This is a genomic window from Alistipes megaguti, assembly GCF_944320325.1.
GTDB classification, from domain to species: Bacteria; Bacteroidota; Bacteroidia; order Bacteroidales; family Rikenellaceae; genus Alistipes; species Alistipes megaguti.
In genome coordinates, this window is the sequence record NZ_CALUHA010000001.1 from 57,672 (window position 1) to 153,414 (window position 95,743).

The following is a 95,743-nucleotide window of genomic DNA, read 5'->3' on the forward strand; positions in this document are numbered from 1 at the left end:
CTCTACGCCGGGCAGCGTGCCGAACTCGATGTACTCGAGCAGGGCGCCGCCGCCGGTCGAGATGTAGGATACCTGGTCGGCCAGACCGAACTTGTTGATGCAGGCTACCGAATCACCGCCGCCGATGAGCGAGTAGGCGCCCTTCTTCGTAGCCTCGGCGATGGCCAGAGCCACCTCCTTCGAACCCGTGGCGAACTTGTCGATCTCGAAGACGCCTACCGGGCCGTTCCACAGGATGGTCTTGCAGCCCAGGATGTGCTCGCGGAAGATCTTCTTGCCTTCGTCGGCAATGTCGACACCCTCCCAGCCGTCGGGGATGTTGTCGGCCGGAGCCGTCGAGGTGTTGGCGTCGGCCGAGAAAGCGTCGGCGATCAGCGCATCGGGCGACATGACGAGCTGTACGCCCTTCTTCTTGGCCAGCTCGAGGATCTCCAGCGCTACGGGGAACATGTCGGGCTCGCAGATCGAGTTGCCGACCTTGCCGCCCTGGGCTGCGGCGAACGTGTAGGTCATGCCGCCGCCGATGACGATCGAGTCAACCTTCTCGATCAGCGACTTGATGACGCCGATCTTGGTCGAAACCTTCGAACCGCCGATGATGGCGCAGAACGGGTGCTGCGGAGCCTCCATGAGCGACGAGATGGCCTTGACCTCCTTCTCCATCAGGTAGCCGAACATCTTGTCGTTGGGGAAGTACTTGGCGATCAGGTAGGTCGACGCGTGCTTGCGGTGTGCCGTACCGAAGGCGTCGTTGATGTAGCAGTCGGCATACGAGGCCAGTTTCTTGACGAACTCCTTCTGCGGACCCTCCTTCAGGGCCTTCTTGGCGGCATCCTTTTCCTCCTTGGTGGCGTCCTCGGCCAGACCGCGGGGTTTGCCCTCCTCCTCGGCGTAGAAGCGCAGGTTTTCCAGCAGCATCACTTCGCCCGGCTTGAGGTTCTTGGCCATCTCGGCGGCCTTCTCACCCATGCAGTCGCCGGCGAACTGAACCTTTACGCCCAGGTTCTTCTCGATGGCGGGGATGATCTGCTCGAGCGAATATTTCGGATCGGGGTTCTTCTTCGGGCGACCCATGTGCGACATGAGGATCACCGAACCGCCTTCGGCCAGGACCTTCTTGATCGTCGGCATGGCGGCACGGATACGCGTGTCGTCGGTTACCTCGCCCTTCTCGTTGAGGGGCACATTGAAATCCACGCGGATGATCGCGCGTTTGCCTTTGAAATCGTAAGTGTCAATCGAGTTCATAGCTCCTTGATTTTAAGTATTTTGTAGAAATCTTACTCTTTTTCGTGATCCGGCCGGCGGCAACCGCCTTCCGAATCCGCGACAAAATTAGAAAAAATTTTCAGGAAAACTGTTATTCGGATAACAGAAAAAAGGGTTTTCCTGAAGAAAGCCTTCGTTTTCGGGCGGCGCGGCGGGGTTTTCGTCGCCGGAGGGCCTTTTCCGGCGGGTCAGTATTTGTACCGCACCCACTTGGCGAGCTCCTTCAGGGTCGGTTTCTTGCCGTACATAAAGATGCCCACGCGGTAGATCTTGGCCGCCAGCCAGACCATTCCCACGAACGAGGCGTAGAGCACCGCCAGCGAGAGGCCGATCTCCCACCAGGGGATGTCGTAGGGGATGCGCGCCATCATCACGACGGGCGACGTGAAGGGAATGATCGAGAACCAGAACGAGAGCTGCGAATTGGGGTCCTCGATGACGGCCAGCATGGCCAGCAGGGCGAGGATGATCGGCAGCGTGATGGGCATCTGCAGCTGCGAGGCGTCCTGGATGTTGTCGACGGCCGACCCCACGGCGGCGAACATCGCCGAGTAGAGCAGGTAGCCCCCCACGACGAACAGCAGCAGACAGCCGAAGATCTTGAGCATGTAGCCCAGATCGGTCATCGTGGCCAGAGCCTGCATCATCTCGGGATCCAGACCGCTCATCGAGACGGCGTCGGGCATCCCCTGCTGCATGGCCTGCACCCCGGCCAGCGCATCGGCGGGCAGCAGTCGGGGCATCACGACCCCTCCGACCACCGTCACGAGAAGCCCCCACAGCAGGATCTGCACCACGGCGACGGCCGCCACGCCGAGAATCTTGCCCATCATCAGGTCGAAGGGCCTTACCGACGAGACCATCACCTCCAGCACGCGGCTGTTCTTCTCCTCGATGACCGACTGCATGACCATCGAGCCGTAGGTCAGCAGGAAGATGTAGAGGATGAATCCCAACACGTAGCCGATGGCCGTGGCGGCGACCGACGACTGCGCCTGTGTATCCTCCTCCTGCGACTTGTCGTTGCGGAAGGTTTTCATCGTGACCGTGGTCTTCACCTCCGCGAGGATCCGGTCGAGATCCTTGATGTCGTAGGCCTTGAGCTTTTCGGTCTCGAGGATCTTGGCGATCTGGTCGGTGATGTCGGTTTCGAGCGAAAGCGATGTCGAGGCGTTGGCGTAGAGCTGCACGTCGTTCGGGTTGGTGAGGATGTCCCGACCGATGCACAGCACGCCGAAGAGGTCGGTCAGCTCCCGGCGGGCCGCTTCGGGGGGCAGGTCGGTCGGCTCGAAGCGGATCCCGTCGCTGCTTTCGAGGTGCGGGGCCACCACGCCGCTGTCGTCGATGACGGCGATGTGCTTCTGTTCCCCGCGCGAGTACTTCATGATGAGGGCCGGGGCGGCCATCAGCGCAATCATCAGGATCGGGGTGATGAGCGTCGAGAGGATGAAGGTCTTTTTGCGGACGCGTTCGTTGAATTCGCGCTGGATGATCAGCAGTATGTTGGATCGGGCCATGGTGTGTTTCGTATTTTTGGGTGGATCGTTCGGATCAGAGGGTGCCGTTGACGGCGCGGATGAAGATGTCGTTCATCGAGGGGATCAGTTCGCGGAACGAGCGCAGGTCGACCGCCTCGTTCACGGCCGCAATGACGCCGCGCACCTCGTCGTCGCCGGCCACATGGAGCTTCAGCGTCCGGTAGAGGGACTCCTCCCCTTCGGCTCCGTCGAGGATCTCGCAACGCCCCTCGACGGCGCGGCGCAGCGCCGCCTCGTCACCGCGGAAGGCCACTTCGAAGAGGTTCGAACCGTGGCGGCGGCGGATCTCGTCGACGCGTCCCGAGAGGATATTCTTCGAACGGTTGATCAGCGTGATGTGGTCGCAGATCTCCTCCACGGACGACATGTTGTGGGTTGAGAAGATCACCGTGGCCCCCTCGTCGCGCAGGCGGAGGATCTGCTCCTTGAGCAGGTTGGCGTTGATCGGGTCGAAGCCCGAGAAGGGTTCGTCGAAGATCAGCAGCCGCGGCCGGTGGAGCACCGTGACGATGAACTGCACCTTCTGGGCCATTCCCTTCGAGAGCTCCTCGACGCGCTTGTCCCACCACGCCTCGATGCCGAACCGCTCGAACCACTCCCGCAGGCGCGCCGTCGCCTCGCGGCGCGACAACCCCTTCAGCCGGGCGAAGAAGAGGGCCTGTTCGCCCACCTTCATCTTCTTGTAGAGACCGCGCTCCTCGGGCAGGTAGCCGATGCGGCGGACATCCTCGGGGGCGATTTCGCGGCCGTCGAAGAGGACGCGGCCGCTGTCGGGAGCCGTAATGCGGTTGATGATGCGGATGAGGGTCGTTTTGCCGGCGCCATTGGGGCCGAGCAGTCCGTAGACCGATCCTTCGGGGATCGAGAGCGAGACGTCGTCGAGGGCCGTATGTTCGGCGTAGCGTTTCGAGACGTGCTCGACCGTGAGTAAATCCTTCATGTTGATTTGCGTGGCTGTTTTCGGATCATTATCCCTGCAAATATACGGACAAATCGGAAAGGTCAAAAGATTTTTTATCGTTTTTCGATATGCCGCGGGGACTTTCCCCATGCGGTGACCGGTGGAAAACGGGCCTTGCCCCGGCCGGGAAGTTGTCCGTTGGCGGAACTTTCCGTATCTTTGGTGCCGTGAAGGAGTCGAAATTCGTCAAAACCAAGATCGTGGCGGGCTACGTGCTGCTGGTGGCCGTCAGTATCCTCGCCGTCGCCTATGTCTACCGGGCGGTGGTGCGTTTCTCGGCGCCCGATCGGGATTATGCTCTCCTCCATACCAAGCGTACGGCCGTCAACCGCACGCTCTATCACCTCTATCAGGCCGAGAGTTACGGCCAGCTGATGATTGCCGGCTACCTCTCCTACGAGAACCGCTACCGCAGCGAACTGCGCACCGTGCAGGGCTGCATCGACTCGCTGCGTGCGCTGACCGGGCGTGAGGATACCCTGCAGCGGCTGCGGCTGGACAGCATCACGCGGCTGCTCGGGGACAAGGAACGCCGTACGATGCGTCTGCGGCAGACGATCCGTGCCGGATCCACGGCCGGACTGCTCGACAAGAACATCCGCGAACTGATCGGCCCGCAGACGAGTATCGTGGCCGATACGACCCCCTTGCGACGGCTGCAGCAGGTCTCCGGGCTGTTCGGTGCGCCGGCGGATTCGGGAGAGATGGTCCCGCGCCGCGGGGCCGGCAGGCTGATGCTGCCCATGGGGGTGGTCAGGGATACCATCGAACTGGTGCTCCAGGCCCTGCAGGACAGCGTCACGAGCAACCGTCTGCTGATCTACGACCGCGCCTGGCAGGAGGGGCTGCGCCTCAGCTACAGCAACGATCTGGTGAACATGAAGATCTACAGCCTGATCCTCGACTTCGAGGCCGAGGATACGGCGTTGCTGATGCGGCGCATCCGTCGTTCGGAGGGGATCCGGCGCCGCGCGTCGCACATCCTGGGCGGGGTGACCGGCGGTTCGATCCTGCTGATGCTCTTCTTCGTGGGGATCCTCTGGCGCGACGTCAACCGCGGGAACCGCTACCGCCGCGAACTCGAACGCGCCAACCGCGAGAAGGAGTCGCTGCTGGCCGCCCGCGAACAGCTGATGCTGGCCATCACGCACGACATCAAGGCTCCGCTGGGGTCGGTGATGGGTTATATCGACCTCCTGTCGCGACTGACCGACGACAAGCGCCAGGAGCTCTATCTGCACAACATGAAGGACTCGTCGGAGCACCTCCTGGCGCTGGTCAACAGCCTGCTGGATTTCTACCGGCTGGATATCAACAAGATCGAGGTCAACCGCGTGGCGTTCTGTCCGGCACAGCTCTTCGAGGCCATCCGGGCGGGATTCGCCGCTTCGGCCGCGGCCCGGGGGCTCGACCTGCGCTTCGAAACCGGTGAAGGGGCCGCCCGCACGGTGGAGGGGGATGCCTTCCACATCCGGCAGATTGCCGACAACCTGTTGTCCAATGCCTTGAAATTCACCGACCGGGGATGGGTGAAACTGCGGGTCGACGTCGTCCGCGGCGAGCTGATCTTCTCGGTGCGCGACACGGGCCGCGGCATCGGCCGCGAGGAGCGCGAACGGATCTTCGGTGAATTCGTCCGGCTGAGTTCGGCCCGCGGGGTCGACGGCTTCGGACTGGGTCTTTCGATCGTCGACCGGCTCGTGAAGCTGCTCGGCGGGCGGATCTCGCTCGAAAGTCGGCCCGGCGAAGGAAGCCGCTTCATCGTGACGCTCCCGGTCCGGGAGACCGGGGAGGTGGGGACCTTTTCCGGGAGCGCATCCGGTCCCGAATCCGCCGCGGAGGCTCCGGCAGTTCCGGCGGAGCCTGCGGCCGGGCAGCGCGAATGGCGGGTCCTGCTGGTCGATGACGATCCGCTGCAGCTGGAGATGACCGCCGCGATGTGCCGCCGGGCCGACATCACCGCCGAGAGCTGCCCCTATCCGGAGTATGTGGGAAAACTCGTCGGTGAGGGGCGTTTCGATCTGGTGCTGACCGATATACAGATGCCGACGGCCGACGGGTTCACCGTCCTGAAGACCGTGCACGAGGTCGATCCGACGCTGCCCGTGGTGGCGGTTTCGGCCCGCGGGGAGCTCGATGCGGCGGATTTCCGGGGAAAAGGGTTTGCTGGATGTCTGCGCAAGCCCTTCACGTCGGGTGAACTGTTAGAGGCGATCCGTGCGGCCTGCGGTGAAGGGCCGGATTCCGGAGAGCCCGGGGAACCCGGTCGTTCCGGAGGTTCCGGGGCGGCCGATGCTCCGCAGCCGGACCGGGTCGATTTTTCGGCCCTGACGGCCTATGCGGGCGACGATGCCGAGGCGGCCCGGAGTATCCTGCACTCCTTTGCCGAACAGACCGCGGCCAATTGCAATGACCTCGAAAAGGCCCTCGATGCGGGCGACGAAGCCGCGGTGAAGGCCCTGGCCCACAAGATGATCCCGATCTTCACGATGCTCGGGGCCCGGGAGGTGGCCGAAGTCCTGCGGCGGGCCGAAAACCGCGACGAAGCGGCCGCCGGAGTGCAGACCGCTGCCTTGCGGACGGTGATCGGGAAAATCCGTGCGATCGTTGCGGAAGCGGAAAAAAAGCTAACTTTGTAGTGTTATGGAACGGATTCTGATTGTAGACGATGATATTACGTTTGCGCTGATGCTGCGCACGTGGCTCTCGAAACGCGGCTTCGACGTGGAGACCGCGTCGACGGTCGCAGCCGCACGCACGACCCTTGGCGACGGCGGTTTTTCGTTGGTGTTGAGTGATATGCGCTTGCCCGACCAGGACGGGATCGCCCTGCTGCAGTGGATGTCGGGTGCGGGGATCGAAACCCCGGTGATCGTCATGACGAGCTATGCCGAGATTCAGAACGCGGTGCGCTGCATGAAACTCGGGGCCCGCGACTACGTGGCCAAGCCGGTGAATCCCGACGAACTGCTCAAAAAGATCCGCGAAGCGCTGGAGAAGCCCGTTGAGGTCCCTATTGAGGCCCCCGTGGAGGCGAAAAACGCCCGGCGGGGCGCGGCGAAGGCGGTTCCGGCCCCCACGCCGCCCGACTATATCGAAGGGCGGAGCGATGCTTCGCGCCGACTCTACGAATACATCCGGCTGGTGGCCCCGACCAACATGTCGGTCCTGGTAAACGGGGCCAGCGGAACGGGCAAGGAGCATGTGGCGCAGCTCATCCACCGGAACAGCAAACGGGCCGGAAAACCCTTTGTGGCGGTCGATTGCGGGGCCATTCCGCGCGAGCTGGCGGCTTCGGAGTTCTTCGGCCACGTCAAGGGTTCGTTCACCGGGGCGGTGAGCGACAAGAAGGGGGCCTTCGAGGCGGCCGACGGCGGAACGCTCTTTCTGGACGAGGTGGGCAACCTCACCTATGAGACCCAGGTCCAGTTGCTGCGGGCCCTGCAGGAGCGGCGGATCCGTCCCGTGGGCGGGAACCGCGAAATCCCGGTCGATATTCGCCTGGTGGCCGCCACGAACGAGGACCTCGAAGCCGCCATTGCCCGGGGAACCTTCCGGGCCGACCTCTACCATCGGATCAACTCCTTCTCGCTGCGGGTCCCCAGCCTGCGGGAGCGGCGCGAGGATATTCCGCTCTTCGCCGACTTCTTCCTCGACCAGGCCAACCGGGAACTCGACAAACGGATCGTCGGGTTCGAGGCAAAGGCTGTCAAGGCGCTCGCGGGATACGAGTGGCCGGGGAATCTGCGGCAATTGAAGAATACGGTGATGTCGGCGACCCTGCTCGCCGCGGGGGAGTACATTACGCTCGGGGACCTTCCGCGCGAAATCACCGAACCCTCGGCGTCCGGAACGTCGTTCTCGCTGCACGACCCCGTGTCGGAGGAGGAGCAGATCCGCCGGGCCCTGGCCGCTGCCGGGGGCAACAAGTCGCAGGCCGCCAAACTCCTCGGCATCGACCGCAAGACGCTCTACAACAAAATGCACCTCTACGGCATCGAGTAATCCGAACCCAAAGAGTGGGGGCATTCGGGCCCGGAGTGTGGAATTATTCTACATTCCGGGTCTTTTTTCCACACGTTGTCTCCCGAATCCTGTTTTTGCGTTTTTTATTTATCACGCTGATATTCAGTGTATGGATGTTTTGTTCCCCGGTTTGGCACCGTACTTGAACTGTTGGGAGGCAGAACGCGGATGATACCTCGTTCCCGGAAGTTTGATGTTGAACAAGGAAGCTATGAAAAAGGCAACGGTGATGTTGGCAGCGATGATGCTGGTGTGTGGAGGTTGGGCCGTAGCCCAGGAGCCCGAAAAGCAGGGGCCTCCGAAGAAAGAGAGCCCGGTTCCCGACGAACAGCCCGCCCCGGAGGAGAACCCGGCCCCGGAGGAGCAGCCCGAACCGGCAGATCCGGATCAGACTTCCGAGAATTCAGAATTGCAACTGATTGCAAGATAACCGAAACGGGTGGAAGCAGCAGGGGTTTTTCGGTGTGGAGTGTGGAGAGTGAAATTATAAATCCTTGCTGACTTTCATCCACAAAAGTTCATTATTAATCTTTAATCCTTTAATTTTTTATTTTATTAATCTTTTTAGTTAAACGGTTGTTTGCCTGGTTCCCTGCCTTCGGGCAGGGATTTTTTTTGGTATGGGGTCTGGGATGGACAAGGCCGGTGACCGGGAGGTGGGTTGCCCGGAGCCGATGGCCGGACGGGGAAGGTGCGGTCGTGGCGGAGTGTAGATCCCGGAAGCGGGCGACAGAATCGGTGGAGAATCAAAAAAAACAGGCTCCGGACACTCCGAAGCCTGCAGATGGAATGAAACGGTTGTCGGGACGTTCAGACGTCCCGTTTTTTGGTGATGCGCCCGAGATGCTGGCGCAACTGTTCGCTGAACTCCTCGCGGCGGTGCTTGAGGTTGGCCCGCCAACCCTGCCAGCGCGTGTAGCGCAGCCGCTTTTCGGGGTAGATGTCCCGGATCGTCACCAGGATGCCCGTCTCCTCCACGCCGCCGAAGTCGGGATTCGACACCGTGTCGAAGACCCGCATCGTCGGGGAGAGATTCATGTAGGCGTTGATTAGCGGCGGAATGTTCTCGTTGAACTCCCGCACCTTCTGGATCAGAATGCGGTAATTCTCCATATAGGTCTCGCCCGAAAAGAGCTCCTCGTAGTAGGGGTCGTCCAGATCGAGCCGGAGCGGGTGAATCCCCTCGACCAGCCCCTCGCGGTCGGGGAAGTAGCGGCGCAGAAACCAGATCAGCGCATTGCGCGCCACAGCCTTGTAGGTGGTGTACATGGTGACCTTGCCGAAGAGGTATTTCGCCTTGGGATTCAGCACGATCAGCGCCCCCAGTCCGTCCCAGAGGTTGTCCAGCGCATAGATGCTCTTCGAGTTGCCGCGCGCCTGGTAGGAGGGCTGGATGAACGAACGCCCCAGTTCGATGGTGCGGGGCAGGTATTTGCGGCGGAAACGCTCGCTGAAGCGGAAGTAGTGCTCCGTGGAGAGGTGGCGCGGATTGGGCGTCGTGCAGATGATAAAGCGGTAGCCGCCGATGATCTCGCGGGCGGCCGGGTCCCAGACGATGAGCTGGTAGTAGCCGTCGGGGGCGAGATCCTCCTCGTCGATGTCGACCTCGTGGCCCGTGCCGCCGCCGGCGCTCCGGAAGGCCACTTCGCGCAGTCGTCCGATTTCGCGCATCAGCGCCGGACACTCCGCAGCCGGGAAGATATAGATTTCGTTGCCGGCCCGATGGGTGTCGCGGACTTTGCGGGCCGGGGTCAGTTCAGCCAGCAGCAGCTCCCGGTCGACGGGTTCGATGATGGGTTCCATGCTTTTCTGTTGCTTTGACGCGGCAAAAATACCACAATTAGCGGGATTTTGCCGGTTCTTTGAGCTTTTTTTCCAGAAAATACGCCTTTTTGCGTACCTCTTCGGCCTGTTCGCGCAGCGAGCCCAAGTGCTGGAGTTCGCTCACCGGAATCGGGTCGCCCACGACGATGCGGAAGTGGCGCCCCTTCTGCGAGAACATCTCGTCGGGAAGCCACAGCATCTCGATGTTGAACTTCACGCCCAGCGCCTTGCGCAGGTGGTAGAGGCGGTAGAAGAAGTTCGACAGACGCCCCTCGACGAAGACCGGGACGATCTGCCGCTGCGAGGCGTAGGCCTTTTTCAGAAAGCTCACCTTCCATTCGGGGTCGGTGACCCGGCCGTTGACCGTCCGCGAGCAGAGCCCCGCCGGGAAGGTCAGGATCGGAAGGTCGCCGAAGAACTCCTCGTCGAACTTGCGGGCATAGGCCGCATTCTGCGCGCCGTGCTTGTTGACCGGGATCCAGAGCGGCCGCAGCGGTTCGAGGTGCATCAACAGGTCGTTGACCACCACGCGGGCATCGCCGAAACGTTCGATCAGCTTGTCGGCCAGCATCATGCCGTCCATACCCCCGAACGGGTGGTTCGAGACGAAGAGGTAGCGCCCGCGCGGGTCGAGACGTTCGAGCCCCTGCGCGGAGTAGGTGACCTGCCACTCGCGGAAGGCCGCACGGATGAACTCCTGCGGCGGCAGCGTCCAGTAGCTGGCGAGAATGTGGTTGATCTCCCGTTCGTGGATCGTACGGCGGAGCCATCCGACTATCGGGCGGGGGATCCAGCGGGCCGCACGCGGGGCCTTTTCCCGCAGCACGGCGCCGATGTCTATCTGAGGCATGGAGTCTTCGAAAATTTAATCGAACAAATATAGGCATTCTTTTTCAGAAAAGCACTAACTTTACACCCCAAATAGACCTTTGTCAACCGCAATCATGTCTGCCTACCATACACCCGTACTGCTGGAAGAGTCTGTGGCCCTGCTGGGTATCCGTCCCGACGGCATCTACGCCGACCTGACGTTCGGCGGCGGAGGCCATTCGCGCCGCATCCTGGCCGACCTCGGACCCCAGGGGCGGCTCTATGGTTTCGACCAGGACCGCGATACCCGCGAAAACTGCCCCGACGACGCGCGGTTCCACTACGTGGAGAGCAACTTCCGCTTTCTGCGCGGGGCGCTGCGGCTGCGCGGCGTGACCGCGGTTGACGGTATTCTGGCCGATCTGGGGGTCTCGTCCCACCACTTCGACGATCTTGAACGCGGCTTCTCGTTCCGCGGCGACGCCCCGCTCGACATGCGCATGAACCAGCGCGGACGGTTAACGGCCGCCGATGTGGTCAATACTTATCCGAGCGGGGATTTGACCCGCATCCTGGGCGACTGGGGCGAGCTGGAGACTCCGTGGAAGGTGGCCAACTGTCTGGTGAAGGCCCGGGCGGAGGCTCCCCTGACGACCACGGCCGGACTGGTTGCGGCGGTGAAGCCCTGTACGCCGGCCCGGGATCCCTCGAAATTCCTCACGAAACTCTTCCAGGCGCTGCGCATCGAGGTCAACGGCGAGATGGAGGCGCTGAAGATGGCCCTCGAACAGAGTCTGAAGGTCCTCAAACCCGGCGGACGGCTGGTGGTCATCTCCTACCATTCGCTCGAAGACCGGCTGGTGAAGAACTTCCTGCGCAGCGGAAACTTTACGGGCGAGGTCGAAAAGGACTTTTACGGGCGTCCGCTCGCCCCGTTCGAGGCGCTGACCCGCAAGGCCGTCACCCCCTCGGACGAGGAGCTGGCGCGCAATCCCCGATCCCGTTCGGCGAAACTCCGGGCGGCCGTAAAACGCTGACACCATGTATCAGGACCACGAATTCGATCCCATCACTCCCGAGGAGCAGGCCCGGCGCGACGAGGAGGCGGAGTTCGCCCGCCGCGTGCGCCGCGAGGTGCGCCGCATGGAGCGCGGCGAGGTCGACGAGGAGATCCGCGCCGAGGAGGAAGCCGAAGCGGCCGAGGAGGAGGCCCGGCAGGCCGAAGCACGCCAGCGCGAGGCCCGCGAACGCCGCCGACGGTCGAGCACCCTGTGGCAGCTCTTCTCGGGGACGATTCTCGTGCGCCGCGGGGTGTCGCGCTACTACCCCTATTTGCTGACCATCGCCGGGATGTTCTTCCTGAGCATCGTGGTGATGTTCTGGTCGTTGCACCTCGACATGCGCTACACGCGTCTCGAACGCGAGGTGCAGAAGCTGCGCGAACGCTCGATCCGCCTGCAGGAGCAGCGCTTCCAGCGCACGACCCACTCGGCCATCATCGAAGAGCTCCATGCCCGGGGCATCGACCTCTACGACCCGCTCGCACCGGGTGAAATCATCGAAAACTGATCGGCCATGAAGGAGGAACGTTCGAAAGTCAAAAGCGATATCCTGCTGCGGGTGAGGTTGTTGTACGTGCTCTTCATCCTCGCCGGGGCCGTTGTGCTCACCCGGATCGTCTGGGTGCAGCTCTTCAGCCGCGAGGTGGCCTACAACGCCGACCGCCTCTCGAGCCGCATCTTCACCCGCGAGGAGATCAAGGCGCAGCGCGGCAGCATCCTCTCGCGCGACGGCGAACCCCTCGCCACGTCGATCTTCCGCTATCAGGCCGCCTTCGACTTCGCCTCGCCCGGTCTGGATTCGCTCGACACCTTCCGCGAACAGGCCGATTCGCTCTCCAAACTGCTCGCCGCCTTCTTCCGGGACAAACCCGCCTCGGCCTATGCCCGCATGTTCCGCGAGGAGCATGCCCGGCGCTATCGGCTGGTGCGGCCCCGCGATACAACCTATCTGCGCTCCGAGGGGCGCATCGCCCGCTTCTTCGACCGCCTGCGCGGCGAGGAGTACATCACGCGGCGCATCTACGACACGCTGCGCGACCATACGCCGGTAAACATCTTCCCCCGCGAGGTGGACTATGCCGAGTGGGAGGTGCTGCGCCGCTATCCGCTGCTGAACTGGAACATGGGCATGGTCTACACGCTCGTCGAACGCGACGAACGCATCTACCCTCAGGGCGAACTGGCCCGACGGACGATCGGTCTGACGGGCGACCGCGGCAACTACGGCATCGAGGAGGCCTACCGTACGGAGCTGGCCGGCCGCGACGGACAGGCCATCCGGCAGCGCATCGCCCGCGGATTCTACGGCCGCGTGGCCGGGGCCGATCATGTCGATCCGGTCGACGGCTGTGATGTGGTGACGACGCTGGATCTCGATCTGCAGGATGTGGCCGACAAGGCGCTGCGCCGGCAGCTCGAACAGCAGAATGCCGTCTGGGGCACGACGATCGTCATGGAGGTCCATACGGGCGAGATCCTGGCGCTGGCCAACCTCGGGCGCGATCCCGGCGGCGGCTACTCCGAACGCGAGAACTACGCCCTGAGCCGCTCGATGGAGCCCGGATCGACCTTCAAGCTGGCCACGATGCTCACGCTGCTCGACGATGCGCGGATGTCGCCCTCGACCGTCTACGATACCCACAACGGCGATCCGGTGACTGTCGGTCCGGCCCGCAACATCCGCGATTCGCACCGCGGCGACCACGAAATCGACTTCCGGCGGGCCGTGGCCTCGTCGTCGAACGTCTACTTCGCCGAGGCGGTCTGGGACCGCTACGGCATCACGGGCAAGAAGTTCGACTACAGCCGCTACCTCCACGAAACGCTGCACCTGGGTCAGACCGTCGGCCTCGAACGCCTTGGCGAGCGTCAGCCGTCGATCACCACCGACTGGAAGGTCCCCGATCCCGGCGTGATGTTGGTGAAGATGGCCTACGGCTATCGCGTGCGGCTGGCGCCGATTCAGATGATCACCTTCTACAACGCCATCGCCAACGGCGGGAAGATGATCTCGCCGGTGCTGATCCGCGAGCTGCGGCGCGGCGATCGGGTCGAGGAGCGTTTCGAAAGCCGCACGATCGCCTCGTCGATCGCCTCGCGGGCGGCCCTGCACGAGGTGCAGCAGTGTCTGCAGGCGGTCTGCACCGAGGGTACGGCCAGCGCCTTCTTCCGCGACACGACGCGCGTGAGGGTCGCCGCCAAGACCGGTACGGCCCAGATTACCGCCCCGTCGGAGGGTGGCCGCCCCTATCTGGGTTCGATGATCGCCTACTTCCCGGCCGATGCGCCGCGCTATACGGTGCTGACGACCATCGAGACCCGCGCCCAGCCGGGCAAGGCCTACTACGGAGGTCCGTTGGCGGGTCCCGTCGTCAAACGCATGGTCGACTACATCTACAACCGCGGCAACGACTGGTACGGAAGGGTCGAGGCGGACGGTCCGCGCCGCTATCCCGACCGCATCAAGGGGGGCGACATCGCCCAGATCCGTCGTGTGGCCGGCAAGTTCTCGCCCCGCACCGAGTGTGAGGAGCGTCGGGGATGGGGCCGTACGCGCGTCGACAGCCTCTCGCGGGTGGTGGTCACGGCGATCGACGAGACGCCCGGCGTGATGCCCGATGTGAGGGGCATGGGGCTGAAGGATGCCCTCTTCCTGCTCGAAAGCCGCGGCCTGCGGGTCCGCTTCTCGGGCCAGGGGGCCGTCATACAGCAAACGATTCCCGCCGGATCCCGCATCACTCCGGGGACGGCGGTAACCATAACGTTGAAATAGAGAGATGAAGAAAATTTCGGAACTGATACGTCATATGCCCGTCGTGGCGGTGACGGGTGATCCCGAAACCGCGGTCGGGGGGCTGACCTACGACTCGCGGCACGTGAACCCCGGCGACTGCTTCTTCGCCATCCGGGGCACGCAGAGCGACGGCCACGACTATATCCCGATGGCCGTCGAACGGGGAGCTGCGGCGGTGGTCTGCGAGCGGTGCCCCGAGGAGCCGGCTGCCGGCGTCGTCTATGTCGTGGTGGGGGATTCGTCGGGGGCGATGGCCGATCTGGCCGCGGCCTTCTACGACTTCCCGAGCCGCGAACTGCGGCTGGTGGGCATCACGGGAACCAACGGCAAGACCACGACCGTCACGCTGCTCTACGACCTGGTGCGCGGTCTGGGCTACCGTGCCGGACTGATCTCGACGGTCGTCTACCGCATCGACGGACGCGAGATCGAGGCCACGCACACGACGCCCGATCCCATTCGCCTGAACGCCATGATGCGTGAGATGGTCGACGCCGGCTGCGAGTACTGCTTCATGGAGTGCTCGTCGCACGCCATCGTCCAGGAGCGCATCCGCGGTCTCGACTTCGCCGGCGGGATCTTCTCGAACATCACCCACGACCATCTGGACTACCACAAGACCTTCGCCGAGTATATCCGGGCCAAGAAGCTCTTCTTCGACCACCTGCCAGCCGGGGCCTTCGCCCTGACGAACGTCGACGACCGCAACGGCCGCGTCATGGTACAGAACACGGCGGCCGCCGTGAGCACCTATTCGCTGCGCGAGATGGCCGATTTCCGCTGCAAGATCCTCGAGATGCACGTCGACGGCATGCTGCTGCGCATCGACGGACAGGAGCTCTGGACGGGGCTCCTCGGGCGGTTCAACGCCTACAACCTGCTGGCCGTCTACGGCGCCGCCGTGCTGCTGGGACTTGACCGTGCGGAGGTGCTGCGCGTCCTGTCGACGCTCCACCCCGTGAGCGGGCGCTTCGAGATCGTCCGCGCCGCCAACGGCACGGTGGCCGTGGTCGACTACGCCCACACGCCCGATGCACTCGAAAACGTGCTGCGGACGATCGAGGAGCTGCGCCAGCCCTCGCAGCAGCTGCTGGTCGTATGCGGCTGTGGCGGCGACCGCGACCGCACGAAACGTCCCGAGATGGCGCAGATCGCCGTCCGCTACGCCACGACGGCCATCTTTACGTCGGACAACCCGCGTCATGAGTCGCCCGAGGCGATTCTCGACGAGATGGTGGCCGGCCTGCAGCCCGGCACGCGCTACGTGCGCATCACGGACCGCGCCGAGGCCATCCGCACGGCGGTGCTGATGAGCCGTCCGGGCGATCTGATCCTCATCGCCGGCAAGGGCCACGAAACCTACCAGATCATCGGCGACGTGAAGCACCACTTTGACGACCGTGAGGAGGTGCGCCGCGCCTTCGGACTCTTGTCTCCGGCCGACGGACCCGCCGCCGCGAAATGCTGAAACACTTTGATTTACAGAACATACTGACTCGATAGACATCATGCTTTACCATCTTTTCAAATACCTGGACGAAGCCTACGACCTGCCCGGTTCGGGCATGTTCCAGTACATTTCGTTCCGTGCGGCGGCGGCCATCATCCTCTCGCTGCTGATCGTCATCATCTTCGGCCGGCGGATCATCGACTTCCTCCGCCGGCGCCAGATCGGCGAGGATATCCGCGACCTCGGACTCCAGGGCCAGCTCCAGAAGAAGGGAACCCCGACCATGGGCGGCGTGATCATCCTTGTGGCCATTCTGGTGCCGATGCTGCTCTTCGGCAAACTCGACAACGTCTACGTGCAGCTGCTGCTCGTCTCGACCGTCTGGCTGGGGCTCATCGGCGGTCTGGACGATTACATCAAGGTCTTCCGCCACCGCAAGGAGGGGCTCAAGGGGCGTTTCAAAATCGTCGGACAGGTCGGGCTGGGAATCATCGTCGGAACGACCATGTGGCTCTCGCCCCAGATCGTCGTCCGCGACAAGGTGACGCAGCCCGTGCAGACGGTCTACATGAATCCCGACGGTTCGGTCATCGAGAGCGTCCAGCGCAACGTCGTGCTGAGCTCCGAGAGCCTCAAAACCACCCAGACGACCATCCCCTTTGTCAAGAACAACGAGTTCGACTACGGCTGGCTCACCGGAGGCAACGAAACGGCCACCTGGCTGCTCTACGTGGTGGTGGCGATCCTTGTCGTCACGGCCGTCTCGAACGGCGCCAACCTTACGGACGGTCTCGACGGACTGGTGACGGGCGTCTCGGTCCCGATCGTGGCGGTGCTCGGGGCGCTGGCCTATCTCTCGGGCCACATCGTCTATGCCGACTACCTCAATATCATGTACATCCCGGACAGCGGCGAGCTGGTGGTCTATGCCGCGGCACTCGTCGGAGCGCTGGTCGGCTTCCTCTGGTACAACTCCTTCCCGGCGCAGATCTTCATGGGCGATACGGGCTCGCTGACGATCGGCGGCGTGATAGCCGTCTTCGCCCTCTGCATCCGCAAGGAGCTGCTGCTGCCGATTCTGTGCGGTGTCTTCCTGGTCGAGAGCCTCTCGGTGATGCTGCAGGTCAGCTGGTTCAAGTACACCAAGCACAAGTACGGCGAGGGACATCGCCTGCTGCTCATGTCCCCGATCCACCACCACTACCAGAAAAAAGGCATCTTCGAGACGAAGATCGTCACCCGCTTCTGGATCATCTCGCTGCTGCTGGCAGCCATTACGCTGGTTACGTTGAAGATTCGATAATCCCGATATCATGAAAAACATTGTCGTACTGGGCGGAGGCATCAGCGGCTACGGCTCCGCGATCCTCGCCCGCAAGAAGGGCTTCGGAGTCTTCCTCTCCGATGCCGGAAAGATTGCCGACCGTTTCCGGGCCAAACTCGACGAGTGGCAGGTCCCCTACGAGGAGGGCGGACATACCGAGGAGCGCATCCTCGCCGCCACGGAGGTCGTCAAGTCGCCGGGGATTCCCGATTCGGCTCCCATCGTGCGCAAGATCCGCGAGGCGGGCATCCCGCTAATCTCCGAGATGGAGTTCGCCGGCCGCTACATGGGCCGCGCCAAGTGCATCTGCATCACCGGCTCGAACGGCAAGACCACCACCACGTCGATTATCTACAAGATCCTGCGCGACGCGGGCTACAACGTCGCCCTGGGAGGCAACATCGGCGAGAGTTTCGCCTATTCGGTCGCCACGGGCAACTACGACTGGTATGTGCTGGAGCTGAGTTCGTTCCAGCTGGACGGCATGTACAAGTTCCGTGCCCACATCGGCGTGCTGATGAACATCACGCCCGACCATCTGGACCGCTACGACCACTGCTTCCAGAAATACATCGACGCCAAGATGCGCATTACGCAGAACATGACCTCGCGCGACTGGTTCATCTATTCGGGCGACGACGAGGTGATCCGCGAGCAACTGCCGAAGTACGACCTGCGGATGCGCCAGCTCCCCTTCATGGCCCACAGCGCCGTGGCCAGCGGGGCGGGCGACGCTTTCCTGTGCGACGGCAAGTTCACGACCGCAGTCGGTCGGCACGCCGTGGAGATCGACACCGCAAAGCTGCAGATCAAGGGTCTGCATAACGCCTACAACGCCATGGCCGCTTCGCTGGCGGCACTGGCCGCCGGGGTTGCGCCGACGAAGATCCGCCGCTCGCTCTACGACTTCGCACCGGTCGAGCACCGGCTCGAACCCGTGCTCGAAAAGGATGGCGTGCTGTGGATCAACGACTCGAAGGCGACGAACGTCGACTCGGTCTTCTACGCCCTGGAGAGCATGACGCGTCCCGTGGTGTGGATCGCCGGTGGGACGGACAAGGGCAACGACTACGAACCTCTCAAGAAGTTCGCCCGCGAGAAGGTCCATACGCTGGTCTGCATGGGATTGGACAACGCCAAACTGGTGCGTGAGTTCACCGGCGTCATCCCCGAGATCATCTCGACCGATTCGCTCGATGCGGCCCTCACGGCCTGCAAGCAGGCGGCCCGTCCGGGTGACGTGGTGCTGCTCTCGCCGGCCTGCGCCAGCTTCGATCTGTTCCACAACTACGAACAACGCGGCGAACTCTTCAAGAAGTGGGTCCGCGAGCACGCCTAAACGATGGAGCGCGACGCATACGATGAGCGTACGGCGGCCGAATGGGCCCGTGATGCCGCGCCGCGCGGTGAAGACCGTGCGACGGGACGCACGGCTCCGGCCGGAGGCGCCTTTGCGCGCGATCCGGGGCGTTTGCCCCGCGAGCTGGAGCGCGACGATGCCTCTGTTTCGCGCGGGGAGGATCCGCTGCGGAATGACGGTCGGACAACCCTTCGCGGAGGCCGCCGGGAGGCTGCCGGAAGGGCTTCGGCCTTGAACGGTATGGAAGCCGGGGCCGCAGACACTGCCGGTGGAGGTATGCGGAGACGGAGCGGTTCCACCCGGTCGACGGCCGCAGGGTCCACCGGGGTTGCGGGCTCAGTCGCCGGGGCCGGGGAGGCCGGGAAGAGTCGCTTCCGCCTCTTTACGGGTGACCGCGTGCTGTGGATCATCATTGCGGCGCTGGCGGTCATCTCCGTGCTGGTTGTCTATTCCTCGACGGCCAAGATGGCCTACGACGCCCATACGGCCCGAACGACGGCCCATTTCCTGCGTCAGCAGCTGATGATCCTCATCGTCAGTCTGGGTATCATGATCGCCGTGCAGAAGATCAACTGCCGCGTCTACAACCTCTTTTCGCGCCCGATCTACTATGTCTCGGTGGCGCTGACCGTCGCCGTCTACTTCATCGGCGCCACGACCAACGGCGCCGCCCGCTGGATCCCCCTCGGACCCTTCCAGTTCCAGCCCTCCGAAGCGTTGAAGGTCGCTACGGTGCTCTTCCTGGCGCGTCAGCTGGCCGGCCGGCAGTCGAAGATCGACCGCCTGCGCATCGTCCCGAGCTGGAAGTTCTGGACCTGGCGTTCGTCGGCCCTGCAGCGCAAGATCTGGAAGGAGGGAACATGGCCCATTCTGATGCCCGTGCTGGTGTCGTGTCTGGTGATCTTCCCGGCCCACACCTCTTCGGCCGTGCTGGTCTTTCTGGCCTCGTGGGTGATGATGCTCATCGGGCGCGTGCGCTTCAGCGAACTGATGAAGCTCGTCGGCTGGGCGCTGGCCGGCGTGGTCCTCATCATGGTCCTCAATCTGGGCCGCAGCGAGACCGCCGAAGGACGTGTCTCGACCTGGATCCACCTCTGGACCCAGTCCCAGACCGAAAAGCCCATCGAACACCTCTCCGATACCGAACGCTCGATGATCGCCATCCACAACGGCGGCCTGCTGGGCGAAGGGGCCGGGCAGAGCGCCATGCGCGTGGAGATGATCCACCCCGAAAGCGACTATGCCTATGCCTTCTTCGTCGAGGAGTACGGCGTCATTCTGGCCGTGGTGCTGCTGATGCTCTACCTGTGGATCTTCTTCCGGGCGATCGAGATCTTCCGCCGCTGCGGTACGGCCTTCCCGGGGCTGCTGGTGCTGGGGCTGGCCCTGCTGATCACCTGTCAGGCGCTGCTGCACATCATGGTGACGGTCAACCTCATCCCCGAGACGGGGCAGACCCTGCCGCTCATCTCGCGCGGCGGTTCGTCGGTGCTCTTCACCACCATCGCCCTGGGGATGATCCTCAGCGTCAGCCGCCAGAACGACGAGCAGTCGCACGACCGGCCGAAGAACGAGGAACTGCGGATCGGCGACTGATGCCGCCGAGAGGCACTGAGGCCCCGGGCGGAGTGGGTGTAGGGCGGTTGCCGGCGCTCTCCGGAGGCGGGCACCGTTCGCCGGAAGAGACCCGTTGCGGCCGTTCGCCGGAGGGGGGGGGAAGATCCGTTGAGGCCGGGAGGCGCGAAGCCGACCCCTCCCCGGAGCGCGGGAGGAAAAACAATTGCAACCGTAAAAACAGAAGATTCAATGGACGATATCCGTCTCGACAAATACCTTTGGGCCGTGCGCGTCTTCAAGACCCGCAGTGATGCCGCCGATGCCATCCGCACCAACAAGGTGACGGTCAACGGCTCCTATGCCAAACCCTCGCGCGAGGTGAAGATCGGCGACGTGATCGCCGTGCGCAAGATGCAGGTAACCTACTCCTACAAGGTGCTCGATCTGGTTTCGAGCCGCCAGCCGGCCAAGAATGTCCCCGCCTACTGCCTCAACATCACCCCGCAGGAGGAACTCGACAAGCTGAACGTTCCGCGTGAGACGATCTTCGTCTTCCGCGACCGCGGTACGGGGCGTCCTACCAAGAAGGAGCGCCGTGAGCTCGACACCCTGATGGACGAGGTCTATTACGGCGACGACGAGGAGGAATAGAGGAATAGTCCCCTGGCCCGGTCTGCAGGACGGGTCGTCGGTCTGTGGGACAATTGTTATCCCGTGGGGCGGAAACGGCCCGAAACAGGCCTGTAATCGGGCTTCGGTGTCGGTCTTATCGGCTGAATGCGGGGAGTGGCGTCGTGCGGACGGTGAGCCTTGTTGCCGGGGGGGGCTGTCAGGGCGCCGCGTTGTTGTGTTGCCGTGCCGTCCTTTTTGTCGGGTAGCTGCGCAGCCGGGATCTTCCCTCCGGGCAAAAAAAAGAGAGCCGCGGCAGGGTGACGCAACTCTTTTCTCGCTTGAAATTACTCGCAATGAAGAAAATCCTGTCGGGCTCTTTTGGGGGTCGGCTCGGAATCCGCAGGGCGGTCGCAGCAGCCGTCCTCTCTTATTTCTTGTTGAAGAAGTTCATCGTCATGGCGCATCCCTGCGTGGCAAACGAGCGGATGGCGTCGACGAAGACCTTCAGCCGTTCGGGCATGGCCGTCCGTTCCTCTTCGGTCCACTCGCCCAGGACGTAGTCCACCTGGTGCCCCTTCGGGAAGTCGCCCCCGATGCCGAAGCGCATCCGGGCATACTCCTCGGTGCCGAGCAGTTCGGCAATGTTTTTCAGCCCGTTGTGGCCGCCGGCACTCCCTTTCGGACGGAGCCGTAGCGTGCCGAACGGCAGGGCAATATCGTCCGAGATGACCAGCAGATTTTCGCGGTCGATCTTCTCGGCATCCAGCCAGTAGCGCACGGCCTTTCCCGAGAGATTCATGTAGGTCGAGGGCTTCAGCAACAGCAGCGTGCGCCCCTTGTAGCGGACCTCGGCCACATCGCCGTAGCGGGCTGTGGTAAAAACAGCGTTGGACGCCTCTGCAAGGGCGTCCAACACTTTGAAACCGATGTTGTGACGGGTATTGGCGTACTCGGCGCCGATATTCCCGAGCCCAACAATGAGGTATTTCATGACGGGTCAGCGACTATTTGGCTGCGGCTGCATCGGCGCCACGCGAAGCACGCGTTACGCGGACTGCGCAGACGGCCGTCGTAGCGGGCGTCACGAACTTCAGGTTCTCGAACTTCAGGTCGCCGACGAAGATCGTCTTGCCTACACCGAGGTTAGTCACGTCTACGACGATCTCGTCGGGCAGATTCTCAACCAGGGCGCTTACGGTCAGCTTGCGGGCCGACAGGACGAGCTTACCGCCGATCTTCACACCTTCGGCGTTGCCGGTCAGGCGCACCGGAATGGCGATCGATACGGGTTTGCCCTCGGCGATGCGGTAGAAATCCATGTGGAGGATCTCCTCGCGGACGGGGTGGAACTGGGCCTCACGCAGTACGGCGAGCTCCTTCTTGCCCTCGAAATCGAACTCGACGATGTAGGAGTTCGGGGTGTAGATCAGGGGCTTGATCTCGCGGGGATCCACGGAGAACATCTCCGTCTCACCGTTGCCGCACAATACGCAGGGTACCAGACCCTCGCGGCGTACGCTCTTGGCGGCCTTCTTGCCGAAGTCGGCACGTTTTACGGCCTTTACCGAAATGGTTTTCATTTTGTTTGTGTTTTTAAGTGTTACCTGCGGCGGTTCTCAACACGGTCTCTGCGGGCCGCATCCCAGTTCCGCCTGTTTTGGGGTGCAAATTTAGGCAAATCCTTTCAAAAAAGAAAATTTTGTGGCAAAAACCTGCTGCGGAGGATGTTGGACGGCGAGTTTCCGGATAAAAAAAGGGGCGGTGATCCGGTTGATCTCCGTCCCTCTCGTTGCGGAATCCTTGCATGGGCGCACCGGCAGTCTCCCTGTTTGCGGAGTGGGCGACGTCGGCTCCGTCTTCTCCGTTTGCGGCGCCGCCGGCTCCAGCTTTTCCGTCCGGAGTGCCGCCGGCTCCGGCTCCCGGCCCCTATGCTCCACCCGGCGCTATTTCATGCCGCGCAGGTGCTTCTCCCAGGCCCAGGCCGAGGCGAGCGTCTGGTCGAGCGTACGTTCGGCCTTCCAGCCCAGTTCGGTGTTGGCCAGCGTCGGGTCGGCCCAGATGGCGATGATGTCGCCCTCGCGGCGCGGCGCGATCTTGTAGTTGAGTTTCAGATGGTTGACCTCCTCGAACTTGTGGACCAGCTCCAGCACCGAGACGCCGCGTCCCGTGCCGATGTTGAAGATCTCGTAGGTCTCCTTGTTCTTGTCCTCGATCATGCGGCGAATGGCGGCCACGTGAGCCTTGGCCAGGTCAACGACGTCGATGTAGTCGCGGATGCACGAACCGTCGGGCGTCGGATAGTCGTCGCCGAAGACCGAGAGGCATTCGCGGATGCCGGCGGCCGTCTGCGTGATGTAGGGCACGAGGTTCTGCGGCACGCCGCGCGGCAGCTCGCCGATCAGGGCCGACGGATGGGCGCCGATCGGGTTGAAGTAGCGCAGCGCGATGCCCTTCAGTCCGGCATAGGCCGTCACCGAATCGCGCAGGATGTCCTCGCACATCTGCTTCGTATTGCCGTAGGGCGAGGTGGCCGGCTTGCGGGGCGTCTGCTCCGTGACGGGCTGCTTCTCGGGCTCGCCGTAGACGGTGCACGACGACGAGAAGACGATGTTCTGCCGCCCGAACTCACGCATCAGTGTGATGACGTTCATGAACGACGTGAGGTTGTTGCGGTAGTACTCCAGCGGTTTCTGGACCGATTCGCCGACGGCTTTCGAGGCCGCGAAGTGGATCACCGAGTCGAACTCGTACTGCTCGAAGACCTTGCGGAAACCCTCCAGATCGCAGCAGTCGACCTTCACGAAGGGAATATCGACACCCGTGATCTGCCGTACGCCCTCGACGGCCTTCATGTCGCTGTTCGAGAGGTTGTCGACGATCACCACGTCGTATCCGGCGTTGATAAGTTCCACGGTGGTGTGCGAACCGATGTAACCGGCTCCGCCGCTCACCAAGACACACGATTTTTTCATAAGTCGAATGGTTGATTTTGAGTAACAAAGATACGTATTTTTTCGGAACCCGGCGAGCCGCGGGCAAGAAATTTTGGTCCGACGTCGTGCCGGGCTGTCGGAGCAGGGCTCCTGGGCTGTGCCGGGAACCCCGTTTCGGAGGCCGTGCGGAGGCTCTCCGGGCCGGTTTGCGGCTTCGGGCTGACAATTCGTAATCGGAGGTGCGAAAAAATGGGTGCGAACGTGTCTGTTTCCGAAAAAGTTTCCTATATTTGTAACAGTTTGATACCATATTCGCGGATTTTCATCAAAACATTAACGCCATATGTACGGAAAAATGAAGGAGTACCTGCAACATGAACTCGCCGAAATCGAGGCTGCAGGGCTCTACAAGCACGAACGAGTCATCTGCTCGCCCCAACGCGCCGAGATCGAAGTTGCAGGTCGGAAGGTCCTGAACTTCTGCGCCAACAACTACCTCGGACTTTCGGACAACCCCCGTCTGATCGAGGCCGCCAAGCGCGCCATGGATGCCCGCGGCTACGGCATGTCCTCGGTCCGCTTCATCTGCGGCTGCCAGGACATTCACAAGGAGCTCGAGAAGGCCATTTCGGACTACTTCGGCACCGAGGATACGATCCTCTATGCCGCCTGTTTCGACGCCAACGGCGGCGTTTTCGAACCCCTCTTCACGCAGGAGGACGCCATCATCTCCGATGCCCTGAACCACGCCTCGATCATCGACGGCGTACGCCTCTGCAAGGCCGTGCGCTACCGTTACGCCAACGCCGACATGGCCGAACTCGAAGAGTGCCTCAAGAAGGCTCAGGCCCAGCGCTTCCGTATCATCTGCACCGACGGCGTCTTCTCGATGGACGGAAACGCCGCTCCGCTCGACAAGATCTGCGCCCTGGCCGAGAAGTACGACGCCCTGGTGATGGTCGACGAGTGCCACTCGGCCGGCGTCCTGGGCAAGACCGGCCGCGGCATCACCGAACTCTTCAACCTGCGCGGACAGGTCGATATCCTCACCGGTACACTGGGCAAGGCCTTCGGCGGCGCCGTGGGCGGTTTCACGACCGGCCGCAAGGAGATCATCGACATGCTGCGCCAGCGTTCGCGTCCCTACCTCTTCTCCAACTCGCTGCCCCCTGCCGTCGTCGGCGCCGGAATCGAGATGTTCCGCATGCTCGCCGAGAGCAACGAACTCCACGACCGGCTGGTGGCCAACGTCGAGCACTTCCGCAAGGGGATGATGGCCGCCGGTTTCGACATCAAACCCACGCAGTCGGCCATCTGCGCCGTGATGCTCTACGACGCCAAGCTCTCGCAGGACTTCGCCGCCCGGCTGCAGGATGAGGGGATCTTCGTCACGGGATTCTACTATCCGGTCGTCCCGAAGGGGCAGGCCCGCATCCGCGTACAGGTGTCGGCCGGCCACACCTTCGAACAGCTGGATCGTTGCATCGCCGCCTTTACGAAGATCGGCAAGGAACTCAATGTCCTCAAATAAAACCGATTTGTAAACCGTTAAATCTGTTCAAGCCATGGCTAAAACCGCGTTGGACGCGATTGACCGCAAGATTCTGAAGTACCTCATCAAGAATGCGCGCATGCCGTTCCTGGAGATCGCCCGTGAGTGCGGTATCTCGGGTGCGGCCATTCACCAGCGGATCCGCAAGCTCGACGAAGCGGGTGTAATCCGCGGCAGCCGGCTGATCGTCGACCCCAAGGTGATGGGATTCGACGTCTGCGCCTATATCAGCATCCTGCTCAAGGATCCGCAGCTGCAGGCCCATACGGTCGAGGAACTGAAGAAGGTCGACGAGATCGTCGAGTGTCACTACATCACCGGCAAGGGCAACATCCTGGTGAAGCTCTATTGCGTGGACAACGAACACCTCATGCATACGATCTTCGACGGAATTCTGCGCATTCAGGGCATCGCCACCACCGAGACCAACATCTCGCTGCAGGAGGTCTTCCAGCGTGAGGTGAATATCGACTTCATCGACGAGTGACCCCTTCCCGCAAGGGTTTCGGAAACGATAGCGGGCGGCGTTTTTCGAGAAACGCCGCCCGCTTTTTTGCGTGTACGGGTGTGCGGCCGGCGCACGGAGGGATCTACCGGCGCATCGACAGCAGGATGAGCAGGATCGGAAGATAGTCTTTCAGTGCGAGGCGGAGCGTCTGCAGCGTGGCCTGGATTTCGCGGGCCACCTTCCAGACCGAAATGCCGTATTTCTGGGCAATCTCCTCATAGGTCTTGTGCTCGAAACGGTTGTCGCGGAAGATACACCGCGTCAGTTCGGGCAGCGATTGCAGCTGCTCCTCGAGAATGGTCTGGATCTCGCTCGAGAAGATCAGGTTGGGATCGTAGCTCTCGAGCGACGCCAGATCGTACTGCATCAGCCGGCTGGAGGTGTCCTGGAGGTCGCCCCGGATCTTCGAGCGCGTCTGCATGTCGCGCAGGTAGTTCAGACACTTGTTCTTGACGATCGTATAGAAGTAGGCCTCGCAGACGGTCTCTTCGGCCAGCGTCTCGCGTCGCTCCCAGAAGGTGACGAAGCTGTCGTTGACCAGATCCTCGGCTGCGGCGCGGTCCCGCACGAAGCGCATGGCAAAATTCGCATACTTGGCCCGTTCCTGATGGAAGGTGTCGCAGAATCGGCGTATGTTTGTGTCCAAGGTCATCGTGAGGTGTGTCCGGATCGGATCTCAAAAATACGATTTTTTCCGCAAATAATACGCTCTTCGAGTTTTCTTGGTGGTCCGGATGGAAAATCAGGTGGATGAAATCTGTTCTTTGAAAAATATTTTGACGCCCGTTTTGGTTGACCAACATTGCAATATGCAGATATACAGTGTGTTATAAAATTAAAATTTCTGCAAAATTTATTAAAATAATTTATTTGCATTTTGGGTGCCAAACATTGCGGGCCGGCGTGTTATATAGTCGAATCGACCATCGAAGATACGACATGAAGGAAGAACTGCTATATCGCTATTTGTCCGGCGAGACGACCGAAGCGGAAAACGCGGAGATCCTCGCCTGGCTCGACAGCGACCCCGAAGCTCATCTGCACGAACTGAACCGGATCCGCTACATCTGCCAGGCGGCCGACGAGGCGCTTCTTGCGGTTGCACGGCCCAAACGCCGTCGGGCACCGCTGCTGCGGCTGGTCCGCTATGCGTCGGGCGTGGCGGCCTCGTTGCTGCTGCTGGGCGGCGTGTGGTACTTCGCTTCGCGCACGACGGCCGACTCCATCTCCGACCGCATGGCCGTGGTCGAGGTCCCCGACGGACAGTATATCCGCCTGACGCTGGAGGACGGAACCGCGGTATGGCTCAACGCCGGAACCCGACTGGAGTATCCGGTGGTCTTCAACCGCAGCAAACGGCAGGTGAAGATTTCGGGTGAAGCCATTTTCGATGTGACCCATGAGGCCGACCGTCCGTTTGTCGTCAAGACGTTCGTCTCCGAGATCGAGGTGCTGGGCACGCGCTTCAGCGTACATACCGACGAGGAGCGCAACCTCTTCTCGACCACGCTGATGCAGGGCCGCGTGAAGGTGGTCAACCTGAACGACCCCTCGCAGACGATGCTCATGGAGCCGAACGACATGGTGAGCCTGGTCGACGGCCGCTTCTGCAAGAGCCGTGTGCAGAACTTTGCCGAAACGAGCTGGACCGAGGGGCTGATCCATCTGGAGAGCATGCCCTTCGACGAACTCATGGAACGCTTCGAACGGGCCTTTGCCGTGCATATTGTGCTGGAGTGCGATCCGCTGCCGGTCGTGGACATCATCAGCGGCGAGATCCGCGTGTCGGACGGCATCGACAACGCCCTGAGCGTTCTGCAGCAGATAGTCGACTTCACCTACGAACACGACTATACGCACAATACCATATACATCCGATAAAATACCGCCAGCCTATGAGATAACCCAAACGACCGAATTTTCCCGGGCTGTTATCCGAAAAAATCGGCCCCGAAGATGTGCGAGATCTCCGGAGCCGGGATAATAGTCAAGTCATCCTGAACTCAGTAACCTATTATCTTTCTACAAAAGTATGGAAAAAATAATATTCCGCCAAATCAGGAATATATTTCTTGCATTCTCCATCTGTTTGATCCTCTTGCCGATGGCATTGAAGGCCCAAACGGCGAACATCACCCTCGACATGCAGAACGTTCCGCTCGAGGAGGTGATCAGCGAGATCGAAAAACAGACCCGCTACCTGTTCATCAACCAGAACGTCGAGGACATTACGCGCCGGGTCAGCATCCGGGTGGAGAACACCCCCGTCGACAAAGCGCTGGACAAACTCTTTGCCGGAACCGACATCGGCTACAAGATCCAGCAGACGAACATCATCATCTTCAAGAAAAACAAGGCCGCAACGGCAAAGGGTCCCGTCACCGTATCGGGCGTGGTGCGCGATGCGGCAGGGCTGCCGGTGATCGGTGCGGCGGTGATCGTCAAGGGGACGACCATCGGAACCAGCACGGGCATCGACGGCGACTATACGCTGCAGATCCCGGCCTCGGAGGCCGGTGATCCCGTGCTGACGGTCAACTACCTGGGCTATCAGCCTCAGGAGCTCTCCCTGGCCGGACGCACGCAGCTCGACTTCACGCTTCGCGAGGAGTCGCAGGTCGTGGATGCCGTCGTGGTGACGGCCCTCGGCATCAAGCGTTCGGAGAAGGCCCTTTCGTACAACGTCCAGCAGGTCTCCTCCGAGTCGGTGACCGCCAACAAGGACGTCAACTTCATCAACTCGCTCAACGGCAAGGTGGCCGGTGTGAACATCAACGCCTCGTCGTCGGGTGTCGGCGGCGCCTCGAAGGTGATCATGCGCGGTCAGAAGTCCATCTCGCAGTCTTCGAACGCCCTGTACGTGATCGACGGTGTGCCGATGTTCACCACGGCGCGCGACGGCGGCACGGAGTTCGGATCGCAGGGCTCGACCGACCCTATTGCCGACATCAACCCCGAGGACATCGAATCGATCTCGGTGCTGACGGGTGCCGCGGCTGCGGCCCTCTACGGTTCGGATGCCGCCAACGGCGCCATCGTCGTGACGACGAAGAGCGGCAAGGCCGGCGTGCTCTCGGTCAACGTGGCCAGCAGCGTGGAGGTGATGTCGCCCTTCGTGCTGCCCGCGTTCCAGAACCGCTACGGCACGGGTGACCTCAATTCGGCCATCGGTTCGGAGGTCCGCAGCTGGGGCCGCCGCCTCAACGCCTCGAACAGCCACGGCTACGACCCCGCTGACGACTACTTCCAGACGGGTGTCACCAATACCGAGAGCGTTTCGCTGTCGGCCGGCACGGAGAAGAACCAGACCTACTTCTCGGCTGCGGCGATCAATTCGCGCGGAATCGTCCCCAACAACCGTTACGACCGTTACAACTTCACGTTTCGCAACACGACGTCGTTTCTCAAGGATCGCATGAAGCTCGACGTCGGGGCCAGTTACGTGCTGCAGGAGGACCGCAACATGGTCAATCAGGGCGTCTATTCGAACCCGATCGTCGGCGCCTACCTCTTTCCGCGCAGCGGCGACTGGGAGGACATCAAGATGTATGAGCGTTACGACGCCTCGCGCCGCCTCTATGCCCAGTACTGGCCGGTGGGCGATGCGGGCATGACGATGCAGAACCCCTATTGGATCAACTACCGCAACCTGCGCGAAAACCGCAAGGACCGTTACATGCTCAACGCCCAGCTGTCGTACGACGTACTGGACTGGCTGAACGTTTCGGGCCGCATCCGCGTCGACAACTCCCAGACGCAGTACACCGAGAAGAACTACGCAACGACCAATACGCAGCTCACCGAGAAGTCCGAGCGCGGTCTGTACGGCATCACGAAGATGACCGACCGTCAGGTCTACGGCGACCTGCTGATGAACATCAACCGCACGTTCGGCGACGACTGGTCGCTGCAGGTCAACCTCGGCGGATCGTTCTCCGACATGAAGAACGATGCGCTGAAGAACCGCGGACCGATCGCCGACGGCAAGATCTCGGACGAGGATCCGGGTCTGACGAACGTCTTCAACGTGCAGAACCTGAGCAATTCGCGCAGCACGCAGCGGCTGCAGAGCGGCTGGCGCGAACAGACGCAGTCGCTCTTCGGATCGGCCGAGGTGGGCTTCAAGGGAACCTACTATCTGACGCTTACGGCCCGCAACGACTGGCCCTCGCAGCTGGCCGGTCCCCACTCGAAGGCTTCGTCGTTCTTCTATCCGTCTGTGGGTCTGTCGGTCGTGCTGTCGCAGCTCATCCCGAACATGCCCGAGAACCTCTCGTATGTCAAACTGCGCGGATCGTTCGCCTCGGTGGGCGTCGCCTTCGAGCGCTACATCGCCAACCCGCTCTACCAGTGGGACGAGAGCGGCCTGAAGTGGCAGCTCCAGACCCAGTACCCGATGTACGACCTGAAGCCCGAACGCACCAAGTCGTTCGAGGTGGGTCTGACGATGCGCTTCCTGCGCCACTTCAACCTCGACGTCACGTACTACAACTCCCATACGCAGAACCAGACCTTCAGTCCGCAGATCTCGATCGGTTCGGGCTACTCGGACTGGAAGGTGCAGTCGGGTAACGTCCGCAACCAGGGTATCGAGCTGGCGCTGGGCTACGGCAACGAGTGGGGCGACTTCTCATGGGACTCGAACTACACCCTTTCGCTCAACCGCAACAAGATCCTCTCGCTGGCCGGCCGGATCTACAACCCCGAGGCCGACGAATACATCTCGGTCGACCAGCTCGACATGAACGGTCTGGGTCAGGCCCACTTCATCCTCAAGGAGGGCGGCACGCTGGGCGACCTCTACTCGCTCATCGACCTGAAGTACGACGACAACGGCCGCTACTACATCAACGAGGAGGGTACGATCCCCACCGAGACGATCAAGGATGCCTCGAGCTATGTCAAGCTGGGTTCGGTGCTTCCCGATGCCAACATGTCGTGGCGCAACGATTTCCGATGGAAGAACCTTTCGTTCGGATTCATGGTTTCGGCGCGTCTGGGCGGCGTGGTCTTCTCGCGTACGCAGGCCGTGCTGGACTACTACGGCGTTTCGGAGGCCTCGGCTGCGGCGCGTGATGCCGGCGGCGTGTGGATCAACGGCGGCGACGTGATGGATGCCAACAGCTGGTATACGGCCATCGGCGGCGGTACGTCGGTTCCGCAGTACTACACCTACTCGGCTACGAACGTGCGTCTGCAGGAGGCCTCGATCGGCTACACGATCCCGAAGAAGAAGCTCGGCGACGTGTGCGAAATCACCCTCTCGCTCGTGGGCCGCAACTTGTGGATGATCTACAACAAGGCGCCGTTCGACCCCGAATCGATCGCCACCACGGGCAACTACTACCAGGGTATCGACTACTTCATGATGCCGTCGCTGCGCAACATCGGTTTCAACCTGCGGCTCAAATTCTAAAGATCCCCAACTATGAAATACAACCTTTTGAAAACGGGGGCGCTCCTGGTGTCCGTACTGGGCGCGGCATGCACCTCGAACTACATGGATATCAACACGAACCCCTACGAGGTCTCGAAGGATCAGATGCAGACCGACGGCTATGCCGTCTCGGCCGCACTGAAGGCGCTCTGCGGCACGGTGGTCTCCACCGACGTCAACACGGCCCAGTTTACGGACTGTCTGCTGGGCGGCACGCAGGGCGGTTACTACGCCGATTCGAACAGCGGCTGGGCCACGACCATCTCCAACTACAACCCCACGGACGACTGGTCGCGTGTCTTCATGGCCAGCGACAAGATCATCCCGACGCTCTATCCCAACTTCAAGCTCCTCGAAAACCTCACGGACGACCCCGTGACGCTGGCCATCGCCCGCGTCATCAAGGTCTGCGCCATGAGCCGCGTGACCGACACCTACGGCCCGATCCCCTATTCGGCCATCGGTGAGGACGGCAAGATCCAGGTGCCCTACGATTCGCAGCAGGAGGTCTACCGCCGCATGTTCGAGGAGCTGAACGCCGCCATCGCCGTGCTGAAGGAGAACCGCACGGGCGGCATTTCGGCCGAGGTCGATCCCGTCTACGGCGGCAGCGCCGAGAAGTGGGGACGGCTGGCCAACTCGATGAAGCTGCGTCTGGCCATGCGCATCGTCTATGCCGACCCGACGACGGCCCGCGAGATGGCCGAAAGCGCCGTCAGCCTGGCCGACAACGGCCTCGGGGTCCTCGCCTCGAACGACGACAACGCCATGCTCCCCGCCACGGCCTTCGGCAAGGACGGCAATCCGCTGATGGCCGCCTGCAAGTACAACCAGCCCGATGGTACGTTCACCGGCGGCGATACGCACGCTGCGGCCGACATCATCTGCTACATGAACGGCTACCGCGACCCGCGCCGCGAGAAGTATTTCGTCAAGTCGGAGTGGCCCGGGGTCGATTATGTGGGTCTTCGCCGCGGCATCGAGATCCCGTCGCTCAACTCCGTGGGCCGCAAGTACTCGGGCGTGAACTTCGTCAACGGTAGCTCGACGCCCGTGCAGTGGATGAATGCCGCCGAGGTGGCCTTCCTGAAGGCCGAGGCCCGGGCCGTCTTCGGATTCGACATGGGCGGCGAGGCCGGCGACCTCTACAACGAGGGCATCCGCCTCTCGCTCGAACAGTGGGGCGTGGGCGCCGAGTTTGCGGCCTACACGGCCGATGACGGACGCCTCCCGCAGTCCTACACCGATCCCGCCGGCACGAACTCCTACAGCACGCCGCTCTCGACGCTGGGCGTGGCCTGGGACAACGCCGCGACGAAGGAGCAGATGCAGGAGCGCATCCTGATCCAGAAGTGGATCGCCAACTTCCATCTGGGCAACGAGGCCTGGGCCGACTACCGCCGTACGGGCTTCCCGCACCTGATCCCCGCCACCGAAAAGGGCAACAAGAGCAACGGCAAGGTGAAATCCGAACTCGGCGCCCGCCGCATGCCCTATCCCATGGCCGAATATACGAACAACGGCGAGAATGTCCGTCAGGCGCTGACGCTGCTCGGCGGCCCCGACGAGATGGGTACGCGCGTATGGTGGGACTGCAACCCCGCCACGATGAACGAGTAATCCGCCGGAACGAAACACGAAAAACATGAACTGCGATATGAAAAAAGCATTTATGCCGGTCGTGCTGGGCGTGCTGCTGATGAGCGGTGCGTGCGGCGACTGGACCGAGCCGGAGAATCTGGATTTCCGCCGTCCGACCCCCGAGGAGCAGAATCCCGAGGCCTACGGGCACTATCTGGCTGCGCTGCGCGACTACAAGCAGCAGCCGCACAAGGTGTCGATGATGACCGTCCGGGGTACGAGCGAGCGCCCGACGCTGCAGACCCAGCATCTGACGGCCCTGCCCGACAGCATCGACTTCATCTGCGTGGAGCAGGCCGAGGGGCTGCATCCCGTACTGGCGGCCGAAATCGGCGAGGTGCTCGCCGCGAAGGGCACGCGCACGCTCTGCATGGTCGACTACGCGACGATCGATGCGTCGTGGGCCCTGCTCGAGGAGGCGCGCGAGGAGGCCGGCCAGCCCGCCGGAACCGACGAGGAGTATGCGGCCTACTATGCCGAACAGACCCGTCGCCAGCTGGCCTGCTGCGACGCTTCGGGCTTTGCCGGAATCGTCGTCTCGTACCAGGGCCGCCGGGCCACGGATCGCGACATCAGCGGCCAGAACGCCTTCATGGGAGCCGTTGCCGAGTGGCGTGCGGCCCATGCCGGACAGCTGATGTTCCTGCGCGGCAACACGCAGAACCTGCTCGACGACTACAAGCCGCTGCTGCTGAAGAGCGACTACATCATCGTCCTGGCGGAGTCGTTCAAGACCCCGGCCGAACTGACGCGTGCCGTGCAGCGCAAGCTCGACAGCGACGACAACTTCCCCTCGGACCGCTTCCTGCTGGAGGTCAGCATCCCCTCGCTGGAGGATCCCACCCAGGTGGGTGCCACGGCCCAGGTGGGTGCCGAGTGGGTGGTTGAGGCCGAGGAGGGCTTCACGAAGTGCGGTCTGGGATTCTCCAACGCCCAGGACGACTATTACAACGCCACGCGGATCTACAACAACATCCGTCAGGCCATCCGTATCATGAACTCCAATACCGCAAACGACCATGAAGAGAACCTCTAAATTCGTTTGGATGGCGTGCGCCGCGCTGGTGATGCTGGCCGGCTGCAAGCAGAACGACGAACTCAAGCATCATTACGACAATCAGGTCTTCATTTCGGCCTCGTCCTTCGCCAGCGACGTGCGCATCGAACGGACGTCGGACCAGGTGGACAAGGAGCTGACGCGCAGTGTGACGGTGGCCATGGCCCGTCCCGAGGCATTCGATGTCGAGGTGACCTTCCGCGCCGCCCCCGAACTGCTCGACACCTACCGCGAGGGCTATTACGATGAGGCGGTCGAGCTGCTTCCCGCCGTGCATTACGACCTCGCGTCGGCCTCGACGCGCATCGAGAGCGGCAAGGTGACGAGCAATCCGCTCGATATCCGCTTCGTAAAGCTCGACGAACTCGATCTGACCAAGCGTTACGTGCTGCCGGTGACGATCGCCTCGTCGAATCTGGCCGTGCTGCCGAGCGCCGGAACCCTCTATTTCGTCTTCCAGAAGGCCTCGCTGGTCAACGTCGTGGCCGACCTGAACGGAAACAAGGCCTGGCCCGAATGGAGCGAGGCGACCGGACCCGTCAAGGATATGGAGAGCTTTACGATGGAGGGGCTGGTCTTCTTCTACGAATTCAACAACGACGCCACGAGCCCCATCTCGACGATCATGGGCATCGAGGATACCTTCCTGATCCGTGTGGGCGACTCGACCATCTCGAAGAACCAGTTGCAGGTGGCCTTCGGCAAGCAGAAGGAGGGGGCCGAACCCGGCGCCACGCCCGATCGCGGCACGGTCTCGAGCACGGCGATGCAGCTCAAGGTCAACCGCTGGTATCACGTGGCCGTGACCTTCGACCGCGGTGAGATCCACGTCTACCTCGACGGTAAGGAGCGCGCCTCGGGCTCGTCGACGGGCATCGGGCTGACGAAGGTCAACTTCGCCGTGCCGCACTCCGACGAGATGGACTACAAGCCGCGCTGCTTCTGGTTCGGCTATTCGTACGACGACAAGCGTTCGCTCAACGGCCGCATCGCCGAGGTGCGGATCTGGAACCGGGCCCTGTCGGCCGAAGAAATCAACGCCGAGAACCACTTCTACCGCGTCTCCCCCGAGACGGCCGACGGTCTGGTGGCCTACTGGAAATTCAACGACGGCCAGGGCAAGAGCGTCAAGGACTACGGCCCCAACGGCTACAACCTGACGGCCGATCACGACCTGGCATGGGTCGATGTCGCCCTGCCCGAGGGAAAATAACCCCAATGCAAAATCACTAACCTTATTTATAATCAAAAACTGCAATGAAAAAGAGATCATTATGGCTGTTGCTTCTGACGGTGATCGGTCTGACCGGAATCTTCACCTCGTGCAAGAGCGATGAAAATGTCGACAAGATCAACACGCTGGAGGTGACCCCGTCGTCGACCATCCAGTTCAAGGCCTCGGGCAACACCCCCGTGACGCTGAGCGTGAAGACCGATGCTTCGTCGTGGAGCTTCACCGCCCCGGAGTGGATCGAAGCCAAACAGGAGGGGACCACGCTGACGCTCTCGGCCAAGGACAATCCGACGGACGGCTCGCGTTCGGGCCGTATCGAGATCACGGCCGGCACGGCCCAGGCTGTGACGATCAGCGTGACGCAGGACAAGCGCGCTCCGGAGGATCCCGATGCGCTGAGCGTCGATCCGACCGACGACATCACCTTCAAGGCCTCGGGCAACGAACCTGTGGTGCTGACCGTCACGACCAACGCCGAGTCGTGGGCCTATGAGGTTCCGGAGTGGATCCAGGCCACGAAGGAGGGTGACAAACTGACGCTCTCGGCCGAGGCAAACCCCACGACCAGCACCCGCTCGGGCCGCATCGAGATCTCGGCCGGCTCGGCTCAGACCGTCTACATCAACGTGCTGCAGGAAGCCGGTGACGGTACGGTCGAGGAGGGTGTCAAGGGCTTGCTGAAGAACACCTCCGGCGATGAACTCTCGACGACCATCACCACGATGGACGCTCTGAAGAAGACGGTCCGTTTCGAACTGGCCGAAGCCGCCGAGAAGGAGGTTCAGGTGGAGATCGTGGCCGACGAGGCTTACGTGGCCGAGTACAACTTCATCCACCGCACCAACTACGTGGCCTATCCCGCGTCGGAGGTCTCGGTCGAGGGCGGCAGCGTGACGATCCAAGCCGGCAAGACGGCTTCGAACGACATCACCGTGACGGTCAAGACCGACAACCGCGAGGCGCTGCGCAACAACGTCGAGTACATGCTTCCGCTCACCGTGCGGGCCAAGACGGGCAATGTCTCGCTGTCGGGCGACGATGTGCGGGTCAACTACTTTTTCTCGCGCCAGTGCAAGAAGGAGGTGAAGAACATCCTCTTCTTCGAGGTCAACAGCACCAACCCGCTCAATGCGCTGGAGTATCGTCTCAAGGATGGTTCGATGTTCTTCGACGCCGTGGTGCTCTTCTCGGCCAACATCCGCTGGAACGCCATGTCGGATGAGGTCTACCTGCACAACAACCCCAACGTACAGGCGCTGCTCGACGGTTCGGAGGTCTATCTGCAGCCGCTGCGCAAGGCCGGCATCAAGGTGCTGCTGGGCCTGCTGGGCGACCATACGCCGGCCGGTGTGGCCAACCTGACGGATTACGGCGCCAAGATGTATGCCAGCGACGTGGCCAACGCCATCAAGCAGTATCAGCTCGACGGTGTGGCTCTCGATGACGAGTACACCGAAGGTTCGGGTTCGTCGGCCTGCTTCGCCGGAAACTCCACGACGGCCGCGTCGCGTCTGGCCTACGAGCTGAAGATGGCTATGAAGGAGAAGTGCAACTGGGATACCTACGTCTGCACCTACCAGTACGGGACCTTCTCCCAGTCGCTGCCCGCCTACAAGGGCCAGAATCCCGGTTCGTTCATCGACATCACCGTGGCCGACTATCCGGTCGGTGCCGCCTTCGCCTACTCCGGCATGGACAAGAGCAGCTGCGCCGCCCAGTCGATCGAGCTGAACCTCAACCGCGGCAACGTCAGCGCAGCCTACGGTGCCAAGGAGAAGGGCTACGGATGGTTCATGTGGTTCGCCTTCGATCCGAGCCCCACGTCGAACATCGAGAACAAGGAGGGTTCGGTTCGCGCCTTCAAGGAGGCGGCCGACGGCCTCTACGGCATGGATCTCGTCGAGCCGACGGGCTACTACAAGAAGGTGACCCCGGGCGGTGACGTCGGCGGTTACGACCCCACGCGCTACGAATTCTGATCCGACACATTCCCTTTAAAACCAACCTTTGACGGCCTCCGCACGCGAGGTGCGGAGGGCCGTCTTCCCCAAAAACCGATAAAATGAAGAAATTTTTGCTTTTTGCTGCGGCTCTGATGGTGTTCAGCGGTTGCAAGAAGGAGGATAACAGCGTCAATACGCCTCCTGTAGTCGACAAGGTCTCGATCGCTCCCGAGAGCGAATCGTTCACGAGCGAGGGCGGTACGACCGAGGTGATCGTCACCTCGTCGGGCGAATGGACCCTCACGGGCGACTACGACTGGGTCAATGCCACGCCCCGCAAGGGTAAGGACGGCGACGTGGTGAAGTTCACCGTACAGCCCAATACCACCCAGGAGGAGCTCAAGGGTGAATTTACCTTCACGGTGGGCAAGGCGACGGCTGCCTTTAAGGTGACGTGTGCCAAGGCCGAGGAGAAGCCCGTCGAGGATAAGATTTCGGTCTTCCCGAAGAGCATCGATGCCGAGTCGGAAGGCGGCCGCTTCGAGGTGACGGTCACCTCGTCGGGCGACTGGGAGCTCACGGGCCAGGCCGACTGGGTCGAGGCTTCGCCCCTGAAGGGCAAGGATGGTGACAAGGTGGTCTTCCAGGTCAAGGCCAACGAGTCGCTCGAGGCCCTCTCGACCAAGTTCACCTTTACGGTCGGCAAGCAGACCTTCGAGCTGCCCGTGACGTGCAAGGCCACGGACTATTTCCTGACGCTGACCTCCGAGAAGGAGGTGTCGGTGCCGCAGGCCGGCAAGCAGATCGAGGTGGTGCTCGATTCGAGCGATTCGTACCGCGATCTGACCTACACGATTTCGTCCGAGGCGCAGTCGTGGCTGACGTACGACATCACGCTGGCCGGCGAGGGTGACAAGGGTGCCAAGATGTACTTCACGGCGGCCGAGAACACGACCTTCGAGGGCCGCACGGCAACGATCACCATCAAGGGTACGCACGATACTCCGGTTGTCGAGATCCAGGTTTCGCAGGCTCAGAAGGACAACATCTCGACCCCGCAGACGGAGCTGAACATCGGTCTGGAGGGCGGTCAGCTGGAGATTCCCGTGACGGCCAACGTCACCTACGAGGTGCAGCCCTCCGACAGCTGGATCACCTACAGCGGACGTCAGGGTGACATGGAGCGCTTCATGATCGAAGCGTCGGGCGAGCGCCGCGAGGGTACGATCACCTTCAAGGGCGGCGATGCCGAACTGGTTGTCAAGGTGACGCAGAAGACCCAGGCGCTGATCGAATGGGTGGTCAACATGGAGGACAACTGGGCCGGTCCCACGGAGTGGAAGAACCCCTCGGTGCTGAACAACCTCTCGCAGTTCACCATGGAGGCCATGGTGAATATCGCCGACTTCAAGTCAATCAAGGAGATTACCACCATCATGGGTGTCGAGAACTACTTCCTGCTGCGTCTGGGCGACGGCCAGAACGTCAGAAACAACATGCTTGAGGTGGCTCACCGCGACGGCGCCGTGATCGCCCAGTTTGAGCTGATTCCGTTCATGATGCAGGGCCAGTGGATTCACCTCGCCGCTACCTTCGATCAGGGTCAGGTGACGCTTTATGTCAACGGTGCATCGTATGGTTCGGGCCGCATCTCGTCGATGTCGTCGGCCAGCTTCGGCTCGCCGCGCGCCTATCCCGATTCGGACTACAACCGCCTCTTCTGGGTGGGTTACTCCTACAGTGCGGAGCGTGGCCTGAAGGGCAAGATGTGCGAGGTGCGCATCTGGAACAAGGTCCTCTCGCCGGCCGACTTCAAGGCTGCGAACCACTTCTACTACGTCGATCCCGCATCGGAGGGTCTGGTGGCCTACTGGCGCTTCAACGAGGGGCAGGGTACCACCATCAAGGACCACACCGCGAACGGCAACGACCTGGAGATGAACAAGGCTCCCCAGTGGGTATCGGTTTCACTGCCCTAACGGCCGCGCATGCTGAAATGAAAAGATCCCGAACTTCGCGTTCGGGATCTTTTTTTGTGACTGATTACAGCCGTATATTCCGGGGTCGGTCGTATTTCGGGCCGGGGCTTTTAGGCGGTCGACGGATCGGTCGGCACGGGATCGGTCAGCACGAGGCGGCCAGCGACGAGGGGGTCACGCCGTGCGAATCGCGCGCCCAGTCGCCGTGGGTCCGGAGCACCTGTTCGATGATGTCGCGCACGGCACCTTCGCCCCCTTTGAACTCCGAGACATAGCGCGAAGCCTCGATCACCTCGGCGGCGGCATCCGACGGGCAGACCGGAATCCCTACTTCGCGCATACACTCCAGGTCGGGGATGTCGTCGCCCATGTAGATCACGTCGGAGGGCGCCACTCCCTCGTTCCGGAGGTATTCGTGCAGCGCCGCGATCTTGTCCATGCAGTCGACGTAGTAGTGGCGGATCCCGAGCATCCGGAGCCGGTGCTCGAGCGTCTTGCCGCGTCCTCCGGTGATGATGCAGACACGGTAGCCCAGTTTGATGGCGTAGGCCAGGGCATAGCCGTCCTTGGCGTTGTAGCGGCGGATGAAGTCACCGTCGACGGTCGGGATGATCCCGCCGTCGGTCATCACGCCGTCGACATCGAAGATGAAGGTCCGGCAGCGTGCTATCTCTTCCTTGAAGTTTGCCATATGTTTTCGCTGATTTGGGTATAGATCTCCTGTAAGGTGGGATCGCCGTCGAGCAGGGCGAGGTGCCGCTCCTGTGTGACGGTGTCGTTGCGCACGGCGGGGCCCGTCTGCACGTCGCGCGGCGAGCGGGCGTCGCAGGCTTTGGCCGCGGTCTCGGCGATCAGGGGTTTGAGCACCCCGAAGTCGAGTCCGGCGCGGCGCACCGTCTCCTCGCCGAGGGCGTACATGTGGTTGGCGAAGTTGCAGGCGAAGACCGCCGCGAGGTGTACCCGGGCGCGTTGCGCCGAGTCGGCCCAGAGCACCGTGCGGGAGAGTTCGCGGGCGAGGGATTCGAGTTCGGCCCGGAATCCGGGATCCGCGGTTTCGAGAAAAACCGGAATCTCGGAGAAATCCACCGGGCGTCCCTTCGTGAAGGTCTGCATCGGGTAGAAGACCGCGCGGTGCGCGAAACGCTCGGGGATGGTTTCCAGCGGTACGCTTCCGGCGGTGTGGGCCACGGCGGCCGATGCGGGGATCGGGAGCGCGGAGGCCACCTCGGCCACGGCGCGGTCGCTCACGGCGATCAGATAGAGGTCGGCCGTGCGGTCGAGTCCGGCGGGGTCGTCGCTCCATCCGCATCCGGCGATGCGGGCTACGGCGGGGCCGCGCTCCGGGTTCCGGGCCCAGATCTGTACGGCTTCGAGACTGCTGGCGGCGACGGCGCGGGCCAGGGCCTCCGCCAGATTGCCGCTTCCGATGATGACGATGCGTTTCATGGGGTGTGTTTCGGGATTCATAGCAGGTCGCTCAACCGGGCATTGTTCGATGAATGGCGGACCTCCTCTTTGAGGCTCTCCACCTCCTGGTTCATCCGGGCCAGTTCGGGGGTCTGCCCGAGGTCGAGTGTGGCCTGCCCCGTCCGTTCGACGGCTTCCAGAATGCCATAGACGGTCGTCGACGCAAGGTCATGCGCCGGGGTGAAGGCCACGTCGCGTTCGCCGTCGCCGCTGCGCACGGCGATCAGCTGCCCGGCCTGCACGAGCTGGAAGAGCACGTCATTGACGATGCGGGTCGGGAGTCCGAGGCGTTCGCGGATCGTATCGGTCGAGAGCGTTCCTCCGTGGTCGCGAAAATTCCGCGCCACGAGGATCATCACCGCGAGGAGCACCTTGCGGCGCTGGTCGTAGCTGATCCGGAGGGATTCGCGCTCCTCGGCGAAGCGGCTGATGTTCTGGTAGGCGAACGAGAGTTCGCCGCCGAAGAGGAGGATCTCCCACGAGGTCTGCATCCAGATGAGGAAGAGCGGCAGGGCGGCGAAACTTCCGTAGATGGCGTTGTAGGAGGTCATCCAGCGCTGGACGTAGACGTAGCCCCACTGGAAGAGCAGGAAGATGGTCCCGGCGACGATTCCGGCCATCAGGGCGCTCTGGAACCGCACCCGGGCGTTGGGGATGATCAGGTAGAGCAGGGTGAACATCGTCCAGATGACGACCATCGAGGCCAGGCGGGAGAGGGTCGTGAAGTACCACTTGTCGTAGAGGCCCAGGACTTGCTCGATGTAGTTGCCGACAGCATTGGCGAGGATCCAGAGCACGGGGACGATCATCACCACGGCGATGTAGTCGGTCCACTGACGGGCGATGCTTCGTTCGACCTTGACCTCCCAGATGTTGTTGAAGGCGTTTTCGATCGACCCAAAGACGCGGATCACGGCCCAGAAGAGCATCACCAGGCCCACGGCGGCCACGACGCCGCCCTGGGTTCGGGCCAGGGCGTTTTCGGCGAATCCGACGATGTAGTCGACGGTTTCGGGGTGTTGAGGGAAGAGCTCGTAGAGGTTTTCGACGAGTCCGTCGGCGAGGCCGAATCCCTTGACCACGGCGAAGACCAGGGCCAGGAGCGGCACGAGCGACATGAGCGTGTAGAAGGTGAGCGCTGCGGAGCGGACCAGCGTTCCGTGCTCGACCAGCCCGCGGGCCGTGTAGAAGAGTAGCCGGTATTGCTGTACGAGCCACCGCACGACGGGATTGCGCCATTCGTTGATGTCCTCCCGGAAGATCGTATCGGTAAAGTAGGTGAAGAGTTTTCGGAGTATCATGGGCTCGGTCCGCCATCGCGGTGCTATTCGACAAAGATAGCTATTTTAGGCGGATCGCCCAAAAATCGTTCCCGATTTTCGTGAAGGCCATCCGCAGGTCGGCGCCGGGACGGGTGCCGAGGCGCCGCATGAGCTCCTCGGCCGGGAGCGGGAAGTCGCGTTTGAGGAGTTCGAGGCCGCGGCCTTTCAGTTCTCGCTTCAGCTGCTTCGGGTCGTAGGGCTCGATCCGCTCGACGGGCAGTACGCGCCCGATGATGCCGTGCGGCTCCTCTTCGGCGAATCCGAATCCGAGGTCGCTCCAGCAGTCGGCCTTCCCGGCCAGATGGAGGCGCGTGAGGCGGGCTTTCTGGAGGGCGACGTCCGGGACCACCAACCAGTGGTAACGCGCCGGATCGAATGCCGGGGCTTCGGGCGCGGCGGCTCCGGGCCGGGCCGAGAAGCTCCCTGTACCGAGCGCCGTGGCCGTAACGAGCGGTCCCGAGCCGTCGGCATAGACCACGACCTCCTTGCACTCGTCGCCCGACGAGACGACCTCCACGCGGCTTCCGGGAAAGAGCCGCAGGGCCTCGTCCACATCGAACAGCGGGGAGTTTTTCAGGCAGAGCCGCGGCGCGATCCGGTCGATCTCCGGTTTCAGGGCCACGATGTCGGGCGAGCAGGCTTCGAGCCGCACCTGCTTGCGTCCTTCGGCCGAACGGCGGTCGGGATCGGCATAAACCCAGTCGAAATGCAACCCTTCGCGGCCGAGAAACTCCTCGGCCGAACTGTTTACGACCTCGATATTCGCAACTCCCATTCTCGAAAGGTTGTCGGCGGTGATGCGGGCCAGCAGCGGGTCGCGTTCGAGGGCCACGACGCGGCGGAAATGCCGGGCGAGATGGAGCGCATCGACCCCCAGTCCGCAGGTGAGGTCCAGCACCGTGTCGCCCGCGATGCGTTTGTGGGCGGCCGCGGCTTCGCTCGAGGCCTGTTCGAAGGCCCGCGGAGGCAGGATGCACTGCGCGGCGGCATACGTCGGGAGTTTGCGTTCGGCGCGTGCGAGGTACTTGACCTGCGTGGCGACAAGCCGGGCATGGGGAACCGTCCGGTCGAGCGCCACCTCCAGCGGGTCGCGGCCCCGGGCGGCGGCAATCGCTTGCCGGAGCTCGTCGCTACGGAGCAGGTCGTATTCCTCGGCGGTGATCATGGGTCGAAAGCGTTTGTTTTACGGACGCAAAGGTAGGCTTTTTTTCGGTTCCCGGCACCCTGCGGCGAGCGTTGCAAGAAGGAAAACCGCATAGAGGAGTATGGTGGGAGCCTTTTCGAGCGTATAGTCGGTTGTGCCTCCGGGCAGTGCGGCGGTCGCCCGGGCCAGGAAGTTGACCGCTTCGGCGGCCTTGCCCGTCACCAGCCCGAAGAGCGGCGCAAGCCATCCGACGGGCAGGAGCATCCAGAGCGCACCGCCGAATACCACGACCCCGGCCAGCAGGATGGCCACCGGATTGACGACCAGCCCGGCCAAGGGAACTATGCCGAAGGTGTGCGAGACGAGCGGAGCCGTAGCCAGTGTGGCCGTCAACCCGATCACGTAGGCGTCGCTCACGGCATTCAGCCATCGGTGGCGGGTCCGGCACCTGCGGCAGAGGGGCACACCCCAGAGGAGAATCCCTGCGACGGCGAGGAACGAGAGCAGGAAACTCAGGTCGCCGATCCAGTTGGGATTCCAGAGCAGCATCCCGAAGGCCGCCAGGGCCAGGGCATTCATTCCGACATACTCCGACGCGGAGGCGAGTGCGGCCTGGAGGAAGGTGCACATCACGGCGGCCCGTATGGCGCTGGGCGGGAATCCGGCCGCGGCGACAAAGAGCCAGATGGCCGCCGCTGCGAGAAGGTTCTTCCAGAGGTGCCCGCGCCGCAGCAGGGGCAGCCACCAGAGCAGGGCGTTCACCACGACGAAGACAATCCCCGTATGGAGCCCCGATACGGCCAGCAGGTGCGAAAAACCGCTTCGGGAGTAGACAGTGCGGAGTTCGGCGGGGATTCCGCGCCGTTCGCCCGCAGCCATCGCCTCGACGACGGCCCGGGCTTCGGGAGCCATCGGCAGACGGTCGAGACGTTCGACAGCCCGGCGGTGCAGGGAGGCACCCCGGGGCTCCTCCCGGTCGAAGATCGCCCGTTCTCCGATCCACAGCGTTCCGGCATAGCCCCTCCGTTCCATCAGCTGCCGGTAGCTCTCGGCTCCGCCCTGGAACGGCCTCACACGACCCCGGCAGCGGATCCGCTCTCCGTCCCGAAGCCGGATCAACGAATCGGCATAGAGCCGGATCCGGCTCTCCGAAGCGTGCCAATGGCCATTCGCCGGGTCGCGCCAGGCCGTGACTGCGGCATCGGCGACCGAATAGCGCTCCCGTTCGACGGGAAATCCCTCCACGACGACTTCGTAGAGGGTGTACACCTCCCGGGGGACCGAAATTTCGGGAGCCCGGAGTTGTGCCGCGGCGAATCCCGACGTGAGGAGCATCGCCACGGCGGCCGCTCCCGAACGGAAGAGGAGAGCCACGATGCCCGTACAGACGAAAGCCCCTGCGAGAAACCACAGGGGCAGTTCGTACACTCCGGCCAAGGCAATCCCCGCGGCGAAGGGTGCGAGGAGCTTGACCATCGGCATCCGATTGAGCCGATCCAGCAGGCAGGCGATTTTCATACCTGCAAGATAATCAAAACAGACGAAAAAAAGTTATTCGGGTGACAGAAAAAGCTCCCATCCGTCGGCCACCTGCCGTATGTCGGCCGGGGCCCCGTTCTCCACGCGCGAGATGGCCGCCGCCAGCGGGATCATCGTTCCGGCGTCGCGCGTGTCGAGCGGCTCATCGGGGTCGATGCCCGTATCGGCGGCCACGGCGCGGATGTAGAGGTCGGTATGGTTCTCCGAGGGCGGGGCCCAGCGGGAGATCATCCCGCGGATGGTGTCGAGCCCGTAGCGGATGCGGTAGGTGTCCAGCAGGACGAAGATGGCCCGATAGCCCCAGGCCAGCGTTTCGAACTGCTTGAAGTCGGGGTCGCGCGAGGGACGCACCTCGCCCCGGTAGCGGACCTTCGAACGGCGGATATTGCCGGGATTGCGGTTATCGAGTCCTCGTGCCATCCTCTTTTTCGTCGATTTGCAGTTCTTTCTCCATCCGGCGTTTGGCATAGCGGCGCAGCCAGCGGAAGAGCGGGGCTTCGGAGAGCTGGGCGGCATTCTCGAGGAACGACCACAACTCTACGCCGCAGGTGAATCCCGTGAAGAGCTTGGCCAGATTGAGCTGCATGAAGTCCAGCACGCAGCGATCTATCAGCCAGGCCATGACGATGGCCGTCAGGACGAGAGCCGTCTTGAGGACCGTGCGCCAGGCCTTGCAGCTTTCAAAATACCATTTCCGGCCTTCGCGCCGGGCGACGGCCCGGTCGGCGAAGACCCCCGAGAGGAAGTCCACGCCGATGAAGAGCATCGTCGTGATGACCAGCGGCTGGATCGGGGCGAACAGCGCGGCAATTCCAGCCGCGATGCCGCTAACGAATCTGTACAAAGCCTCCATCGGTCGTACAGCGTTTCAGGATGTTCCGCTCGGGGCGGTATTCGGGGAACTCTTCGCGGTGGCGGTCGAGGTACCTGACGGCCCGGTGCAGCAGCGAACGGGCTTCGGCACGCAGCGCCCGGCACTGGCGGCGCCGGGCCTCTTCGTCGGCGGGCTGGCCCCAGGAACTTTTCGGGGCCGAGGTGCCGCACTGCCCGGTGCGGATGTCGAGCCGCGGTTGGAGCATCAGCCGCGTGAAGAGGGCCAGCGGCCGTGCGAGGTAGCTGTCGCGCAGGTCGGCATAGTCGCCGGCGAGGAGCCGTTCGTGGAGTGCCGGGCCGATTACGGGGAGAAGATACCGCTCTTCGGCGGCGGCGATGTCGGCCTCGGAGAAGGTGTCGGGCGGCAGGTATTCGCCGCTTCCGAAGGCCTGTTGCAGGAGTTGGGTGGTGGTGATGAGGGTATTCATGGCGTGAAGGGGTGTTTGCGGTGCGAGGGACCGGGTGATGGCCGCCGGTTGAAACCGGCAGCCACCGCCCGGCGATCCGTCAGCCGATGCTGGTGACGTTGTATTTGGTGATTTCGGAGAGGTAGTACTGCTGTCGGGGATCCTCCGGGTCGTAGTCCAGACCGTCGGCCTTGCGGGCCTCCCAGACCTTCATGTAGATGGGCTTCGAGCGGGTTGGCGGGCGGTTGACGATCTGCAGCGACGAGGTGTCTGCCCCCAGAATCGTGCCGATGACGCTGCGGATCGGCTCGGTGAGTTCGGCCTGCTCGGCCAGAATCACCGTGTTGAGGGCCACTTCGTACTCGTGGAGGATGCGTTCGGCGTTGAATCCTGAGGCGTAGTCCAGTCCGCTCAGGGTGCGGAACCAGGAGTGGGCCACGACGATGTCGCCGACGGCCTGTTCGTGCAGTGCCTGCCAGTCGCCCTCGTTCTGTGAGGTGATGGGGATGAATCGCGAGTTGTCGTCGTCGCCTCCGTCGCGGATGACAAACATCACCTGTCCGGGATTCCCGGCGAACTTGCGCTCGGCCATGCGGACGATGCGTTCGGCCTCGGCCTCGTTGTCGACCGTCGAGTCGAGCATCATGACGCCCGACAACTGGAACGAGTTGTCGAGCCGCGAGATGTTCCATCGGTCGGTCTTGTAGGCGATGGCCGAGACGCCGAATCCGGCGATGTAGGGCGGCACGCCATAGTGTTCGAACGTGGGTTCGTAGTCCTTGTAGTGGATCATGGCGCGCAGGGTTCCGTCCTGCTGGGGTTCGAACGTCGGGTAGAGGGGCAGGGAACGTGCCTCGGCGGGTTTGAAGGCGGCCCAGTTGTGGTGGAGGAGGATGTGCTGCGAGTCGCGGGCGACGCGGCAGCGCGAGGCGTCCTGGTGGTAGAGCGAGAGGAACGAGTGGTCGGCATCGGTGACCACCTCGAGGAAGGCGTTTCCGAACAACGCCTTGTCGAAGGCCAGTTTGTTGAGGATCTGCCGCAGGGTTTCGCCCGAGCCGTTGACGCGGCCGATGAACTCCGCCAGGGCGGGCTGGCGGGCTTCGTCGCAGATGACGCCCTTGCCGGAGATGTAGTCGGCCTTGTCGTTGATGATTCGGCGGTGGGTGGTCGATCGGCGGGCCATCAGGGCCAGGGCCTGTGGGAAGAGGTTGTCGTCGCCCCAACGCCAGAAGTGGTCGTTTTCGACGCGTGTCGACCCCAGCACGGCGTAGGGATCCGTCCGGTTGGCGACGCCCACGGCGGTTTTGAAGTGTTTCGGTTTGCTCATGACGTATTTGCGGATTTCGGAGGGGCTCCCCGTCCCGGCGGGTCCGGCGGCGGGGAGGCTCCGTGTGGGTTGTTACTGTTTGTAGGCGTAGCCGATCAGCTTCTCGTCGAGGAGCAGACAGCCGGCCATGAAGACCGCGCGCTGACGGTTCTCCATCTCGTCGGGGTTGTACCACATGCGCACCTCGTTTCCGGGCATGTCGGCCGTATTGACGGCCATGACCAGGTTGCGGCGGTCGGTGAGCAGGGCGAACGACTGGTGGAGCGACGTTTCGGCCAGATAGCTGTCCATTCTCACGTCGATGACCGGGATGCCGTGGTAGGCCAGTTGCGGACGGCCGTTCACGGAGTCGATGTAGGCGGCATCGACGCCCTTCTCGTCGAGATACTTCTCGTAGAGGTAGCAGAGGTCCGAGGAGACGAAGTAGGCCAGCTGACCGTCGGCCTTGAGGTCGCGGATGCGGGGATCGGCGCTGTTCCAGAGCTGGTCGAAGATTTCGGTGACGTAGCTGTTCTGGGCGAGGTTCTCCTCCGAGTAGGTGAAGTCCTCGATCGATCCGGAGGTGGCGCCGTCCTGGACGAGTTTGAGGAATCCGTCGAAGGTGTTGTAGCCATCGTCGGCCGAGGAGTCCCCGGCCCACATCGTGGCGCGGATGTTTTCGGCCAGGGCCTGGCGGAAGAGTTCGGTTTCGGCCTGCTCGAGGATCGTTCCGGAGAGGTCCTCCATGTTGACGTCGACGATCGACGAGATCTTCTCGTAGACCATCGAGAAGTAGTCGGCGGCCGAGAATCCGAGTTCGGCCTTCACGCGCTTCATGTCGATGGCCTTTTCGGTTCGGGTCGGTGCGGTGCTGCCGCTCCAGCCGGCCGAGGTGAACTTCTGGAGGATGTTCCGCTGGCCGTCCCAGAGCTGGACGTGGGCGTTGTGCGGCATGTTGTAGAGGACGCGTACGCCCAACTCCTTGGCCGACTGCCCGGTCAGAATCGGGCGGAAGAAGATGTTCTCGAGATCGGTACCGGTGTACTGCTTCGAATTTTCAAGATAGGTCATGGTGTTTGTTTGTTTTTGAGGGTTTATGATTCGGTTGCGGGCGCAGGACCCGTTTTTTTGCAATTTCGCGGGGCGGTGCCGGGGTCAGTTCCGGAAACATCGGGCATCCTCGGCATAGGCGCGTTCGTTGGCCGAGCGGATTGTGTCGCCGAACGAGGGGTCTTCGACCGGCAGTACGCGGGTCGGACCGATCCGGCGGCGGGTCTCCTCTGCGGCGATCGACGAACGGCGGTGCAGCTCCTGGAGTTCGGCCTGCGAGTGGAGGATGTTTCGGTCGGCGACGCGTTTCGGTGCGGATCGGACGCCCAGTTCGGAGAGCAGCCGCTGCCAGCCCCGCGAGAGGTTCTGCGCCAGGGAGGAGCCCGTCCGGGCGGGTTCGATCACCCGGTCGGCCAGCCCTGCGGCGATCGCCTCCTCGGGCGAGAGCCAGCGTCCGTTTCCGTTGTTTTCGCCCATCAGCGCGAGAAACTTCTCGGCCGGGCGTCCCGATCGCGAGGCGTAGACGGCGGCGATGCGGGCGTCGGTCTGCTGGAGCAGCTCGACCTCGGAGGCGATTTCGGCGGCGTTGCCCTCGGTCGAGCAGATTGCGTTGTGGATCAGGTAGAGGGCATTCTCCGAGATTTCGCGGCACCCCTCCGAGGCGGCTTGGGCGATGATCGTGGCAGCCGAGGCGGTGTATCCGTAGCAGCGGGTGACGATGCGTGCGGAGAGCTGGCGCAGGGCGTCGAGGATCAGCAGGGCATCGTTGACGTCGCCGCCCGTCGAGCGGATGTTGACGATGACCTGCGGGGCGTCGATTTCGGTGATGCGCCGCAGGGCGTCGCGGAATCGTTCATAGGTGGCGACCCGTGCGTCGGGATCTTCGAACTGCCACTCTTCGGGGATGCCGATCGTGCCCTCGATGTCGATCTGGCACACGTCGGCGGCGTTGTTGATTTGGATTTCCGATTTCATGATTTTCAGTGTTTGGAAAGGAGGTAAAAGGCGTTTCTAGCTTTTTCGTAGGAGCAGCAGAAGCGGTCGGCAACCACCTCGAAGGCTTCGCAGCGGGGCATGCCCTGCCGTTCGAGCCGTTCGATTTCGTCGCGGATGGCGCGGCGTTCGCAGGCGCGGTGGTCGATCATTCCGCTTTCGAAGAGCGCGAGGACGGCCTGGCGGGGAGTCAGGCCGCGCACCTGGCGCAGGAGGTCCTCGCAGAGTTGTTCGTCGAGACGTGTCATAACTGGTCGATGCGTTCGAAGGTGCAGCGGGTCGAGGCTTTTCGGGGGTCGTATTCGTCGATTTGTCGGAGAATGGCGCGGACGATGCCCTTGCCGGTGTCGATGCGGAAGATGGATCGGATGTCGGGTCCGCCGACTCCGGGTGAGAACAGCTCCTCGAATTCATGGGGTTCGATGTGAATCCAGAGCGAGACGCGTTCGCCGATGGCCTCTCTCAGGAGCTGCCGGTCGTAGTACCGGTGGAGACCTTCGGCTCCGTCGCGGTCTTCGAATCCGAGGGTGAAGGGTTCGGTCGATTCGTCGCCGGGGTAGAGGAATGCCGCCAGCGGATATTCGTTGCGTCCGGAGGGGTATCCCCATCGTTCGTCCTCGGGCAGGGGAATGACGCCGGCGTAGCGGACGATACGCGGGGTGAAGTTCGTGCCGTCGTCTTCGGCATCGTCGCGGTCCCCGACCTGCAGCAGCCGGGCCGAGGGGGCGTTCAGGTAGTGTCCCGTCGAGCTGAGCGTCGGGGCGAAGAGCGGGTTGCGGAGAGTCTTCTCGCCCATCATCGTGGCGCACGAGGGGGATGCGTAGCTCCAGGCGCCGAGTGTGGTCTGCTCTTCGGAGTTGAACCGGGAGACGGCGCCGTCGCCTTCGAGGAATTTCCAGGTCCGTTTTTCGTGGACCGAGGGGGCGGTCTGCTCGCGGACGACGGGGCGTGAGAAGTCGGTGCGGCGGCTCCAGTCGATCTCCGGCGCGGCGCCGTAGAAGTCGACCTCGGGTTCGATCCATACGGTGCGGGTCTCCTCTTCGGTGTAACAGCGCAGGTTGAAGAGGTGGAAGAGACTCTCGAGCAGTTCGGACTGGCGGATGTTGTGGCGGGCGACATCCGTGAAGTCGATCGAGGAGCCGAACGCCGGTCCGGGTTGAAAGACGGGCCGCAGCGAACACTCCTTGTGCAGGGTCAGCTTCATCTCCTCTTCGGCTCCGCCGAAGTAGATGAGGTTGAAATACTTGGGAGAAGTCGGCGATACCTGTTCCGGAGAGCTTCGGAGCCGGACTTCGACGGTTGTTGTGCCGTATTCGCCGATGTATCCGTTGTAGAGAGCCCAGTCTCCGGTGTAGGGGACCCACTGCCCATTTTCGTAGACGGACAGTTTGAGGTTGGATAGCTGTCCCGTCGCGGGGCTGTTGATTACGACCGTTCGTGCGGAGAAGGTGGTCCAGAGGGTGTCCTGAGCGACGCCCCGATTCAGGGTCAACCGGTATTGGGCACCATCCTTGTGGTCAAAGACGATTACCCGGTAGGTGATGTTCCTGGCGATATTGTCGCGTTGGTCTTGGTATCGGTTTGCCAGCGTGAACTGGAATTCGGATCCGGATCCGAGGTAGATGGTGTCGAAACCGATGAGGCGATCCCGGGAGAGGATTCGGTGATAGGTGGTATATTTGAGGTAGTACTCGAATCCGACGGTGATTTCGGAAGGGGGCGTGAAGCAGATCTTGCCGTCGACCGTCGAGAAGCAGTTTCCGTTGTTGTAGAGGCCGCTGATGGCTAGGCCGTCGTCGTCGATGCTCTGCGGGGTGGCCGTGTCGACGATATTGCCGAGGGTGTTGGCGATGGCGTCGGGGTTTGCCACGACGCGTCCTACCTCGTTGGCCTCGGCGGTGACGGAACCGAGTCTTCGGGCGGCGAACCCCATGCGGTTGACGGCGGCGGCGGTGTCCCGGGTGGCGTAGGCGCCGCTCATGTAGAGCGAGCGGAAGAGGTCGGACTCCAGGAACCGGCTTTTGACCTGATAGCCGGACTGGGCGAAGATCTCGTCGACGAGCGATGCGACGTGGAGGAAGGGGTGGTAATCCTCCACGGCAAGGAAGCGTTCGGCGGGGAGCAGGTCGGTGGAGCTGTTCTGCTGCTCGTACTGGTCGTGGTGGACGGGGAAGAACTTGACGGGCGAGTCGTTCGTCCAGCTCTGGCAGATCATCGTGGGGGTCAGTTGGGCTTTCCAGTCGATTGGCAGGTCGTCCAGCTGGCGCCAGGAGGCCTGTGAGGCCCAGTCGGCGCCTCCGCTGCGGATTTCGATTTCGTAGCTGTCGTCTCCGACGGAGAGGAGTCGGACCGACCCTTCGATCAGCCGGGCCCCCTCGTAGGAGAGTTCGGCGGAGTGGGTCGTGTCGTTGAACCGGAAGGCGGTCTGCGCATCGTCGGCCCAACCGAGCAGGGAGTTGTTGCGGGGAGAGAAGGGTATTTTGAGCGTCAGAGAGCGCCCTTCGCGGGCGGCCTCGATGGATTCGGCCTCCGTGGCCGCATATCCGGGGACGGCGATCGGGACGGTTCCCGGATCACAGATCTGTCCGTCGATTTTCAGCTCCATGACGAGGCGGTTTTGGGACGAAAGGCCAGCTCCAGAGCGCAGAGTGTACCGTGCTGTTGGATGACGACCTCATCGGTCAGGATGTCGATCGGGGTGTAGATGTCCCTCTTCAGGGCCCAGACGTTGCGGGCCGAGGTGAGTTCGGCAAGGGGTTCCAGCACTTCGGGGAGTTCGAAGGCCGAGACGATGGTTGTCTTGCGGAGGGTTTCGGCGGCGGTGACCAGATACCCTTCGTGGGATTCGGTGCGGAGTTTTTCGACGAGCAGCGAAGTCTGGCGGACCGTGGGAAAGGAGTAGTGTTCGATTGCTCCGGTGTGGGATTCCCAGGCGAGTCTGACGGCGTTCTGTGAGGCGGGGATCACCGTGTAGACGATGCTCTCACCGATGCCCGTGTCGACCGTGATGGTATCGCAGTCGGGGAAATCGGCCGTGTTGAGTCGGAAGACCTGCCATCCGTATTGCGAAGATTCGAACTGTTCGGCGACGGTCGAGTCGCGTCCGGATCCCGAGACGAGGACGGTGCAGCAGTTGTTGTTGAAGATGGAGATTTCGTCGGCTTCGCCGGCCGGGATGAGCCGGTTGAGGGGCATTGCGGTTCGCAGTCCGGAGGATTGGGCGCTTTGATCGCCGGGGATGAAGGTCCGGGTCTCGGAGGTGAGTTCGATGGTCTCGCTGCCGGGGTGCAGGGCCTCGACACAGGCCCGGATGAGGCGGCCGTCCGTTGATTTGAAGCCGGTTTTGCCGGTTGAGGGGGTGAATGCCATGACGGACCGGATCCGTGCGGCGACGTCGATGTCGGCCTGGGAGACATTGACGAAGCGTTTGCCGCCCAGGAGTCGGTTGGACTCCGTTTTGCGGATGCGGAGGTCGATGTTGTCCGGCGCATCGAGTTGAAGCCCGAAAATGGCCGGTATCCCGGCTCCAACGGGCGCGTACGCGTCTGGATACTTGTAGAATTGCATGGATGAAGGTTTTAGAGGAGTGGTTCGGAATTGTCTGGGTCTGTTGAGGGTTCTGAGGGGCTTCCGGATACGGATCGGGAGTGGCTGGAAGTCCGGGCGGCACGATGTCCGGATGGAGTCTCGGCGGGTTGGAAATTCGGCTTGGCGGAGGGCAACGGACAGTATGTCCGGGGGCACCGGAGCGAACGACGGCCTTTGTGTTGACAACCTGTCAATAAGTTGTCTACAATTTGTTCATGATTTGGAATAACTTGCGGCAAGTATCTCGCGGATTGCGGATTGACACATGTTTATAACTTGCCGACTGAAGGCCTCAACCTGTGAATTGCAGGACAAATATACGACACCGGCCACCCCCTTGTCAAGAGGAGAACGCACTTTTTCCAAAAAATATGGAAAAATTTCCGGAATTTTATCGTACCTTTGTTTCACGAACCAACATTATATACCTTATGGATGATGGTCACAGTTCCGCGTATAGCCATTGTGTCGTGCCTGAGCACGACGCCATTCATTTATGGTATCCGACACGAGGGTAACCTTCGTGCGGAATTGTTGCTGTCTACCCCTTCCGAATCCCTCCAACGTTTCGTCGACCGCCAGGCCGACATCGCTCTGATCCCCGCTGCGGCCTACCCGACGCTGAAAAGCGCGCGTCTGGTTACGGAGTATTGTGTCGGCGGAGTTCCGGCGTCGCTCGATGCCCTGCTCGGAAGCGACGATCCGCTCGTCGAGGCGTGGAAACCCTACGCGCATCTTCCGATGGCCTTTGCACTGTGGGTGGCCCATCCGGAGGTGGAGCCCGAGACGGTCGAGGCGCTGCAGTATGCGCTGACCTACGGTCTGGAGCGGGGTTATGAGGCCATTCTCGAATCGCCCTATGCCGATGATGCGGGGGGTGCCTACGAAGGGCTGGCCCATTTCGACTACATTTTTGACAATCAGAAAGACAAGGCGCTCAAGAAGTTCTGGGACTCGGGCCTGAAGGTGGCCCCGAGGACCAATCCGGGCTGAAGAGGTTAGCGCGGGCCACGGGGTCCGCCTCTCTGTCCAGGGATTCACGAACTGTCAACGATTAGAGAGCCTTACATGATAACCATCTACCTCAAACAATACAACAAGATCATCCGGAATGCGGATACGAAGCTCTTCGACGAGTTGGGTTACGACGACATTCTGTGGATCGACATGTTGTCTCCCACGATCAAGGAGCAGAAGGCGGTCGAGAATTTCATGGAGATCAGCCTTCAGACCAAGCAGCAGGTCGAGGAGATCGAGTCGACGTCGAAATACTCGGAGAACGAGAATTCGATCGTCTCGAATGCGAATTTCTTCATCCCGACGGGTGATTCGTTTATCGTCGAACCGGTTTCGTTCATCATCTCGAACGAGGGTGTGCTGGTTTCGGTGCGCAATGCGGAGTTCCGGACCTTCCGCGAGACGGAGAAGCGGCTTCAGATGAACTACCGGAGCTACTCGACGGGCTATCATCTGTTCATCTCGCTGCTGGAGGTGCGCATCGACTTTGATGCCGACCTGGTGGAGCTGATTGCCAAACAGGTTGCGGCGCTTTCGAAGGACATCAACTCGGAGGATTCGATCGACAAGGAGGTACTGCACCGCATCAGTGCCCTTCAGGAGAGTACGATGTCGTTGCGCGAGAACATCTTCGACCGGCAGCGGGTGCTGTCGGGCATTCTGCGTTCGGAGCGTTTTCCGAACGATATCTACCCGCGTCTGCAGCTGATGATCAAGGACGTGAATTCGCTGATCAACCATGCGGACTTCAGTTTCCAGCGTTTGGACTACATCCAGGATGCGGCGCTGGGTCTGATCAACATCGAGCAGAACGGCATTGTGAAGATCTTCTCGGTGGCTGCGGTGATCTTCATGCCGGCGACGCTCATCGCGTCGATCTACGGCATGAACTTCAAGACGATGCCCGAGCTGGAGTGGACGTGGACGCTTTCGAACGGCTGGGTCATTCCGCTGGGTTACCTTTTTGCCATCGCGCTGATGATCATCGCGTCGATCCTGACGATCTGGTTCTTCCGCTACAAGAAGTGGCTCTGAGGAGGTGCGTGTAAGGCGTTTTCTTACGGGCGACGTTGCCGGATCGGGCGACGTCGCATGCCTTTGCCGGCGGTGCTGACCCCTGCCCCGGTTTTCTCTCCGGTTTCTCCTTGGGCCCTCGCCGTCTTCTGTACCCGGTCTTTTTACCCTCCTTCCCCTCGGCCCGCATTCAGTCCGTCCTGTTGCCATACGTCCGGCCTTCATGCAGTCCGGTTCCGGCTCGCTCCTCCCCGACTCATCTCTTTCGTCTGCCGGCCGTTGTGCGGCGCTGTGCGGTGTGCTTCCGGTGTTGTTCCGGACGGTGGTGGCCCGATTGTGCCCCTCTTTCCATGAAAGAGGGTGAAATGATGCGGGCAATCCGGTTAAAATTTGTATCTTTGCTGCCTATATAGCCTCAGTATGCTCGAAAAACTGGCCAAACAGACTGCCGTCTACGGCATCAGCACCATCGTGGTGCGCTTCCTGAGCTACCTGCTCACGCCCTACTATACGCGGGTGTTCGGACAGGAGACCTACGGAATCGTCACCGACGTCTACGCGCTGATTCCGCTGGCGCTGACGCTGCTGACGATGGGCATGGAGTCGAGCTACTTCCGCTTTTCGGCCAAGGCCGAGGAGGCGGGGGGTGACGTGGCGGGGGCCAAACGGCGTCTTTTCGCCACGACATGGGGCATCACGTCGCTGGCCGCGGCGGTCTTCTTCCTTCTGATGACGCTTTTTCGCGGAGGGGTTGCCTCGCTCATGGGCGAGGCCTATGTGGCCCATCCGGAGTATGTCGTCTGGGTGGCGCTGATCATCCTCTTCGACGTGTGGGGCTGCATTCCCTTCTCGCGGTTGCGCGAGCAGGGGCGGGCGATGACCTTCGTGGGGTTGAAGGCGCTGAACGTGGTGCTGAACGTGGTGCTGGCCTTCGGATTCGGAGCGGCGGGGCTTTTCCGGACGGATTTCGGCGTGGGATGGGTTTTCGTGGCCAATCTGGCGGCGAGCGTAGTGACGTGGCTGGCGATCCTGACGACCACGAACCGCACCGTTCCGCGGATCAACTGGACGCTTCTGGCGGCGGTTTTCGCCTATTCGCTGCCGCTGCTGGTCGGGGGACTGGCCGGCACGGCCAACGAGTTCATCGACCGCCAGCTGATCAAATACCTCGTTCCGGAGGGCTCGATGGCCCAGCTGGGGGTCTACGGCGCCATCACGAAGATCGCCGTGGTGATGATGCTCTTCTACCAGATGTACCGGCTGGCGGCGGAGCCTTTCTTCCTGTCGAACTTCAAGAAATCGGACTTCGTGGCGATGAACGCCGCGGCGCTGAAATACTACGTCATGGCCTCGATGGTGATCTTTCTGGGCATCGCGCTCTTCCGCGACCTCTTTGCGCTGATCGTGGGGCGGGATTTCCGCGAAGGGATCTTCATCCTGCCGGTGGTGCTGGGGGCCAATGTGCTGACGGGCGTGTGGCTGAACCTCTCGTTCTGGTACAAACGCGAGGAGCGGACGTCGCTGGCCATTGTGGTGACGGGTTCGGGACTGGTTGCCATGACGCTCTTCGGCTTCGGCCTGATCCCGCGATGGGGTTACTACGGTGCGGCCTGGGCGCGTCTGGCCAGTGAATCGGTGATGGTTGCCGTGAGCTGGTGGCTCAACCGCCGCTACTTCCCGACACCCTATCCGTGGGGACGGATCTGGGAGTATGTCGTCGTGGCCCTGGCGGCCTTTGCGCTGTGCGAGACGATGTCGCGCCTTGTGGACAATATGTTTGCGGGCTATGCGTTTAATATAGTGATCTTTGTGGTGTACGGGCTCTACCTGATCCGTCGCGAGCGGATCGACGTGGGGGCCATGCTCCGCGCGGTACTGAAACGGGGTTAAGGGATGCGCTTTGCGGATATCATCGGACAGGAGGATCTGAAACGGCATCTGACCCGCTCGGTTGATGCCGGACGGGTGAGCCATGCGCAGCTCTTCACCGGGGCCTCGGGCTACGGGACGCTGGCTTTGGCGGTGGCCTACGTGCAGTACCTCTGCTGCCGCCACCGCCACGACGGGGACTCGTGTGGCGAATGCCCGGACTGCCGGCAGATCGAGGCGCTGGCCCATCCGGATCTGCACCTGGTCTTTCCGGTCAACCGGCAAGGCAAGAAGTCGGGCGAGGCGATGCTGAGCGACGAGTTTCTGCCGCAGTTCCGCGAACTGTTCGCCGAGCGGCGGGGTTACTTTTCGCCGCAGGAGTGGTACGACCGGCTGGATCTGGGCAAGACGCTCAAGGGGATGATCTCGGCGCGTGAGGCGGACGAAATCATTCGCAAGCTGTCGTTCAAGAGCTTCGAGTCGGACTACAAGACGATGCTGGTCTGGCTGCCGGAGACGATGAACGAGGAGGCGGCGAACAAGATTCTGAAGATTCTGGAGGAGCCTTGGGAGCGGACGCTCTTCATTCTGGTGAGCGAACGTCCCGACCGGCTGCTTCCGACGATTCTCTCGCGGACGCAGGAGGTGTCCGTGCCGCGCATCACGCCGGAGGTGCTCGAGGCCGAGGCTCGGCGGCGGGGGGTGAGCGATCCGCAGCAGGCGCACAATATGGCGCGGCTGGCGGGGGGCGACGTGCTCGAACTGGGGCACCTGGTGGCGGGCGAGAACGACGCGCTGCGCAAGGAGTATTTCGATCTCTTCTGCAGTCTGATGCGTCTGAGCTATAACGACAAACACCTCGAACTGATCGGCTGGGCCGAGGAGGTGGCGCAGCTCTCGCGCGAGCAGCAGCAGGGCTTTCTGCGCAATGCGGCGCGGCTGCTGCGGGAGAGTTTCATGCTCCATGCGGGGATTCCTCAGATCGGCTACCTGTGGGGCGAGGAGCTGGCCTTCTGCTCGAAATTTGCGCCGTTCGTCGGGACGCAGAACATCGAGCCGCTGATTGCGGAGATCGAGCGGGCGGGGGTGCAGATCGCGCAGAACGGGAATCCGACGATCGTATTCACACATTTTGCACTCACGGTGAGCAAGATGATAAAACATTTGTAGCTTTGTAACGGTATGGCACGAGTGGCATTGTTAATGGGCGGCAACCTGGGGGACGTGAAGCGGACCCTCCAAACGGCACAACAGTTGATCAATTCGCGGGTAGGCGCGGTTCTGCGCTGTTCGCACCGTTACGAGAGCGAGGCGTGGGGCTTCCGGAGCTCGACGCGCTTCTCGAACCAGGCGCTGGAGGTCTCGACCGACCTCACGCCGCACGAGGTGCTGGACGCCTGCCAGGCGATCGAACGGGACCTGGGGCGCAACCGGGCTGCGGAGGCCATCGAGAAGGCGACGTCGGGTGCAGCCTACTGTTCGCGGCCGATCGACATCGACGTGATCTTCTACGACGACGTGGTGCTGTCGGACGAACGGTTGACACTGCCCCACCCGCGGCTTGCCGAACGGGAGTTTGCGCTGGTTCCGCTGAACGAGATCATGCGCCAGCGGCGGCATCCGGTGACGGGGCTGACCGTGGGAGAGATGTTGGAACGGCTTCGCAACGAAGAGAAACGATAACACGCCGGATGAAACGCATCGGGTACATACTGCTGACGGGACTTGGGCTGCTGGCGTCGGGGTGTTTCAAGGACACCTCGATCCGGACGAACTATATCCTCAAGCCGCTGTCCCAGGCCCTTTCGACGGATCCCTACACGCCGTTCGAGGGGCTGAAGGCCTACTCCTTCGACGCCGATACGGCGCTCTATACGGTGTCGAGCTACGAGGATGCGCTCAACGGCGTCATCAGCCTGAAGGGGCGGCCCTCGGAGCGGATCACGACGCCCGTGTCGACGTCGGCGCCCTACGAGCGGGAGGGGACGACAGGGTGGGTGAGCCTCGAGCTGCGGTCTCCGACGCAGATGGTCGTGGCGGTGGATCCGGTCCACCGGCTCTACGCCTATACGCAGCAGGAGGTGGAGGTGAATCTGCCGAACCTCTACGTGGCTCTGACCTTCCGGACGTGGAAGGAGGGCAACTCCTACAAGGACGGCAACTGGAGCTATTACAACGAATTCTATGCGCCGCCGGTCTACCGCGACTGCTACGTGGATGCGAAGGCGCAGCTGAGCGAGGGGGCCGCCGAGACGGCCATCTCGAAGATGGAGGTCTACGCCTATGCGGCCGATACGACGGCGTGGTATATCGCCTCGTACGACGATGCGGTGAGCGGTCGGATCACCTCGAAGGCCGACACGACCGACACGCGGACGATCCCGAGTTTCCGGGGCTACGCCGACAGCGGCACGGGCCTTTACAAGATGTCGGTCAGTGCCGGGAGTCTGATGGTGGTGGTAGCGGACCGCAGCGACCGGATGTACGCCTATACGCAGCAGACGGTGGATCTCACGCAGACGGATGCGCTGACCTTCCCGGCGCTGGTGTTCCGGCCGTGGCGGGGGCTGTGGCACGATGCGACGGATACGAACGGCTGGCTGGTGGTCAATCCGACCTATGATCCGGAGGCCGAAAAGCAAAACCAACAACCATGATGAGACGGGAGACACCCCATAGCGCCGGGAAGATGAATTTTCTGCGAGCGGTCGTGTTTTTGCTCTTTGCCACGGCCTTTCTGAGCCGCTGTGCGAGCACGATGACGCCGACGGGGGGTCCTCGGGACTCGCTGCCGCCGGTGATCGTGACGATGCTTCCGGACAACTTCACGACGAACGTCCCGACGGTGAACTACGGGAAGATCTACATCGAGTTCAACGAGTTCGTGCAGATCAAGGACCAGCAGAAGGAGTTCTTCACCTCGCCGCAGATGAAGAAGAAGCCGACGATCACGATGCGTGGCCGCGGCATCGTGATCCAGATGCGGGACACGCTTCGTCCGAACACGACCTATGCGCTGAATTTCGGCAGTGCGATCCGTGACAATAACGAGGGCAATCCGCTCTATTCGATGCGTTACGTCTTTTCGACGGGCCCGGAGATCGACTCGATGGTTATGTCGGGCTATACGGCCGACGGTTACCGGGCCGATTCGGTTTCGAAGTCGTTCATCTGGTTCTACCCGGCCGATTCGGTGAAGGATGTGGCGGAGTATGACTCGACGCTCTTCAACTACCAGCCGGCGGTGATCGGGCGGGCGGAGAACAACGGCATCTTCATTGCGCAGAACCTCAAGCCGATCCCCTACCGGATCTACGCCGTGGAGGACAAGAACGACAACCAGATGTACGATCCGGGAACCGACCAGGTGGGCTTCATCGACGGGGTGTGGAATCCGGCCGAGATGCCCGACTTTGCGATGTGGTACGATTCGATCCGGCAGTACGTCTCGGCCGAGCCGCAGCTTTACTTCCGGATGTTCACCGACCAGGCCTTCAAGCGTCAGGTGCTGTCGGAGAGCCAGCGTCCGAAGCAGCACCAGGCGATGCTCTACTTTTCGGCGGCGCATCCGGTGATCCGGTCGCTGCGATTCGACAGCATTCCGGAGGATCGGGTGATCGTCGATCCGCAGACCGTCGGCAAGGATACCATCGCGCTGTGGTTCAACGTCCCGTCGGCCGAGCTTCCGGATACGATCAAGGGTCAGCTCGTCTATCTGAAACACGATACGCTGAACCGCCTGCAGCCCGACACGACGCAACTGAAGCTTTCGTGGCGGCTGATCGAGACCAAGGAGCAGGAGCGTGCGCGGGAGAAGATCGAGCGAGCCCGGAAGAAGGCCGAGACGGCGGGCGAGGAGTTTGTGGAGCCGAAGCAGGAGAATCCCTTCGTCTTCAACATGCCGACGTCCGGGGATCTGAATCCGGAGAACCACCTGACGATCGACTTCGACTACCCGCTGGTCGAGGCCGACACGTCGCGGATGCTGCTGACGCGGCAGCTGGAGGACAATACGATCGAGGATGTCCCGATCCACATGGTCCACGACACGGCGATGCTGAGGCGGTGGTACCTGCGTGCGGATTGGGTTCCGGGGGGGCAGTATACGCTGACGATCCCGGACAGTGTTTTCCGCGACGTGGCGGGCTACGCCAACGACTCAATCGTGGGGAAATATACGGTCTACGATCCGGAGAAGTTCGCCACGGTGAAGATCCACGTTGCGGCCCGGGATCCGCAGATGCGCTACATCGTGCAGCTGCTCGACGGGAGCGGGACGCTGAAGCAGGAGCGGCGCGACGTTGTTGCGGGCGACATCCAGTTCAACTACGTGCCGGCCGGGGAGATCAAGTTCCGCATCATCGAGGACCGCAACGGCAACGGCAAGTGGGATACGGGCAATCTGGTCGAGCGTCGCCAGCCGGAGCGAGCCGAGATGTATGTCAACGCGGAGGGTGAGGATACCTTTGCGACGAAGACCAACTGGGAGATCGAGTTCACGATGGATATGGACCGGATCTTTGCTCCGGTGACGATGCAGTCGCTGTCGCGGATGCTCGACGAGCGGGAGCTCCAGCGCCTGCGCCGTGAGGCGGAGAAGCGGGCCAAGGAGGGTCCGAAGAAGAAGGAGCAGCCGCAGAATATGAACAACAGCAGCTTCGGTTCGGCCGGAAGCATGTTCAGCAATTTCAGATAACATGACAGGAAGACGACATATGCGGATATGGCTGCTGTCGGCGGCGGGACTGTTAGCCGTCGAAGCGGCCAGTTCGCAGCATACGCTGGGCGTCATCGGGGGCTACGGCATGGGCAACGGACGATTTGACCCGAAGCAGGAGACGCGGGCGCTCTGGGGTCTCTACAGCGGGGGTCTGACGTGGCGTTACTACGGTCATCAGCGTTTCGTGGGGGGCTTCGGCGTCGATCTGGAGTTCCAGCAGCAGGCCTATTCGTTTGCGACGAACGCCTCGCAGGTCGACGAGAAGGAGACGGCCAACTATCTCTACTATACGCGACGGATCAATTCGGTGGTTCTTCCGGTGGTGTGGCAGCCGCACGCCTATCTGCTTCGGAACCATGTCCGGGTCTATCTGGAGGCCGCGGCGACCTTCTTCTACAACTTCTCGTCGACGTGGGAGCAGGAGTATTTCATCGACACGCAGACGCGTGAGAAGGGGACCGAAGGGGGCACCTATACGTTCAAGGTGCCGCGCGACAACCGCTGGGGCTACGGTCTGGCGGGGGGCGGCGGCATCGCGTTTCTGATCCGGTGCTTCGAGCTGAACTTCCGGGTTCGCTACTACTTCGGCTATTCGGATATCGTGCGCAACCGCAACCGTTACTACGACAATGCCGACGACGGGCCGGAGAACCCCTTCTATACGACGCCGATGCGATCGCCGCTGGACAACCTGACGATCTCCGTCGGATTGAGCTACCGCTTCAACAAGGAGGGATTCGAGACGTGGAAGCCGCGGCCGAAACGCGAGAAGAACAAGGAGGTATTCAAGTTCGGACTGTAAAACGAGGAAATTATGGAAACAACGCGACAACAGAAAATCGCCAAACAGATCCAGAAGGATGTGGCGGATATCTTCCAGAAGGAGGGGGCCTCGCTGGTCCGCGGGGCCTTGGTCACGGTGACGGGCGTCCGGGTATCTCCGGATTTCAGCTATGCGAAGATCTACGTGAGCATCTTCCCCTTCGAGCAGAGCCAGGCGCTCATGGAGCGCTTCGAGCACCAGAGCTGGTTCATCCGTCGGGCCCTGGGGCAGCGGATCCGCAACCAGCTGAAGAATATCCCGGAGATCCAGTTCTTCCTGGACGACTCGCTCGAGTATATCGAGCACATCGAGAAGGCGTTGAAGGAGGACTGAGACACGGTCTGCCATGCTTTCCCGCTACATAGCCCGGCGATATTTCTTCTCACCCCGTTCACGTTCGGTCGTGAATCTGATTTCGGGGTTGAGCGTGGCTGCCGTGGCGATTCCCGTGGCGGCGATGGTGATCCTGCTGTCGGTCTTCAACGGATTCGAGACGCTGGTCAAGTCGATGTATTCGGCCTTTGACGCGGAGTTGACGCTAACGCCGCGGCGGGGTCAGACCTTCTCGGTGACGGATCTCGACACGGCGGCGCTGCGGCGGATTCCGGGGGTCGGAGCCTTGTCGCTCACGCTGGAACAGAGCGTGCTGCTCGAACACGGGGGGCGCCAGGCCACGGCGACGCTGCGGGGCGTGGATGACTTCTACGGCGAGGTTTTCGACCTGTCGGATGCCGTGGTGACGGGCCAGTGGCGGGTGCGCCTGGGCGATCTCGAGCGGCTGGTCATCGGACAGTCGATGGCGTGGATGCTGGGGATTCGCTCGCTGGCGGATGCCGACGTGACGATGTACGCCGTGCGCCGGGGGAGTTTCTCGACGCTGCTGCCGATGGACAACTATACGCGCCGCACGGAGCCCGTGGGGGGTGTCTACGTGCTGGACCTCGATACGGAACGGACCTACGTGCTGACCTCGCTGCGGCTGGCGCAGTCGCTCTTCGAGACGCCGGACCGGGTTTCGGCCGTCCAGATCCGGCTGACCCCGGGGGCCAGCCCCGAGCGGACGCGCGAAGCGGTCGCGGCATCGGCTGGCGACGGGTTCCAGGTCCGGACACGCGACGAACTGCGGGCATCGTTCTACCGGATCATGACCTATGAGAAGTGGGGCATCTTCTTCATTGCGCTGCTGGTTCTGGTTGTGGCCTCGTTTTCGGTGGTGGGGGCGCTGTCGATGCTCATCGTCGAGAAGCGCGGCGACGTGGAGACGCTGCGGGCGCTGGGAGCCGATACGGATCTGATCCGGTCGATCTTCCGCACCGAGGGGCTGCTGATCTGCGGCCTGGGGGGTGTGATCGGACTGGTCGTAGGGGTGACGTTGAGCCTTCTGCAGCAGCATCTGGGTCTGATCGAGATTCCGGCGGAGAGTTTCCTCACGAAGAGCTATCCGGTGGAGTTCCGCATGACGGATCTGGTGGTCGTTGCGGCGGCCTTTGCGGTGGTAGCGGCGCTGCTTGCGAACGTGACGGTCCGCAGCATGATAAAGAAAACAACCCGATGATGAAGATGAAACGATATCTGCTGTATGCGTTGACGGGCCTGCTTCTGGCGGGCTGCAACCGGCATACGATCATTCCGGACGACGAACTGGCGTTGATCTTCCACGATGCGTTCCTGACGAATGCCTACCTCAATGTGGAGAAGGTTCCGACGGATTCGCTGCGTCTGTACGAACCGATCTTTGCGCGCTACGGCTATACGACCGACGATGTCCACTATACGATCGGCAACTTTTCGAAACGCAAGAGTGCGCGTCTGGGCGATGTGGTGGAGCGTGCGATCGACCTGCTGGAGGCCGAAGGGAAGATCTACAACCGGGAGGTAGCCATTCTGGATACGATCGACAACGTGGCTCGGCGGACCTTTACGGAGACGCTTCGTTCGGATTCGCTGATTCGGGTTCGCTCGCTTCGGGATACCTCGCTGTTGAGTTTTACGGTGGATGTCGAGCCTGGCGAGTATGATCTGTCGCTGCGCTACGAGATTGATTCGTTGGACCGGAATCCGCGGGGTCTGAAGGCCCTGATGTGGCTGGAGCGTCGGGACAGCACGCGGACGGGGACCTATACGACGATGCTCCGCCGCAACCGGGAGGAGCGTTTTACGCGGCAGTTTACGACCGACACGACGCATCGGCGGCTTCATGTCCATTTTCTGACCTTCGGCGAGAAGGCGCAGCGGCCCTCCGTCACGGTTCGGGATCTGAAGCTGACGCACACGCTTCCAGCGGCTCCGGCCGTAGATCGCCTCTACGAGCAACAGCTCAATATCCGTATATTTGCCGATGAATTCTTCCGCAAAGCCCTTCCGCCGCAGGATAGCCTCTAATCTGCTCTGGACGCCGCAGGGGGTGTTGCGCCAACCGTTGGTCACCTTTTATGCCGACGGGAGTTTTCTGGTGGAACAGTGTCCGATGCCCGACCGGCTGGCGGCGACGGAGTTTTATGCGGGGCTGCTGGTGGCGGACTTCCCGGCGGATTGCCGACCGGCCTTCGAACGGATGCGGGCGGAGGGGGGAGATCTTGCCGTACTGCTTCCGCGAATGGTGGCCGAAGGGGGTGTCTGGGTGGTGATCTCGGGGCTGGACTACGCGGCTCTGCGCCTTACGCCCCAGTCGCGGATCCGGCCGTTGTAACTGCGGATCGCCGGCTTTGCCCCGGCTCCGATCCGGTTTCGTCCCGTTTTGAGCCGTTTGGACCCAGCCCTGCTCCAGTTCCGGGCCGTCTCTCCTTTCCCTTTCGATTTTCCCGGCTCTTTCGGCCCTCCCTTTCCGCCTGTTTTTTCCGTCGTCTCTTGTTTCCTTCCATTCAGACGGGCAGATGCTCCTCGACGGTACGTCGCAGATGGCTGTTGTCGAGGTGGGTGTAGATTTCGGTGGTGAGGATGCTTTCGTGACCGAGCATCTCCTGCACCTGGCGGATCGAGGCCCCTCCCTCGAGCAGATGGGTGGCAAAGGAGTGGCGGAAGGTGTGGGGGCTGATGTGCTTGTGAATGCCGGCTCTTTGGGCGGCCTCCTTGAGGATGGTGAAGACCATCACGCGGGTAAGTTTACCGCCGCGGTTGTTCAGGAAGAGGATGTCTTCGTTCGAACGGGCTCCGGGACGCTTGTCGAGGTAGCGGTGAATGCGTTCGCGTGCCACGGCGCTGATGGGAACGATCCGTTGTTTGTCGCCCTTTCCGATGACGCGGATGTACCCTTCGCCGAAGAAGAGGTCCTGAATCCGGAGCGAGGTGAGCTCCGAGACGCGCAGTCCGCACGAGTAGAGCACTTCGAGCATGGCCTGGTCGCGCAGCCCCTTGACCGTCGAGGTGTCGACCGTGGCGATGATGCGGTCGATTTCGTCGGTGGAGAGGACGTCGGGGAGCTGTCGTCCGAACTTGGGGCTTTGTACGAATTCGGCGGGCGAAGCATCGATCTGATCGTTGATCATCAGGAAGTTGAAGAAGCTCCTGACGCTGCTCAGCGCGCGGGCCTGGGAGCTTTTTTCGCGGCCCCGGTCGTAAAGCCAGGCCATGTAACGCTCGACCATTGCGGCCTCGACCTTTCGGGGCGGGACGTCCCACATCCGGAGGATGAAGTGCGCGAACTGTCTCAGGTCGCGCATGTAGGCCTCGACGGAGTTTGCTGAGAGTCGTTTTTCGAGCTTGATGTAGGTGGCGTACCGCCGGCCGGCATCGGCCCATTTTTTTGTATTTTCTGCCATGATGGTGGAGCTATCCGGGGAAATAATCGTAACTTTGTCCGTACGAAGATAGGAAAATTTTACATAATATGGAGTACGTATCGTTGCAGATTCCGGTGACGGAGGCCGAACAGGGGGAGATCCTGACGGCGGAGCTGGCCGACTATCCGTTCGAGAGTTTCGAGACCGAGGGTGGTCTGCTGAAGGCCTATATTCCTCAGGAGCGGCTTGCCGACTGCAAGTCGGAGGTTGATTCCCTGCTGGAGCGTTACGGGGTGCATGGGCGTTACATCGCCATCGAGCCCCAGAACTGGAACGCCCTCTGGGAGCGGAACTTTCCGGCCACGGACGTCGAGGGTCGGCTGCGGATCCGGGCACCGTTCCACGAGGCGGCCCCGGCCGGGGAGCTGGAGGTGGTTGTGATGCCGAAGATGTCGTTCGGCACGGGTCACCATGCCACGACATGGCTCATGTCGCGGGCGATTCTCGACCTGGGGGTAGCTGGGCGCAGCGGGCTGGACATGGGCAGCGGCACGGGGGTGCTGTCGATCGTTGCGGTGAAGTGCGGCGCCACGCACATGGACGCCGTGGACATCGACGACTGGGCCGACGCCAACTGCCGGGAGAATATCGTCGCGAATGGCGTCGAAGATCGTATCACGCCGATGCTGGGCGACGTGCGGCGGATCGCCGGCCGCCGCTACGATTTCATTCTGGCCAACATCAACCGCAACATCCTGCTTTCGGACATGCCCTCCTATGCGGCGACGCTCAACGAAGGAGGCGATCTGTTGATGAGCGGCTTCCTCGAGGCGGATGTTCCCTCGATCGTGGCGGCGGCCTCCGAACTGGGCATGGAGCCCGTTTCGACGGCCATGCGCGACGGTTGGATGATGGTCCACGTACGGCGGACGAAGTGACGCAGACGCTGCGGTGAGAAGCTACAAGGGGCGCGGCATCGTGCTGCATACGCTCAAATACGGCGATTCGTCGCTGGTGGCCTACCTGCTGACCGACGTTGGGGGACGCCGCAGCTATATGGTCCAGGGGGTCCGCAGCCGCCGGGGCCATGGTTCGAAACTGGCTCTTTTCCAGCCGATGTTTCCGGTGGAGTTCGAAGGGCTGGAGTCATCGCGCCAGCAGATGGACCGCTTCAAGGAGGTTCGGGCGGGTTTTGCGTTGCAGAGCCTGCCGTTCGACGTACGCAAGTCGACCATGGCGCTCTTCATGGCCGAGACGCTCTACCGGCTGGTCCGCGAGAGTGAGCCCAACGAGCCGCTGTTCGATTTTGTGTGGAACTCGGCGCTGGCGCTGGATGCCCTGGAGAGCGGGGTTTCGAACTTTCACCTGTGGTTTCTGGCCAATCTGAGCCGGCTGTTGGGTTTCCGGCCGGGCAACGACTATCGGCCGGGGTGGTGGTTCGACATCCGGGAGGGGCTTTATACCCCGACGCCACCGCTCCACCCCGGATCGATGGATCCGGCCCGTGCGGCGTTGCTGGACCGGCTGCTGGGCCTCGACGTGCGCGAACTGGGGTCGCTCGGACTGAACCGTGCGCAGCGTTCGGAGTTTCTGAATGCGATGCTGACCTATTTCGGTTACCATCTCGATGCAATCAGTTCGGTTCGTTCGGTGCACATACTGCGGGAGGTGTTTTGACGTTTGATTGACAGAAGGGATAACAGTAAAATAATAGCAGATCGTATGAAAAAGCGTATCATCGTAATGTTGGCCGCGATTGCGGCATGTGGGGGGACCGTCGAGGCCCAGCAGCCGGAGCCGCTGCTGCTGGAACCGGAGTCGAAAGTGGTGTTCAAACCGGATACGTTGCTTCGCCATACGAATCCGGGCTTTACGCTTCCGGATTCGCTGGCCCACCTGTCACCGTGGCGGCCGGACTACGAGACAATGGGACCGATGCGTACGAAGCCGAAGATTTCGATGTCGTCGATCGTGGAGATCCAGCGGGAGAATCTGCCGTCGCGGGTGACGGTGATTGACAACAACACGCTGCGTCTGGGTCCGCACTTTACGGTTTCGAACGGTCAGGCGTGGAACTGGAGCCCCTTTCCGGATGCCTACCTCGATGCCCGGACGCTCTCGTTCCCGATGCGTTGATCTCCGGATATGGATGAATCCTCCCGGAACAAAAAAGGCCGATCCCGAAAGGACCGGCTTTTTTCATCTTTTCTTCAGCGCGGGTCTCTTCAGCGCGGATCTCTTTAACGCGGAGCCTTTTTCCTGTGCCGCACCTTTCCCGCGCACCGCCCCTTTCCCCGACCGGTTGCGGGCCTCTTCCGGTTCCGTGAGACGCTTCCCCGACCCGGGATGAAGCGGCAGCCCCTTTGAACGGGCTCCTTCCTCCACCCTCTTTCCGAATCCTCCTTGCCGGACGCTGCCGGACGCCTCGGCCGTGCGGCTGAAAAAGTAACTCTTCTGCCGGCGCTTCTCCTCCTGCGAGCGGGCCACGTAGACCGCCTCGTGCGTATAGGGGTTCTCTCCGGTGTAGAACATCACCGACGAGAGGGTCATCGGCGTGGGCGTGAGGTCCTGCACCTGCTCCAGATTGAAGTGCAGGCGCCCCAGCACCTTTTCGGCCAGCGCCTTCATGTCCTGCTCCGTGCACCCCGGGTGCGAGGAGATGAAGTAGGGAATCAACTGGTAGGGCTGCTTCTCCTCGCGGCAGATGCGGTGGAAATCCGTATTGAGCTTTTCGAAGAGGGTGAACGGCGGTTTTCGCATCAGCCGCAGCACGCGCTCTTCGGTGTGTTCCGGGGCGACCTTCAGCCGGCCGGAGGTGTGGTGGACGAGTACCGTGCGCAGGTAGGGCGAGTCGTCGAAGAGGTCGTAGCGTATGCCGCTTCCGATGAAGGCCTTCTTGATCCCCTTCACGGCGCGGATTTTGGCGTAGAGATCGAGCAGCGGCCGGTGGTCGTTGTCGAGGTTGGGACACTTCGCCGGATGGAGACACGAGGCCCTCCGGCAGCGGGCGCAGAGCGAACGGTCGCGGCCACCCATGCGGTACATGTTGGCCGAGGGGGCCCCGACGTCGGAGAGATAGCCCTTGAATCCGGGCATTTTCACGACGCGTTCGACCTCGGCGAGGATCGAGCGCTCGCTGCGCGAGTGGACGAACTTGCCCTGATGGGCCGAGATGGTGCAGAAGGAGCATCCGCCGAAACATCCGCGGTGGATATTGACCGAGAACTTGATCATCTCCCAGGCGGGGATCTCTCCGCGGCCGTTGTAGCGCGGATGGGGGGCTCGCTCGTAGGGGAGGTCGAACGAATGGTCGAGCTCCTCGGTCGAGAGGGCGGCGTTCGGCGGCGTCACGACGACATAGCGGTCACCGACCTGTTCGACGAGCGTTGCTTCGGGCTCCATCAGGTTGCTCTGGGTCTCGATGACGGTGAAGTTTTCGCCGAAGGCGCGCTTGTCGGCGGCACACTTCTCGAAGGAGTGGAGACGGATCGTCCGCTCGGGATCGAGCCGCGCGACGTAGCTTTCGTCGGAGAGGAAGGCCACCTGTCGGATTTTGCGCAGCAGTTTGGCGTTGTATCCGTTGCGCATGGCGCGTGCGACCTGCTGGATGACGCGTTCGCCCATACCGTAGATCAGCAGATCGGCGCCGCTCTCGACCAGCACCGAAGGCTTGAGCCGGTTGCTCCAGTAGTCGTAGTGGGTCAGCCGCCTGAGCGAGGCCTCGATGCCGCCGACAACGACCGGGACGTGCGGATAGAGGCGCTTGAGGATCTGCGAGTAGACCGTCACGGCGTAATCGGGCCGGAAACCGGCCTTTCCGCCCGGGGTGTAGGCATCGTCATGGCGCAGCCGGATGTTGGCCGTGTAGTGGTTGACCATCGAGTCCATGGCTCCGGCCGTCACGCCGAAGAACAACCTCGGCGCGCCCAGTTTGGTGAAGTCGCGCAGGTCGTCCCTCCAGTTGGGCTGGGGGACGATTGCCACGCGATAGCCTTCGGCCTCGAGCAACCGTCCGACGACCGCCGCCCCGAAAGCCGGGTGGTCGATGTAGGCATCGCCCGAGAAGAGGATCACATCGAGCTGATCCCATCCGCGATCGCGGACCTCCTTGATGGTTGTGGGCAGAAACATCTTCTTGCGAATAGGGTTGTTCCGGAGACGCAGGCCTTCCGGATCCGGTCATGTGTCTGGTTTTGTGGGTCTATTGCTCCTCCTGACCGCGGGCGCCGGCGACGTAGGTGTCCCACCGGGCCAGCAGGGCCTTGAAGTCGTCGGGGAGTTCGCTGTCGAAGAGGACCTGCTGATGGGTGGCCGGGTGCTCGAAACCCAACAGCCGGGCGTGGAGCGCATGGCGTGGCATCACGGCGAAGCAGTTTTCGATGAACTGCCTGTATTTGGCAAAGGTCGTGCCCTTGAGGATGCGGTCGCCTCCGTAACGCTCGTCGTTGAAGAGCGGATGTCCGATCCAGGCCATGTGGACGCGGATCTGATGGGTGCGTCCCGTCTCGAGCCGGCACTCCACGAGGGTGACGTATCCGTATCGGCGCAGCACCTTCCAGTGCGTCACGGCGTGCTTGCCCTGCGACCCGTCGGCGAAGACATACATCTTCTGCCGGTCCTTGGGGCTTCGGCCGATGTTTCCGGTGATGGTTCCCTCATCCTCTTCGAGGTTGCCCCAGACGAGTGCGACGTAGCGGCGCTGGATCGTATGGTCGAAGAACTGCTTGGCCAGCCGGGCATGGGTCTGTTCGTCCTTGGCGATGACGAGCAGCCCCGAGGTGTTCTTGTCGATGCGGTGGACCAGTCCGGCGCGGTTCTGCTCCTCGGCCGGGATCCCCTGGGCGTTGAGGTGGTACATCAGGGCGTTGACCAGCGTTCCGGTGTAGTTCCCCACACCGGGATGGACGACCATTCCGGCGGGTTTGTTGACGATAAGCAGATGCTCGTCCTCGTAGGGGATGTCCAACGGGATGTTCTCGGCCACGAGCTCCGTTTCGCGCCGCGGATAGGGCAGCACGATCTGAATGCGGTCGAGCGGCTTGACCTTGTAGCTCGACTTGGCCGGCTTGCCGTTTACGAGGATGTTTCCGCTGTCGGCCGCGGCCTGAATACGGTTGCGCGAGCAGTGCTCCATCCTCACGGTGAGGAACTTGTCCAGCCGCATCGGGGTCTGCCCCTTGTCGGCCGTCACGGCGAAGTGCTCATAGAGCCCGGCCTCCTCTTCGCCCTCATCGCCGGATTCGTCGATATCGGACAGTTCGTCGTCGGCAGCGGCCTCTTTTCCGTTCGAGGTCCGGGCCTTTGCACCCTCTTCACCCTCCGACTCGAGCCTCTCTTTGACCGTCCGCTCCGCAGAACGGGCCTCCGCCGACGTTTCCGTTGTCCCGCCCGCGGACATCTCCGCGGACATCTCCGCGGACATCTCTGCGGACATCTCTGCGGACGTCTCCGTCCCCATTTCCGTCCCCATTTCCGTCCTCGTCTCTGCCCTCGTCTCTGCCCCCGTCTCTGCCCCCGTCGGCTTCGACGGCGAAGTGTTATTCAGCAAATCGCGCTTCATCAGTCGAAAAAGCCTTCGTTATCGTCGTTTTCCCGGGTGTGGTCCGCCTCCCGGGGGCCTTCCAGCGTCTCATCCAGCGAGATCCGGGCCAGCGAATCGGCCTCCAGCTGTTCCTCGGCCTTGCGGGCTTCGGCCGCCTGAGCGGCCAGCTTTTCGGCCTCGGAGCGGTACTTCCCGAGTTTCTCCATGTCGAGCGTGAGCCGCAGATCGATGCGCGAACCCAGCGAGGCGCTGTGCTCCGCCCCGGGGATCTGGATGTAGACGCGGGCCTCCTTCTGATTGAGCAGATTGATCCCTTCGTCGAAGTCGATGCGACCGACGTTGAGGCCCGATTCCCAGAGGCGCCCCTTGGCCTGGGCGAGGGGCTGCCCCACCACCTGCGGGACGATCGTCGAGGAGGCGCCCTCCTCGAGACCGACGTAGAGCGTCACGCCGGAGCCCATTTCGGCCTCGATGCGGGAGTTCTGCTGGACGGGCTTGCCGTCACACACCTCCTCGAGGACATAGTTCGTGGCGATGTCCGGGCGGTATACGATTTCGGCGATCTCCAGACCGGCGATTTCGAGCATGTTCTTGGCCTGCCGGAGCGAACGCCCGGCGACATAGGGTACGGGGACCATCTTCTGGCGGAAGGAGTTGATCGTGATGTAGACCGTCCGTCCGGGTTTTACCTCGACGCCGCCCTCGGGGAGTTGGTCGAGGATGATTCCGCCCTCGTATGCCGGGACGAAGAGCGAGTCGTTGATCTGGAGTTTGAGGTCGTGCTTGCGGGCCAGATGGCGGGCCTCGTCGAGCGGTATGCCGGAGAAGTCGGGGACCGTGCGCCGGGCTCCGTGGCGGGTTCCGATCTGCATGAGCAGATGTGCGGCGATGGCCATCGCCAGGATGATCACGACGATGAGCAGGAGGTTCCAGAGGAGTTTGTGCTCCCGGAGACGATCGATGAGGCTGGTGGATGGTTTCTGCATGGTGTTGAGGAGTCTATTTCGGCGCTTTCCGGTAGAGGTAGACGGCGATGAACAGGTAGATGATGTTGGGCAGCCAGACGGCCAGACCCGTGGGGAGCGTTCCGCTCTTGGCAAACTCCTCGAAGAATCGGTTGAAGAGGATGTACGAGAAGCAGAGTCCCGTGCCGATGCCGATGTGCAGGCCCGTTCCACCGCGGACCTTGCGCGAGGAGAGCGAGACACCGATCAGCGTGAGGATGAATGTCGAGAGCGGATAGGCGTATCGGGCGTGCTTTTCGACCTCGATGATGTTGATCGAGTCGGAACCCTTGGCACGCTGCTGTTCGAGGAAGCGGTTCAGCTCGGAGATGTTCATGGTCTGAATCAGGTCGTTGATGGCGCCCAGTTCGGCCACTTCGAGGTTGATGAGCGTGTCGAGGTTTCGGAACTGTTCGAAGGTTTCGCCGCCGTCGGCCGTAAATTCACGTTTGGTGTAGCGGGAGGCTGTCCAGCGCTTGGTTTCGGGGTCGAACCGCGCGTCGGCGGCCTCGAGCGAGCGGACCATCTCGCCGTCCTCGTAGCGCTCGAGGACGAAGAACGAGGCCTGGTTGGCGTTTCCGTTGTAGCCGCGGATGTAGGCGAACGTTCCGGGTTCGATCTGCCGGTAGATGTGTCGGTCGTAGCGTGTGTTCTGTTTTTTGGGGATGTACTTCTGCTGGAAGGCGATCACGCGGCTCTGTGCCCGGGGGATGACCCAGAGGTTGAGCGTCAGCGAGAGCGAGGCGATGATCAGCGCGCCGAGGAAGTAGGGCCACATGAGCCGTCGGAAGGACATTCCGCCCGAGAGCATGGCGACGATTTCGGTCTGATAGGCCATCTTCGAGGTGAAGAAGATGCAGGCGATGAAGGTGAACAGGCCGCTGAACTGGTTGATGAAGAAGGGGACGAAGTTCAGGTAGTTCTCCAGCAGGATGGCCTTCATCGGGGCATGTGTGGCCGTGAAGTCGTCGATCTTCTCGGCGTAGTCGAAGATGACGACGATGACGATGATCATCGCGATGGCGAAGAAGTAGGTCGACAGGAACTTGCCGAGTATGTACCGGTCCAGGATCTTGAAGCCGGGGAAGCGGAATTTCATCGGTCAGAGTCTTCTTGTGAGTTTTTCGACCATTGCCTGTTTCCACGGGACGAAGTCGCCGGCCAGGATGTGGCTGCGTGCCTCGCCCACCAGACGCAGGTAGAAGGCGATGTTGTGCAGCGAGGCGATCTGTGCGGCGAGCATCTCGCCGCAGACGGCCAGATGGTGCAGATAGGCCTTCGAGTAGAGCGTGTCGACGAAGGCAAAGCCTTCGGGGTCGATCGGCGAGAAGTCGTCCTCCCACTTCTTGTTTCGGATGTTGATGACGCCCTGGGCGGTGAACAGCTGCCCGTTCCGGCCGTTTCGGGTGGGCATTACGCAGTCGAACATGTCGACGCCTCGTTCGATGGCCTCGAGGATGTTGACGGGCGTGCCGACGCCCATCAGATAGCGGGGCCGGTCCTGGGGGAGGATGGCGTTGACCACCTCGATCATCTCGTACATCACTTCGGTGGGTTCGCCGACGGCCAGACCGCCGATGGCATAACCGTCGGCATCGTACTGCTTGACGTTTTCGGCGGCATGGGCCCGCAGATCGGGGTACGAGCAGCCCTGTACGATGGGGAACAACGCCTGATAGTGGCCGTATTTGGGCGCGGTCTGGTGGTATCGGTTGAAGCATCGGTCGAGCCAACGTTCGGTCAGGGCGAGCGAACGGGCGGCGTAGTCGCGCGGGGCGTCGCCGGGGGGGCATTCGTCGAAGGCCATCATGATGTCGGCGCCGATCGTGCGTTCGGTGTCGATGACGCTCTCCGGCGTGAAGAGGTGCTTCGAGCCGTCGATGTGCGAGCGGAAATGACACCCCTCCTCGCGCAGCTTGCGGCAGTCGGCCAGCGAGAAGACCTGGAAACCTCCGCTGTCGGTGAGCATCGGGCCGTCCCAGGTCGAGAAGCGGTGGACGCCACCGGCGCGTTCGATGATCTCCATTCCGGGTCGGAGATAGAGGTGGTATGTATTGGCCAGAATGATCTGGGCACGGGCCTCGTTCTTCACGTCGCGGTGGAAGATTCCCTTGACGGTGGCGGCCGTACCGACGGGCATGAAGATCGGCGTAAGGATCTTTCCGTGGTCGGTGACGATCTCACCGGCGCGGGCGGCCGAGGCGGGGTCTTTGTGTTGGAGGGTAAATTTCATATGCATCTATTCGGCAAAAATACATAAAATATTCGTATCTTTGCGCATATTTTGTCAATATGCGATTCTTCGAACAAATTCTGGTCAGCTATGGCTGGGAGGGCCTTGCGCTTGCGGGGTCGATCCTTCTGATGTTCGGCGTACAGCTCTACTACTATATCTTTGTCTACGGTCGCATTCCAGGCTACAAGAACAACCGTCGGGCGGCGATTCTTGACCGGGAGCCTCCGGTTTCGGTGATCATTCCGATGTTTTCGGAGGACTACACGTTTGTGGAGGAGCGTCTTCCGCTGATACTGGCGCAGGCCTATCCCGATTTCGAGGTAGTGATCGTCTACGTGGGTCACGATACGGATTTCTATGAGGATCTCATGCGGCTGAAGCAGTCCTTCCCGCAGATCACAACGACGAAGATTCATCTGGATCCTCGTTTCCCGATTTCGCGGAAGATGGCGCTCAACGTGGGCATCAAGTCGGCGCACTGCGAGCATCTGCTCTTCACTTCGACGGATGCCTGCCCGCAGACCGACCGCTGGCTGTCGCTGATGGCCAAGGGCTTCATGCGGGGCGACATCGTGGTGGGCTATTGCGGTGTCGAGCGTCGGAAGGGTTTTGCCAACTACCTGATGCGGACGTGGCGGATGATGCACGCGGCCGACTGGATCGCGCGCGCGGTGCGCAACCGGGCCTACCGGGGGACGCTTCACAACCTGGGTTTCACCAAGAGCCTCTACTTCGGGGTCAACGGCTTCGACCACCTGAACATGAACATCGGTGAGGATGATCTCTTCATGCAGCGGATCATGACGCGCGACAACGTGAGTGTGATTCTTTCGCCGCGGGCGACGCTTCGCGAGAGGACGTGGGGCGGACTGGGCTGGTGGATGAGCCAGCAGCGCTACTACGGTTCAGCCTTCCGGTTCTATCCGCGCGACGTGAAGAGTTATATCCGCTGGGAGCCGGTGTCGCGAAGTCTCTTCTTCGTGACGGTGATCTGCGCGCTGGCGGTCATGCCGCTGGAGTATAAGCTCGGAGCACTGCTCTTTCTGTTGCTGCGCTACGGCATTGTGGTGTGGGAGGTCCGGCGGGTGGCACGTCGTTTGGGTGAAGAGGGGATTCTGGGGCGTTACTTTCTGTATGATCTGCTGAGCCCGCTGTGGGCGGCGGCGCTGGCCCTGACGCTGGTGCGTCGAGACGAACGCGTATGGAGATAGCCGACTATATCGTAGCCGACGACCGGGAGCTGGTTACGCAGGCGCTCAAGGGGGACGACACGGCTTTCGAGTACCTGTTCAACCGCTATCGGGATGCGATCCACCGCCTCTTCGTGCAGCGGCTCGGGGGGACGAACGATGCCGACGACCTGCTGCAGGAGACCTTCATCAAGGTCTATATCAACCTGCACCGTTACAGCGGTGAATTCACCTTCGGACAGTGGGTCTATACCATTGCGCGGAACACCTTCATTGATTTTGTGCGGCGGCGTCAGGATGATCTTCCGATCGACGAACGTTTTGCCGCTCCGGCCTCGAGTGCCCCGACCCCCGAGGAGAGTGTCATCAACCTGCAGCAGCGGACGCAGATCGAGCACTATCTCGAACGGCTGGCTCCGCGCTACCGTCAGTTGATTGTCATGCGCTTCTTCGACGAGTACTCCTACGAGGAGATTGCGGCCAAGCTCTCGCTGCCGCTCGGGACGGTGAAGACGCAGATCCACCGGGCCCGGGAGCAGATGTGCCGGCTGATCGCCGAAGGCGAGAATCGGTGAGGACGTCCGAGCCGTCCGAGCCGTCCGAGCCGTCCGAGCCGTCCGAGCCGTCCGAGCCGTCCGGGCCGTCCGGGCCGTTCCGCCTGACGCCCGATCTTGTTGATCGCCGTTTGGACGGCCGAAACCTGCCGGATAAGGGCCGATCCGCCGGATCCGTTGCCGGAGGGCAGAGTTTGGCCCTGATCCGTCAAACCCCGGAAACGCCGGCTGCGGCCGGTAAAACAGGAAAACCCGATAAAACCGAAAGACGATGAGCGACCTGGAAAAAATCTACGGATACTTCCCCGAACTGGATGCCGTGCAGCGTGAGCGGCTGGCGGCCCTGTATGATCTCTACGCCGACTGGAACGCGAAGATCAACGTCGTTTCGCGCAAGGATTTCGACCAGCTTTACGTGCGGCACGTGCTTCACTCGCTGGCCATCGCGAAGGTGTGCCGCTTCGACGACGGGGCGCGGATTCTCGACGTGGGATGCGGCGGGGGATTCCCCTCCATTCCGCTGGCGATCCTCTTCCCGGGGGCGCACTTCATGGCGGCGGATTCGATCCGCAAGAAGATCACGGTGGTCGAGGGGGTCTCGCGGAGCCTGGGGCTTGAGAACCTGACGCCGCGCTGCGTGCGGGTCGAGACGCTGACCGAACGCTTCGACTATGTGGTGTCGCGGGCCGTGACGGCGATGCCTGAGTTCGTGAAGTGGGTGTGGCCGAAGCTCGAACGGGGCCGTCATGGCACGCTGCCCAACGGCATCCTCTACCTCAAGGGGGGCGATCTGGCCGAGGAGCTGGCCCGTACGGGTAAACACTGGGATCTCTACGATATCCATACGTTCTTCGACGAGGAGTTCTTCGAGACGAAAAAGGTGGTCTACACCCCGAAAAAATAGCGTCGGTTTAGCTCTCCGAAATGCTGCTAAGGTTGTTTCCTGCGGTGTTCGTGCTTTGCGCCGTGGCGGGCTGCCTGATCGCCGGGGTCAATCTGTTGACCATGCACGCTTTGGCCGCAACGCTCCGCCGCCGTCCGCGGAACTGTCCCCTTCCCGCCTTTTCTCTGCTTTTTCAACCTCTCTCGGCCTCACCCCCCCCCACTCTGTCTCTTCTCTGCCTCTCCCCGCAGAACGGGGACCGAATCCGAACAAGCCTCCTTTCGCTCTCTGAGCCCCGCTTTTTATATTGCTGAATCACAAAAAGAAATGCTGTTCATTATAGACAAATGAATGGCAGAAAACAGTCGGTATTATCGCCTTTGCTCTGATTGCCATATATGAGTTATTGATATGGGTAAATGCCTATGTAGATATGAAATACATGGTAGAGTCCAATGGAAATAACTTTTTGGCAGAGCGTATGTATATGCGTATTGGCTCATTATCCTTTGGGATGTGGCTGAACTTTGCCTTGACGATATTCCTGTTCATATGCCTTTGGCATAAAGAAGGCAAGCGATGAAAAGATTGGGTAAGCTGATCGCGTATTAAGCGGGTTCGTTTTTCATTCGGGTGCTCAGCAGTCCGCAGGCGGCCTGAATATCCTCGCCGCGGGAGGCGCGGATGGTGGTCTGAATGCCGCGGGCGGTGAGTGCGTCGCGGAACCGGATCATGGCCTCGGCGTCGGGCGAGAAGTAGGGAGACCCGGGAATCTTGTGGAACCGGATCAGATTGATCCGGCATTTGATTCCGTTCAGCAGCCGCGACAGCTCGCGGATATGGCGGGGCGAGTCGTTCATGCCGCTCATGACGATGTATTCGAACGAGACGCGCCGCTGATGGGTGAAGTCGTACCGACGCAGGATTTCGACCACCCGGGCGATGGGCCAGACCTTTTCGACGGGCATGATCTCGGCTCTTTCGTCGTGAAAGGGGTTGTGCAGGCTGACGGCCAGATGGACCTTCGACTCGTTGAGGAACCGCTCGAGCTGGGGGACGACGCCGGCCGTGGAGAGCGTAATGCGGGTCGGCGACCAGGCGAAGCCCCACTCGGCGGTGAGGATCTCGAGGGCCCGCAGCACATTGTCCGCATTGTCGAGCGGTTCGCCCATCCCCATGAAGACGAGATTCGTGAGACGGTCGCGTTCGGGGAGCGAGACCACCTGGTTGAGGATCTCGGCCGCCGAGAGTGACTGCTGCAGCCCCTGTCGTCCCGTGGCACAGAAGCGGCAGCCCATGCGGCATCCGGCCTGCGACGAGACGCAGAGGGTCGCACGGTCGCCGTCGGGGATATATGCCGACTCGATGAAATGCCCTTCGAGCGTACGGAAGAGATACTTCTTGGTGCCGTCCGCCGAACGGGTTTCGCGTTCTGGCGCGGAGAGCACCGGGGTGAAGCGTTCGGCCAGCCGCTGGCGGTTGGCAGCCGAGAGGTCGGTCATCCGCAGCGGATCCTCCGTGTGGCGGACATAGAGCCAGCGGGCGATTTGCCGGGCCGCAAACCGCGGCAGACCCAGTTCGTTGCAGAGGGCGGCAAGCTCCTGTGGATTTTTCCCGTATAACGGCTCACGATCAGTCATTTTTGCATCCTGAGGTTTGGTTTTTCGAGGACAAAAGTAGGTAAAAAATGAAGATTTTTATTCCGAGGCGCTCAATTTTGAATTTTTATCTCTATATTTGTGGTGCATAGCGTGCCTGTCCCGTATTGGGGTCGGGAGATTATGCGCCGGCCGGACCGAGGGGCTGATGAAGCAGCGGGGGGGGGTGCCCTCTGTCGTAAGCCCTTGAGACCGGACCGCAACCCGAACACGTCGGAACAATTAAAACTTGAAATATGGAAATCAAAAAATCACCCAAAGCGGACCTGAAAAACAAACGGGGCCTTTTGCTTGAGATCGGTCTTGTCGTATCACTCTTGCTCGTGATCGGGGCCTTCTCGTACACCCCCGAAGAGAAGCGTATCGAGAAAGTGGACCTGCAGGCTCCTATCGTTGAAGAGCAGATCGTAGAGATCACGCGTCAGGATCAGAAACCGCCCGAGACCCCCAGAAAGGTGGAGGTAAAGGTTATTGCCGACCTGCTTCAGGTCGTGACCAATGACACGAAGATTACCACGGAGGTCGACTTTACGGAGTTTGACGAGGATGTGGATGTCGTGCAGACGGTCGGTGTCGTCGAGGAGGAGGTTGTCGAGGATGACCAGCCGTTCCTGATTGCCGAGACGATGCCCTCGTTCCAGGGCGGTGACCTCAATACGTTCCGTGCGTGGGTTCAGCAGAATGTGAGGTTCCCGCAGATTGCCCTGGAGAACGGTATTCAGGGCCGAGTGGTTCTGTCGTTCGTGATTGAGAAGGACGGCCGTCTGACCAACATCCAGGTGCTGCAGACTCCGGACCGTTCGCTGTCGGAGGAGGCCGTCCGCGTGCTGAGCAAGTCGCCGAAGTGGACGCCGGGCAAACAGCGTAACCAGGTTGTACGTGTGAAGTATACGTTGCCGGTGGATTTCCGCGTACAGAACTGATGCGGATCTTCGGATCATTTGAATATAGGGTATCCTGCTTCGTGGAGGATACCCTTTTTGTCGCATGGAGTCAATCCGCGGGAGCGGTTTTTGCCGGCTTCGGTCGCGGGAAACATAGTTGATCAGGAAAATTTTGGAAGAGAAGAGACAAATGCCCCGGTCGAAACAGGAGGGGGCAAACGAAACAGGAACGGAGGAGCTGCGTGAACGGGCGGTACTGGTTGCCGTGGTACGTGACAATCAGGATGCGCGCCAGACCGACGAATACCTCGACGAGCTGGAGTTTCTGGCCGAGACGGCCGATATCCGGGCCGTGAAACGCTTTACGCAGCGTCTGCCGCAGCCTTCGGCCCGCATCTACGTGGGGCCGGGCAAACTGGCCGAGATCGTCGAGTACTGCAAGGAGGAGGAGATCGACGTGGTGATCTTCGACGACGAACTGAGCCCGTCGCAGACGCGCAATATCGAAAAGGAGCTTCCGTGCCGGCTGCTGGACCGCACGCGTCTGATTCTGGACATCTTTCTGTCGCGGGCTCAGACGGCCTATGCCAAGACGCAGGTCCAGCTGGCCCACAACGAATACATGCTGCCGCGGTTGTCGGGACTGTGGACCCACCTCGAGCGGCAGCGGGGCGGTACGGGCACGCGCGGCGGTGCCGGTGAGCGAGAGATCGAGACCGACCGCCGAATCATCCGCAACCGCATCGCCAAGCTGAAGGAGGATCTGAAGAAGATCGACCGCCAGATGGCTGTCCAGCGTTCGAACCGCGGATCGCTGGTCCGGGTGGCGCTGGTGGGCTATACGAACGTCGGGAAGTCGACGCTGATGAATCTGATTTCGAAGAGCGACGTCTTTGCCGAGAACAAACTCTTTGCGACCCTCGACACGACGGTCCGCAAGGTGGTCTTCGACAACCTGCCGTTCCTGCTTTCGGACACGGTGGGCTTCATCCGCAAGCTGCCTACCGAACTGATCGAATCGTTCAAGTCGACGTTGGACGAGGTTCGCGAGGCGGATCTGCTGGTCCACGTGGTGGACATTTCGCATCCGCAGTTCGAGGATCAGATCGCCGTGGTGAAGCAGACGCTGCAGGAGATCGGTGCCGGAGACAAGCCGGTTTATCTGGTCTTCAACAAGGTGGATGCCTACCGGTGGGTGGAGAAGGCCGAGGACGACCTGACGCCCGCCACGCGCGAGAACCTTTCGCTCGAGGATCTGAAGAAGAGTTGGATTGCGCGGGCCAATACGCCGTGCATCTTCCTCTCGGCGCTGCAGAAGATCAACCTGGAAAAATTCCGCTCGGATCTGTACGGGATGGTGCGAGAGATTCATGCCGGGCGTTATCCGTTCAACAATTTTCTCTATTGACAAACATCCCAAATCCCTATGACACTTCACGTACTTTCCCAACAGAACACGGTTCTGAACAAGTTTCTTTCGCAGATCCGCGACCGCGAGATCCAGAAGGACTCGATGCGATTCCGACGGAACATGGAACGGATCGGCGAGATCACGGCCTATGAGATTTCGAAGACGCTGAATTACCGTCCGCAGGTGGTTGAGACGCCGCTGGGCGAGGCCACGGTACAGGTGATCGACGACCAACTGGTCATTGCGACGATCCTGCGTGCGGGACTCCCCTACCACCAGGGCTTTCTGAACTATTTCGACGATGCGCAGAATGCCTTTGTATCGGCCTACCGCAAGAGCACGAAGGACGGGAAATTCACGGTAAAGGTCGAGTATATCTCATGCGGAAGCCTCGAGGGGAAGACGCTGCTGCTGGTTGATCCGATGCTGGCGACGGGCTCGTCGCTGGTTCTGACCTACAATGCGCTGTGCGAGAAGGGCGGCGTACCGGCCTGCACACACGTGGCGTCGGTGATTGCCAGCGAGCAGGGTGTTGACTACGCAATGAAGCACATGCCTCACCAGAATACGACGATCTGGACGGCGGTGGTCGACGAGGAGCTGACCTCGCGTTCGTACATCGTTCCGGGCATCGGCGATGCCGGAGACCTGGCCTACGGCGAAAAGATCTGACGGTGATGAGGCGGAAGATCGGATTTGTTCTGGCGGTTTTTGCGGCCACGGTGGTACTGATGGCGCTCCAGAAGCCGGTTTTCATGGCGTGGTACGCCGCGGAGGCGGCCGGAGCCGGTTTCGGGGGTTGGATGGCGGTGCTTTGGCACGGTCTTTCGCTTGATCTGACGGTGGCGGGCTACGTGACGGCCGTGCCGCTGCTGGTGATGCTCGCGTCGCTGTGGGTGCGCCTTCCGGAGCGGTTGTGGCGGGGAATCCTTACCGGGTATTTTGTGCTGGTGTCGGTCCTGACGGCGGTGATCTTTGCCGTGGACGTGGCCCTTTACGAACATTGGGGCTTCCGCCTCGATGCGACGATCCTGATCTACCTCTCCGATCCGAAGGAGGCGATGGCGAGTGTGGATTTCTGGCTCGGGGTGCGTCAGACGCTGCTGGCGGCCCTTTATGCCGCGCTGATGATCTGGCTCTACCGCCGCACGCTGCGGTTTTTCGACGGCCAGCGGGTCGGCTGGCGCACGGCTTCGGTCGGGAGTCTGGTGATGCTGCTGTTGGCGGGCTTCGACTTTCTGGCGATCCGCGGCGGCATGGGGGCCTCGACGGCCAACGTCTCGAAGGTCTACTTCAGCTCGGATATGTTTCTGAATCATGCGGCGACGAATCCCGTCTTTTCGTTTCTTTCGAGCCTCGGCGACCGGAATACGGACTACGCCGCGGAGTACCCCTTCTACGACGAGCCGCAGCTCACGGAGCGCTTTGCGGCGCTGCGCGGAAATGCCCCCGGGGCCGAGGCGCCGGCCCGACGGGTGCTTACGACCTCACGGCCGAACGTGGTGCTGGTGATCCTGGAGAGTTTCGCCCGCACGGTGATGGACGAGCGGGTCGACGGCGAGCCGGTGATGCCGAACATGCAGCGGCTCAAGGAGGAGGGGCTCTGGTTCGAGAACTTCTTTGCCAACTCCTACCGCACGGACCGCGGCGAGGTGGCCCTTCTGAGCGGCTTCCCGGCGCAGACGCGCATGTCGATCATGAAACTCCCGGCCAAGAGCCACAACCTGCCTTCGATTGCCCGGACGATGTCCGGGAGGGGGTATGCGACGAGCTTCTCCTACGGCGGCGACCTGAACTTCACGAACCAGGCGTCGTACCTCTATGCCACGGGGTGGCAGGAGCTGGTCTGGCAGAAGGATCTGCACTTCGACCGCGAGGCGGCCGACTGGGGTTACGACGATGAGGTGATGTGCGACTGGTTTGCCGAGCGGGTGATCTCGCTCGACGAGGGCGGACGACCCTTCCTGGCGGCGCTTCTGACGCTGAGCAGCCATACGCCGTTCGATGTTCCCTACTCGAAATTCGCCGATCCGGTGCTCAATGCGATGGCCTTCTCGGACGCCTGCGTGGGGCGGATGCTCGACCGCCTGAAGGCCTCGCCCGCCTGGCGGAACCTGCTGGTGGTGCTGGTTGCCGACCACGGTTACCCCTACCCGGCGACACTCTCCTACAACGAACCGCTGCGCCATCGGATCCCGATGATCTGGACGGGCGGAGCGGTGGCCGGTCCGCAGCGGATCGAGACCTACGCCTCGCAGATCGACCTGGCGGCGACGCTGCTCGGACAGCTGGGCCTTGCCCACACGGATTTCGACTACAGCAAGGATATTTTCGCGCCGGCGCCGCCGCGCAAGTTTGCCTACTATACGTTCAACGACGGCTTCGGGGTGGTGGATTCGCTGGGTGCCGCGGTGTGGGATGCCACGGGCGACCGTGTGGTGACGGAGACGAATCCCGAGCTGCTGGATGTCGGCCGCACGATGCTTCAGATGACCTATACGGATATCGGGCGGCGTTGAAAAATACCGCATGGTGGGTATTGCGGCATCTGGATTGCCGGATTAATTTTGCGGCAGAATGAAAAAATACCTGATTTTATGTATAAATCCGGAGGATATGGCGGTGATGACCGCATGTGTGACCTGGTTTGCGACCGTTATGCGGTGCTTCAGGTGATGAGCCGTTTCGGCATTGCGCTGGGCTTCGGGGACAAGAGCATTGCGGAGGTGTGTGCCGACAATCAGGTCGATACGGCGACCTTCCTGGCCGTTGTCAACCTGCTGATGAACCACGGCCTCGGGGAGAAGCTTGCTGACGGGATCTCGGTGCGGGCGCTGACCGACTACCTGCACAATTCGCACGGATATTTTCTGAATTTCCGCCTGCCGGCCATCCGCCGCAAGCTGATCGAGGCGGTCGACTGCGCGCAGAACGACGTTTCGTTTGCCATTCTGCGCTTTTTCGACGAGTACGTGGCCGAGGTCCAGCGGCACATGTCCTACGAGGAGCAGCGGGTCTTTCCCTACGTGGAGAAGCTGCTGGCCGGGGAGCGGAGCGCGGACTACTCGATGGAGATCTTCCGGCGCCACCACGACCAGGTCGACGCCAAACTGGGCGAACTGAAGAACATCATCATCAAGTACTACCCCTCGGGGAGCACAAACGAACTGAACGGTGTGCTGTTCGACATCTTCACTTGCGAACAGGAGCTGGCGTCGCACAACGCCGTCGAGGACGAGATCCTCGTTCCGGCCGTCGAGCGGCTGGCGGCCGAGGGGGTGGAGCCTCCGAAATCGGAGGCGCTGAGTGCCCGTGAGCGGGAGATTGTCGTCTGCGTGGTGAAGGGGATGACGAACAAGCAGATCGCCGATGCGCTCTGCATTTCGGCCCATACGGTGATCACCCACCGGCGGAATATCGCCTCGAAGCTGCAGATCCACTCGGCGGCCGGTCTGACGATCTACGCCATCGTCAACAAGCTGGTCGAACTCTCGGAGATCAAGGATACCATCCCGGAAACATAACCTTTAAACGTACGGACAACCATGACACCCACTCAGAAACCTCATCATCACCATCACACCCACACGCTGACCTCGCTGAACCGGGCCTTTCTGTGGGGCATCTCGCTCAATGCGGGCTTTGTGATCATCGAATTTGCCGTCGGCCTCTTCTACGGGTCGATGGGGCTGTTGTCGGACGCCGGTCACAACCTTTCGGATGTGGCGAGTCTGCTGCTGGCGATGCTGGCCTTCCGGCTGGCGCAGGTCCACGCCACGCCGCACTATACCTACGGCTATAAGAAGAGTACGGTGCTGATTTCGCTGCTCAACTCCGTGATCCTGCTCATTGCCGTCGGGATGATCATTGCCGAGAGTATCGGCCGGATGTTCCATCCCGCACCGGTCGAGGGCGGAGCGATCGCCTGGACGGCGGGTATCGGCGTCGTGGTCAACGGCTTCACGGCCTGGCTCTTCATGAAGGACAAGGACCGTGACCTGAATGTCAAGGGGGCCTACCTGCACATGGCGGCCGATGCGCTGGTTTCGATCGGGGTGCTTCTCTCGGGCGTGGTGATCTCGTGGACGGGATGGACGCTGATCGACCCGATTGTCGGACTGGCCGTGGCGTGTGTGATTGTCGCTTCGGTGTGGTCGCTGACGCGCGACAGCCTGCGCCTGTCGCTCGACGGTGTGCCCGAGGGAATCGACGTCGAACAGATCGGACAGCGCATGTCGACGGTCGAGGGGGTCCGGACGGTCCATCACATCCATGTCTGGGCCATCAGTACGACCGAGAATGCCCTGACGGCCCACGTCGTTGTGACGGACCTTGCGGCCCAGGAGCGGATCAAGCATGATTTGAAGCACCTGCTTTGCGAATTGGGTATCTCGCACGTGACGCTGGAGTTTGAGACCCCGGAGGAGTGTTGTTCCGATTTTTCGGACTGATTCCCGCCCGTCTGCCCGCCGCCCGTCTGCCCGCCGCTCCGGTCAATCCGTCCGGAGGGCCGACCGCATTCAATGGGGCTTCTGCCGGTTGAGACTGTCGAAGAGACGGGCTCGGGCCGCCGTGACGCCGCGAATTACACTCCGATCCTTTAAAAAGCGGATTTTTTGGCAATTCCGATCCGAATAGTTGGGGTCGGAATTGTTTGTTTGGGGCAGGGGTACGATCTTTGTGTTTGAAAGTGATGTAACAGGAATTCTGTAAGGGTGACGCAACTTCCCTTGGGACCGGCTCGGCGACGAGTCGGTCTTTTTTTACCCGGTTTTGTGCCGTGATGGGTGACGTCTCTTGCGGAGGGAGTAACGGTCCCTTTCCGATTGTCCGGCCGGCCGCTACGGCACGGGGTCATAGCCGCTGCCGCCCCAGGGATGACAGCGGGCCAGACGGCGGATGGTAAGCCAGAGCCCCTTCAGCGGACCGTACTTGCGCAGCGCCTCGAGGGCATATTGCGAGCAGGTGGGCGTGAAGCGGCACGACGGAGGGGTGAAGGGCGAAATGCAGAGCTGGTAGAAGCGCACGAGCACGATCAGCGGCAGGACGCCGATCCGCTTACAGACGTGCAGCAACCGTTTCCAGAATCCGGCGGACTGCATGGCTGATGGATTTGGCCGAGAGGACCTCTTTCGAGGAGTAGATCAGGGCGATGTCGAGGTTCAGCTCCCCACCTTCCGTGATGATCTGTTTCTGAAGGCGGTAGGCCTCTTTGGTCCGGCGGCGGAGGAGATTTCGCCTGTTGGCGCGTTTATGGAACTTCTTGGGGACCGAGAAGAGGATTTCGACGCTGCGTTCGGTGTCGGGTTCGGCGAACCAGACGTAGCGGAACGGGAAGATGAAGCCGCTCTCGCCGTCGTCGAAGAGTCGGCGCACCGCTCCCAGCGAGCGAAGTCTTTCGTTGCGGGGAAGCGAGTGCGTAGACATGTTTTTCGAAGTTTGGGCCTTCTCGGGAGTCAGCCGGTCGTCGAGGGGGCTGACCCTTCGGAACTGTTATTTTCGGGTTTCGGTCGTGGTACGGCGCACGCGGCTCTTCTTGGCGAGCTTGTGCTGCTGCGTACGGATGAACTCCTCCTTGCGTGCGTCGGTGACGAGTTCGACGGGCGAGATCTCTTCGCCCTTCTGGATCTTCTGGATGAGCAGATCGATCGCCTTGACCATCGAGGGTGCTACGGGCGTGGGGGCGTTTGCCAGCACGGTGAGTCCGGCCTCCAGGGCGGCTTTGAGCGTACCTTCGCCGAATACGGCGACGGCGGGCAGCCCCTCGTTTCCGAACTTTTCGACCAGGGCCTTGACATCCGAGGGGGAGTAGAGTGCCAGCAGGTCATACTCCTCCATCTTGACGGCCTCGAGATCGCTGGCGACCGTACGGGCCAGGATAACGGGATCGACGGCCAGCTTGAGTTTGGCGAGCGTTTCGGGGAGTTCGGGTTTGTGGGGTTCGCTCAGGGCGAGGAGGAACTTCTCCTCCTTGTGTTTGATGATCAGTTCGACGAGCGAGGTGAACGACCCGTCGGCGAACGAGATCTTTCGTTTTCGGTAAACGATGTACTTCTGGAGATAGAGGGCGACGGCCTCGGTCTGGCAGATGTACTTCATGGTTTCGGGGACGGTGATCCGGGCCTCTTCGCAGATGTGGAAGAAGCTGTCGACCGTGGTGCGGGAGGTGAAGATGACGGCGGTGTGATCGAGGATCTCGACACGCTGGGCACGGAACTCCTTCAGCGAGACACCTTCGACCCGGATGAAGGGTTTGTAGGCCACTTCGACCTGGTATTTCTGGGCCAGATCGTAGAACGGGGACTTTTCGATGACAGCAGGTTTGGGCTGCGAAACCAGTACGCTCTTTACTTTCAACGTTACGGATGTTTAGTTTTACCTTCGTCGTGTATCATCTTGCCGCCAGGAGCCATAAGAGGCTGATTGGGAAGACTTCCACGGTGCAAAGGTACAAAAACCAATGCAAAATCGAAATTTTTTTAGAAATAAAGAGGTTCAGGGATTCCCTGAGGTATAAAACGGCCGTAATGATCAACTCGACGGCTCCGAGGATGAACCAGGCACCGCCGGTGCCGCGGGGGCAGAGTGCGAAGAGGAGGAGCGTGGGGGAGGTGACGATGACGGCCAGCGCGAAATAGGTTCGGCGCAGCAGGGAGAGCTGTGCTGTGAAGGGCTGGGTGAGGGTGATGGCTCCGGTGATACGGATGATCGAGGATTGAAAGAGGATGATGACGGCCCAGAGCAGCGAGGCCGTCAGACTCAGCGCGAGGACGGCGGCATGGGACAGCGCGCGTCCGAATTCGGGGGGCATGAGCGTGTCGCCGTACTTGACGACGATGACACCCATGAAGAGCATGCCGATTGCGGCCGTCACGTTCAGGAAGCGGGAGAAGCCGTTTGCGCCGGGCTCTTCGGAGAGGCGTTCGCCGGCAGCCGAGTCTCGGGAGATGCGTTTCAGCAGGGTTCTCACGTCTCCCAGATTGCGATAGAGAAGCGTGGCATAGGTTGCGGCGAGCAGCAGCACGAAACTCTGGAAAACGGCATTGTCGGTGAATGAATCGCTGACGGGTCGTTCGATGCGTTCTGTCTGTACGATGTAGGATTGTGCGCCGAACAGGGCCTCCACGGTGGTGTCACGTCCGGGGAGTTGCGCGGAATTCGGGCGTGGAGTTCCGCTGGAGCTCCATCCGAAACGGACCGAATCGAGCTCCGAATAGTGAAAGGCCTCGGCTTCGTACGAGTAGGCGGGATCGGCCGCAAGGCTCAGCGAGTCGGACTTTGCCGCCAGCGAATCGGCCACGCTCCGCACCGACTCTTCGTCGGCGGTTTGAACCGCGGCTCCGGATGTTGCTTGAGCCTTTCCGGCCCCGTTTTCGGCTCTTGGCCGCACGGTCGCCGGTTTTTCGTTTGCGGCATGCTGTTCCGAGTCCACCGGTTTCCCGTTTGCGGCATTCCGTTCCGTCGATGCTGGTTTTCCGCTTGCGGCGTGCTGACCCGTGGCTGCCGGTTTTTCGCCCGCGGCGTGCTGTCCCGTGGTCGCCGGCTTACTCTTTACGGCATGTTGTCCCGCCGTCGAGGTTTTTTCGCTCGCGAGGTCCTGCTCCTCATCCCCGGCCTCCCGGAAGGTCTCCTTGACGGGCTCCGCTGTCGTATTCGGGATCTCGGTCACCACGATGCTATGTGCCCAATCCCGGCTCATGCGGCAAAGGTGCGTTTAAGGGTGATGCGGATGGTGGTTCCCTTGCCGATTTCGGAGTCGATCACGGCGATCTTACCCTGGTGATACTCCTCGACGATACGTCTCGAGAGCGACAGTCCGAGTCCCCAGCCGCGGGTTTTGGTGGTGAATCCGGGCTCGAAGATGCGTTTCCAGTTGCTTTTGGGGATTCCCTTTCCGGTATCCTTCACATCGATCATGACGTGTTTGTCGTCCGAAGAGATCCTGACGTCGATGGTGCCGTGTCCCTGCAGGGCGTCGAGCGAGTTTTTCATGAGGTTCTCGACCACCCACTCGAACAGGGCGGCATTGATGTTGGCCTGTACGGGGGCGATGGCCAGCCCGTTGTAGTCGAGGGTGACGTTGCGGGGGATCCGCTTGCGGAAGTACATGACCGATTCTCCGACCACCTCGTTGATGTTTGCCGGGGTGAGCGGGGTTTCGGAGCCGATCTTCGAGAAGCGGTCGGTGATCTTCATCAGATGGGTGAGGTCCTTGTTCATCTCTTCGACGGCCGCCTGGTCGATATTCTGCGAGCGGAGATACTCGATCCATCCGAGCAGCGAGGAGGTCGGAGTGCCCAGCTGGTGGGCGGTCTCCTTGGCCAGACCGATCCAGACGCGGTTCTGTTCGTCGTGCTTCGACGAGCGGAAGGCAATGAATCCCAGGGTGATGAACGCCGCGATGACGATGATCTGAATATAGGGAAAGTAGTAGAGCGACTTGAGCAGGGCCGATTTTCCGTAGAAGATCAGGTGGTAGTGTTCCGACGAGAATCGGAACCGCACGGGAATGGGCTGGTTTTCGGACATGAACTTGTCGATCTGCCTGCGGAGCCGATCGGGGTGGTCGATGATCTTGTCGGGGATCAGGTGGGAGTTGATGACCTCGAGGTTTTCGTCGGTGATGATGAACGGAATGTTGTTTCCGGTGGACATGATATCGGCGACCAGGGGGTCCTGAATGGTTCCCATCATATCGCGGCTGACGCGCTCCATGGCGTGGGCCCAGAGGGCCACGTCGTGCTGCTCCTTACCCTTGAGTTTGCGGGCCATTTCGTTGGTGTAGAGCAGCGACACGGCGCCGAGCGCCACGCCGACGATGATGACGACGACGCGGTTTCGGAACGAGAATTTGTGCGCATGGATTTTCATGGCCGGCGGCATTTATCGGAACTGCAGACTATTTGCGGGCGGTATCCTGACTGGTCGTGATCCGGGCATACTCTTCGGGGGCGCCGAGCACCTCGAGGGCGCGTTTGACTTCGGGATCGTCTCCGAGCGAGTGTTCGATCACGCCGGCCTGATAGCCGTGGCGCAGGACGATGTCGTTGTTGATGGCATCGACGATCTGTTCGCGATAAGTTTCGAGATTGGTCTGGGTGTCGTCCTTGAGTTCGGCCTCGAGTTTTTCGAAGCGCTCTTCGAGATCGGTGAACCGGTCCTCCTCGGCCGCCTTCTTCAGGGCTTTGATTGCCCGGCGGGTATCCGATTCATAGGGGACCTTCTTGTCCTTCATGAAGGCCTCGAAATCGGCATAGTCGGCATCGGTGATCGAGAACGAGCGGATGTCGATCTGCTTGCCGGGGTTCCGGCGGGTGTATTCGTCCCCGAAGTCCTCGATGAATCCCAGGGCATAGAGCGTTACGGCGAAGCGGGAGATGTATTCGGGTTCGGTGCGGATGTCGGGCATGATTCCGCCGCCGTCATAGACCTTCCGGCCGGCGCGGGTCGAGAATTCGGAGATCAGCGAGTCGGGCACCGTGCGCACGCTCCCCTCCTGCGAGTGGGAGTAGTCGATGGCCTGGATGCAGCGCCCCGAGGGGATGTAGTACTTGGCGGTGGTGAGCTTGAGCATGGTGTTGTAACCCAGGGGGCGGGTTGTCTGGACGAGCCCCTTTCCGAAGCTGCGCTGGCCGATCAGGACGGCTCGGTCGAGATCCTGCAGGGCCCCTGATACGATCTCGGCAGCCGAGGCCGTGTTGCCGTTGATCAGTACGACGAGGGGCAGATCGGGCAGAATGGGTTCCGTCTCGGTGCGGAAGGCCTGCTTTGAATTCTCCGAGCGGCCCTTCGTGCTGACGACCTCCGTTCCCTTGGGGACGAACATGCCGAGGATCTTGACGGCCTCCTGCATGATACCTCCGCCGTTCGAGCGGTAGTCCAGCACGAGCCCCTTCAGCTCGCCCTCCCGGCGCAGACGCTCCAGGGCGGCGCGCATCTCCTCGTAACATCCTTCGGTGAAGTCGCTGTGGCGGATGTAGGCGATGCCGTCGGCGATCCACCCGGCATAGGGGACTCCGGGGATGGCGATGCGCTGGCGGCGGATGCTCTGGGTCTCCTGCGTGCCGTCGAGGTGTTCGACCGTCACGCGGACCTTGCTGCCGGGCTGTCCCTTCAGCCGGTCGGAGACCTGTTGCGTGGTCAAGCCTCGGGCATCCTTTCCGTCGATGGCGAGGATCTTGTCACCGATGCGCAGACCGGCCAGATCGGCGGGCGAACCTTCGTAGGGTTGTGCGATGCGGACGTAATCCTCCTTCTGGCGGATCAGGGCGCCGATGCCGCCGTACTTGCCGGTCGTGAGCAGTTCGAAGTCCTGCATGTTCTTTTCGGGGATGTACTCCGTGTAGGGGTCCAGATCGCTGACCATGCCGGCGGCGGCCCCCTCCATCAGACGGTCGGGGTCGATCGGATCGACGTAGTTGAGCGAGAGTTCACGCATCATGTTGACGGTGATCTCCATGTTGCGGCCGAGCCCGAAGTCGTTTCGGGCGGCGAAGACGGTGACGGCAGCCGCAGCCACGACGGCGGCTGCGACGGTCCAACGGCGGTATTTTCTATTCATTCTTTTCATCGTGACGAATCATCTGCATGTAGGAGTCGAGGCGGTACTGGACGCGGGCCACGCCGCGGCGGTTACCCTCGATGCGGATCCATTGTCCATATTGTGATACTTTCAGTTCGTCCTCGCCGAGCATGAGGAGTTTTTTGCCCCAGTTGTCGGCGCGGAAGGTCAATGTGCCCTCCTCTTCGCTGCGGAGCGAGAATCCTTCGGAGCCAAAAGCGTTGAGGATCTGCTGCCGGTTTTCGTCGATGTCGCCCTCGACCTGGCGCGAGACGAATCCGAATTTGGGGTAGAAGGCGGCCAGGATGACAATTACCACGGGGAGCATCATGCCTCGCGGGGTGTGGAACATCACGTAGAAGGTGTCGCTCACCGAGAGCCGTGCCGTGCCGGCCAGACGGTTCAGATACATGATCGCCAGGCAGAGAACGCACAGGGCGCAGAAATATTTTAGCGAACGGATGAAGTATTTCATGGAAAAACTATTTATGATTCACTGAACTGTTCTTTTATCGATTGCATCGGCCACCTGCTGCATCAGCCACTTGGGGGTGGAGGTGGCGCCGCAGATTCCGACACTTCGGGCTCCCGCGAACCAACCGTTGTCGATCTCGGCGGGCTCTTCGACCACATGGGTCTTCGGGTTTGCGCGGCGGCAGACCTCGGAGAGAACCTTTCCGTTCGAGGACTTGCGGCCGCAGACGAAGATCACCACATCGAAGCGTGCGGCGAACTGCGTGAGATACTGCTCGCGGTTGGCGACCTGTCGGCAGATCGTGTCGTCGATGCGGACGTCTTCGGGGACTTTGGCGCGACGTTTCATCTCGGCGCCGAGCTCCTCGAAGAGGGCGATGCTCTGGGTGGTCTGCGAGAGGAAGTGGATCGGGCGCGCGAAGTCGATCTGCCGCAGATCTTCGGCTCGTTCGATGACGAGGATCGGTCCGTCGACCTGCCCCGTGAGACCGACGACTTCGGCGTGTCCACGCTTTCCGAGGATGACGACCTGTCCGCCGACGGGCAGCATCGCCTCGTAAGCCTGCTTGACTCTCCGCTGGAGCCGTGCCACGACGGGACACGTGGCATCGATGACGTGAATCCCCAACTTTCGTGCCCGTTCATAGGTTGTGGGAGGCTCGCCGTGGGCTCGGATCAGCAGCCGGCCGCCGGCAATCCCCTCCATCCGGTCGTGGGTCACGGTGTGAAGCCCCAGCTCCTCGAGGCGCTGGACCTCGATGCGGTTGTGGACGATATCTCCGAGCGAATAGACCGTCCCGCCTTCCGCCAGGGCCTCCTCGGCCTGCGAGATGGCCCGGACCACGCCGAAGCAGAATCCCGATTTGTCGTCTATCTCGATATGCATAAGTCCAATTTTAGTTATTTCGACTCTTCGCGTTGTCCTGAGGCACCTGCCCGTTCGGATTTCGCCTTGCGTTTGGACCTCTCTTTCCGTCCGGCTTCTTTCCGTCCGGTCTCTCCAGTGTGCCCCTCTCCTTATGCTCGAGTCCCTCTCTTCCTATTCCTCTCTTTCCTTTGCCCCCCCCTCGCTCGGCCCGCTTCTCCCTGCTCGGTTTTCTCCATCCGCAGGTCCTTGCTTCACCCGTTTCGGGGCTTCGGAGCCGGTTCTACCGATCCGGGTGCTGTCCGGTCACCCGGGCAAAACGGTCGAGGAACCATGTCATCTGTTCGTCGACGGTCATGTGGCTGTTGTCCAGTACGATGGCATCCTCGGCCTGACGCAGGGGCGAGACGGCGCGGCTCATGTCGGCCTTGTCGCGTTCGCGGACGTTACGCTCGATCTCCTCGAGCGAAACCTCCATTCCCTTTTCGCGCAACTCCTTGTAACGGCGTTCGGCCCGCACCTTGGGGTCGGCCGTCATGAAGAGTTTCAGTTCGGCGTCGGGGAAGACGACCGTTCCGATATCGCGTCCGTCCATCACCACTCCGCGCCGGCGCCCCATCTCCTGCTGCATGGCCACCAGCTTGTGGCGCACTTCGGGAATGGCGCTGACCTGGCTGACGCAGTTCGAGACCTCGATCGTTCGGATCTTTCCCTCGACCAGATCGCCGTTGACGTAGATGTCGCTGGCTCCGCGCTGGGGGTTGAAGCGGAATGTGATCGAGATTTCGCCGAGGAGCTTGACGACGGCCTCTTCGTCGACCATTCCCGAGCGGATGGCGCCGTGTTCCAGCGCGTAGAGCGTCACGGCGCGGTACATGGCGCCGGTGTCGATGAAGATGTAGCCCAGCCGAGCGGCAATGGCCTTTGCGAAGGTGCTTTTGCCGCAGGAGGAGTATCCGTCGACGGCGATTATGATTTTGGGATTTGTCTTTTTAGTGTCCGACATTTGGGAAGATGTCAAAGAAGGTGGATAATATGGTGTAAATGCCGAGGATGCCGATGATGATACCGGCAACATGGTTGATCGTGAGCATGTGGCGGGGGCGGAATCTTCTCCGGAAGAGGTTGATCACGCAGGCCAGGAAGGTCCACCAGGTGGCGGCGCCGCAGAAGAATCCGGCGATGACGAACAGGGCGCGGAAGAATCCGCCGACGGTGTGGTCGGTCATTTCGCCGCTCGAGATTTTGAAGACGGCGAAGAAGGCGAGGATATAGGGGACGACCATGATGAAGTTGGCGATCGTCAGGCCGAATATCGATGCGAAGTCCTGCCAGAGGGAGCTTTTCCCGGCTCTGTTTCGGCGGATCTGGGGGACGGGGTTCTGGGCGAAGATGAAGACGCCGACGATGACGACGAAGATGCCGCCGATGACCCTGAGCAGGGTGTTGTATTGCTCGATCTGGGTTTGGAGCATCGAGTAGAAGAAGAGGGCAGCCATGGCCATGAAGGTGTCGGCGCAGGCGACTCCGATTCCGGAGACGATTCCCGACCGTCGGCTCTTGGAGAGGGTCCGCTGGATGCACAGCACGGCTACGGGGCCGACGGTGATGGAAGCCGCGACGCCCACGCAGATTCCGCGGAAGAGGGTTTCAACGATCTCGAATGCCATAATGCCCGGAGTGTGCAGGTTTGGATGACAAAGATACGAAAAAGGATCGTATCCGCGGCAACAAACGGGAAAAAAGGGTCCGGGAGTATGTTCCGGAGGTCAGGACTGTTGATAAAATATCGAAAACTTTTGGTCCGGGGGTTGTCCATCGAGGGCCGAAAGCGGTTAAATTTGCATAAACCAAATCTTTCGAAGGGAATGGCAGAGATGAAACAGTTTGGTATCGACCTTGAGTTGGACGATTCGGTGGCCCAGGGACACTATTCGAATCTGGCCATCATATCGCACTCCACCTCGGAGTTCATCATCGACTTTGCGACGGTGCTTCCGGGGGTAGCGAAGGCGCGGGTCAAGAGTCGCATTATCCTCACGCCGGAGCATGCCAAGCGGCTGCTTCGCTCGCTGCAGGACAACATCATCCGTTACGAGAGCAACGTGGGCAAGATTGAGATTCCGACCCCGACGCCGATTCCGGATACGGGTCCCAAAATGGGCCAGGCCTGATGCAAAAGAGCGGAACCTTGCGGGGTTTCGCTCTTTTTTGTCGGTTTGCGGGGGCGGAATTCTACGAGTCTGTTGGATTCTGCGAGTCAATTGCGGGAACGGGTTCAGCGAGTCAATTGCGGGGGCCGGATGCTGCGTGTCGGTTGCCGGGCCGGTTTTTCGTTGGAGATCTGCGACGGTCGCACCTGTTCGGCCGACTTCTTCGCCCGTCGGTTTCGTCCGCCCGCCGGCCTTTCCGCTCGCCCCTTCGTCCGTCCGCCGGTTTCTCTGTCTGCCGGCCTTTCCGCTCGCCCCTTCGTCCGCCCGCCGGTTTCTCTGTCTGCCGGCCTTTCCGCTCGCCCCTTCGCCCGCCGGGATCAGAGCACCTCGGCCACGACGTAGGTGCTTCCGCCGATGAAGATCATGTCTTCGGCCGAAGCCTGTTCGCGAGCCCGCTTCAGGGCCTCGCCCACCTCCCCGAAGGCTTCACCCTGTAACCCGTAGATGGCAGCCTTGGCAGCCAGTTCGGCGGCGGGAAGCGCCCTTTCGGAGCGGGCCTGTGTGAAGAGATAATGGGCTTCGCGCGGCAGCAGGGGCAGAATGTGGG

At 61.7% G+C, this 95,743-nt stretch carries 85 protein-coding genes and 1 pseudogene (1 of these 86 running past the window's edge); 45 read left to right on the forward strand and 41 right to left on the reverse strand.

The window, feature by feature from the left end:
• The 3 genes from PUQ42_RS00230 to PUQ42_RS00240 all read right to left on the reverse strand — a co-directional run.
• Nucleotides 1-1,248: the 5' portion of a phosphoglycerate kinase gene (locus PUQ42_RS00230; RefSeq protein ID WP_122120012.1), read on the reverse strand. Its footprint begins 15 nt before the window's first position; 1,248 of the gene's 1,263 nt are visible here — the first part of the coding sequence; its start codon is at nucleotides 1,246-1,248; its stop codon lies beyond the left edge, outside the window.
• A 209-nt stretch (nucleotides 1,249-1,457) separates the two neighbouring features.
• Nucleotides 1,458-2,786, reverse strand: a complete 1,329-nt coding sequence (locus PUQ42_RS00235) for an ABC transporter permease (protein ID WP_273369840.1) — start codon at nucleotides 2,784-2,786, stop codon at nucleotides 1,458-1,460.
• A gap of 34 nt (nucleotides 2,787-2,820) precedes the next feature.
• Complete coding sequence (locus tag PUQ42_RS00240; protein WP_087309536.1) at nucleotides 2,821-3,747, reverse strand: ABC transporter ATP-binding protein; 927 nt, start codon at nucleotides 3,745-3,747, stop codon at nucleotides 2,821-2,823.
• Nucleotides 3,748-3,935: 188 nt separating this feature from the next.
• Here PUQ42_RS00240 and PUQ42_RS00245 point away from each other — a divergent pair, with 188 nt between their 5' ends.
• The 3 genes from PUQ42_RS00245 to PUQ42_RS00255 all read left to right on the forward strand — a co-directional run bounded on the left by PUQ42_RS00245 (nucleotide 3,936) and on the right by PUQ42_RS00255 (nucleotide 8,224).
• On the forward strand, nucleotides 3,936-6,407 hold the full coding sequence (locus PUQ42_RS00245) for a hybrid sensor histidine kinase/response regulator (protein ID WP_273369842.1): 2,472 nt from the start codon (nucleotides 3,936-3,938) through the stop codon (nucleotides 6,405-6,407).
• A 4-nt stretch (nucleotides 6,408-6,411) separates the two neighbouring features.
• A complete protein-coding gene (locus tag PUQ42_RS00250) occupies nucleotides 6,412-7,773 on the forward strand; it encodes a sigma-54-dependent transcriptional regulator (protein WP_273369843.1) in 1,362 nt (453 codons plus the stop codon).
• 232 nt (nucleotides 7,774-8,005) lie between these two features.
• Nucleotides 8,006-8,224, forward strand: coding sequence for a hypothetical protein (locus PUQ42_RS00255; RefSeq protein WP_273369844.1), 219 nt, complete (start codon nucleotides 8,006-8,008; stop codon nucleotides 8,222-8,224).
• Nucleotides 8,225-8,604: 380 nt separating this feature from the next.
• On the opposite strand, the gene glsB is transcribed toward PUQ42_RS00255, so the two are convergent.
• Nucleotides 8,605-9,597, reverse strand: a complete 993-nt coding sequence (gene glsB, locus PUQ42_RS00260) for a glycine N(alpha)-acyltransferase GlsB (RefSeq protein WP_087309533.1) — start codon at nucleotides 9,595-9,597, stop codon at nucleotides 8,605-8,607.
• A gap of 37 nt (nucleotides 9,598-9,634) precedes the next feature.
• Nucleotides 9,635-10,468, reverse strand: coding sequence for an acyltransferase (gene glsA / locus PUQ42_RS00265; protein WP_087309532.1), 834 nt, complete (start codon nucleotides 10,466-10,468; stop codon nucleotides 9,635-9,637).
• Nucleotides 10,469-10,562: 94 nt separating this feature from the next.
• Here glsA and rsmH point away from each other — a divergent pair, with 94 nt between their 5' ends.
• The 8 genes from rsmH to PUQ42_RS00305 all read left to right on the forward strand — a co-directional run bounded on the left by rsmH (nucleotide 10,563) and on the right by PUQ42_RS00305 (nucleotide 20,625).
• The gene (gene rsmH / locus PUQ42_RS00270; RefSeq protein WP_087309531.1) at nucleotides 10,563-11,465 is read left to right on the forward strand and encodes a 16S rRNA (cytosine(1402)-N(4))-methyltransferase RsmH; all 903 of its coding nucleotides are present in this window, start codon (nucleotides 10,563-10,565) and stop codon (nucleotides 11,463-11,465) included.
• A 4-nt stretch (nucleotides 11,466-11,469) separates the two neighbouring features.
• On the forward strand, nucleotides 11,470-11,997 hold the full coding sequence (locus tag PUQ42_RS00275) for an FtsL-like putative cell division protein (RefSeq protein ID WP_122120006.1): 528 nt from the start codon (nucleotides 11,470-11,472) through the stop codon (nucleotides 11,995-11,997).
• 6 nt (nucleotides 11,998-12,003) lie between these two features.
• A complete protein-coding gene (locus tag PUQ42_RS00280) occupies nucleotides 12,004-14,262 on the forward strand; it encodes a penicillin-binding protein (RefSeq protein WP_122120005.1) in 2,259 nt (752 codons plus the stop codon).
• A gap of 4 nt (nucleotides 14,263-14,266) precedes the next feature.
• Entirely contained in the window at nucleotides 14,267-15,751 is a 1,485-nt protein-coding gene (locus tag PUQ42_RS00285; protein WP_273369848.1) for a UDP-N-acetylmuramoyl-L-alanyl-D-glutamate--2,6-diaminopimelate ligase, read from the forward strand.
• Nucleotides 15,752-15,791: 40 nt separating this feature from the next.
• Nucleotides 15,792-17,036 (forward strand): phospho-N-acetylmuramoyl-pentapeptide-transferase, encoded by a 1,245-nt coding sequence (gene mraY / locus PUQ42_RS00290; RefSeq protein WP_087404531.1) that lies wholly within the window; start codon nucleotides 15,792-15,794, stop codon nucleotides 17,034-17,036.
• A gap of 10 nt (nucleotides 17,037-17,046) precedes the next feature.
• Nucleotides 17,047-18,396 carry a UDP-N-acetylmuramoyl-L-alanine--D-glutamate ligase gene (gene murD / locus PUQ42_RS00295; RefSeq protein WP_273369849.1) on the forward strand — a complete coding sequence of 450 codons (1,350 nt, stop codon included), beginning with the start codon at nucleotides 17,047-17,049 and terminating at the stop codon, nucleotides 18,394-18,396.
• A 261-nt stretch (nucleotides 18,397-18,657) separates the two neighbouring features.
• Nucleotides 18,658-20,013, forward strand: a complete 1,356-nt coding sequence (locus PUQ42_RS00300) for an FtsW/RodA/SpoVE family cell cycle protein (protein ID WP_122121544.1) — start codon at nucleotides 18,658-18,660, stop codon at nucleotides 20,011-20,013.
• Between the two features lie 210 nt (nucleotides 20,014-20,223).
• Nucleotides 20,224-20,625: an RNA-binding S4 domain-containing protein gene (locus tag PUQ42_RS00305; protein ID WP_087404533.1), complete on the forward strand. Its 402-nt coding sequence runs from the start codon at nucleotides 20,224-20,226 to the stop codon at nucleotides 20,623-20,625.
• Nucleotides 20,626-21,013: 388 nt separating this feature from the next.
• Here the strand turns inward: PUQ42_RS00305 and pth are convergent, their stop codons facing one another.
• From pth to galE, 3 genes are all read right to left on the reverse strand, one after another.
• Nucleotides 21,014-21,577, reverse strand: a complete 564-nt coding sequence (gene pth, locus PUQ42_RS00310) for an aminoacyl-tRNA hydrolase (RefSeq protein ID WP_122120003.1) — start codon at nucleotides 21,575-21,577, stop codon at nucleotides 21,014-21,016.
• Nucleotides 21,578-21,590: 13 nt separating this feature from the next.
• Nucleotides 21,591-22,166, reverse strand: a complete 576-nt coding sequence (locus PUQ42_RS00315) for a 50S ribosomal protein L25/general stress protein Ctc (protein ID WP_087404535.1) — start codon at nucleotides 22,164-22,166, stop codon at nucleotides 21,591-21,593.
• 363 nt (nucleotides 22,167-22,529) lie between these two features.
• Nucleotides 22,530-23,558, reverse strand: a complete 1,029-nt coding sequence (gene galE / locus PUQ42_RS00320) for a UDP-glucose 4-epimerase GalE (protein WP_087311512.1) — start codon at nucleotides 23,556-23,558, stop codon at nucleotides 22,530-22,532.
• A gap of 304 nt (nucleotides 23,559-23,862) precedes the next feature.
• Between galE and kbl the strand changes: the two genes are divergently transcribed.
• Both kbl and PUQ42_RS00330 read left to right on the forward strand, forming a co-directional pair.
• Nucleotides 23,863-25,050 (forward strand): glycine C-acetyltransferase, encoded by a 1,188-nt coding sequence (gene kbl, locus PUQ42_RS00325; RefSeq protein ID WP_087311513.1) that lies wholly within the window; start codon nucleotides 23,863-23,865, stop codon nucleotides 25,048-25,050.
• Between the two features lie 34 nt (nucleotides 25,051-25,084).
• On the forward strand, nucleotides 25,085-25,558 hold the full coding sequence (locus PUQ42_RS00330) for an Lrp/AsnC family transcriptional regulator (RefSeq protein ID WP_122120001.1): 474 nt from the start codon (nucleotides 25,085-25,087) through the stop codon (nucleotides 25,556-25,558).
• Between the two features lie 103 nt (nucleotides 25,559-25,661).
• Here PUQ42_RS00330 and PUQ42_RS00335 read toward each other — a convergent pair whose 3' ends face one another.
• Nucleotides 25,662-26,231, reverse strand: coding sequence for an RNA polymerase sigma-70 factor (locus PUQ42_RS00335; RefSeq protein WP_273369851.1), 570 nt, complete (start codon nucleotides 26,229-26,231; stop codon nucleotides 25,662-25,664).
• Nucleotides 26,232-26,518: 287 nt separating this feature from the next.
• Between PUQ42_RS00335 and PUQ42_RS00340 the strand changes: the two genes are divergently transcribed.
• The 7 genes from PUQ42_RS00340 to PUQ42_RS00370 all read left to right on the forward strand — a co-directional run bounded on the left by PUQ42_RS00340 (nucleotide 26,519) and on the right by PUQ42_RS00370 (nucleotide 38,870).
• Nucleotides 26,519-27,460, forward strand: a complete 942-nt coding sequence (locus PUQ42_RS00340; protein ID WP_122119999.1) for a FecR family protein — start codon at nucleotides 26,519-26,521, stop codon at nucleotides 27,458-27,460.
• Nucleotides 27,461-27,611: 151 nt separating this feature from the next.
• Nucleotides 27,612-30,995, forward strand: coding sequence for a SusC/RagA family TonB-linked outer membrane protein (locus PUQ42_RS00345; protein ID WP_122119998.1), 3,384 nt, complete (start codon nucleotides 27,612-27,614; stop codon nucleotides 30,993-30,995).
• 12 nt (nucleotides 30,996-31,007) lie between these two features.
• A complete protein-coding gene (locus PUQ42_RS00350) occupies nucleotides 31,008-32,636 on the forward strand; it encodes a SusD/RagB family nutrient-binding outer membrane lipoprotein (RefSeq protein ID WP_273369853.1) in 1,629 nt (542 codons plus the stop codon).
• Between the two features lie 37 nt (nucleotides 32,637-32,673).
• Nucleotides 32,674-33,693, forward strand: coding sequence for a glycoside hydrolase family 18 (locus PUQ42_RS00355; protein WP_162992821.1), 1,020 nt, complete (start codon nucleotides 32,674-32,676; stop codon nucleotides 33,691-33,693).
• Entirely contained in the window at nucleotides 33,677-34,927 is a 1,251-nt protein-coding gene (locus PUQ42_RS00360; protein WP_273369855.1) for a DUF1735 and LamG domain-containing protein, read from the forward strand. Before PUQ42_RS00355 ends, PUQ42_RS00360 begins: the two co-directional genes overlap by 17 nt.
• Nucleotides 34,928-34,971: 44 nt before the next feature.
• The gene (locus PUQ42_RS00365) at nucleotides 34,972-36,927 is read left to right on the forward strand and encodes a BT_3987 domain-containing protein (RefSeq protein ID WP_273369857.1); all 1,956 of its coding nucleotides are present in this window, start codon (nucleotides 34,972-34,974) and stop codon (nucleotides 36,925-36,927) included.
• 83 nt (nucleotides 36,928-37,010) lie between these two features.
• The gene (locus PUQ42_RS00370; protein WP_273369859.1) at nucleotides 37,011-38,870 is read left to right on the forward strand and encodes a BACON domain-containing protein; all 1,860 of its coding nucleotides are present in this window, start codon (nucleotides 37,011-37,013) and stop codon (nucleotides 38,868-38,870) included.
• Between the two features lie 145 nt (nucleotides 38,871-39,015).
• On the opposite strand, the gene PUQ42_RS00375 is transcribed toward PUQ42_RS00370, so the two are convergent.
• The 14 genes from PUQ42_RS00375 to PUQ42_RS00440 form a co-directional block, all read right to left on the reverse strand.
• The gene (locus tag PUQ42_RS00375; protein ID WP_273369860.1) at nucleotides 39,016-39,561 is read right to left on the reverse strand and encodes a KdsC family phosphatase; all 546 of its coding nucleotides are present in this window, start codon (nucleotides 39,559-39,561) and stop codon (nucleotides 39,016-39,018) included.
• Nucleotides 39,537-40,316 carry a Rossmann-like and DUF2520 domain-containing protein gene (locus PUQ42_RS00380; protein WP_273369862.1) on the reverse strand — a complete coding sequence of 260 codons (780 nt, stop codon included), beginning with the start codon at nucleotides 40,314-40,316 and terminating at the stop codon, nucleotides 39,537-39,539. The genes PUQ42_RS00375 and PUQ42_RS00380 overlap by 25 nt, the downstream gene beginning before the upstream one ends.
• A gap of 17 nt (nucleotides 40,317-40,333) precedes the next feature.
• Nucleotides 40,334-41,638 carry a YhjD/YihY/BrkB family envelope integrity protein gene (locus tag PUQ42_RS00385; RefSeq protein WP_273369863.1) on the reverse strand — a complete coding sequence of 435 codons (1,305 nt, stop codon included), beginning with the start codon at nucleotides 41,636-41,638 and terminating at the stop codon, nucleotides 40,334-40,336.
• 40 nt (nucleotides 41,639-41,678) lie between these two features.
• Nucleotides 41,679-42,824, reverse strand: coding sequence for a THUMP-like domain-containing protein (locus tag PUQ42_RS00390; protein WP_273369864.1), 1,146 nt, complete (start codon nucleotides 42,822-42,824; stop codon nucleotides 41,679-41,681).
• 18 nt (nucleotides 42,825-42,842) lie between these two features.
• Nucleotides 42,843-44,321, reverse strand: coding sequence for a ComEC/Rec2 family competence protein (locus PUQ42_RS00395; RefSeq protein WP_273369865.1), 1,479 nt, complete (start codon nucleotides 44,319-44,321; stop codon nucleotides 42,843-42,845).
• A 33-nt stretch (nucleotides 44,322-44,354) separates the two neighbouring features.
• Nucleotides 44,355-44,762, reverse strand: a complete 408-nt coding sequence (locus PUQ42_RS00400; protein ID WP_122119988.1) for a structural protein P5 — start codon at nucleotides 44,760-44,762, stop codon at nucleotides 44,355-44,357.
• Nucleotides 44,743-45,195 (reverse strand): phage holin family protein, encoded by a 453-nt coding sequence (locus PUQ42_RS00405; RefSeq protein WP_273369866.1) that lies wholly within the window; start codon nucleotides 45,193-45,195, stop codon nucleotides 44,743-44,745. Before PUQ42_RS00405 ends, PUQ42_RS00400 begins: the two co-directional genes overlap by 20 nt.
• On the reverse strand, nucleotides 45,170-45,643 hold the full coding sequence (locus PUQ42_RS00410; protein ID WP_087311535.1) for a DUF6712 family protein: 474 nt from the start codon (nucleotides 45,641-45,643) through the stop codon (nucleotides 45,170-45,172). Before PUQ42_RS00410 ends, PUQ42_RS00405 begins: the two co-directional genes overlap by 26 nt.
• A gap of 79 nt (nucleotides 45,644-45,722) precedes the next feature.
• Nucleotides 45,723-46,949 (reverse strand): phage portal protein, encoded by a 1,227-nt coding sequence (locus PUQ42_RS00415; protein WP_122119985.1) that lies wholly within the window; start codon nucleotides 46,947-46,949, stop codon nucleotides 45,723-45,725.
• A 72-nt stretch (nucleotides 46,950-47,021) separates the two neighbouring features.
• Nucleotides 47,022-47,999: a hypothetical protein gene (locus PUQ42_RS00420; protein ID WP_087311539.1), complete on the reverse strand. Its 978-nt coding sequence runs from the start codon at nucleotides 47,997-47,999 to the stop codon at nucleotides 47,022-47,024.
• Nucleotides 48,000-48,083: 84 nt separating this feature from the next.
• The gene (locus PUQ42_RS00425; protein WP_273369869.1) at nucleotides 48,084-48,953 is read right to left on the reverse strand and encodes a Clp protease ClpP; all 870 of its coding nucleotides are present in this window, start codon (nucleotides 48,951-48,953) and stop codon (nucleotides 48,084-48,086) included.
• Between the two features lie 5 nt (nucleotides 48,954-48,958).
• Nucleotides 48,959-49,219: a hypothetical protein gene (locus PUQ42_RS00430; RefSeq protein WP_273369870.1), complete on the reverse strand. Its 261-nt coding sequence runs from the start codon at nucleotides 49,217-49,219 to the stop codon at nucleotides 48,959-48,961.
• Entirely contained in the window at nucleotides 49,216-51,576 is a 2,361-nt protein-coding gene (locus PUQ42_RS00435) for a hypothetical protein (protein WP_273369872.1), read from the reverse strand. The genes PUQ42_RS00430 and PUQ42_RS00435 overlap by 4 nt, the downstream gene beginning before the upstream one ends.
• On the reverse strand, nucleotides 51,567-52,538 hold the full coding sequence (locus PUQ42_RS00440) for a hypothetical protein (protein ID WP_122119982.1): 972 nt from the start codon (nucleotides 52,536-52,538) through the stop codon (nucleotides 51,567-51,569). Before PUQ42_RS00440 ends, PUQ42_RS00435 begins: the two co-directional genes overlap by 10 nt.
• Nucleotides 52,539-52,994: 456 nt before the next feature.
• On the opposite strand from PUQ42_RS00440, the gene PUQ42_RS00445 reads away from it, so the two are divergent.
• From PUQ42_RS00445 to PUQ42_RS00500, 12 genes are all read left to right on the forward strand, one after another.
• Nucleotides 52,995-53,552 carry an MqnA/MqnD/SBP family protein gene (locus PUQ42_RS00445; RefSeq protein ID WP_273369873.1) on the forward strand — a complete coding sequence of 186 codons (558 nt, stop codon included), beginning with the start codon at nucleotides 52,995-52,997 and terminating at the stop codon, nucleotides 53,550-53,552.
• A gap of 75 nt (nucleotides 53,553-53,627) precedes the next feature.
• Nucleotides 53,628-54,611, forward strand: coding sequence for a magnesium transporter CorA family protein (locus PUQ42_RS00450; protein WP_087311551.1), 984 nt, complete (start codon nucleotides 53,628-53,630; stop codon nucleotides 54,609-54,611).
• Nucleotides 54,612-55,010: 399 nt separating this feature from the next.
• Nucleotides 55,011-56,480, forward strand: coding sequence for an oligosaccharide flippase family protein (locus PUQ42_RS00455; protein ID WP_087404558.1), 1,470 nt, complete (start codon nucleotides 55,011-55,013; stop codon nucleotides 56,478-56,480).
• A gap of 3 nt (nucleotides 56,481-56,483) precedes the next feature.
• The gene (locus PUQ42_RS00460) at nucleotides 56,484-57,629 is read left to right on the forward strand and encodes a DNA polymerase III subunit (protein WP_087311555.1); all 1,146 of its coding nucleotides are present in this window, start codon (nucleotides 56,484-56,486) and stop codon (nucleotides 57,627-57,629) included.
• A 12-nt stretch (nucleotides 57,630-57,641) separates the two neighbouring features.
• Complete coding sequence (gene folK / locus PUQ42_RS00465; RefSeq protein ID WP_087404559.1) at nucleotides 57,642-58,142, forward strand: 2-amino-4-hydroxy-6-hydroxymethyldihydropteridine diphosphokinase; 501 nt, start codon at nucleotides 57,642-57,644, stop codon at nucleotides 58,140-58,142.
• An 8-nt stretch (nucleotides 58,143-58,150) separates the two neighbouring features.
• Nucleotides 58,151-59,116, forward strand: a complete 966-nt coding sequence (locus PUQ42_RS00470) for a hypothetical protein (protein ID WP_087311559.1) — start codon at nucleotides 58,151-58,153, stop codon at nucleotides 59,114-59,116.
• A 32-nt stretch (nucleotides 59,117-59,148) separates the two neighbouring features.
• Nucleotides 59,149-61,155 (forward strand): Ig-like domain-containing domain, encoded by a 2,007-nt coding sequence (locus PUQ42_RS00475; RefSeq protein ID WP_239403318.1) that lies wholly within the window; start codon nucleotides 59,149-59,151, stop codon nucleotides 61,153-61,155.
• A gap of 1 nt (nucleotide 61,156) precedes the next feature.
• Entirely contained in the window at nucleotides 61,157-61,981 is an 825-nt protein-coding gene (locus PUQ42_RS00480; protein ID WP_273369875.1) for a porin family protein, read from the forward strand.
• Between the two features lie 12 nt (nucleotides 61,982-61,993).
• Entirely contained in the window at nucleotides 61,994-62,335 is a 342-nt protein-coding gene (rbfA, locus tag PUQ42_RS00485) for a 30S ribosome-binding factor RbfA (RefSeq protein WP_087311563.1), read from the forward strand.
• Between the two features lie 13 nt (nucleotides 62,336-62,348).
• Nucleotides 62,349-63,557: an ABC transporter permease gene (locus PUQ42_RS00490; protein ID WP_273369877.1), complete on the forward strand. Its 1,209-nt coding sequence runs from the start codon at nucleotides 62,349-62,351 to the stop codon at nucleotides 63,555-63,557.
• On the forward strand, nucleotides 63,557-64,384 hold the full coding sequence (locus tag PUQ42_RS00495) for a DUF4296 domain-containing protein (RefSeq protein WP_232009123.1): 828 nt from the start codon (nucleotides 63,557-63,559) through the stop codon (nucleotides 64,382-64,384). The genes PUQ42_RS00490 and PUQ42_RS00495 overlap by 1 nt, the downstream gene beginning before the upstream one ends.
• Complete coding sequence (locus PUQ42_RS00500; protein ID WP_087311567.1) at nucleotides 64,341-64,691, forward strand: hypothetical protein; 351 nt, start codon at nucleotides 64,341-64,343, stop codon at nucleotides 64,689-64,691. Before PUQ42_RS00495 ends, PUQ42_RS00500 begins: the two co-directional genes overlap by 44 nt.
• 172 nt (nucleotides 64,692-64,863) lie before the next feature.
• Here PUQ42_RS00500 and xerD read toward each other — a convergent pair whose 3' ends face one another.
• Nucleotides 64,864-65,760 (reverse strand): site-specific tyrosine recombinase XerD, encoded by an 897-nt coding sequence (gene xerD, locus PUQ42_RS00505; RefSeq protein WP_087404564.1) that lies wholly within the window; start codon nucleotides 65,758-65,760, stop codon nucleotides 64,864-64,866.
• A 68-nt stretch (nucleotides 65,761-65,828) separates the two neighbouring features.
• On the opposite strand from xerD, the gene prmA reads away from it, so the two are divergent.
• From prmA to PUQ42_RS00520, 3 genes are read left to right on the forward strand one after another with little or no spacing between them, the layout of a single operon-like run.
• A complete protein-coding gene (gene prmA, locus PUQ42_RS00510; RefSeq protein WP_122119977.1) occupies nucleotides 65,829-66,659 on the forward strand; it encodes a 50S ribosomal protein L11 methyltransferase in 831 nt (276 codons plus the stop codon).
• A gap of 13 nt (nucleotides 66,660-66,672) precedes the next feature.
• Nucleotides 66,673-67,398 (forward strand): DNA repair protein RecO, encoded by a 726-nt coding sequence (gene recO / locus PUQ42_RS00515; RefSeq protein ID WP_087404566.1) that lies wholly within the window; start codon nucleotides 66,673-66,675, stop codon nucleotides 67,396-67,398.
• Nucleotides 67,399-67,443: 45 nt separating this feature from the next.
• Entirely contained in the window at nucleotides 67,444-67,857 is a 414-nt protein-coding gene (locus PUQ42_RS00520; RefSeq protein WP_232009122.1) for a hypothetical protein, read from the forward strand.
• Between the two features lie 63 nt (nucleotides 67,858-67,920).
• Here the strand turns inward: PUQ42_RS00520 and PUQ42_RS00525 are convergent, their stop codons facing one another.
• The 5 genes from PUQ42_RS00525 to tgt form a co-directional block, all read right to left on the reverse strand.
• Nucleotides 67,921-69,852, reverse strand: a complete 1,932-nt coding sequence (locus PUQ42_RS00525; protein ID WP_273369880.1) for a YgiQ family radical SAM protein — start codon at nucleotides 69,850-69,852, stop codon at nucleotides 67,921-67,923.
• Nucleotides 69,853-69,922: 70 nt separating this feature from the next.
• Entirely contained in the window at nucleotides 69,923-71,179 is a 1,257-nt protein-coding gene (locus PUQ42_RS00530; protein ID WP_273369881.1) for an RluA family pseudouridine synthase, read from the reverse strand.
• A 101-nt stretch (nucleotides 71,180-71,280) separates the two neighbouring features.
• Nucleotides 71,281-72,249 (reverse strand): PASTA domain-containing protein, encoded by a 969-nt coding sequence (locus PUQ42_RS00535; RefSeq protein WP_273369882.1) that lies wholly within the window; start codon nucleotides 72,247-72,249, stop codon nucleotides 71,281-71,283.
• Nucleotides 72,250-72,262: 13 nt separating this feature from the next.
• Complete coding sequence (locus PUQ42_RS00540) at nucleotides 72,263-73,366, reverse strand: LptF/LptG family permease (protein ID WP_087311100.1); 1,104 nt, start codon at nucleotides 73,364-73,366, stop codon at nucleotides 72,263-72,265.
• A 3-nt stretch (nucleotides 73,367-73,369) separates the two neighbouring features.
• Nucleotides 73,370-74,500 carry a tRNA guanosine(34) transglycosylase Tgt gene (tgt, locus tag PUQ42_RS00545; protein WP_087311101.1) on the reverse strand — a complete coding sequence of 377 codons (1,131 nt, stop codon included), beginning with the start codon at nucleotides 74,498-74,500 and terminating at the stop codon, nucleotides 73,370-73,372.
• A 59-nt stretch (nucleotides 74,501-74,559) separates the two neighbouring features.
• On the opposite strand from tgt, the gene PUQ42_RS00550 reads away from it, so the two are divergent.
• The 3 genes from PUQ42_RS00550 (at nucleotide 74,560) to rsmG (ending at nucleotide 77,151) form a co-directional block, all read left to right on the forward strand.
• Entirely contained in the window at nucleotides 74,560-75,714 is a 1,155-nt protein-coding gene (locus PUQ42_RS00550) for a glycosyltransferase family 2 protein (RefSeq protein ID WP_273369886.1), read from the forward strand.
• Nucleotides 75,705-76,268 (forward strand): RNA polymerase sigma factor, encoded by a 564-nt coding sequence (locus tag PUQ42_RS00555; RefSeq protein WP_087311103.1) that lies wholly within the window; start codon nucleotides 75,705-75,707, stop codon nucleotides 76,266-76,268. The genes PUQ42_RS00550 and PUQ42_RS00555 overlap by 10 nt, the downstream gene beginning before the upstream one ends.
• Before the next feature lie 259 nt (nucleotides 76,269-76,527).
• A complete protein-coding gene (gene rsmG / locus PUQ42_RS00560) occupies nucleotides 76,528-77,151 on the forward strand; it encodes a 16S rRNA (guanine(527)-N(7))-methyltransferase RsmG (RefSeq protein WP_122121540.1) in 624 nt (207 codons plus the stop codon).
• A gap of 587 nt (nucleotides 77,152-77,738) precedes the next feature.
• Here rsmG and rlmN read toward each other — a convergent pair.
• Nucleotides 77,739-78,770, reverse strand: a complete 1,032-nt coding sequence (gene rlmN / locus PUQ42_RS00565) for a dual-specificity RNA methyltransferase RlmN (RefSeq protein ID WP_273369887.1) — start codon at nucleotides 78,768-78,770, stop codon at nucleotides 77,739-77,741.
• Nucleotides 78,771-79,024: 254 nt separating this feature from the next.
• Here rlmN and PUQ42_RS00570 point away from each other — a divergent pair, with 254 nt between their 5' ends.
• From PUQ42_RS00570 to PUQ42_RS00595, 6 genes are all read left to right on the forward strand, one after another.
• Nucleotides 79,025-79,711, forward strand: coding sequence for an energy transducer TonB (locus tag PUQ42_RS00570; protein ID WP_122119969.1), 687 nt, complete (start codon nucleotides 79,025-79,027; stop codon nucleotides 79,709-79,711).
• Between the two features lie 151 nt (nucleotides 79,712-79,862).
• A complete protein-coding gene (gene hflX / locus PUQ42_RS00575) occupies nucleotides 79,863-81,080 on the forward strand; it encodes a GTPase HflX (RefSeq protein WP_087311108.1) in 1,218 nt (405 codons plus the stop codon).
• Between the two features lie 18 nt (nucleotides 81,081-81,098).
• Entirely contained in the window at nucleotides 81,099-81,755 is a 657-nt protein-coding gene (gene upp, locus PUQ42_RS00580) for a uracil phosphoribosyltransferase (RefSeq protein ID WP_087311109.1), read from the forward strand.
• A gap of 5 nt (nucleotides 81,756-81,760) precedes the next feature.
• Nucleotides 81,761-83,602 carry an LTA synthase family protein gene (locus tag PUQ42_RS00585; RefSeq protein ID WP_273369888.1) on the forward strand — a complete coding sequence of 614 codons (1,842 nt, stop codon included), beginning with the start codon at nucleotides 81,761-81,763 and terminating at the stop codon, nucleotides 83,600-83,602.
• 78 nt (nucleotides 83,603-83,680) lie between these two features.
• Nucleotides 83,681-84,607, forward strand: a complete 927-nt coding sequence (locus PUQ42_RS00590) for a helix-turn-helix transcriptional regulator (protein ID WP_273369889.1) — start codon at nucleotides 83,681-83,683, stop codon at nucleotides 84,605-84,607.
• Nucleotides 84,608-84,628: 21 nt separating this feature from the next.
• Nucleotides 84,629-85,534 (forward strand): cation diffusion facilitator family transporter, encoded by a 906-nt coding sequence (locus tag PUQ42_RS00595; protein WP_273369891.1) that lies wholly within the window; start codon nucleotides 84,629-84,631, stop codon nucleotides 85,532-85,534.
• A 390-nt stretch (nucleotides 85,535-85,924) separates the two neighbouring features.
• On the opposite strand, the gene yidD is transcribed toward PUQ42_RS00595, so the two are convergent.
• From yidD to PUQ42_RS00645, 10 genes are all read right to left on the reverse strand, one after another.
• Nucleotides 85,925-86,185, reverse strand: coding sequence for a membrane protein insertion efficiency factor YidD (gene yidD, locus PUQ42_RS00600; protein ID WP_087311113.1), 261 nt, complete (start codon nucleotides 86,183-86,185; stop codon nucleotides 85,925-85,927).
• Nucleotides 86,142-86,510, reverse strand: a complete 369-nt coding sequence (locus tag PUQ42_RS00605; protein ID WP_087311114.1) for a ribonuclease P protein component — start codon at nucleotides 86,508-86,510, stop codon at nucleotides 86,142-86,144. Before PUQ42_RS00605 ends, yidD begins: the two co-directional genes overlap by 44 nt.
• Before the next feature lie 66 nt (nucleotides 86,511-86,576).
• Complete coding sequence (locus PUQ42_RS00610; protein WP_162992820.1) at nucleotides 86,577-87,440, reverse strand: uroporphyrinogen-III synthase; 864 nt, start codon at nucleotides 87,438-87,440, stop codon at nucleotides 86,577-86,579.
• Between the two features lie 34 nt (nucleotides 87,441-87,474).
• On the reverse strand, nucleotides 87,475-88,782 hold the full coding sequence (locus PUQ42_RS00615) for a DUF4271 domain-containing protein (RefSeq protein WP_122119965.1): 1,308 nt from the start codon (nucleotides 88,780-88,782) through the stop codon (nucleotides 87,475-87,477).
• On the reverse strand, nucleotides 88,779-89,954 hold the full coding sequence (locus tag PUQ42_RS00620) for a sensor histidine kinase (protein WP_087404606.1): 1,176 nt from the start codon (nucleotides 89,952-89,954) through the stop codon (nucleotides 88,779-88,781). Before PUQ42_RS00620 ends, PUQ42_RS00615 begins: the two co-directional genes overlap by 4 nt.
• A gap of 28 nt (nucleotides 89,955-89,982) precedes the next feature.
• Entirely contained in the window at nucleotides 89,983-91,644 is a 1,662-nt protein-coding gene (locus PUQ42_RS00625) for a S41 family peptidase (protein WP_087311116.1), read from the reverse strand.
• Nucleotides 91,637-92,119 (reverse strand): hypothetical protein, encoded by a 483-nt coding sequence (locus PUQ42_RS00630; RefSeq protein ID WP_087311117.1) that lies wholly within the window; start codon nucleotides 92,117-92,119, stop codon nucleotides 91,637-91,639. The genes PUQ42_RS00625 and PUQ42_RS00630 overlap by 8 nt, the downstream gene beginning before the upstream one ends.
• Nucleotides 92,120-92,137: 18 nt before the next feature.
• Nucleotides 92,138-93,004: a 4-hydroxy-3-methylbut-2-enyl diphosphate reductase gene (locus PUQ42_RS00635; RefSeq protein WP_204246463.1), complete on the reverse strand. Its 867-nt coding sequence runs from the start codon at nucleotides 93,002-93,004 to the stop codon at nucleotides 92,138-92,140.
• Nucleotides 93,005-93,266: 262 nt separating this feature from the next.
• Nucleotides 93,267-93,989, reverse strand: coding sequence for a (d)CMP kinase (gene cmk / locus PUQ42_RS00640; protein WP_087404579.1), 723 nt, complete (start codon nucleotides 93,987-93,989; stop codon nucleotides 93,267-93,269).
• Nucleotides 93,976-94,653 (reverse strand): LysE family translocator, encoded by a 678-nt coding sequence (locus PUQ42_RS00645; protein ID WP_087311120.1) that lies wholly within the window; start codon nucleotides 94,651-94,653, stop codon nucleotides 93,976-93,978. The genes cmk and PUQ42_RS00645 overlap by 14 nt, the downstream gene beginning before the upstream one ends.
• Before the next feature lie 198 nt (nucleotides 94,654-94,851).
• Between PUQ42_RS00645 and PUQ42_RS00650 the strand changes: the two genes are divergently transcribed.
• Nucleotides 94,852-95,157 (forward strand): DUF3467 domain-containing protein, encoded by a 306-nt coding sequence (locus PUQ42_RS00650; protein WP_087404581.1) that lies wholly within the window; start codon nucleotides 94,852-94,854, stop codon nucleotides 95,155-95,157.
• A 356-nt stretch (nucleotides 95,158-95,513) separates the two neighbouring features.
• On the opposite strand, the pseudogene PUQ42_RS00655 reads toward PUQ42_RS00650, so the two are convergent.
• Nucleotides 95,514-95,743 (reverse strand): annotated as a pseudogene (locus PUQ42_RS00655) (bifunctional folylpolyglutamate synthase/dihydrofolate synthase); the annotation flags it as partial.

Coding starts and splice junctions, on each gene's coding strand:
- PUQ42_RS00235 (WP_273369840.1), bottom strand. CDS start 2,786: ATGGCCCGATCCAACATACTGCTGATCATCCAGCGCGAATTCAACGAA.
- PUQ42_RS00240 (WP_087309536.1), bottom strand. CDS start 3,747: ATGAAGGATTTACTCACGGTCGAGCACGTCTCGAAACGCTACGCCGAA.
- PUQ42_RS00250 (WP_273369843.1), top strand. CDS start 6,412: ATGGAACGGATTCTGATTGTAGACGATGATATTACGTTTGCGCTGATG.
- PUQ42_RS00255 (WP_273369844.1), top strand. CDS start 8,006: ATGAAAAAGGCAACGGTGATGTTGGCAGCGATGATGCTGGTGTGTGGA.
- glsB (WP_087309533.1), bottom strand. CDS start 9,597: ATGGAACCCATCATCGAACCCGTCGACCGGGAGCTGCTGCTGGCTGAA.
- glsA (WP_087309532.1), bottom strand. CDS start 10,468: ATGCCTCAGATAGACATCGGCGCCGTGCTGCGGGAAAAGGCCCCGCGT.
- rsmH (WP_087309531.1), top strand. CDS start 10,563: ATGTCTGCCTACCATACACCCGTACTGCTGGAAGAGTCTGTGGCCCTG.
- PUQ42_RS00275 (WP_122120006.1), top strand. CDS start 11,470: ATGTATCAGGACCACGAATTCGATCCCATCACTCCCGAGGAGCAGGCC.
- PUQ42_RS00280 (WP_122120005.1), top strand. CDS start 12,004: ATGAAGGAGGAACGTTCGAAAGTCAAAAGCGATATCCTGCTGCGGGTG.
- PUQ42_RS00285 (WP_273369848.1), top strand. CDS start 14,267: ATGAAGAAAATTTCGGAACTGATACGTCATATGCCCGTCGTGGCGGTG.
- mraY (WP_087404531.1), top strand. CDS start 15,792: ATGCTTTACCATCTTTTCAAATACCTGGACGAAGCCTACGACCTGCCC.
- murD (WP_273369849.1), top strand. CDS start 17,047: ATGAAAAACATTGTCGTACTGGGCGGAGGCATCAGCGGCTACGGCTCC.
- PUQ42_RS00300 (WP_122121544.1), top strand. CDS start 18,658: ATGGAAGCCGGGGCCGCAGACACTGCCGGTGGAGGTATGCGGAGACGG.
- PUQ42_RS00305 (WP_087404533.1), top strand. CDS start 20,224: ATGGACGATATCCGTCTCGACAAATACCTTTGGGCCGTGCGCGTCTTC.
- pth (WP_122120003.1), bottom strand. CDS start 21,577: ATGAAATACCTCATTGTTGGGCTCGGGAATATCGGCGCCGAGTACGCC.
- PUQ42_RS00315 (WP_087404535.1), bottom strand. CDS start 22,166: ATGAAAACCATTTCGGTAAAGGCCGTAAAACGTGCCGACTTCGGCAAG.
- galE (WP_087311512.1), bottom strand. CDS start 23,558: ATGAAAAAATCGTGTGTCTTGGTGAGCGGCGGAGCCGGTTACATCGGT.
- kbl (WP_087311513.1), top strand. CDS start 23,863: ATGTACGGAAAAATGAAGGAGTACCTGCAACATGAACTCGCCGAAATC.
- PUQ42_RS00330 (WP_122120001.1), top strand. CDS start 25,085: ATGGCTAAAACCGCGTTGGACGCGATTGACCGCAAGATTCTGAAGTAC.
- PUQ42_RS00335 (WP_273369851.1), bottom strand. CDS start 26,231: ATGACCTTGGACACAAACATACGCCGATTCTGCGACACCTTCCATCAG.
- PUQ42_RS00340 (WP_122119999.1), top strand. CDS start 26,519: ATGAAGGAAGAACTGCTATATCGCTATTTGTCCGGCGAGACGACCGAA.
- PUQ42_RS00345 (WP_122119998.1), top strand. CDS start 27,612: ATGGAAAAAATAATATTCCGCCAAATCAGGAATATATTTCTTGCATTC.
- PUQ42_RS00350 (WP_273369853.1), top strand. CDS start 31,008: ATGAAATACAACCTTTTGAAAACGGGGGCGCTCCTGGTGTCCGTACTG.
- PUQ42_RS00355 (WP_162992821.1), top strand. CDS start 32,674: ATGAAAAAAGCATTTATGCCGGTCGTGCTGGGCGTGCTGCTGATGAGC.
- PUQ42_RS00360 (WP_273369855.1), top strand. CDS start 33,677: ATGAAGAGAACCTCTAAATTCGTTTGGATGGCGTGCGCCGCGCTGGTG.
- PUQ42_RS00365 (WP_273369857.1), top strand. CDS start 34,972: ATGAAAAAGAGATCATTATGGCTGTTGCTTCTGACGGTGATCGGTCTG.
- PUQ42_RS00370 (WP_273369859.1), top strand. CDS start 37,011: ATGAAGAAATTTTTGCTTTTTGCTGCGGCTCTGATGGTGTTCAGCGGT.
- PUQ42_RS00375 (WP_273369860.1), bottom strand. CDS start 39,561: ATGGCAAACTTCAAGGAAGAGATAGCACGCTGCCGGACCTTCATCTTC.
- PUQ42_RS00380 (WP_273369862.1), bottom strand. CDS start 40,316: ATGAAACGCATCGTCATCATCGGAAGCGGCAATCTGGCGGAGGCCCTG.
- PUQ42_RS00385 (WP_273369863.1), bottom strand. CDS start 41,638: ATGATACTCCGAAAACTCTTCACCTACTTTACCGATACGATCTTCCGG.
- PUQ42_RS00390 (WP_273369864.1), bottom strand. CDS start 42,824: ATGATCACCGCCGAGGAATACGACCTGCTCCGTAGCGACGAGCTCCGG.
- PUQ42_RS00395 (WP_273369865.1), bottom strand. CDS start 44,321: ATGAAAATCGCCTGCCTGCTGGATCGGCTCAATCGGATGCCGATGGTC.
- PUQ42_RS00400 (WP_122119988.1), bottom strand. CDS start 44,762: ATGGCACGAGGACTCGATAACCGCAATCCCGGCAATATCCGCCGTTCG.
- PUQ42_RS00405 (WP_273369866.1), bottom strand. CDS start 45,195: ATGGAGGCTTTGTACAGATTCGTTAGCGGCATCGCGGCTGGAATTGCC.
- PUQ42_RS00410 (WP_087311535.1), bottom strand. CDS start 45,643: ATGAATACCCTCATCACCACCACCCAACTCCTGCAACAGGCCTTCGGA.
- PUQ42_RS00415 (WP_122119985.1), bottom strand. CDS start 46,949: ATGAGCAAACCGAAACACTTCAAAACCGCCGTGGGCGTCGCCAACCGG.
- PUQ42_RS00420 (WP_087311539.1), bottom strand. CDS start 47,999: ATGACCTATCTTGAAAATTCGAAGCAGTACACCGGTACCGATCTCGAG.
- PUQ42_RS00425 (WP_273369869.1), bottom strand. CDS start 48,953: ATGAAATCGGAAATCCAAATCAACAACGCCGCCGACGTGTGCCAGATC.
- PUQ42_RS00430 (WP_273369870.1), bottom strand. CDS start 49,219: ATGACACGTCTCGACGAACAACTCTGCGAGGACCTCCTGCGCCAGGTG.
- PUQ42_RS00435 (WP_273369872.1), bottom strand. CDS start 51,576: ATGGAGCTGAAAATCGACGGACAGATCTGTGATCCGGGAACCGTCCCG.
- PUQ42_RS00440 (WP_122119982.1), bottom strand. CDS start 52,538: ATGCAATTCTACAAGTATCCAGACGCGTACGCGCCCGTTGGAGCCGGG.
- PUQ42_RS00445 (WP_273369873.1), top strand. CDS start 52,995: ATGATGGTCACAGTTCCGCGTATAGCCATTGTGTCGTGCCTGAGCACG.
- PUQ42_RS00450 (WP_087311551.1), top strand. CDS start 53,628: ATGATAACCATCTACCTCAAACAATACAACAAGATCATCCGGAATGCG.
- PUQ42_RS00455 (WP_087404558.1), top strand. CDS start 55,011: ATGCTCGAAAAACTGGCCAAACAGACTGCCGTCTACGGCATCAGCACC.
- PUQ42_RS00460 (WP_087311555.1), top strand. CDS start 56,484: ATGCGCTTTGCGGATATCATCGGACAGGAGGATCTGAAACGGCATCTG.
- folK (WP_087404559.1), top strand. CDS start 57,642: ATGGCACGAGTGGCATTGTTAATGGGCGGCAACCTGGGGGACGTGAAG.
- PUQ42_RS00470 (WP_087311559.1), top strand. CDS start 58,151: ATGAAACGCATCGGGTACATACTGCTGACGGGACTTGGGCTGCTGGCG.
- PUQ42_RS00475 (WP_239403318.1), top strand. CDS start 59,149: ATGAATTTTCTGCGAGCGGTCGTGTTTTTGCTCTTTGCCACGGCCTTT.
- PUQ42_RS00480 (WP_273369875.1), top strand. CDS start 61,157: ATGACAGGAAGACGACATATGCGGATATGGCTGCTGTCGGCGGCGGGA.
- rbfA (WP_087311563.1), top strand. CDS start 61,994: ATGGAAACAACGCGACAACAGAAAATCGCCAAACAGATCCAGAAGGAT.
- PUQ42_RS00490 (WP_273369877.1), top strand. CDS start 62,349: ATGCTTTCCCGCTACATAGCCCGGCGATATTTCTTCTCACCCCGTTCA.
- PUQ42_RS00495 (WP_232009123.1), top strand. CDS start 63,557: ATGAAGATGAAACGATATCTGCTGTATGCGTTGACGGGCCTGCTTCTG.
- PUQ42_RS00500 (WP_087311567.1), top strand. CDS start 64,341: ATGAATTCTTCCGCAAAGCCCTTCCGCCGCAGGATAGCCTCTAATCTG.
- xerD (WP_087404564.1), bottom strand. CDS start 65,760: ATGGCAGAAAATACAAAAAAATGGGCCGATGCCGGCCGGCGGTACGCC.
- prmA (WP_122119977.1), top strand. CDS start 65,829: ATGGAGTACGTATCGTTGCAGATTCCGGTGACGGAGGCCGAACAGGGG.
- PUQ42_RS00520 (WP_232009122.1), top strand. CDS start 67,444: ATGAAAAAGCGTATCATCGTAATGTTGGCCGCGATTGCGGCATGTGGG.
- PUQ42_RS00525 (WP_273369880.1), bottom strand. CDS start 69,852: ATGTTTCTGCCCACAACCATCAAGGAGGTCCGCGATCGCGGATGGGAT.
- PUQ42_RS00530 (WP_273369881.1), bottom strand. CDS start 71,179: ATGGGGACGGAGACGTCCGCAGAGATGTCCGCAGAGATGTCCGCGGAG.
- PUQ42_RS00535 (WP_273369882.1), bottom strand. CDS start 72,249: ATGCAGAAACCATCCACCAGCCTCATCGATCGTCTCCGGGAGCACAAA.
- PUQ42_RS00540 (WP_087311100.1), bottom strand. CDS start 73,366: ATGAAATTCCGCTTCCCCGGCTTCAAGATCCTGGACCGGTACATACTC.
- tgt (WP_087311101.1), bottom strand. CDS start 74,500: ATGAAATTTACCCTCCAACACAAAGACCCCGCCTCGGCCGCCCGCGCC.
- PUQ42_RS00550 (WP_273369886.1), top strand. CDS start 74,560: ATGCGATTCTTCGAACAAATTCTGGTCAGCTATGGCTGGGAGGGCCTT.
- PUQ42_RS00555 (WP_087311103.1), top strand. CDS start 75,705: ATGGAGATAGCCGACTATATCGTAGCCGACGACCGGGAGCTGGTTACG.
- rlmN (WP_273369887.1), bottom strand. CDS start 78,770: ATGACTGATCGTGAGCCGTTATACGGGAAAAATCCACAGGAGCTTGCC.
- PUQ42_RS00570 (WP_122119969.1), top strand. CDS start 79,025: ATGGAAATCAAAAAATCACCCAAAGCGGACCTGAAAAACAAACGGGGC.
- hflX (WP_087311108.1), top strand. CDS start 79,863: ATGCCCCGGTCGAAACAGGAGGGGGCAAACGAAACAGGAACGGAGGAG.
- upp (WP_087311109.1), top strand. CDS start 81,099: ATGACACTTCACGTACTTTCCCAACAGAACACGGTTCTGAACAAGTTT.
- PUQ42_RS00585 (WP_273369888.1), top strand. CDS start 81,761: ATGAGGCGGAAGATCGGATTTGTTCTGGCGGTTTTTGCGGCCACGGTG.
- PUQ42_RS00590 (WP_273369889.1), top strand. CDS start 83,681: ATGTATAAATCCGGAGGATATGGCGGTGATGACCGCATGTGTGACCTG.
- PUQ42_RS00595 (WP_273369891.1), top strand. CDS start 84,629: ATGACACCCACTCAGAAACCTCATCATCACCATCACACCCACACGCTG.
- yidD (WP_087311113.1), bottom strand. CDS start 86,185: ATGCAGTCCGCCGGATTCTGGAAACGGTTGCTGCACGTCTGTAAGCGG.
- PUQ42_RS00605 (WP_087311114.1), bottom strand. CDS start 86,510: ATGTCTACGCACTCGCTTCCCCGCAACGAAAGACTTCGCTCGCTGGGA.
- PUQ42_RS00615 (WP_122119965.1), bottom strand. CDS start 88,782: ATGAGCCGGGATTGGGCACATAGCATCGTGGTGACCGAGATCCCGAAT.
- PUQ42_RS00620 (WP_087404606.1), bottom strand. CDS start 89,954: ATGAAAATCCATGCGCACAAATTCTCGTTCCGAAACCGCGTCGTCGTC.
- PUQ42_RS00625 (WP_087311116.1), bottom strand. CDS start 91,644: ATGAATAGAAAATACCGCCGTTGGACCGTCGCAGCCGCCGTCGTGGCT.
- PUQ42_RS00630 (WP_087311117.1), bottom strand. CDS start 92,119: ATGAAATACTTCATCCGTTCGCTAAAATATTTCTGCGCCCTGTGCGTT.
- PUQ42_RS00635 (WP_204246463.1), bottom strand. CDS start 93,004: ATGCATATCGAGATAGACGACAAATCGGGATTCTGCTTCGGCGTGGTC.
- cmk (WP_087404579.1), bottom strand. CDS start 93,989: ATGTCGGACACTAAAAAGACAAATCCCAAAATCATAATCGCCGTCGAC.
- PUQ42_RS00645 (WP_087311120.1), bottom strand. CDS start 94,653: ATGGCATTCGAGATCGTTGAAACCCTCTTCCGCGGAATCTGCGTGGGC.
- PUQ42_RS00650 (WP_087404581.1), top strand. CDS start 94,852: ATGGCAGAGATGAAACAGTTTGGTATCGACCTTGAGTTGGACGATTCG.